We start from the raw sequence: 115,343 nt of genomic DNA, 5'->3' as shown, positions 1-115,343 counted from the left end.
TGAAAAGTTAGGAGCTTTATTTGGACTATTATTTTTAGTAATTGTTTTATCTTTTATTTCACCATATTTTTTAACAGTAAATAATATAACTAATGTACTGCAGCAGGCTTCCATTAATGCTTTAGTAGCATCAGGTATGCTCTTAGCAATTCTGACTGCTGGTATTGATCTTTCAGTTGGATCTGTGTTGGCGTTATCTATTTCAATTGGTGGTCTTTCAATTGTTAATTATGGAATCAATCCTGTTATTGGAATTTTAATTGTACTTGCAGTTGGTGCAGCAGCTGGTTTAACAAACGGACTTTTACTAACAAGATTAAACCTACCTCACCCATTTATTTCTACTTTAGGTATGATGAATGTGGCTAGAGGTCTGGCTTTGATTATAACTAATTCTTCTCCTGTTTCTGGCTTACCTGGTTGGGTTCAGTTTATTGGTTCAGGTTATATAGGGCAGATACCTTTTAGTTTTATTCTTGTAATCGCTGTTGTAGTATTTTTTCACTTCTTTTTAAATAAAACTACTCTTGGTAGACATATCTATGCTGTTGGTGGAAATCCGGAAGCAGCAAGATTATCAGGTATTGATACTAAAAAGGTTTTAACCTGGGTGTATACCATTTCTGGATTAATGGCAGCTATGGGTGGTATTGTTTTAATGGGTCGAGTAAATGCAGCCTATCCTAATGCCGGTTTAAGTTACGAATTAGATGCAATTGCAGCGGTTATCATTGGTGGAGCAAGTTTCCTTGGTGGAGTTGGTACTATCTGGGGTACTCTAATTGGTGCCATGATAATTGCAGTTATCAGAAATGGTCTTAATCTTTTAGGAGTTGCAGCTAGTCTGCAGACAGTTGTTTTGGGTACAGTTATTATAGTTGCTGTTTACATTGATGTTTTAAGAAGGAAAAAAGCATAAATTGATTTAGGAGGTATTTGAGTGAATAACATAAATTTTGATCAGAATAAAAAATATGATTTAATTGCACTCGGAAGAGCTGCAGTAGATTTAAATGCGAATGAACTCTACACAACTTTGGAAGAGACAGAAACTTTCACAAAATATGTAGGTGGCTCACCCGCCAATGTAGCAATAGGAATGGCTCGTTTAAATAAAGAGACAGGTTTTATTGGCCGTGTTGCAGATGATCAATTTGGGAATTATGTGCTGCAGTATTTTGAAAATGAAGGTATTGATATTTCAAATATGCCTGTTGACAGCTCTGGTGCCAAAACAGGACTGACTTTTACAGAAATTAAAAGCAAGACAGAAAGCAGTATTTTAATGTACCGCAATGAAGCAGTTGACTTAAAACTCTGCACAGATGACATAAACGAAGATTATATTAAGAATTCTAAAGCTTTATTAATTTCGGGTACTGCTTTATCAGCTGAGCCTTCCCGTCAGGCGGCTTTACTGGCAGTAGAATATGCTGTTAAAAATAATGTTAAAGTTATTTTTGATATTGATTACCGCCCTTATTCCTGGAAGAGTGAAGCAGAAACAGGTATTTATTATACCAAGGTGGCAGAAAAAAGTGATATAATTATCGGCTCACGCTCTGAGTTTAACTATATGGAAAAGATAATTAAGGAAGAAGATAGAACTGATAAAGAGGTTGCAGAACACTGGTTTAGCTTTAACAGTAAACTAGTTGTAATTAAACACGGTAAAGAAGGATCAACCGCCTATACTCTTGAAGGGGAAAGTTATGATGTTAAGATCTTCCCTGTAGAAATGATTAAGTCTTTTGGTGGTGGAGATGCTTATGCTTCTGCCTTCATCTATGGTTTATTAGAAGACTGGGATATTCTTGATGCCTTAGAATTTGGCAGTGCTTCTGCCTCAATGCTGGTCTCAGCTCACAGCTGTTCAGATGCGATGCCTACAGCAGATGAAATCAAAGAATTTATAGAAGAAAAGAAAAAAGAATACGGGGAAAGAGTAGTTAGAGACTAGATTATTTAGGAGGGGTTTTAAAATGTTAATAGAAAGAGAAAATGAATTTGAATTAGGTTATAATAAAATTACAGAATTAGACGGCAAATATAGCACAATGCTGATGGATGTTGGAGTTTTAAGTCTTGAAGCTGATCAAAATTTCAAACTAAAAAGTGATGAAAAAGAAATGGCCTTACTATTGATAAATGGAGAAATTATTTATAAATGGGAGGGTAAAGAAGAAAAAGCAGAAAGAGAATCCTGTTTTGATGAAGAGCCCTGGGTACTACATGTAAGTAAAGGGGTAGAGGTAGAAGTTGAAGCTCTTTCACAGTCAGAAGTACTGATTCAGAAGACCAGAAATGATAAAGATTTTGATTCTGTATTCTACAAACCAGAAGACTGCAGGGTTGATATGTTTGGTGATGGTTTAATGAATAATACAGCTACCAGAAAGGTAAGAACAGTTTTTGATTATGAAACTGCTCCTTATTCTAACATGGTTATGGGTGAATCAATTACTTATCCCGGAAAATGGTCAAGTTTCCCACCCCACAGCCATGCTCAGCCGGAAGTTTATTACTACAGATTTAATAAACCACAGGGCTTTGGTGCTGCCTTTTTAGATGATGATGTAGTTAGAGTTACTCATAATGATACTGTAACTATTCCCGGCGGCCTATCACATCCGCAGACATCTGCTCCAGGATATGCAATGTATATCTGCTGGATGATTAGACATTTAGAATCTAATCCCTGGACTGATAGAATAGATATTCCTGAGCATACCTGGCTCTATGATAAAGATGCTAAAATTTGGCCTGAAAAATAAACTTATAGACTTTGAATAATTAAATAAGCATAAGTCAATTCTTAATTGATATTTAATATAGGAGGAGTTAAATTGAGTACAATAAAATTAACAGTTGCTCAAGCACTGGTAAAATTTCTTGATAATCAGTATCTGGAAGTAGATGGTCAGGAAAAGAAATTTGTAGAGGGAGTATTTACAATCTTTGGACACGGTAATGTTGTGGGGCTCGGTCAGGCTCTAGAAGAAGATTCAGGAGATTTAATAGTTCGCCAGGGGCGAAATGAACAGGGAATGGCCCATGCAGCAACAGCCTTTGCCAAACAAAATAATAGACAAAAAATTTATGCCTGTACTTCTTCTATTGGACCTGGAGCGGCAAATATGGTAACAGCAGCAGGAACTGCAACAGCCAACAGAATTCCTTTATTATTACTGCCTGGAGATACCTTTGCCAGCAGACAGCCCGATCCAGTTTTGCAGCAGGTTGAGCATCCAGAAAATTATAATATCACAACAAATGATGCCTTTAAATCTGTAAGCAAATACTGGGATAGAATTAATAGACCGGAACAGCTGATGACAGCTGCGATTAATGCAATGAGAGTGCTGACAGATCCTGCCAAAACAGGTGCGGTCACCTTATCTTTACCACAGGATGTGCAGGCAGAAGCCTATGAATATCCAGAAGAGTTCTTTAAAAAGAGAGTACATCATCTGGAAAGAAGACCTGCCAACCAGAGAGTATTGGCTGAGGCTGCTCAGCTGATTAAAGAAAAGAAAAAGCCACTTTTAATCTGTGGTGGAGGAGTTAGATATTCAGAGGCAGCAGCAGAATTTAAAGAATTTGCCGAAGAATTTAAAATCCCATTTGGTGAAACTCAGGCTGGTAAAGGATCAATTGTCTGGGATCATGAACTTAATCTCGGTGGAATTGGTGTAACAGGAAATTCTGCAGCCAATAAAATTGCCAGAGATGCAGATCTTGTAATCGGGGTTGGAACCCGCTTTATGGACTTTACAACTGCTTCCAAACAGTTATTCCAGAACCCGGAGGTAGAATTTATAGGGATTAATGTCTGCGAATTTGATGCTTACAAAATGGATGCTCTGCCGGTAACTGCAGATGCTAAACTTGCCTTAGAATCTTTAACTGAGACCCTAAAAGAAGCTGATTACAGCAGCTCATATCAGAATGAAATTGAAGAAGTAAAAGCTGAGTGGCTGCAGGAATCAGAAAGATTATTTAATTTAGAATATAACGCTGATAATTTTACTCCAGAAGTAGCAGGACATATTGATGAAGTACTGACAGAATTTAATGCTGATACAGAAAGTGTATTAACTCAGACAGCAGTTTTAGGAGAATTAGATAAATTACTTGCTGATGATTCGATAGTTGTGGGATCATCGGGCAGTTTACCTGGAGATTTACAGCGGCTCTGGAGACCCAAAAAACCCGGGACTTATCATATGGAGTATGGATATTCCTGTATGGGCTATGAGATTTCAGGGTCATATGGAGTAAAACTTGCAGCTGGCGATAAAGAAGTATATTCAATGGTTGGAGATGGCAGTTATTTAATGCTTCATTCTGAATTAATAAGCAGTATTCAGGAAGGTCAAAAAATTAATGTTATTTTATTTGACAATATGGCTTTTGGCTGTATCAATAACCTGCAGATGTCTCAGGGAATGGGAAGTTTTGGTACAGAATTCAGATACAGAAACCAGGAAAGTGGAGAGCTGGACGGCTGTTTAATTCCGATTGATTTTGCTGCCAGCGCGGCTGCTTATGGTGTAAATACTTTTACTGTCAAAAATATTGAAGAATTAAGAGAGGCTGTTAAAGAAGCCCAAAAAAGTGAGGTCTCAACTTTAATAGATGTGAAAGTTTTACCAAAAACAATGACTCACGGTTATGACTCCTGGTGGAGAGTTGGAGTGCCTGAGGTAGCAAAGAAAGACAGTGTAAAAAAGGCACACCAGGAATTAGAAAACGAAATCAAAAAAGCCAGACAATATTAGAGGAGGAAAAGAAAATTATGGATAAAAACAAAGTGAAATTAGGGATAGCACCAATTGCATGGACTAATGATGATCTGCCTGAACTGGGAGCGGAAAATACTTTTGAGCAGTGTGTAAGCGAGATGGCTCTGGCAGGATTTACAGGCAGTGAAGTTGGAAATAAGTATCCAACTGATCCGGAAGAATTAAAATCTAAATTAGAGAGTAGAGGAATTCAGATCTGTAATGCCTGGTTCAGCACTTTTTTTGCAGAGGGCAAAAAAGAAAAAACCATTGAAAAGTTTATAGAACATAGAGATTTCTTAGCTGAAATGGGTGCTGAAGTAATTGGCTGTTCTGAGCAAAGCTACAGTATTCAGGGTTTAGATAAAGCTATTTTTGAAGAAAAACCTGAATTCAGTCAGGAAGAATGGGAAAAAATAGCGGAAGGCTATAATCAGCTGGCCGAATTAGCTGCAGAAAAGGGAATGAAGGTCTCACTTCACCACCACATGGGAACTGGAGTTCAGACTCCTGCAGAAGTTGATAAATTTATGGAAATGACAAATGATGATGTTTATTTATTATTTGATTCCGGCCACATTTATTATTCTGAAGGTACTCAGGCAGCTGTAGAAAATCTGCTGAAAAAATATGTTGATCAGATTGCACATGTACACCTAAAAGATGTGAGAGATGAGGTAGTAAAAGAAGTCAAAGAAAAAGGTTTAAGTTTCTTAGATGGAGTTAAGATGGGTGCTTTCACTATTCCAGGTGATGGAGCAATTAAATTTGAGCCTCTATTTGAAACCCTGGAAGAAGCTGGTTATGAGGGCTGGATGGTTGTAGAAGCTGAACAGGATCCAGCAAAGGCTAATCCGTTTGAATATGCTGTTCAGGCCAGAGAATTTATTAAAGAAAAAACTGGACTATAAAAAATAATTAGTAAATATAAATAATCAGGAGGGCTTTAAATGATAAAATTAGGAATTATAGGTTTTGGTCGGATTGGAAGAGTTCATGCAGAAAGCATAATGAATTATGTTAAAGATGCTGAGGTAAAGGCAGTAGCTGACCCATATATAAATGAAGAAGGAGAAAAGGCTGCTTTAGAACTTGGAATTAAAAATGTATATCAGGATCATAAAAAAATAATTGATGATCCAGAAATTGATGCAGTATTGGTCTGTTCATCTACTGATACTCACTCCCAGATGTCAATTGAAGCAGCTGAAGCAGGAAAAGATGTTTTCTGTGAAAAACCAATTGATAAAAATTTAGCTAAAATTGAAGAAGTTCTTGACGTTGTAGAAAAAGCTGGTGTCAAATTCCAAGTTGGTTTTAATAGAAGATTTGATCATAACTTCCAGGCTGTAAAAGAAAATGTAGAAAGCGGAAAAATCGGTGATGTACATCTGATCAATATTACATCACGTGATCCAGAAGCCCCTCCAATTGAATATGTTAAGGGCTCTGGCGGTATGTTTTTAGATATGACTATTCATGATTTTGATATGGTAAGATTCCTGTCTGGAAGTGAAGTTGAAGAAGTCTATGCAGCTGGTGAAGTCTTAGTTAATCCTGAGATAGGTGAAGCGGGAGACATTGATACAGCAGTAATAACTTTAAAACTGGCCAATGGCGCTATTGCAGTAATCAACAACAGCAGAGAGGCAGTATATGGTTATGATCAGCGAGCAGAAGTTTTTGGTTCAAAAGGAGCAGTAGAGGTAAGTAATGATAAGCCTTCCACAGCTGTACTGAGCACCAAAGATGGAGTTGAAGCAGAAAAACCTTTATATTTCTTCCTAGAGAGATATATGGAGTCTTTTGCTGAAGAAATGAAGCAGTTTGTTAATGCTGTAGTCAATGATACTGAGGTACCTGTTGACGGCCGTGATGGCATAAAACCAATTTTAATTGCAAAAGCTGCACAAAAATCATTAGAAGAAAACAGACCTGTTAAACTTTCCGAAATAAAGTAATAGCCTAAAAAAGCTTTGGGGGGTGATTTTGTGACAGAAATTAAAAATAGAGACCAACTTAAAGAAAGAGTTGAAAAAAAATTAATTGATATACTTTCTCAGGGATATAAAGCACATTATATCTTAAAAAAAGTGCTGAAAGATGATACACTGTTTGTGGACAACAAAGATATACTTGATGTAATCTTTATTGTCAGAGAGGAAATATCTGATAATGAGAATAGACCTGAACCATTCAGTCCTGCTAAATTATTAATTGCTACTGATTACGGTATCTTAATTCTGCAGGAAGGTTTTGAAGAAATAACCGATAATTATTTAGGTTATAGTATGCAGAAGATCTATTATAAAAATATGGACAGTATTAAACTTGATATTTGTATGCTTAATGGTAAGTTCAAGGTTTATTCTGGTGGCAATGAGTTGGTTGTGATAGAATTTGAAACGACAAAGTATTTTAAGGACTTCGAAGAATTTATTAAAATAATACACGATAATAAAATACTGGAATGTACTAATTAGAGAATAGGAGTGGGGAAATTTGGCTGTTACTATAAAAACAATCGCAGAAGAATTAGGAGTTTCTTATGCTACTGTATCAAGGGCATTAAATGATCATCCTGATGTGAATGATGACACAAAAAAAAGAGTTATTGAAAAAGCAAATGAAATGGGATATCAACCAAATGCAATTGCAAGGGGCTTAGTAAACAAGGAGACCAAGACAATAGGACTTGTAATACCTGATATAACTAATCCATTTTTCCCCCAGGTTGCCAGAGGAGTAGAAGAAGCTGCAGCAACTGCAGGTTATAATATTTTCCTCTGCAACTCGAACTGGAACAAAGATCGAGAAGAGCACTATGTTAACGCACTTCTGCAGAAACAGGTAGATGGTCTAATTATCACCCCAAGTTCTGAAGATCTGGGTCATTTAAAAAAATTATTAAAATCTAAAATTAAGGCAGTTTTTATCAGTTCCTTTATTCCGATGGAAAATTATACATCTGTTATTGTAGATAATGTTCTGGGAACAGAAAAGGCTGTAGACCATTTAATTGAAAAAGGCTATAAGAAAATAGCATTTATAGGTGCTGGAGAAGAACGATTTGCTAATAAGGAAAGACTTAAGGGATATAAAAAGGCATTAGCAAAGCATAATATAAAAGTAAGAGACGAATTTATAACCAGTGTTAAGAGATCATATGATCAGGAAAGTGGATATGAGTTAATGAAAAAGATTCTAACTAGGTTTGATAAATCTAAGCTTCCAGATGCAGTAATCTGTTATAATGATCTACTTGCTTTAGGAACAATTCAGGCTATAAAGGAAGCTGAGTTAAGAGTTCCCGAAGATATAGCTGTTATCGGATTTGATGATATTTCTTTTTCTTCACTTTCGGAAATCAAACTAACTACTGTAGCTCAGCCGAAATATGAAATGGGAAAGCTTGCTTTAGAAACACTTGTTGAAAAAATAAAAAGTAATTCTGATAAAGAATTTAAAAGTCAAATTATATTAACACCTGAATTAAAAATTAGAAAAACGACATAGCTTGAAGTACTGAAATCATTAATTCATTCTGTCTGAATTTAAAAAGGAGTTATTAATGAAAAAAATGAATTTTTCACATTTAGTAAAATCGGATAACTTAAATCATCATGGGACCCTTTATGCAGGAAGAATGGCTGAGTGGTTTGTCGAAGCCTGCTTTATTAATGGCGCTCAAACTACTCAACACCCAGAAAATATTGTCTGTGTAAAAATACATGAGCTCAGCTTTTATATTCCAACTGATAAGGGTGATATTTTAAATATTGAAACACAAATGATTAGATCTGGCAGGACCAGTTTTGTAGTTTATGGAAAAGCACATAAAAATAATAATACAGAAGATATAGTTGCAGATTGTTTTATTACCTTCGTTTTTGTTGATGAAAATGGAGACCCAATGGAACATGGATTAAATGTTGATGAAAGTGAAATCGATAATGAAATTATTAGACGTTTTGACAGTTTATAAAACAATAATAAGATTAATTATTATAAAAGGAGTGTTTATTAATGAGTGAAGAAGCAAAAAAGTTAGTTTCTGGAATGATAGATAGAGCAAGAAAAGCAATGGATCAGATTGCAGATTACAGCCAAGAAGAAATTGATGAACTATGTAATAAAGTAGCAGCTGCTGCAGCAAATGAAGAAGATGCTCAAGAAATTGCAGAGTTAGCTGTAGAAGAAACCAAAATGGGTGTTGTAGAACATAAGCGGGTTAAAATTACTAAAAAAGTAAAAGGAACCTGGAATGATATTAAAGATTTAAAATCTATGGGTAAAATTGAAGAAGATAAAGAAGAGGGAATTATTAAATTTGCTAAACCAGTAGGAGTAATTAGTGGTATAGTACCTGTAACCAACTGTGAAGCAACTCCTCCTGTAAAAGGCTTATTTGCTTTAAAAGGGAAAAATGCTATTGTTTTCTCACCTCATCCACGCAGCAAGAAAACATCTACTAAGATTGTTAACTTAATGAGAGATGTTCTAGAAGAGGCAGGTGCACCAAAAGATTTATTCCAGATTATTGAAGAACCTTCAATTGAAGCAACAAATGAGCTGATGTCACAGAGTGATCTGGTAGTAGCTACCGGTGGAGGCTCCATGGTTAAGGCAGCTTATTCCTCGGGAACTCCTGCTTATGGAGTTGGCCCTGGAAATGCACCAATTATTGTTGATGAAACAGCTGATTTAGAAGATGCAGCAGAAAAAATTATGAATGGTAAGACCTTTGATAATGGTACCAGCTGTTCTACAGAAAACTCACTGATAGTAGAGGAATCTGTTTATGATGAATTAATGGAAGAACTGCAGAAACAGGGTGGTTATTTTACAACAAAAGAAGAAAAGCAGCAGCTGCAGGATGCATTCTTTGTTGACGGCTACCATTTAAATATTGATTTAATCTGCCGCTCTGCCAAAATAATTGCAGATGCAGCAGGGCTTGATATTTCAGATGATATTAAATTCTTTATTGTCGAAGAAGATGGGGTAGGTAAAGAGTATCCCTATTCCGGCGAAAAACTGTCACTGATTTTAACAGTTTATAAATATAGTGGCTTTGATAATGCCCTAAAACGAGTTGAAGAGATCTTAAGATTCCAGGGCTTAGGCCATTCCTGTGGAATTCACTCTACAAATGATGAGCATATTGAAAAGCTGGGTGCTTTTGCTCCAGTAAGCAGAATTATGGTTAGACAGTCTCAAAGTTATGGTAATAGTGGTAACTGGAATAATGGTATGCCCTTTACCCTAAGTTTAGGCTGTGGAACCTGGGGTGGTAATATTACAACAGAGAATATTACTCTTAAACATTTCTTAAATGTAACTTGGCTTTCAAAACCAATTGAAGCTGAGATTCCAAGTGATGAAGAATTATTTGGTGAAGAAGCTTAATTGATTTTCTGTTAATACTAAAAAATAAATCTATAAAATAGAAGTCCCTTTTTGCAGATTCAATTGAAAAGTGGGCTTCTATTTCTTTAATGTCTAAATTTGAATATGTATAAGATAATTAATGAATTTTTTAACAAAGTTTATATTTATTAATTTGTGAAAGGTGGTTTTTAAATGTCAGTAGAAGATAAGGAAAAGTCTTTAGAAAATAAAAAAGAAACGATTCGTCTTGGTGGCGGCCAGGCCAGAATCGAAAAACAGCATAAAAAGAATAAAAAAACCGCTAGAGAAAGAATAGAATATCTATTAGATGATGGTACTTTTAATGAACTGAATATGTTTGTAGAAAACCGCAGCACATCTTTAGGAATGGACGAAAAGGAAGTTCCAGGAGAGGGAGTTGTAGTCGGTTATGGTACAATTGAAGGCCGTTTGGTCTATGTTTACGCTCAGGACTTTACAGTTATGGGAGGTTCAGTTGGTGAAGCACATGCCAATAAGATCTCTGAGGTAATGGATTTAGCTGTTAAAAACGGTGCCCCGGTAATCGGTCTTAATGATTCCGGTGGAGCGCGCATTAATGAGGGTATAGATTCTTTAAACGGCTATGGTGAGATTTTCTACCGCAATACCAAAGCTTCAGGAGTAGTACCTCAGATTACAGCGATCTTAGGTCCCTGTGCCGGTGGAGCAGTCTATTCACCAGCGATCACAGATTTTATCTTTATGGTCGACCAGACCTCAAAGATGTTTATCACCGGACCCAGTGTAATTAAATCAGTAACCGGTGAAGAAGTATCAGCAGAAGAACTCGGTGGAGCAGCCACCCACAACCAGGTCAGCGGTGTTGCCCACTTTATGGAAGACAGTGAAGAAGCTGCCTTAGATAATATCAGGCGCCTCTTATCCTACATACCGGATAATTTTAAAGAAGAGCCGGCAAAGCTTGAGGTTCAGGATGATCCGGGCCGCAGCACTGAAGAACTGAAAGAAATTGTTCAGGAAAACCCTCAGAAAGCTTATGATGTCAGAGATGTTATCGATATTCTGGCAGATAAAGATAGCTTTATGGAGGTTCAGCCCTACTTTGCTCAGAACGCAGTAGTCGGCTTTGCCCGCCTCAACGGACGCAGTGTTGGTATAGTAGCCAACCAGCCCCAGCATCTGGCAGGTTGTTTAAATATTGATGCTTCAACTAAAATAGCTCGCTTTATCCGCTTTTTAGACAGCTTCAATATCCCGATTATCTCTTTAGTTGATGTGCCGGGATATATGCCGGGTACAGAACAGGAATATGGGGGAGTAATCCGCCATGGTGCTAAGGTGCTTTATGCTTACTCAGAAGCAACAGTACCCAAGATAACTTTAATTATGCGCAAAGCTTATGGTGGAGCCTATATAGCAATGGGCAGCCGCTCAGTGAGAGCTGATCTGGTCTATGCCTGGCCGATAGCAGAAATAGCAGTTATGGGTCCAGAGGGTGCAGCCAATGTAATTTACAGAAAAGAAATTGCTAAAGCAGATGATCCAGAGCAGCTGCGCCAGGATAAAATAGATGATTACAAAGATAATTTCGCTAATCCATATATTGCAGCAAAAAGAGGGATGGTCAATGATGTCATCAAGATGGAAGAGACCAGAGCCAAGCTGATCAATGGTTTAGAGATGATGAGCAATAAAAAAGAAGATGGTCAGGATAAAAAGCACGGCAACATTCCACTCTAAAAGAGTTCCGCTTAAAAATACTTTGATATATCAGAGTTATTAAACTGATCTAAAAGAAAAAAATGCAATTCTTTAACTATAAAGTTATTTAACTAAGCGAATTTCATAAAAATAAGCCTTGATATAACAAAGATTTTAATGATATAAAAAGGGCTTCACCCCATCTTGTCGAATTAAATAGTAGCACCCATAAAATACGAAAGAAGGTGAAGCCCTATTAATAATATTCGACAAGAGTGTCTCTTTCCCTTTGAAGAATTGCTAAATTTATCGGAAACAGACAAATTAATTTGTATTTTAGATCCTATTGATCTTAAACCTATTGTTGAAAAGATAAAACCTAAGTCTAATAAAGGACCAACTGGATATAATCCAGAAGCTATTTTAAGAGCTTTTCTGGTCCAGCAGATTGAAAAGATTCCTACCAGAGCAGACTTAGTAAGCAAAATTGATAGAAGTCCATATCTCAGATATGTCTGTGGTTTTTCTACCACTGGCAGGGTGCCCAGTGAAGCAACTTTCAGCCGATATTACAGCAAATTATCTGAGACTGATGGTCTAGAATTACTAATGAATAATCTTTTAGATCAGAGTATAGAACTTAATCTATTAGAGACTGAGACAATGGCTATTGATGCTTCAAAGCTTGAAGCTTATGAAAGAGCTAAGTCAAGGTCAAAGATAGATAAAGAAAATTCCTTTACCCCTGATTGGGGTACTAAATTCGACTCTCATAAAAATCAGATAACATGGTTTGGCTGGAAGATACATGCTGCAGTTGAAACTAAATCAGAATTACCGATTGCTTTAACTTTAACTCCAGCCAATCATTCAGATAAAACCCAGGCAATACCTTTAGTTGAAAAGGTTAATGACTTTTTAGCTGAAAGAGATTTGATTAAACCAAAATATTGGACTATGGATTCAGGTTATGATACTACTGATATCTATGAGCATATTCTCTTTGAGCAGGATTCTCAGGCCATTATCCCAATCAACAAGCGTAATGCTAAACAGCCACCAGCTGGATTCTATGATTTTAAAGGAACACCAGTCTGCAGTGGTGGACACAAAATGTATTACTGGGGTCATTACAAGGGAGTCAACAAATTCAGATGCCCACATGTATGTGGTAAAGTTGATTGTATTCACGGAACTAAGTGGTGTTCTGACAGCAATTACGGTCAGGTAACTAAAACAAGACCAAAAGAAAATCCAAGATATATATCAACTCCACATAGAGATTCTAGAACCTGGAGAAAGATCTACAACAAAAGAACCAGTGTTGAAAGAACTTTTCCCAGACTAAAAGAGCATCTAAATTTAGAGAACTTAACTGTAATGGGGGCCAAAAAAGTTAAAACTCATTTGCTATTAAGTTCTATCAGTTTGATAGCTGCAAGAATTGCAGCCAAGAAAATCAAACTCCAAAATCAGGTTTTAGCTGCTTAAATAGCTTCTAAATTCATGATTTTAAGTTACCCAAGCTAAGTGCGTCTGAATTTAGCAGTAAATCTATGGTAAATCATTAAAATCTACAATTTCAAGTTAAAAGGCTTATTTTTATGATTCGCAGACAATATTTTTTTGAATTAAACTAAATTAAGTGTATTATGAAATTCGCTTAACTATAAAATAGTAATAAGTAGGTGAAAGTATGAATAATTATGTTCTTGGTCTGGAGTTATTGATAATAGGAATGGGAACAGTTTTCCTTTCCCTTTATCTGCTCTCAGTTTTCCTCCATTTCAGCGGAAAACTATTTGGACCGGAAAGTGGATCGAAAAAGAAAAGCAAAAATAAGGTTGAAAAGAAAAGAGAAATTTCAAAAGCTGAAAATAAGTCAGCAGCTGAAGCTGAAACTGCGGCTGCTGAAGAGGGATTTTCTCCGCAAAAGATAGCAGCAGTAACAGCAGCAATTTATGAAAGTTTAAATGATCAAAAAAATTATCGGATAATATCCATTCAAAAAAGTAATCAAAACTGGAAGAGATAGGAGCTGAATAGAGAATGAAAAAATTTAGAGTTGAGGTAGATGGTGAAGAATTTATTGTAAATGTTGAAGAAATAGGAAGTGAAACTGGTAGTTCTGCAGTAAAAAGCACAACCAGTGCAGGCAGCAGAAGTTCAGCTGCTCCTAAAACTAAAGCTAAAAAGGCAGCACCAAAGCCAAAAAAAGAACCACAAAAAGAGATGGCAGCATCTGCTGAAGCTGGTGAAGGTGATGTTGTGGCACCAATGCCCGGCAGCATCTTAGAGATCAATGTTAAAAAAGGTGAAACTGTCAGCAAAGGTGATACCTTAATAGTCTTAGAAGCAATGAAGATGGAAAACGAAATTACTGCAGTTGAGGCAGGAACAGTCAAAGATATCAAAGTAAGAGTCGGAGACAGTGTTGATGCAGAAGACATACTGCTGGTAATCGAATAGGGGGCTAAATCATGTTAGATAAGATCTCACTATTTATCCAGTCAACAGGTTATTTAAACCTGGGGCTTGGACAATTTATAATGATCATCATTGCCTCCATACTTTTGTATCTGGCAGTGGTCAAAGAATATGAGCCCCTGCTTTTAGTGCCGATCAGTTTTGGGATGCTCTTAGTTAATCTGCCCTTAGGAGGACTGATGGCAGCCGGGAAAGATGGTCAGGTAGGAGGTTTATTATACTACCTCTACCAGGGAGTTAAGCTCGGTATTTATCCTCCAATTATCTTTATGGGAGTTGGAGCCTGGACTGACTTCGGGCCGATGATCGCCCAGCCTAAAACTGCCCTTTTAGGTGCAGCAGCCCAGTTTGGTATCTTTGCTACTATTTTTGGAGCAATAGCCTTAGGTTTTTCACCTGCAGAAGCAGGTGCGATTGGAATTATTGGTGGAGCTGATGGACCGACAGCTATCTTTTCAGCCAGTCAACTGGCACCACATCTATTAGGTCCGATTGCAGTAGCAGCCTATTCCTATATGGCTTTAGTACCGATTATTCAGCCACCGATTATGAAGGCTCTAACAACCAAAGAAGAGCGTCAGGTCAAAATGGAGCAGTTAAGACATGTAACAAAAAAGGAAAAGATCATTTTTCCGATAGCTGTAACTTTACTTGGTGGTTTATTAGTACCCTCAGCCCTACCGCTTTTAGGTAGTCTGATGTTTGGTAACTTAATGCGGGAAGTGGGAGTAGTTGACCGCTTACTTAAAACAACCCAGAATGCCTTAATGAACATAGTGACTTTATTTTTAGGTCTTACAGTTGGGGCAACAGCCAGTGCAGAGGCATTTTTGAATGCCGAAACTATTGGTATCTTAGTTTTAGGTTTAATCGCCTTCAGCTTTGGTACAGCAGTAGGAGTTTTATTTGGTAAGGTGATGTATAAATTCAGTGGAGGTAAGGTCAACCCACTGATTGGTGCAGCAGGAGTATCTGCAGTACCGATGGCAGCCCGAGTTGTACAGAAGGTAGGTCAGGAAGAAAATCCATCCAATCACCTTCTAATGCATGCGATGGGTCCCAACTTTGCCGGAGTTATTGGTTCTGCAATTGCAGCCGGTACTCTGCTTTCAATTTTGGGTTAAGAACAGTTAAGATAAAATTAGTTAAAGCTGAACTATTAAATCAAGGTTTGAGAGGAGTAGAAAAATGAATTTAAACCCGATGAAAGAACTTCTGCAGGAAGCACACTTAAATAATTATGCTGTGGGGGCCTTCAATATTAATAATCTGGAATTTTTACAGGCTTTTGTTACCGGTGCTGAAGAAATGAAGGCACCTTTAATACTGCAGGTTAGTGAAAGGATTATTCCTTATATAGGTCTGGAAACTGTCAGCAGAATGACAGAAGCAATTATTAAAGATCGATCAATTCCAGTGGCACTGCATTTAGATCATGGAAGCAGATTTGAAAGTATTATAGCTGCAATTAGAGCTGGATTTTCTTCTGTAATGATTGATGCTTCAACAAAAGAGTTTGAGGAAAATATAGAAATGACTAAGAAGGTTGTAGAGGTAGCACACAGTGTTGGAGTAAGTGTTGAGGCAGAACTGGGTACAATTGCTGGAACTGAAGATGGTCATACAGTTGAAGAAAAAAATGCGATGTATACTGATCCTGATAAGGCTAAGGAATTTGTAGAAAAAACCGGAGTTGATGCCCTGGCAGTTGCAGTTGGTACAGCTCATGGTGTTTATCAGGGCAAGCCAGAATTAGATTTTGAAAGGCTTCATAAAATAAAAAGATTACTGGATATGCCTCTAGTTTTACATGGTGCTTCTGGTGTTTCTGATCAGGATTTAAAGACTGCTGTTAAATATGGGGTGAACAAGGTTAATTTTAATACTGATTTCCAGCAGGCATTTACTAAAAGAGTCAAAGAAATTTTTGCAGAGGACCCTGAAGTTTATGATGTTCATACTTATTGTGGACCTGGCAGAGATGCAGTAATTGAAAAGACAAAAGAAAAAATTAAAATACTTGGCAGCAGCAATAAAGCCTGGTAAATTTAATTTTATTTAGGGGATAAGGATCTGTGAGAAAAGCAGGTCTTTATTCTCTAAAATTAATATTGAAGAAGATAAATTATTATTAAATAAGTTATTGAAAAGTCTTATCACTCTGGAGTGAAATTGGAGGGGCTTCACTTGCAGCAGAAATATTTGTACCTCTGTTGACTAAATACGCTTTAATAAAATCCGGAGAAGGAAGTATTTGAATATTTTTAAATAAGTTGTGTTTAGTTTATTTTCAATAATAAATTTTATTATAAATAGGGAGGTGTGTTATGAAGAAATCAATCTGTATTGAGACAGTATTTACGGAATATCCATTTGAAGAGAGATTTAGTTTAGCATCTGAAGCAGGCTTTGATTATATTGAATTTTGGTCATGGGAAGATAAGAATTTAAAAAAAATAAAAAGATTGTGTAAAGAAAATGATCTAGAAATATCAAGTTTTTCCGGAGATAAAGATTATTCTTTAGTAAATCCTCAAGAAAATGAAGATTATATTAATTATATTAAGCTTTCAATTGAAAAGGCAAAATTTCTAAATTGTGATAATCTCGTTATTCATTCAAATGCACTAGGAGAAGGTGGTGTAGTACTGGATAGCTATGATGAAATAAGTGAGCACAAGAAATTTATTAATATGTATAAAGTTTTATCAGAGTTAGCACCTCTTGCAGAGGAAGCTGAAGTTAAGTTAGTTTTAGAGGCTTTAAATACTTATAAAGATCATGACGGTAATTGTCTTGCTCATACAAAAGATTCTGCAGAATTAGCAAGAATGGTAGATTCTTCCTATATCAAAGTCTTATTTGATGCATATCATATGCAGATAATGGAAGGGAATATTATTGAAAATTTAAGAGAATATATTGATGTGATTGATTATATCCATGTTGCTGACTCTCCCGATAGAAGTGAACCGGGTACAGGTGAGATAAATTATAAAAATATTTTTAAAGAATTAGAAACTCTTGATTACAGTCACTTCCTTGGTTTTGAATTGTTTCCTAAAAAAGAATCTAAGCAAGTAGCAGTTGAGTTAATAAACTTATAGGTTTATACTACAAACTTTTATTAATATTATCTAATCTCTTAAAATATTAAGTATATTAGGGAGGATATTTAAATGGATGTACTGAAAAATTTTAAAGAAAGAGCAGCTTCTAAGCTGCAGAAAATTGTTTTTGCTGAGGGTGATGATGAAAGAATAGTTAAAGCAGCTGCAGAAATTGAAGCTGAAAAAATTGCTGAAATAGTAATTTTGGGGAATTTGGAGTCAATTAAAGAGGCTGCAGCTGAATATGGAGTTGAGCTTGATGGAGTTGAAATTATTGATCCGGAAGATTCTGAGTACATAGCAGAATTTAGAGACGAATTTTATCAACTTAGAAAACATAAAGGAATTACTAAAGCCGAGGCTGAAAAGGCAGTAAAAGATCCACTTTATTTTGGAACAATGATGATTTATACTGATAAAGCAGATGGGATGGTTGCTGGGGCTGCAAATGCAACTGGTAATGTTTTAAGACCTGCTTTTCAGATTGTTAAAACCGCAGAAGGTATTTCAACAGTTTCCAGTGCCTTAATTATGGTTCTCAAAGATAAAAGCTTTGGGGAAGAGGGAGTAATGGTCTTTTCGGACTGTGCAGTAAATCCAGCACCTAATTCAGAGCAGCTGGCAGAGATTGCAATTTCAACAGCTGATACAGCAAAGAGCTTGCTAGATTTTGATCCAAAAGTTGCTATGCTTTCTTTCTCAACTATGGGAAGTGCCTGCCATGAAAACGTAGATAATGTGCGTGAGGCAGTAAAAATTGCCCACGAAAATGCTCCACATCTAAAAATTGATGGAGAGATGCAGGCAGATGCAGCTTTAGTAGAAAGTGTTGGTCAAAGAAAGGCTCCGGAAAGTGAAATTGCAGGTAGAGCAAATGTTTTAGTATTCCCTGATCTGCAGTCAGGTAATATTGGTTATAAGCTTGTACAAAGGCTGGCAGGTGCAGATGCGGTTGGTCCTATCTTACAGGGGCTGGCAGCACCAATTAATGATTTATCTCGCGGCTGCTCAGTTGAAGATGTAGTTAATTTAACAGCGATTACAGCAGTACAGGCTCAAAATAAATAAAATTTATAATTGCAAAAAAAGTGCAGTCTCCCTATTGGCGGGGAGGAGCTGCACTTTTTCTTATTTTTAATTCAGTTGGAGCAATAATCTGTAAGGGCATATGAATATCACCATTGATGCGGTCAATTAAAGTTTTAACCAGCTGCCTTCCTATTTCTTCTTTAGGAACATGCACTGTAGTTAAAGGTGGATTGGTAAATGGAGCCATTTTAATGTTGTCATAGGAAACTATTGAAATATCTGCTGGAATTTCTAAACCAGCTTCATGAATTGCCCTCATAGCACCAATACTCATATAATCACTGGCCACAAAAACTGCTGTCGGCAGTTCATCTAATTCCAGAATTTCCTTCATTTTTTCATAGGCTAATCCCATTTCCCAGTCTGCTTTTTTAACATATTTTTCTCTGATTGGCAGTCCGTGCCTCTTCATCACATCTGCAAAACCAAGATAGCGGTCCTCATGGACAACTGTATCATGATTTGAACCAATCAGAGCTGCACCAATAAAAGCAATTTCCTGATGGCCGAGTTCAACCAAATATTCTACAATTTCAGCTGCTGCTTCCCGTCTTTGAACATTAATTGCATCATAATCATGAATATCTGGGTTGCGGTTATCAAAGATAACGATATTTTCAAAGCTGTCTTTAAGCTCATTAAAAAACTTTTCTTCAATATATTCGGCAATTATAATTACCCCATCAGCCTCTTCCTGACTGACTAACTTATGCTCAATCGCAGGAACTTCCAGATCAGCCTGAGTGTAAGAAAAAGCTATAGAATAACCCTGTTTGCGGGCTTCATCTTCTAAACCCTCCAGCATAACTGAAAAGAAGGGGTGGTTGTATATTTTTGGCGTATCATTTAAGATAAAACCAATACTTTTAGTGGTAGTTGAATTCTGCTGATTATTCTTTTTATGCTTATTATAACCGAGTTGATCTACATAATTCCAGACAATCTCACTTGTATGCTCACTTACCGGTCTTGACTGATCATTATTAATAACTCGTGAGACAGTAGAAATCGAGACACCAGCTTTTTCGGCTATATCTTTTAATGTTACTCCCATAATAAATCACCTGACTTTAAGTTTTAAGGGTAAATATTTACCCTCATTTATTATAATAACTTATATTACTTGTAAATGCCAGCTTTTTGAACTGAAATCTTCCTGTTTTAGCTCTCCAATAGGCAGACCGGAGTAGAGGAGCTGACTGCCGCTCACTGTTTTATCAATTTCTTTAATATAATAATCAAAATCAGGGTTTAAGCCTTTAAGTTTGAAGGAGCCAGTAAAGACATTTGCTTCAGCCAGGATTTTGTAATAGCTGACAAAAGCTTCTCTCTGATCTTTAGAAACTGTCATCCAGGCTGTTTCATTACCCTCAAATGGACTGAGCAGTCGGTAGAAATCTCCATACTGAATTAATTTTCTCAGAGATTTAAATTTCTTTATCTGTTTTTTAATAATTTCTCTTTCTTTAAAACTCATTACTGTTGGATCAAGTTCATAGCCAAAAGCACCATAATAGGCTGTATCTGCTCTCATAGCTAAAGAGGTAATTCTACCGAGCTGATGATTGGGCACAGCAGAAATATGGGCTCCAATAGAAGAGACTGGATAAACTAAAGATGTACCATACTGAATCTTTAATCTTTCTACTGCATCTGTATCATCACTGGTCCAGGTCTGCGGCATATAATAGAGCATTCCCGGGTCAAAGCGGCCGCCTCCACTGGCACAGCTTTCAAATAAGATGTCAGAGAACTCAGCAGTTAATTCTTCTAAGACTCTGTAGAGACCAAGCATATAGCGGTGAGCTGTTTCTGACTGCCTTTCAGCTGCAAGCTGGTTTGAGCCAATCTCAGTCATATTGCGGTTCATATCCCACTTTACATAAGAGATATCTGCACTGGCAAATAGCTCACTTAAAATATTTATAATATAGTCCTGAACATCCCTGCGGGAAAAATCTAAGATCAGCTGGTTTCTGCCCTCTGAATTTTCTCGGTCAGGAACTTCTATTACCCAGTCTGGATGTTTACGGTAGAGATCACTGTCAGGAGAAACCATCTCCGGTTCAACCCAGATTCCAAAATCAAGACCTAGCTCATTTATTTTTTCTGCCAGACCGCTGACCCCATTTGGCAGCTTATTTTTATTTACATACCAGTCACCAAGAGAGGAAGTGTCATCATTGCGCCGTCCAAACCAGCCGTCATCGAGCACAAATAATTCTACCCCGAGTTCAGCTGCACTGGCAGCAATCTCGACAATTTTATCTTCATCAAAGTCAAAATATGTTCCTTCCCAGTTATTTAAAAGAACCGGTCTTTCTTCAGCTTTGAATTTGCTTTTAACGAGCCGCTCTCGGTAAAATTTATGGTAGAGCTGTGACATCTGATTTAAACCCTGATCTGAATAGGCAAGTACTGCCTCAGGTGCCTGAAATTCTTCTCCGGCTTCTAAAAGCCAGCTGAAATCAAAATCATTAATGCCTAAGGATAATCTTGTCCGATCATAGTGGTTAACTTCAACAGCAGCCTTAAAATTACCGCTGTAAACTAAATTGGCTGCATAGACCTCTCCCTGATATTCATCTGTATTGGGGCGAGTTAGAGCAATAAATGGATTCTGATAGTGGCTGCTGGCACCTCTTTTACTTTCAATCTGCTGTAGACCCTGGATAAGGGGGCGGGTTTTGAGGTATCTTTCTCTACCCCAGGCTCCAGAAAGCTGCAGCATCTCAAAATTACTGTCTTCAAAATCGAGACTCATCGACAGTGCAGACTGCAGTTTTAAATTTTCTTGCCCCTGATTAATAATTTTAGCCGAGCGGGTGATAATATCATAGTCTGCAAATACTGTGTAGGTTAAAGTTATTTTAAAATCTGCTGTCTGATCAATTAGATCAATTTCCAGGCTCTCTACATTATCATCTGCCTCTGCATAAGAAGCAGGAAGACCTGTAAGCTCAGATTTTCCTTCATAGATTCTGTGTTCAGAATAGATAGCCTTAGTTGTTCTGGATCCATTTTCCTGCAGGACCTTATAAGCCGGCACTCCATAATCTGTATTTCCATAGGCCGGGTATTCCTGTGGCAGCAGTTCTAAAGAAAGATTATCTTCCTTGATAATTGTCATTACAGGTCGGTCACCATATAATATTTTATCTTCAAAATCTAAACTGCCGCCTAATTTTTTACCCCAGTAGAGATGAGCAGGATATTTATCATTAATAATTTTTATTATATAACTTGTATTTTTAGTTTTTAAGTGAAATAATTCTTTCTTCTGGTTAAAATCAATTGCCATAATTTTTCTCCCTTCTGTTTTTAAATTTATATATAGATTAGATTCAGTTATTTAACCTTTAACTGCACCACTTGTTAAGCCTTCTACAATCCATTTCTGCAGCATTGAGAATAATAAAATTGTTGGAATTATAGAAATAACTGTGGCTGCATTGATTGAACCCCAGGCTACCTGAGTTGAACCAAAAAAGTTATTTAAACCAATTGGCAGAGTTTTAGTTGCCATCGACTGAGAGATAACAGAAACAAAGAGAAAATCTCCCCAGGAAACCATAAAAGAATAGAATGAAGCTACTACTATACCAGGTGCTGCAACCGGCAGTATAACTTTAATTAAAGTCTGAAATGGTCCCAGACCATCGATCATTGCTGCCTCATCAAGTTCTTTGGGTACTCCATCAAAATAGCCTTTAATCAGCCAGATTGAAAAGGGAAGACCTAAGATGATGTGGGTAAAGATTATTCCAGCATAACTGTCGATTAAATTCATAGAAAAAAGCAGTCCAAAAATAGGAATTACCAAAAGTACCCAGGGAAACATGTTGGATAAAAGCATGGTAATTATAAAGGCATTTTTAAATTTCAGCTGAAAACGGGAAAGAGAATAGGCTCCGAAAACAGAGATCGTTACTACTACAATTGTTGTAATTGAGGCAATTAGAATTGAATTTTTAAAATACCCGATAAAATTACCTGTGCCGCCACCGGACTGAAAAACATTAAAGTAGTGTTTGATCATTAAGCCATTGGGATTTTCAAAAAATTTGCCAGAAAACATAGCTGACTCAGTTCTAAAGGATGAATAAAAAAGCCAGATAAAGGGTACTAAAATAAACATTGTTAGACTGATTAGAGCTATATATTTTAAAATAAGAGTTGATTTTTTTTGGTGCATTTAGTCATCACTCCTTACAAGACGGATATAAAAGATGGAAAAGACCATCATCACCAGCATCATTAAAATACCCATTGCTGAGGCGTGTCCGTATTCATAGTAGTTCCAGGCTGTCTGATAGATCTGGGTTGCCAAAACTTCAGTTGAGCCAACAGGGCCACCACCAGTAGAAAGATAAATAAAATCAAAGTTGTTAAAGGTCCAGAGCACATGCAGTACAATAACGATCATTGATGGATATTTTAAGTTTGGCAGGGTAATATAAAAGAATTTATGCCAGGCTGATGCTCCATCAATATCAGCTGCTTCGTAATAATATTTTGGAATTGACTTTAAGCCTGCATACAGAGTAATAGCATAAAAAGGCATATTCCGCCAGACATGCATAATCACAATTAGAGGAAAGGCAAAGTTTTTATCACCAAACCAGTATCTTGTTAAATGTCCTAGTCCTATATTTTTTAAGATCATATTTATAAGTCCATAGTCAGGTAAAACCAGCCAGTCAAACATAACAACAGTTGAAGCTACAGGAATAACCCAGGGGATCATAATTGTATATTTTACCCAGCCTAAACCTTTGAGATCTTCATTTAATAAAAGTGCCATTGCCATTCCTAGAATATATTGTAAGGAAACTGCCAAAATAACAAGAACAAAAGTGTGCATAAAAGCTGTCCAAAATTCCGGGTTATTTAAGACTTTGATATAGTTTTCTAGACCAATAAAACTTGCTTCATTGTAAATACTTGCGTTTGTAAAACTTTGTATAAATGCTCTAACAGTGGGATAAAAAATAATTAAGCCAAAGGCCAAAAGAGTTGGTAATAGAATTAAATAGCCCTTTAAATTATTTTTTTTATTATTAATCATAAAGCTGCCTCCTTGAGAAAATTAAGTTTTAAAAGTCAGATAAAATTTTTTAAGGGAGGACAGGCCATTTTGACCTGTCCGGAGGGTTATTCTCTTTTAGCTTATAAATTAGCTGCAATATCTGATAATTCTTGATGGAGTTTTTCTGCAATTTCTGCAGGGCTTCCTTCATCATAAATTACTTCCTGAATTGCACCTATGATTGCATTTTGTGGTCTTTCCCAGCTGATTGGGTCCAGGGCAACACCAGTATCTGCAAATTTACTGAAACCCTGCAGCCACCAGTTATCTGCCATTTTTGGTTCTGCCATTACATCTTTACGAGGAGATAGCACACCAGCATTAGAGTCAACTAATAATTGGAAGTCCTTATTTGTTACTTCTTTAACTAAATTCCATGCTTTTTCTGGATTATCAGTGTATTTATTTATCATAATTGGCTTAACTTCCATATAAGTTCCAGGAGTTCCATTTTTATTAACTGGAATAGCTGCAATACCTGTATCATCAATTACTTCAGCCCTTGCTTCATCTTCATAACGGTGGGACCAGATCCAGGGGCCAACAGTTACCATTGCCTGGTTACCAGAAGTATATCCGTAATCTAATGCTTTCCAGTCAGCACCACGATTGTCCATTGAAATTGCACCAGAGCTAAACATTTTGTCATATAAGTTTAATACCTCTTCTAACTGATCAACTGTTGCAGTAACTTTTACATTTTCACCAGATACATCAAACATAGATTTGTTTAGCTGTAAGTAGAAGGACATAAATTCCTGGAAGGCTCTAACTTCTCTTTCCTTAGTTGTAAACATAAATCCATCCATTCCTTCTACATTTTCAGAAATATAGGAAGCTGTTTCTACAAGTTCATCCCAGTTAGTAGGAACCTCTAAACCATATTCTTCAAAAATTGATTTTCTATATAAAAGTAATCTTACATTGGTATTATAGGGAATAGCGTAAATTTCTCCGTCAATTGTAACTGCATCCATGACATTATCTAAATACTGATCTTTATCTTCATAACCTTTCCAGAAATCATTTAAGGGCATAATTAAACCTGCTTTTGCATAAGTAAACATCTGCTCTAGTACCCCTTCAACAACATCCGGGTTTCCAGTTTTCGCCTGGACGATAAACTGCTGTGAAATATCACGATAGAGAGGAGGTCCATAATCAGTTGAAACATCTAAATTAGTATTATTTTCGAAGAAATTTACAGTTTCATCTAAACCTGACCATTCACTGGTAAATGAGGTATGCCATAAAACAAGTTCTTCCGCAGCTGATGAAAAAGTTAAGGTGAGAACAAAAAAGAGAGCTAAAGATAAGATTAAAGATTTTTTGATAGACATATAATATTCCTCCTAAGTTTTTTTATGATTTTGACCAGAATAACAAAAATATAAGATTTTAAATGACCACCTCCGTTAAAAAATTTATATTTTTAATATTCTCTAATATACGTATTCTTGACTTAATCCAAAAATCCTGCTTTTTTGGTGAAAAAAATTAAAAAATTTGGAACCAAATTTGGATAAAGTCTGAAAATTACCGTTATTTCGGTGATTTCAATTATGAAAAAAATTAAAAAATTTTAGCAAAAAAAAGACAATTACCTCATTTGAAAAGATAATTGTCAGTAAATATTAGTTATTAAGTTTAAAATTTAGAAAATTAAATCGATTATAAACCAGTTTGTTTTTAAAATCATTTTTATTTGAAACTAAATAAATATCAAACTAAAAAATCTCCACTCAAGACAATAACTGCATAGACTGTAGGTCCAACATGGCAGCCCAGAGTGGCACTGATTCTGCTGTCGTAAATTTTTAAATTTATATTTTTTTCATCTTTAAGTTCTTTTATCAGTTTAATTTTAGTTTTTTCCAGATCGTCTTTGCGGTTTCCATGGGCAAAACCAAGCCAGGCATTTTTTTCATTTTTTAAATCTTTTTTGATAAGTTCAATAATTCTGTCTTGAGCCCTGTGTTGACCTCTTACTTTAGCAATAGGTTTAACTTTTCCAGTTTTAGTACTGATAGAAATTACTGGATTTATACTAAATATTGAACCTAAAAAAGAGCTGGCCTTACCGATACGACCACCTTTTTCCATATATGTCAGATCCTTAACTGTAAAATAGAGATACAGCTTTTTTTTGGCCTGATTTACTATTTTTATTATTTCATCTATTTGCTTATCTTTATCGATTAATTTAGCTATCAGCACAGTAAGCATTCCTAATCCCAGGGAAATAGTAGCAGAGTCGATAACCTTAATCTTTTCAGCATTTACTTCTTGGGCTGCAAGTTTTGCTGATTCATAGGTTCCACTTAAGGCAGCAGAAACATGAATTGAAAGCAGCTGATCATATTTTTGAAGCATTTTTTTATATTTTTTAACAAATAAAGCTGGTGCTGGCCGAGAAGTATGAGGAAGTTCTTTATTCTGATCCAGCTTTTCAAAAAAGCTATCCGGCTTTATATCAATTCCATCCTGAAATTCTTCTTCACCAAAATGAACTGAAAGAGGTATGACTTCAATGCCGTATTTTTCTAGTATCTCCTGATTTAAATCGCAGGTGCTGTCAGTTAAAATGCCAATTTTCATCTTTTATTACTCCTTTCTTAGATAAGAGTACAATTGTGATTAATATATATATATATTTAACTTAATTTTAAAAATATTCCTCTAATTAATTTTAGCATTTATCTATTAGTTTGTCCATTTTTATAATGACTTGGAGATATCCCCATAGTTTTTTTAAAAATCTTAGAAAAATTGAAGGGGTCCTCATAACCGACACTTAAAGCTGCTGATTTGACCTTGAGCTTGTAGTTTTCTAAAAGGAGGGCAGCCTTTTCCATTCTGAATTCAATCAGATACTGCTGGGGAGACATATTCAACAGCTCATTAAATAGCTGCCAGAGGTAGGAGCGGTTTAAACTTAAATAAGAAGCAATATCTGTAATTTTTAGATCGGGTCGGGAATAATTGCGGTCAATATAATTAACTGCTTTTTTTAAGTACTCCTGTTTTAAATCTTTATTTTTTAACTGCTGCTCTGTATTTTCAATAAGTTCTGCCAAAAAGAGGTAGAGCAGTCCCATTAATTTAATCTCTTTTGATTTTTTTAAATTACCGGTCTCAGTCATCTGATTAAAAATAGCAGATATCTGTTCAGGCTTTTGGGTTTTAAAAAAGGGTTTTGCTTTTGTGATTCCTGCTTCCTTAAGATAATCTTCAGCCTTTAAACCGGTAAAGCCAATCCAGGAGTATTGCCAGGGATTTTTCTGATCCGCCTGGTAATAAGAGAGAAGATGGGGCCAGATTACAAATCCCTCACCTCTTTTTAACTCGAATTCTTTTTTATCTACTTTAAAACTTCCTTTTCCTCTATGGATATAATGGATTAGAAAATAATCTCTAACTGCCGGACCATAACTGTGGCCCTGACTGCACTGTTGAGAACCACAGATGTGAATCTCCATATCAGTTAAATGCAGCCTCTCAATATTTAAATCCTGTACTTCAGCCATGATTTCCCTCCTGAAATTTGAATAAAACAACATAATAACATATGATATTGACATTAAACCATTTATATAAACATAGTACTATGGATATAATAAAAATACAAATTAAATATATTTTCAAAAAAATAAAGGCTTAGACTCAAAAATTATACTAAAAAGAGGAGAGATTTTAATGGCTAAAATAACTTTTATGGGTGCAGGCAGTACTGTATTTGCTAAAAATGTTCTGGGAGACTGTATTTTAACTCCGGCTTTAAGGGAGTCAGAATTCGCTCTTTATGATATTGATGAGCAGCGTTTAAAGGATTCGGAGATGATGCTTAAAAATATCAACAGCAACCACGGCAGTTACGCTGGGATTAAGGCCTATACAGACCGCAGAGCCGCACTTAAAGATGCAGATTATGTGATCAATGCAATTCAGGTGGGGGGATATGAGCCTTCAACGGTAATTGACTTTGAAATACCTAAAAAATATGGACTGCGGCAGACAATTGGTGATACACTGGGTATTGGCGGGATATTTAGAGCTTTAAGAACTATTCCGGTGATGCTTGATTTTGCCAAGGATATAGAAGAAGTGGCTCCTGATGCCTGGTTTTTAAATTACACCAATCCAATGTCCATTCTGACTGGAGCGATGCTCAGAGCAACAGATGTCAAAACTGTCGGTCTCTGTCACAGTGTCCAGATCTGTCACGAGCAGCTGCTGGAGCCGCTTGGGATGAGCACCGAAAATCTGCAGTATAAAATTGCAGGGATTAATCATATGGCCTGGCTTTTAGAGATCAGCCGCAACGGCAAAGACTTATATCCCGAAATAAAAAAGAAGGCCTTTGCGAGAGAAACACCACACGATGATCTGGTCCGCTATGAGCTGATGAAGCGTTTTGGCTATTATATAACTGAATCAAGTGAGCATAATGCAGAATATCATCCCTATTTTATTAAATCTGAATATCCGGAGTTAATTGAAAAATATAATATTCCGCTGGACGAATACCCGCGCCGCTGTGAAAAACAGATTGCTGAGTGGGAAGAGATGCGGGATGAGCTGGTTAAAAATGAGGAATTAGAACATGAGCGGACACACGAATATGCCTCTTATATCATGGAAGCTATGGAAACTGGCAGGCCATATAAGATTGGGGGCAATGTTTTAAATACGGGGCTGATTGATAATTTACCCCAAAAAGCAGTGGTTGAAGTACCCTGTCTGGTTGACCGCAGTGGAATTTCTCCCTGTCATGTGGGAGAATTGCCAGAGCAGCTGGCTGCACTCAACCGGACAAATATTAATGTCCATTTAATGACTATCAAAGCCGCCTTAGAGAAAAAGAAAAAATATATTTACCAGGCGGCAATGCTTGATCCCCATACTGCTTCTGAATTAACTATTGACGAAATAGTTAATTTATGTGATGATTTAATTGAGGCCCATGGAGACTGGCTGTCTGAATATAAATAAAAATAAGGTGGGATTTACATAATGCCAAAAAATAAAAAGAGGATAATTATACTTGCATTTACTATCATGTTTATGAACGGAGTTGTGAATAATATAAGGGGGCAGGTCGGTCCATATATTATGGATGATTTTGGCCTCAACTACAGCCGACTTGGTTTTCTGCTTTCCTTTATTTCAATTGGCTCAATGCTTATCTTTTTCAGCAGCGGAAAATTAATCGAAAAATTCGGCCTGATAAAACTTCTCTTTTATGGAGTTGTCTATAATACCCTGGCTCTGGCGGGAGTTTATGCTTCCTTTAATTATTATACACTGCTGACTGCCTTCTTTTTTCTGGGTACAGGTATAACTCTCTTAAATATTGTAGCTGTAAATCTCACTTCAATCTCTTACAGTGAAAAACGGGGTAAGATGATTAACCTGCTTCATCTTTTTTATGGGGCCGGAGGGATTATTGCCCCTTATTTTGTGACTTCAATTTTAAAACTTGGTTTCAGCTGGAATTATTCATTTTTGTTTTCAATTATTTTACTGGTGATTATCTTTTTTGAATTCAACTCAGCTTCACTGCCTGAGATTGAATCAAGTGGAAAAAAGGTAATGAAAAGCACCTCAGAACTGCTCAAGGATAAAAAAGTAATTTTGTTTTCACTAATTATATTTTTTCAGGTCGGGGTGGAGTTTTCAATTGTGACCTGGCTGGCACCTTTTTTGAGAGATGCTCAGTCCAGATCTGATCTGACAGTTAGCTTTTATTTATCTCTCTTTTTTATCTGCTTTACAGCGGGAAGATTCCTGGCCAGTATTATAGTTGAAAAGATTGGCTATTATAATTTTTTAATTATTACAGGTGGGGCGGCAGCCTCCCTGATTTCGCTTGCTTTAATTGGCGGCTATAACTTTACAATCTTGATTCCGATTTCTGGTCTCTTTTTAGCAGGGCAGGTTCCGACCCTCCAGGCTGCAATTTTAGATAGTTTTGACAGCAGTGGAATTAAAGTGGTTGGTTTTGCTCAGACTGCCGGTATGATCGGCTTAACAGTTCTTTCTAACTGGGTGGTTGGATTTATTAATGACTTTATAGCAATTGAGGCAGGTTTTGTCTTTTTAGTTATTATTCTGGCTGCAGCTTTAATCTTAAGCTATTATTTAAAAAAGTTAAATCAAAATAAGATACTTTAAACTTCATTATACTAAGGAATAAGGATGGTTTTAATGACAGAGAAATGGTGGCATGATTCAGTAATTTATCAGATTTATCCTAAAAGTTTCAATGACAGCAACAACGATGGTATTGGGGACCTGGCTGGTATAATAGAAAAACTTGATTACTTAAATCAGCTGGGAATAGATCTAATCTGGCTCAGTCCAGTTTTTTCTTCTCCGATGAAAGATAACGGCTATGATATAGACGATTATTATGCAATTGCCGAGCAGTTTGGCTCAATGGAAGAGATGGAAGAGCTGATTGCTGAAGCTGACAGAAGAGGAATTGGAATTATGATGGATTTAGTAATCAATCACAGTTCCGACCAGCATCAGTGGTTTAAGGAATCTCGCAAATCTAAAGCTAATCCAAAAAGAGATTATTATATCTGGAGGGATCCGAAGGCAGATGGGAGCCCACCGACAAACTGGCGCTCAATTTTCGGCGGCTCGGCCTGGACCTATGATGAGCAGACTGAGCAGTATTACTTACATACCTTTGCTGAAGAACAGCCTGATTTAAACTGGGAAAATAAAAAATTGCGGCAAAAATTGTATCAGCTGGTGAACTGGTGGCTGGATAAAGGACTGGCCGGTTTTAGAGTAGATGCAATAAGCTATATTAAAAAGAATGAGTTTAAGGACCAAAAGGTAAATGGACCTGACGGCCTGAGCAGTATTTTTGAAGCTTCTGCCAACCAGCCTGGAATTTTGGACTTATTAAATGAATTAAAGGCAGAGACTTTTTTCAACTACCAGATTTTGACTGTAGCAGAATTATATGCAGAAGATAATAAAAGGATGCAGGAATTTACTGGAGATGATGGCCCCTTTGATCTGGTCTTTGATTTCCGCCATGTTGATTTAGACTTAAGTGAAGGAAGTGAGTGGTTTAAGCAAAGAGATTGGGATTTAGTTGAGTTAAAAGAGAGGTTAAACGAGATTCAAAAAACTTATTCGGCTAATAGAAGACCAGCAATTTTTTGGGAAAATCACGATCAGCCCCGTTCTTTAAACAAATATCTGTCTGAATCTGAAATTAATAATTATTCAATCAAGATGCTGGCAGCTGTTTTTATGCTGCAGCGGGGAATCCCCTTTATTTATCAGGGCCAGGAAATAGGGATGACTAATGTTAAATTTGAAAATATAGATGATTATCAGGATCTGGCAACTCACGGCTTATATCAGGAAGCATTAAAAGCAGGTTACAGTAAAGAAGAAGTGATGGAGGTTGTCTGGAGAAGGAGTAGAGATAACAGTCGGACACCAATGCAGTGGTCTGCTGCCCAAAATGCTGGTTTTTCTAAAGCAGAGCCCTGGTTAAAAGTTAATCCCAATTATCAGAAAATCAATGTGGAAGAAAATCTAAAAGATGATAATTCTATTTTTTATTTTTACAAAAAACTGATCAAGCTCAGAAAAAATAGCCCCTATCAGGAGATAATTGTTGATGGGAAATACAGGCCTATTCTGGAATCAGATCCAAATCTAATAGCCTACCTCAGAGAAAAAGCAGGAGAGAAACTGGTTTTAATTGCTAATTTTAAAAACAAAAAAGTCGATCTCAATTTAGATTATCTGGTTGAAGAAGTTATTTTAAGTAATTATCCGGACCATGATTACAGGGATTTAAAAAACAAGAAATTAGATTATCAGTTAAGACCCTTTGAAACAATTTTATTGAAAGTTGCATAGACAATAAAAAGACTGCTAAAATTTTATTTTTTAGCAGTCTTTAAAATTCATATTGATTTTAGCTTAAGCAGCAAAACCCTGATTAGCTGATATTTTGCGAGTAGAATTATGATAAGAATTTTCTCTTTTATTGATTAAATATTTATTTTTAAATTTATTTTTCTTATTTTTATTGATTTCACTGGAATTACTAGTTTTTTTATCTTTGCTATTGGTTTCTTTTTTGTTTAATTCTGCCTGTGCTTCCATTTTCATTTGAGTAGCTCTGGCTGCAATTTGCAGATCTGCTCCAGAAGGCTGGGCAGGAGCTGTAGCTGCTCTTTTAATCTGATCAGCTTTTTTTACTGTTTCCTCAGGAGTTTTTGCAGGGGAAGTTTCAATATCAACTGAACCACCAACAGCATAGCGTTTATTATCAGGTCCTGTAGTATACGAATAAGAGGCTGAGCCTGCATACTGTCCACCAGCAGATTGATGAGCCATCTCATGAGCCCGAACTTCTCGATCTCTGCGTTTTAACTTTTCAATTTCCCGCTCTTCAGCATCGCTAAATTCATTTTCAGGACTATTTTCATTTTTGTTTTCATAATTTTGATTCTGTCCTTCGGCAGAGCTGGAAGAATTATCTACAGCATTCTCAAGACTATTATTCTGAATACCTTCATCTTCAGAAGTATTAATACCTAAATCAATACTCTTTGACTGAGAGTTGCTGTTATTAATATTTGATTTAATAGCCCATCCAGGAACCGGCTGACTGCTTAATGATGACATTGCTAACATTTGACTCACCTCATTTATCTCTTTTCCTTATTATACTATAGTAATAATTTTCAAGCAAATAAATCAGCCAATTTAACTAAAATAATAAAATCACCTCAAAAATTACTTTACAGACTTAAAAAATAATGCTATAATCAACTTAGTTAATTTAATAAATTAACAAAGAAACGGATGTGAGAATAAATGGAAAAAGGCAGTTTTAAAAATATGAAAAAACAGAATCAGAAAAATATACTTACTTTAATCAAAAATGAAGACGGTATTTCTAGAGCTCAAATAGCAGAAAAACTTGATGTTTCAAGGGCCACTGTAACTAATATAGTCAGAGAACTGGTTAAACTTGATCTGGTAGAAGAATCAAAAATGGGAAAATCAAGAGGTGGCAGAAGACCGATGCTGCTTAAATTAAATCCAGAAGGGGCTTATGTAATTGGAATTGAATGGGGAATTGAAGCAGTCAAAGCTGTTTTAATTAATATTGAAGCAGAAATAATTGCTGAAGATCAGATTTTACCACCGAAATATACTTTAGAAGAATATAAAAAACAGACTTTTTCTCTAATCAAAAAATATCAAAAAAAATTCCAGCATAACAGCAAAATTATTGGGATTGGACTCGGGATCCATGGACTGGTTGATCCTGAAGCTGGTAGATCAATTTTCACTCCGCATTTTGAGTGGGGAGAGGTTGATATTAAAAGTATTTTAGCTAAAAAATATGATTATCCGATATTTATTGATAATGATGTCAGGATGATGGCGGCAGGCGAAATTTGGCAGGGGAGAGATGACTTCATCTTTATTAATACTGGTTCTGGTATTGGGGCAGCGCTTGTATTTAAAGGTGAGCTGTATTATGGAAATAATTATGCAGCCGGAGAATTTGGTCATATGAAACTGACTGATAAGGGACCTGTTTGTCACTGTGGTAAAAGTGGCTGTCTGGAGGCGCTTTCCTCAAAAGAAAGTATTATTTCCCGCTATCAAAAACTAAAAGAACTGAGCAAAAAAGTTAATTTTAATACAGTAATGCAAAATTATCAAAGAGAAGAGAGTGAGGCCCTACTGGTTGTAAATGATGCCTTAAAATATTTTGGCAGGGCAATCTCAGATCTGGTTAACATTTTAAATCCGGAGGCAGTTATAATTGGAGGTCTTTTTGCTGAGTACAAAGACTTATTAATTGAGCCTCTCTATCATATTGTGGCAGAAGAGTCTTTAAATCAGGCTGTTAAAGATTTAAAGATTACTACAGCCCATTATCAGAATTTTGCCGGTGCTGCGGGCGCAGCAGAAAAGGTTTTAAATAATTTTTTTGAATTAAACATCTAAGTTTATACTCAAATTTAAGGAGGACAAAAAATGAACATTTTAGTAACTGGTGGAGCAGGTTATATTGGCAGTCATGTATTAAAAGCACTTTTAAAAGAAGGTCATCAGGTAGTTACTTTTGATAATTTACAGAAAGGCCATCGGGAGGCAGTAATAGGAGGAAAATTTGTAGAAGGTGATCTCTCAGATCAAAAACACATAGAAAATGTGATGGCGGAGAATAAAATAGAAGGAGTCATTCACCTGGCAGCAGACAGCCTGGTTGGAGAGTCAATGGAAAATCCAGCTAAATATTATCGAAATAATTTTGCTAACGGTATTAATTTATTAGAAGCGATGGTCAAAAATGATGTAAAAAACATTGTATTTTCTTCGACAGCTGCTGTTTATGGTGAACCTGATCAGATTCCAATTAAAGAAAAAAATCAGACAGTGCCAACCAATACCTATGGAGAAAGTAAATTATTTTTTGAAAAGGCATTGAAACGCTATGATGATATTCATGGCATTAATTTTGTTTCTCTCCGCTATTTTAATGCAGCAGGGGCAGATCCAGAGGGAGAAATTGGTGAGGCTCATGATCCTGAAACACATTTAATTCCAATTGTGTTGCAGACTGCCCTAGGAATTAGAGATAAGATATATATTTTTGGTGATGATTATCCAACTCGGGATGGCAGCTGTATTAGAGATTATATTCATGTAAATGATCTAGCAGCAGCTCATGTGCTTGCTGTAGAAGCGCTGGGTGCAGGAAAGGAAAGTTCAATCTATAACCTGGGTAATGGAGAAGGTTATTCAGTTAAGGAAGTTATTGATACAGTTAAGGAAGTGACCGACCGTGATTTTGAAGTCGAAGTTGCCAAAAGGAGAGCTGGAGATCCGGCAGTTCTAATTGCAAGTTCTGATAAAATTCAGCAGGAATTAAACTGGCAGCCAGAATATCCAGAGTTAGAAAAGATAATTTCGACAGCCTGGCAGTGGCATAAATCAGGTGGTTTTTAAGAATAATTAGTAAGCTAAAAAGACCAGCGGATTCCTAATCTGTAGGTCTAGAGTAAATAGTTGAGATATATTTTAACTTTAATTAAAATTTAAAAGAGGTGGAAAAATGAATAAACAAGAGTTGTGGGATAAGTTTGGAAAGACTTTTAGAGATTTTGATTTAGAAAGTGGCGCCTATAAAGCACCGGGACGGGTTAATTTGATTGGAGAGCATACAGATTATAATGATGGCTTTGTAATGCCTATGGCAATCGAAAAAGAAATTACTATGCTGGCCCAGTTGCGTCCTGATAAAAAAGTTAAATTTTATTCTCTGGACTATGATCAGCTTGTCGAGTATGATCTGGATAATTTAGAATACGATCAGAAAAATGTCTGGGCCAACTATCTGTTGGGAGTTATAGATGAGATTCAGAAATTGGGAGAGACACTGCAGGGGTTTAATTTAATGTTTACTGGGAATGTTCCTCAGGGTTCAGGCTTAAGTTCTTCTGCAGCGCTTGAGGTAGTTACAGCACTGGCCGTAACTGATCTGCACAAAATTAAGATTGATGGAGTTGAGATGGCTTTACTTGCCCAGCGGGCAGAAAATAATTTTGTTGGTGTTCAGTGTGGCATCATGGATCAGTATATTTCTCGGCTGGGCAAAAAAGATCATGCGCTTTTAATTGACTGCCGCAGCAATGATTATAAACTGGTACCCTTTAAAAATGAAAATTATCAGATAGTAATCTGTAATTCTAAAGTGGAAAGAGGACTTGTTGATTCTGAATACAACCAGCGACGCAATGAATGTAACCAGGCGGTAGAATTTTTGTCAGAGAAAGAGGATAAAACTATAAAAGCTTTGAGAGATGTTGATTTAGAGACTGTAATCAAATATAAAGATCAGCTGGCTGAAAATGTTTATAAGAGAGCTCATCATGTGGTAAGCGAAAATGCTCGGGTGCTGGCCAGTAAAAAAGCTCTAGAAGCTGATGATATGCAGAAATTTGGTGATTTAATGTATGCCTCTCATGAGAGCTTAAGTAAAGACTATGAAGTAAGCTGTAAGGAATTAGATATTCTAGTAAAGCTGGCAGCCGAAGAGGAAGTAGAGGGAGCCAGAATGACAGGTGCTGGTTTTGGAGGCTGTACAGTTAATCTGGTCAAAAAATCAAAAGTAGTTGACTTTGTAGAAAATATTAAAGAAAAATATAAATTAGAAACAGGGATTGATGCTGAAGTTTATGTTAGTAATCCCGGTGATGGGGCTCGTAAATTATAAATGTTATATTAAAAATGAGATTGAGAAATTTAGACTACCTTTTCTCAATCTCATTAAAAGTTTAAGGAAAAACAAATATCAGAAAAATTTAACTTAAAATAAAATTAAAAACACTTGATTAATTAAATAAATTATGTTACTATTTTTATAAATCAAACTTAAATCGATTTAAAAGAGGTAATCATATGATTAGATTAAAAGATGTTGCAAAAAAAGCAAATGTTTCTCCCGCTACCGCTTCTTTAGCTTTAAATGATAATGAGCTGGTAAATGACAAGACAAAAGCTAGAGTAAAAAAAGTGGCAAAAGAAATGAACTATATTCCTGATGCAAGAGCAAAGGCTTTAAAGACTAAAGAAACGAAAATTATTGGACTTGTTATTCCAGAAATAGATAACCCTTTTTTCTCAGAAATTGCAAAAGAAATAAAAACTGTCGCTAAAAAGAATGGTTATAATATTATCTACTGTGGAGTGGAAAGTAAAGAAGATGAACTGGATTATATTACCCTTTTTCGAGGTATGCAGGTAGATGGTGCTATTTTTGCCTCTTCTGTCAGTACTTCCGATTTAAATATAGATTTGATCAAAGAATTGGCTGATAATTTTATTCCAGTTGTTTTTATTGACCGACTTTTAGATGCTGGAGATAGAATTGATTCTGTTAATTCTGATCTGGAAAGAGCAGCTTTTATTGCAGCAGAACATCTTTATAATCTGGGGCATAGAAAAATTGCTTTTGCTGGTAAGGAGAATGAATTTAGAATGACCGGTTATTTAAAAGTTTTAAAGAAATATAACTTAAATTATGATAATCAATATTTATTTAAAAATATACTTTCATTTGAAGATGGTTATAAATTAGGCAAAAAAATTGCCGACCAGTTAGAAACGAAGAGGCCAACAGCAATTTTATCTCATAATGACGAAGTTGCTATTGGTTTAGTCCAGTCTCTTGTTAGTTCCGGAATTAGTGTGCCGGAGAAAATATCCATTTGTGGAATTGATAATATTCGTCTCTCACACTTTTATAATCCTGCTTTAACAACTGTTGATATACCTAATAAAAAGATGGCTAGAAAAGCTATAAAATTATTGCTGAGTAAAATTAAAAATAAAAATGAGTCTGCAGCCAGGCATATTAAATTTGATGTTTCTTTAATTGAAAGAGAAACTACTCAAAAAGTTGGGCTTAATATTTAATATAGAACTTGATTTTAGGGAATTTTAAATAAATTTTCTTTAAACAGAATTTAAATCGATTTAAATAAAGCTAATATTCTTACTTTAAATCGATTTAAAGATAAAATAGTTTAGTTTAAGTAAATACATACTTAAGGGGGGATGATTTAGCAAAAGTTTAAATCGATTTAAAACACTTGCTGGTTAGGTCTGTAACTTAACTAAAATTTTTAGGAGGATGAAAATGAAGAAAAAATTAACTGTATTATTTTTAATGTTGATGATGCTGGCTGGGTTTTCAACTTTGAGCTTTGCTCAGGAAAATGCTACAATTACAGTCTGGTGCTGGGATCCTAATTTTAATATTTATGCTATGGAAAAAGCAGCAGATATTTATAAAGATATTAATCCAAATGTGACAGTAGATGTACAGGAAGTTGCCTGGGAAGATATCCAGACAAGATTGAGTACCTCTCTGAGTGCAAATCAAACAAAAGATCTACCTGATATTGTTTTAATGCAGGACAATGCCCTAATTAAAAATGTTAGTAGTTTTCCGGATGCCTTTTATGACCTATCAGATAGTGGTATAAATTTTGATAAATTTGCAGACTTCAAAGTAGAACTGACTACTGTAGATGGTAGAAATTATGGTGTTCCTTTTGATAACGGAGCAGCAATTAATGCAATGAGAGTTGATGTTTTAGAAGAAGCAGGTTATACAATTGATGATTTTACAGATATTACCTGGAAAGAGTTTATTGAAAAAGGTTCAAAAGTTAGAGAAAAAACTGGGAAACCATTACTTTCTGCTATTGCTGGGGAATCTGATCTGTTAATGGTTATGCTGCAGAGTACAGGTAACTGGTTATTTGATAGCAATGGAGAACCATATATAACTGAAAATGAAGCACTAAAAGAAGTGATTAGAGTTTATCAGGAATTATTAAAAAAGAAGATTTTAGTTGAAGTAAATGACTGGGATCAGTATATTAGTTCATTTCAGAGTGGAACTGTAGCTGGGACCATGAATGGGGCCTGGATTATCGGATCAATTGTGCCGGTAGAGGAGCAGGCTGGAGATTGGAGAATAACTAATATTCCTCGATTTGGTAGTATTGAGGGAGCAACAAATTACAGCAGTCAGGGTGGATCAAGTTGGATGGTAATGGCAAGTTCTAAAAATCCAGAGTTGGCAGCTGATTTCTTAAATCAAACATTTGCCGGTAGTAAAGAATTATACGAAACAATACTTCCTTCATCAGGAGCACTGGCAACTTACTTACCAGCAGGTGATAGTGAAGTTTATAATGAACCTCATCCTTATTTTGGTGGTCAGAAAATTTATTCAGATATAACTGATTTTGCTTCTAGAGTTCCAAGAGTAAAATACGGTATCTATAATTATGAAGCAAGGGATGCTGTTAGTACAGCAATTACACAGATAATGCAGGGTCAGAATATAATGGATGCTTTAAATGAGGCACAATCAACTGTAGAATTCCAGATGTGGTAAAATAAAAGTCAGTTTGGGGGGACTATCCCCCTCAACTTTTTTAAAGGAGGTTAGAATGATACATACAACTATCGAAAAAATTAAAAGTTATAAAAACGGTTTTTCAATTAATACAAAACACAAACTGATTGGCTGGTTTTTTGTTATTCCTGGAGCTCTTCTGATTTTTTCATTTTATTTTTATCCTATAATTAGAGCTTTTATTCTTTCACTTCAGGGAGGAGTCGGCAATAATCTGAGATTTGCCGGACTGTTTAATTATAAGCGGCTGCTCCAGGATGGTCTTTTTAAACAATCAATGTTTAATGTTTTTATTTATTTAATTTTACAGGTTCCAATTATGCTTAGTCTGGCACTGATTTTAGCTGGAATACTAAATGATAGGACTTTAAAATTTAGAAGTTTTTTTAGAACAGCTATCTTTGTACCCTGTGCAACTTCTCTTGTTTCTTATGCAATTATTTTTCGCTCAATGTTTGCTCTAGATGGTTTTATAAATACAATTTTAATGAATTTAAATATCCTTGCTGAACCAATTAACTGGCTTGGTGGTCCCTGGACAGCAAGACTGCTAATTGTAATTGGACTGACCTGGCGCTGGACAGGATATAATATGATTTTTTATCTGGCAGGGTTGCAGAATATTGATCCGGCAATTTATGAGGCAGCAAAAATTGATGGTGCAAGTGCTTTTGATCGTCTGACTAAAATAACTATTCCAATTTTAAAACCAATTATTCTGCTGACAACCATTATGTCTACAAATGGAACTCTGCAGATTTTCGATGAAACTCAGAACCTTACCAGTGGGGGACCGGCTAATGCTACTCTATCTGTGTCACAGTATATTTATCGATTATCTTTTGAATATGTACCACGGTTTGGTTATGCAGCAGCAATTGCTTTTGTTGTTTTTATAATAGTAGCTGTTTTATCATTTATGCAGCTTAAGGTTGGTGATGAAAGATGAGAAAAGAAAAAATATTTAGAGCATCCAAGTATTTATTTTTAATTTCAATTTCATTTTTGTCTTTATTTCCTCTATTGTGGATGTTTATTGCTGCAACCAATAAAAGTGTTGATGTACTTGCAGGAACATTATTTCCAGGGACTAATTTAGTTGAAAATTTTAAAACACTAACAGCTAATACTAATCTTTACAGAGCGATGTGGAATTCTTTTAAATATGCAGCTGTAACTACTCTAGCAAGTTTATTAGTTTCTTCACTTGCTGGTTATGGTTTTGAAATTTATCATGATCGAGGTAAAGATTTTTTAATGAATATCTTATTACTTTCAATGATGGTTCCTTTTGCAGTAATTATGGTACCATTATATATGCTATTTGGTAATTTAGGTTTATTAAATACAACTGCCGGATTTGCTCTGCCAACAGTTTCAACGGCTTTTTTGATCTTTTTATTCAGACAGAGCAGTCGTAATTTTCCTCATGAAGTAATTGAAGCTTCGAGATTGGATGGTTTAACTGAAGTTGGAATTTTCTTTAGAATGTTTATTCCCATAATGCGTTCTACATATGCAGCGGCAGCAGTTATTACTTTTATGAATGCCTGGAATAATTATCTCTGGCCTTTAATTATTATGCAAAAAGAAAGCGCCAGAACTATGCCGCTCTTAATTTCAAATTTAACAGCAGGTTATACAATAGATTATGGGGTTTTAATGCTTGCTGTAGGAATTAGTATTCTGCCAACTTTAATTATTTTTCTAGCCTTACAAAAGAATTTCGCCGAGGGAGTTACCGGATCAGCTAAATAATTAGTTATTTAAAATAATAATTTTGGAATAAATATAGAAAAAGAAAGGGAGTTAAATATGCAAAAATATGATTTATTTAACGGACAAATAGATTCAATGCTTCATGGTGCAGATTATAATCCTGATCAGTGGTTACATCGACCTGATATTTTAAAAAAAGATATTGAATTAATGAAAAAAGCAAACTGTAATGTGATGAGTCTGGGGATTTTTGCCTGGGCTACTCTGGAGCCAGAGGAGGGAAAATACCAATTTGAATGGCTGGATCAGGTAATTGATAATTTATATGAAAATGATATTAATGTAATTCTCGCAACACCCAGTGGAGCAAGACCCGACTGGCTGGCAGCAAAATATCCTGAGGTTTTAAGAGTGAATTCTGATCGCAGTAAAAATTTATTTGGAGAAAGACATAATCACTGCTATACGGCTCCTGTTTACAGAGAAAAAATAGCTAAATTAAATAGAAAACTGGCTCAAAGATACGGAGATCATCCGGCAGTTATAATGTGGCATGTCTCTAATGAATATGGGGGAGAATGTCACTGTGATCTCTGTCAGGCAGAGTTTCAAAGCTGGCTTAAAGATAAATATGGTGATTTAGAAACTTTAAATCGGGCCTGGTGGTCCACATTCTGGAGTCATAATTATACAGACTGGGAAAATATAGAATCACCAGCCCCTCAGGGTATGCAGTCTAGTCACGGACTTGTTTTAGATTGGAAAAGATTTGTAACTCAGCAGACCCTGGATTTTTACAAAAATGAAATTAAACCTTTAAGGGAGCTGAGTCCAGATATTCCGGTAACAACAAACTTTATGTATAGATATAATGGACTTGATTATTCAAAATTTGCAGATGAGGTTGATGTTATTTCCTGGGATAGTTACCCAAGCTGGCACAGTGATCATGAAAGCGATAGTTATAGAGCTGCAGATGTAGCTTTTATGCACGATTATTTTAGATCACTAAAAGATGGAAAACCATTTTTACTTATGGAAAGTACCCCCAGTAAAACTAACTGGCAGCCGGTTGCAAAACTTAAAAGGCCCGGCATGCATAAGCTTTCTTCCCTCCAGGCAGTGGCTCATGGTTCAGATTCAGTACAGTATTTCCAGTGGCGTAAGGGCAGAGGAGGTTTTGAAAAATTTCATGGAGCAGTAGTTGATCACGTTGGGCATGAAAATACCAGGGTTTTTAAAGATGTTAAAAATTTAGGGGCAGATCTGAAAAAACTGAATAAAATTGTAGGTACCACAGTTGAGCCAGAAGTTGCAGTTATTTTTGATACTGAAAATCGCTGGGCAATTAATGAAGCTTCAGGACCAAGACAGAAAAAAAGAAATTATGTAGAAAGCTGTGTCAAACATTATCAGGCTTTCTGGAAAAAAGGGATTTCCGTAGATGTAATAGATCAGACAAAAGATTTTTCAAAGTATAAAATAGTTGTGGCTCCTATGTTATATATGCTTAAAAATGGAACTGCAGCTCGTTTAAAAGAGTTTGTTAAAAATGGAGGAACTGTTGTCAGTACTTACTGGTCAGGGATTGTTAATGAAACTGATCTGTGCTTTGAAGGCGGATTTCCTGGAAAATTGAAAGATTTATTTGGAATTTGGTCCGAAGAGCTGGATGTACTCTATGATAATGATAGTAATACAATTATTTTTAATCAGGAAAATGAATTAAATCTGACTGGAGAATATACAGCAAAAATTTTCTGTGATCTCATTCATCTTAAAGAAGCAAAATCTCTGGCTGAATATAAAAATGATTTTTATGCCGGTCGGCCTGCTTTAACAGTAAATGAATATGGAAACGGAAAGGCATATTACATTGCTTCCAGAAATGAAGAAAAGTTTGTAGATGATTTTTATCAAAGCCTAATTGAAAAACTGGATTTAAATCAGCCTTTAAATGTAAAATTACCAGAAGGTGTAACCGCACAAACAAGAAGTGATGGAGAAAATGAATATGTTTTTATTATGAACTTCAGCAATCAGAAAAAGGAGATATTTTTAAATAAAAAACAATTTAGTTTATTAAAAGAAAGTAATTTAAACAAAAAAATAGAATTAGGCAGTTATGAGATTGAGATTATAAAAAAAGTGTAAAATTAAAAAAACAATCTTTATCTGATGATATAGAATCCCCTTATGGTAGACGGATTGAATAATATCCGCTCTATCCAGAAGGGGTTTTTCTTTTTAAACCACTTTTAGTCCGGCAGATTCAAATTCATCGATGATTTTAATATCAGCATTACTGTCAGTTATTAAAGTATCAATGTCTTCAAAATTAACAAATTTAGCAAGCCCGGTCTGGTTTAATTTACAGTGATCAGCCAGAATGATAATTTCATTAGTCTGTTTAATCATATTTTCTTTAACCTCAATTTCCAGTTCATTTGAATCTGTAGCACCATGCTGAACAGTTATTCCCTTACAGGAGGCAAAAATCTTATCAGCAAAATATTTTTTAACTGTTTCATTAGCCAGTGGCCCTACAAAAGAAAAAGAATTGGAGCGTAGAGTTCCTCCGGTCGAAATTACAGTAATATTATCATAATCAATTAATTCCATCATTATCTTAATTGAATTTGTAATAACAGTTAAATTATTAAGATTTGCCAGTTCTCTTGCTAAATACATGGCAGTTGTACTTGCATCCAGAAAAATTGTTTCACCTTCTTCAATCAAGTTAACTGCTTTTTTTGCTATTTCAGTTTTAGAATTTTTCATTTTATTTTCCCGAACATTAAAACTGAGTTCAGCTTTACTATTTGTTTCTATCGCAACTGCCCCTCCATGGATGCGAGATAATAATTCTCTTTCATCCAAAACATCAAGATCTCTTCTAATTGTTTCTTCAGTTACATCCAATTCTTCACTTAAATCTGATACATGGACTGTTCCATCAATATTTATTTTTTCTAAAATTCTCTGTCGTCTTTCTTCAGCTAGCATAAAATCACTTCCTTATTATATATATTATAAACTCATTACAATCTGTTGGTCAACATTTGCTATTAAACTACTGCCTATATATTTTCCCTGTTTTATAATAATTTCTTTAGCAGCAGCTGAAGCTAACTTTAAAACATCAATTTTACCGGCTAAAATTAATGTTAATCTCCCTGAACCCATTTTTTTACAGTCAATAATTTCTAGAGGGAAATCATCTGTCAATTGATCAGCAGCTGTGATTAGAGCAATTAAACCTCTGGAATCTAGAAAAAGAAGAGAGTCATAATTTTGTTCTTTTAATTTATTTGTTTTAAACTTACCTATTCTAGTATCTTTACTAAAGAAAAAATCAATAATATTTTTATCAGGGCTATTTATTACCTTAGTTGAAATTAGTCTGGAAACTCCAGCTTTGATTATATTTTGAGAAGGTATTTGCTGGCAGATATTTTTAACAGTTTCTACAGCAATTTCTCTGCCATTAAGACAAGAACTGTGTTTTCCATTAAATACTGCAGTATTATATGCTGAACCATATCTTTTATATGTAATAAAATTGAGGTTAGTACTTTTTAAGACTTCATCAACAGCAGCAATAAGTGGGCTAAAACTTCTGCATTCGATTAACAAATAATTATTTTCCATTTATATCCCCTCTTTACTAAGCTGTTTAATTGTTAAAGCTGGATTGCTCAGAATAGAAGAGGCTGGTGATTTATAATACTTAGCAGCAGTTCTACGGGCAACTTTTTCTGCAGCAGCTAGAGCGTCATTGCTACCTTGAAATTTAAGACAGACAATTAAACCCGGAGTTCCAGCCCCACCTTTTGACTTTTCCATTGCCAGTAATTCTACATCGGTAGTTTTTAAGACCTGATCTGCAGTTTTTAAAGCTGCTGAAAAAGTAAATACTTCAATTAAGGCTATTGCATTTTTTATTTCAGCATAATTGGTTTTATTACTTTTATTATTTGAACTATCTTTTTTTAAAATATATTTTTCGAGCTCATTACTTAGATTGTTTATAGATACTGCTCCTAAAACATCATTAATTTTTGCTGCTTCTCTTTTTCCGATTTCTAAAGCATTATTTATTTCTGCTGTATTACCACTTATGATAACAGAAGAAAGGCCTGCACCTAGACTGTTTTTTGCACCTATAAAATCAACATTTGAGAATTTAAGCATTTTATTAAGAGCAAAATAGGTAGCGGAGCGTCCCTTACATTCTAAAACTCCATAATTTCTTCCCATAATTTTCACCTCAAATTAAGCTAACATTATTATATATTAATAATTTTGATTTAATTTTAACACAATTTTCTTATATAATCAATTTTTTAAGTAAATAAAAACACAAAAAACAAAAATAAATAAATAAAAAACCAAAAAAAGATTGAAATAAAATAAAATATACTGTATAATATATTTGTAATTAAGCAAATAAAACAAAAAAAGAGGTGATAAAATGAAGAACGAATTTCAATTAAAAAAAGATATATGCGAAATTGGCAGAAGAATCTATCAGAATGGTTTTGTAGCTGCTAATGACGGAAATATATCGATCAGAATTGGAGAAAACGAACTGCTTGCAACGCCAACTGGTGTAAGTAAGGGATTTATGACACCCGATATGATTGTGAAAACGGATATGGAAGGTAATGTAATTTCAGGTAAGTTAAAACCATCTTCTGAACTCAAAATGCACATTGATGTTTATAAACAGCGTGATGATGTTAAATCTGTGGTTCATGCTCATCCGCCAACAGCAACTGGCTTTGCAGTAGCAGGCATTCCACTTAATGACATGATAATGCCGGAGGTTATTATAAGTCTGGGTACTGTGCCAATTGCAGAATATGGTACACCTTCAACAATGGAGATACCAGAAAACGTACGTAAATATCTTGACTGTTATGATGGAGTACTTCTGGAAAATCACGGTGCTTTAACAGTAGGTACAGATTTGACAAATGCTTATTTTAAAATGGAAACTATTGAACTGGCAGCAAAAATTAATCTAACAGCCAGACAGTTAGGTGGAATTAAAGAAATTTCTAATGATAATGTAGATAGATTATATCAAATTAGAGAAAAGTTAGGTGTTCAGGGTAAACATCCTGCTACCTGTAAAGTTAATCCTAATCAAAAAAATAGTAATTTAAATTCCAGTACTAATGATATATCTGAAGATAATCTGGAAACTCTGGTAAGCGAAATTACCAAGAAAGTTATTTCTGAACTAGAATAATAAAAAAAGGGGGTCTCAAAATGGCCAATCAGTCAGTTGGATTGATCGAGGTTAGAGGTTTAGTTTCAGCTGTTCATGTTGTTGATGCAATGGTCAAGGCCGCCGGTGTCAAGCATCTTTCTACCAAAAAAGATCTTGGCGGTGGTCTGGTTACTATTGTTGTAGAAGGTGATGTTGGTTCTGTAAAGGCAGCTGTAGATGCAGGTAAGAACTCTGTCAGTGGTAGGGCAGAAGTTTTTTGTGCTGAAATTATTCCAAGACCACATCCTGGTTTAACAAAATATTTAAAATAAGAGGTGAAAAAAATGGCAAGAGAAGCAGTTGGATTTATAGAAGTTTATGGTTTTAGTCCAGCAATTTTAGCAGCAGATATTGCGTTAAAAACTGCAGATGTTGATTTAGCAGCGATTGAATCAACAAAAGGCAAACCTGGTTCACCCGGTTTAGTTGTTTTCATTAAGTTAAGAGGTAGCGTAGATGCGGTTAAGGCAGCAGTAGAGGCGGGTGTAGAAAAGGCTGCAAATTATACTGAAGTAATTGCCTCAAATGTAATTGCCAGACCGGATTCTTCTTTAAATAGTGTGGTGGATTACAGCAATGTCTGAAAATAATAGTAAAGAAAAAGTAAAGAATGATAAAGTTAATGAAGATGCTGTCAAAAAAGAAGATAGATATTTAGTAAAAGCTAAAAAAACTGAAAATAATGAAAGTGTTAAAAAATCTGATAAAAAAGAAGTTGAAATCAATTCTGATCTAAAAGTTAGTGAAGAAAAAAGTTCGGAACCAAAACAGGAGGTAAAAAAAATGAGTAAACAGGCACTTGGATTAGTAGAATGTAGAGGTTTAACTGCGGCTACAGAGGCAGCAGATGCAATGATCAAAGCGGCAAATATAGAATTAGTTGCAACAGAAAAAATAGGATCCGGTCTGGTATGTGTAATGGTTAGAGGAGATGTAGGAGCAGTAAAAGCAGCTACTGATGTTGGTGGCGAAGCTGTTTCTAGATTAGGTGAATTAGTAGCTGTTCATGTAATCCCAAGACCACATGATGAATTAGAAAAAATTCTACCAAAAGCAAAATAAGTATAAATAACTTTGGGAAAGGAGCTAGATAAATATGGGTAATTCTCTGGGACTTATTGAAACAATTGGTCTTTCAGGAGCTGTAGCAGCAGTTGATCAGATGTTAAAATCTGCTAATGTAGAATTAGTTGGAGAATATATATATTCAGGTTCTGGTTTAATAACCGTTATGGTACAGGGTGAAATTGGAGCAGTTCGAGCTGCAATAGAAGCAGGAGAACAGGCTGCAGGGAAACTGACAACAATAAAATCTGTCCATGTTATTCCAAGACCACACAGCGATACAGAAAGAGTTTTTCTGGCAAAAAAAGAAGAAAGTAATTAAAGGAGGTACATAAATGGCCGGTTTATCACTTGGTATGATTGAAACAAAAGGATTTGTTGGAGCAGTTGAAGCAGGAGATACAATGGTTAAAGCTGCTAATGTAGAGTTAGTTGGATATGAACAGATTGGCTCTGGTTATGTTTCAGTAATTATTCGTGGAGACATTGGAGCAGTAAAAGCTGCTGTTGATGCTGCAGTAGAAGCGGTAGGAAGAGTCGGTGAAATGGTTGATTATGATGTAATTGCCAGACCTGATAAAGGAATTAATGATATATTACCAAAGTAAAAATATATTCTTAAATAAATATTTATATTTTACTGAGAAGGAGGTATGCAGGTGGATAAAAGTGATTTAATTCAAATGGTGACAGATCAAGTTTTAGAATCACTTAATGAGAAGAGTCTTAAATCTGATCAGTCGAAATATAAGATTCCAATTGGAATTTCTGTAAGACATATTCATATTACTCAGAGTGATTTAGAAAAATTATATGGTTCGGGATATAAACTCACCAAAAAAAGTGACCTGGCTCAGCCGGGAGAATTTGCCTCAAATGAGGTTGTAACTCTTGTTGGACCAAGACTTAAAAGTATAGAAAATGTTAGAATCCTAGGTCCAGTTCGTGACCACACTCAGGTGGAAGTTTCCCAGACAGACGCTTTTACCTTAGGTATTAAACCACCAGTAAGACGTTCGGGAAATATTTCTGGCTCTGAATCATTAACTCTGGTTGGCCCAGAGGGATCAATAACTCTAAAAGAAGGGGTTATCAGAGCTAACAGGCATATACATATGCCACCTGAAGCAGCAGCCGAAATGAATGTTAAAGATGATGAGATCGTCAGTGTTGAAATCCCAGGTAAAAAAGGGGTTATTTTAAGAAATGTTCAGGTTAGAGTCAAAAAAGGCTGGGTTTTACAGATGCATTTAGATACTGATGATGCAAATGCTGCTGATGTTCAGTGTGGTTTAAAAGCCAGGATCATTAAGGAGTGAAACTAAATGCAAATAATGGAGGTAGTTGGTAATTTAATTGCTACCAGAAAAGATGAAAAACTGGTAGGATCCAAATTTTTAGTGCTAAAAGATTATCAGGCTAAAGATGATTCTCAACTAACTGTAGCTGTTGATCTCCTGGGAGCTGGAGTGGGAGAAAAAGTCTTGATAGTTGAGGGAAGTAGTGCCCGCAAAGCACTGAATAGAGATGATGTAGCAGTTGATGCTGTTGTAGTTGGAATTGTTGATAATATAGATATTAGGGAGTGATAGTTAATGGCAGTAGATGAAAATAAAATCGCTTCGATTGTTAAAACTGTATTAGAGAATATAGAAAAAAAAGGTACTGCTCAGACTCAGATTGCTGAAGGTAAAAGAGGAATTTTTTCAGATCTTGATTCAGCAGTAGGAGCAGCTGTAAAAGCTCAAAAAAAGTATAAGCAAATGAAGAAAGAACAGAGAGCAGATTTAATTGAAGCTGTAAGAAATATTAGTGTTGAAAATTCAGAAAGACTTGCTAAAATGGCTGTTGATATAACCGGCTTAGGACGCTGGCAGGATAAAAAACAAAAAATTATTAATTCAGCTACTTTAACACCTGGTTTAGAGGATATAAAAACTGAAGTTTTAGATGGTGATGAAGGATTGTCTCTGATAGAAAAAGTTCCGGTTGGTTTTGTAGTTTTAATTGCACCAACAACTCATCCTATAGCTCAGATTGTTAATCATGCTATCTGTATGCTGGCTGCAGGAAATTCAACTTTTATCTGTCCTCACCCAAGAGCACAGGAAGTGACCAGAGAAATCATTAGATTAATTAATGATGCAATTGAAAAAGCTGGCGGCCCAAAAAATCTTGTGGTTGCCTTAGATAAAGTGAGTTTAGAAATTGTACAGACCGTTGTTAAACATCCAGAAACAGATATGATAATGGCTGCAGGGGGACCTTCTGTAGTTGAAATGGCACTGACAAGTGGCAAAAAAGCTATAGCTGCTGGCCCTGGTAATCCACCAGTTCTGGTAGATGATAGTGCTGATATTGCTCAGGCAGCAAAAGATATCATTAATGGAGCTGTTTTCGACAATAATATTTTATGTATAGCTGAAAAAGAAATTTTTGCTGTTAATTCAATCGCAGATCAGCTGTTAAAAGAATTAGCAAATAATGATTTTTATATATTAAGAGGCGAAGAAATAAATAAAGTTACAGATCTTGTTGTAAAAGATCCTGAACATGTAAATCCAGATTATGTAGGTAAAGATGCTGCAGTAATCTTAAATGATGCTGGAATAAATGTACCTGACAATATTAGAGGAGCAGTAATGGACGTAGATTTTGATCATCCTCTGGTAATGATCGAACAGATGCTGCCGGTTTTACCTCTGGTAAGAGTTAATGATTTTGCTGAAGGTTTAGAAAAATCATTAACAGCAGAACAGCATTTTGGCCACACAGCAATGCTGCATTCTAATCAGCTGGACAGAATTGCGGAATTCTCAAGAAAAATGGAAGTTACAATTTCAGTTATTAATGGACCTTCTTATGCAGGACTCGATGTTGAGGGTGACAGCAACTATACTCATTCAATTGCTGAACCTACCTTTGAAGGGATCTGTACTCCTAAAAATTATACGAGAGAAATAAGAACTTCAATCTGTGGAGGAATTCAGTTCTCATATTAAATATAGTCCAGTTAAATTATTATATTAAAAAGTTTCATTGGAGGTGAGCAAATGGCAGCAAATAAGGTTATTGATTTGATAAGGAATGCAGGAGTTGTTGGAGCTGGCGGTGCTGGTTTTCCAACCCATGTAAAACTGGATGCAGAAGTAGATACTTTAATAGCCAATGGGGCTGAGTGTGAGCCACTATTAGAAGTTGATCAGCAGTTAATGAAATATAAAGCCAGGGAATTTGTCAGTGCTTTAGCGGATGCAAGAGAATTGCTGGGGGCAAAAAAAGCTGTTATAGCTTTAAAGTCTAAATATAAAGAAGAAATAGCCAGTATAAATAAAGTTTTAAAAGATTATCAGCAGATTGAGATTTTTGAGATGGAGAACTTTTATCCTGCTGGAGATGAACAGCAGATTGTTTACGAAGTAACAGGGCGTATTATTCCTGAAGGTGGAATTCCTTTAATGGTCAATACTGTTGTCATTAATATTGAAACACTGGTAAATGTTAATAAAGCTTTGAAAGGAAAGAATTTAACCGAAAAATATTTAACTATCAATGGTGAAGTTAAGAATCCGCAAACTTTAAAAGTACCGCTTGGAACTTCACTTAAAAAAATAATTGATCTGGCAGGTGGTGCCACAGTTAAAGATTATAAATTGATTGATGGTGGACCGATGATGGGTAAACTGGTAAATATAGAGGATGTTGTAACTAAAACCACCAAAGGTATTCTGGTTTTACCTGCAGATCATAAAATTATAATCGACCGCAGTGTACCGATTGAAAATGATATTAGACGCTCGGTATCTGTCTGCTGTCAGTGCAGAGCCTGTACTGACGTCTGCCCACGTAATTTGCTGGGACATTCTCTTGAACCACATATGATTATGCGTGGAGTTGCTTATGGAATAGATACAGATAAGGATTTATTTACTCAGGCAGATCTCTGCTGTGAGTGTGGAGCTTGTGATACCTGGGGCTGTCCAATGGGGCTTCATCCCCGAAGTATTATTGTAGAGGTAAAAAAACAGCTGGCAGAAAATGGTTACAGACGCGAGGATAATCCAGAAGTTGATTCAGTTCATCCAATGCGCGAATATCGTCAGATTCCAGTATCCCGACTGGTTTCCAGATTGGGAATAAAAGAATATGATAGTCATTTTCCTTTTTCTGATAAAAATGTAGAGATTAAGCGAGTTGAGCTTCCTTTAACTCAGCATATTGGAGCACCGGCAAGTCCTGTAGTTAAAGTTGGAGATCTTGTAAAAAAAGGAGATTTAATTGCTGAAATACCAGCTGATTCTTTAGGAGCAAATATACATGCAGCAATTGATGGAAAAATTAAATCACTTGGAAAAAGTATAGTTATTGAGAGGTGAAAATATGAATAGAGCTGTAGGACTACTTGAATTTAATAGTATTGCTGCCGGAATTGAAATAGCAGATTTAATAGTCAAATCTGCTCATATAGAGCTGCTGCAGGCTCAACCTGTTTGTCCGGGTAAGTATGTGGCTATGTTCCATGGAGAAGTCGGTTCTGTAAAAAGTGCTGTGGAAACTGGCCAAAAAGAAAGTAAGGAATTTTTTGTGGATAGTTTTATTCTGGCAAATGTTCATCAGGATGTAATTCCTGCCTTAACAGGTGCTGTTCAGATAGGAGAGGTTAAAGCTCTGGGAGTAATTGAAACTTTTTCTGTTGCCTCAGCTATTGTTGCAGCTGATCTGGCGGCTAAAACAGCTCAGATTAGACTGCTTGAAGTCAGAACAGCAATGGGAATGGGAGGAAAGGCAGTATTAACATTTACTGGAGATATTGGTTCTGTAGAAATAGCTCTGGAAACAGCGGCAAAAAATGTTGCTGATAAGGGATTGCTTGTCAAAAAATCATTTATTCCCTCAGTACATAAAGATCTAATGGATAAGTTATTATAGGAGTGGTTTTAGTATGAAAATTTTTGTTTTAAATAGTGGAGGTTCATCAGTTAAATTCAAAATTTTAAAAATGCCAGCTGAAGAAGAAATTGCTTCTGGTAAAGTAGAAAAGCTGGGCAGTAAAGATGCAATTTTTCATTTAAACTATGATAATGATAGTCTTAAAGAGATTTTAGAGATTAAAAATCACGGTGAAGCAATCAATCATATTTTAGAAACACTGATTAAACCAGAAATTAAAGTTTTAAATAAGTACCAGGAAATTGATGTAGTTGGACATCGAGTGGTTCATGCAGGTGAGAATTTTACTGGTTCTGTAATGATTGATCAAAAAGTTATGGATACTATAAGAGATAGTTTTGATCTGGCACCACTGCATAATCCACCTAATTTAAAAGGGATAGAAATTTTTAAAGAAATTTTACCTGAGACACCGATGGTTGCAGTTTTTGATAATGCTTTTCATGCAGAAATACCGGATTATGTCCGCACTTATGCTATACCTTATAAATATTACAAAAAATACTCTGTTCGCCGTTATGGCTTCCACGGCATAACATTTGATTATATGACTGATAGAGCAGCAGAAATTTTACAAAAAGATAAAAATGATTTAAAACTATTTTCTTTAATGCTCGGAAGCGGCTGTACTGCTAACGCTTTTAAAGACGGTAAATCTTATGAAGTAAGTACAGGTTTTACTCCTTTAGAAGGACTTGTTCAGTCAACTCGTTCTGGTGATGTTGATCCGGCAGCTATTCTTTATTTAATGCGAAAGGAAGATCTTTCTGTTGATGAAATGGACAGAATTTTAAATAAAGAAAGCGGCTGGAAAGGAATTTCCGAGATAAGCAGTGATTTCAGAAAAATAGTTGAGGCATATGAAGATGGTAATAAAATGGCAGAACTGGCTATTAAGACCGCAGTTCACCGGGCTCAAAAATATCTTGGTGCTTATACAGCTGTGATGGGAGGCCTGGATGCAGTTGTTTTTGCCGGTGGAGTTGGCGAAAATTCAGTGCTCTTAAGAGAAAAAATCTGCAGTAATTTGGAACATCTAAATATAAAAATAGATAAAAAGGCTAATCAGGATCTTAAAGGGGAAGGAATAATTTCAGCTGAAGATTCTGAAGTGAAAATTGTAGTTGTTAACACAGATGAAGAAGTAGTAATTGCCAGAGAAAGCTACAACAAGGTGGTGTAAATAAATGACGCAAAGCAAAAAAATATTAGCCTGTGACCTGGGTGCATCAAGTGGTAGAACAATACTGGGAAGTTTTGATGGCCAGAAAATAGATTTAGAAGTTTTACATAAATTTTCTAATGGTGGTACCTATTTAAATAATGATTTTCACTGGGATACCCTAAAACAGTATAACGAAATAAAAGCAGGTATCAAAAAGGCTATTAAAAAAACCTCTAATCAACTTGACTCGGTTGGGATTGATACCTGGGGTGTGGATTATGGTCTTTTAGATGAAAACGGGACCTTAATGTCAGTTCCTTATCATTATCGAGATCAGCGAACAGAGGGGTTAATGGAGGAAGTATTTAAAAAAATTTCTAAAGCAGAAATTTACCGGGAAACTGGAATTCAATTTATGGAGTTAAATACAATTTTTCAACTTTTTGCAGATTTAAAAAATCGTCCCTGGATTATAGATAATGCAGAGGACTTATTATTTACTCCTGATCTCTTAAATTATTTTTTAACCGGCAAAAAATTTAATGAATACACAATAGCTTCAACGTCTCAGCTTTATAATCCTTTAAAAGATAAGTGGTCAGAAAAAATTTATAATAAGCTTAATCTACCTGAGAGTATGATGCAGCAGATAATTAGACCGGGTGAAAAAGTTGGTGATATACTGCAAAAAGTAAAAGCCGAATGTGGAATTAGGGGAGAACTTCCTGTGATAGCAGTTGGCAGCCATGATACAGCTTCTGCTGTAGCAGCTGCCCCACTTAAAGATGAAAATAGTGCCTATCTCTCCAGTGGCACCTGGTCCTTACTGGGAATGGAATTAGATCAGCCAATAATTACTGAAGAAAGTCTGGCTGCTAATTTTACCAATGAACTGGGAGTAGGAAATAAAGTGAGATTTTTAAAGAATATTACTGGCCTCTGGTTAATTCAGGAATGCAAAAGAATCTGGGATAGAAGGGGTATGAACTTATCATATTCTGATATTACCGAAGCTGCTGAAGCAGCAGAACCATTTAAATATTCACTTGATCCGGATCACCATGATTTTGTAAATCCTGATAATATGCCGGAAGCAATTAAAAATTACTGTAGAGAGACCGGACAGCCAGTACCTGAGGAGCCGGGGGAGATGGCCCGGGGAATTTACGAAAGTTTAGCTCAAAATTATAAAGAGGTAATAGAAAAACTGGAAAAGCTAACAGATAAAAAAATTGAAACTCTAAATATGGTTGGTGGTGGTATTCAGGCTGAAATTCTATGTCAGTATACTGCCAACATTAGTAAAAGAAGAGTTGTGACCGGACCGATAGAGGCAACAGCAATTGGCAATATTTTAACCCAGCTGATGGCACTTGGAGAGATTGCTAGTCTTGAGGAAGGAAGAGAAATAGTTCGTAATTCTGTAGAATTAAAAGAATATTTACCAGAATAAACTTATAGATTTAGCAATAAATGAAAATAAAATGAAAAGTTAATTTAAATTTATTTTCTAAAATTTATTATTTAGATTTTTATTAAAAAATTATTATCAAAACTAATTTGAGGTGATGTTTAATGTTTAATGAGAAATATATTGAGGATTCATATAAACTGGCAAAAGATATTTATGCTGAGTGGGGAGTAGATGTAGAAAATGCCATGGATAGACTGGCTAAAATTTCCATTTCTATGCACTGCTGGCAGGGAGATGATGTAAAAGGATTTGAAAATCCAGAGGGAGAACTGACCGGTGGAATTCAGACAACAGGTAATTATCCAGGTCGGGCCAGAACAGCAGAAGAATTAAGAAATGATCTGGATCAGGCATTCTCCTTAATTCCAGGTAAGCATAAATTAAATTTACATGCAATTTATTTAGAAAACGAAGGGGAATTTGTTGATCGTGACGAAATAGAACCCAAACATTTTAAAAATTGGGTAGAATGGGCAAAAGAAAAAGGTATTGGGCTTGATTTTAATCCTACTCTATTTTCTCACGAAAAAGCAGATGATGGTTTTACTCTAACTCATCCTGATAAAGAAATTAGAGATTTCTGGATAGAACACTGCAAAAGATCTAGAAAAATCGGAGAATATTTTGGTAAGGAATTAGGTCAGACAGCTGTTACAAATATCTGGATTCCAGATGGATTTAAAGACAATCCAGTAGATAGATTTGGACCACGTAAGCGTTTAAAAGAAGCTTTAGATGAAATAACAGCCGAAAAAATTGATCCTAAATATAATCTTGATGCAGTAGAGAGCAAATTATTTGGAATTGGTTCAGAAAGTTATGTTGCCGGTTCCCACGAGTTTTATCTTGGTTATGCAATGCAGAATGATCCAATTTTATGTATGGATGCAGGTCACTATCATCCAACAGAAGTGGTTTCTAATAAAATTTCGGCGGTAATGCCATTTTTAGATGAAATATTATTACATGTCAGCCGTCCGGTAAGGTGGGATAGTGACCATGTAATCATTTTAGATGATGAGCTGCAGGCTATTGCAGAAGAAATTGTCAGACCAGGTTTTGAAGACAGAGTTCATATTGGTCTTGATTTCTTTGATGCCAGTATTAACAGAGTTGCTGCCTGGGTAATTGGAACCAGAAATATGCTCAAAGCTCTGCTAAAAGCAATGCTGGAGCCAACTGAAAAACTTAAAGAAATGGAACTCGAAGGTGATTATACCAGCAGACTTGCTTTAACAGAAGAATTTAAAACATATCCCTGGCAGGCAGTCTGGAATTATTACTGCTATCAAAATGATATTCCAGTAAGTAATGATTATCTTGATCAGATCTGGAAATATGAAGAAAAAACTTTAAATAATAGAGTTTAATCCCAATGCTATAGGAGCAGATATAGTTTTTAATTAAACTTGCTCTGCTCCTCCTTCAAAACTTAGATAATCCCATCTGCAGAAGTTAATTATTATAAACTAATTTAAATTTTTGGAATAATATCAATTTTAAAATGAGGTGCTAAAATGAAGAGGTTTGGTTTTAAATTATTTTTAAAAGATAAAAATACAATTGCTGAATATAAAAAACGGCACGATGAAATTTGGCCTGAAATGTTAGAAGTTCTTGATAAAGCAGGGATTAAAAATTATTCTATCTGGAATTCAGGAAAAGTTTTATTTGGCTATTATGAATGTGAAGATAAAAATTATGCAGATAAAGTTCAGGCTGAAAGCGAAGTTGTGGCTAAGTGGAACCATCATATGGAAGATTTACTCGAAAGTGAAGAAAATGAAGAAGGAAAACTTGTACCGGTTATTGAGCCAATGGATTTAATGTTTTATAAAAAGTAGTTGCTTTTAAATGATTTATTGGACAAATATTTTTAAAAGGAGAGGTAATAATGTCCAAATATATTCTTGAGTTAAAAAATATAACTAAAACTTTTCCGGGAGTTAAAGCTTTAGATAATGTTAATTTTCAGTTAAAAGCTGGAGAAATACATGCTCTGATGGGAGAAAATGGTGCAGGGAAATCCACTTTTATTAAAGTAATTACCGGAGTTCATCAGCCAAACGGGGGAGAAATTTATTTAAATGGAGAAAAAATAAATATTAAAAACCCAAATGATTCTAAAGATTTGGGGATAGCAGCTATTTATCAGCATGCGACCAGTTATCCTCATTTAAGTGTTACTGAAAACATTTTTATGGGGCATGAAAAGATTGATTCCAGTACTAAAAGAATTTTATGGGAAGATATGCATAAAGCAGCTGAAAAACATCTGCAGGAATTGGGAGCAGAGTTTGATCCCAGACGAAGAATGAGTACTTTAAGTGTTGCTCAGCAGCAGATTGTAGAGATTGCCAAAGCTATTTCAACTAATGCAGAAATAATTATTATGGATGAGCCTACTGCTTCTTTGACCAAGACAGAGAGTGAAGATTTATATAGAATTACCGAAAAACTTCAGAAAATAGGTACTTCAATAATTTTTATTTCTCACCGCTTTGAAGATATGTATCGTCTGGCTGATCGGGTTACAGTACTCAGAGATTCACAGTATATAGGGACCTGGGGAGTAAATGAAGTCTCAAATAAAGATTTAATTAAAGCTATGGTGGGCAGAGAAATTAATCAGTTATTTCCTAAAACAGAAAAAGAAATAGGTCAGGAAATTATGAGGGTTGAAAATCTCAACCGCAAAGGGTTTTTTAAAGATATATCATTTTCACTAAAAGAAGGAGAGATTCTGGCTATTACGGGTCTTGTAGGAGCAGGTAGAACAGAGTTATGCGAATCACTCTTTGGTCTGGCTGAATATGATAGTGGCAAAATATATTTTGAAAATCAAGAAGTTAAAATTAATGAAGTCCGGGACGCAATGAAATTAGGTATTGGTTATCTGCCGGAAGACCGTCAGGAACAGGGACTGATACTGGACTGGGAACTGGATAAAAATATCACTTTAACTGCTTTAGATAAAATTTCTAAGAACGGCTGGATTAATAGAAAAAAAGAAAAGAGTATTGCCAAGAAGTTGGCAGAAAAAGTCAATGTTAAAGCAAGATCAATTTTTGATCTGGCAAAACAGCTATCTGGTGGAAATCAGCAGAAGGTAGTTGTAGCTAAACTTCTAACTTCTGATTTGAAGGTAATTATTTTAGATGAACCTACCAAGGGAGTAGATGTTGGAGCTAAGTCACAAATCTTTGAGATAATGAGTGATCTGGCAGCTCAGGGATATGCTATAATTATGGTTTCGTCAGAAATGCCTGAAGTTTTGGGGATGGGAGATAGAATTTTGGTGATGAGAAATGGCGAAATAACTGCAAAAATGAATGTGGAAGAAGCAGATCAGGAGAAAATACTGGAAGCAGCTATGAAAGAAAAGAAATAAGAAATTTAATATTAGAGGTGAATACATATGTCTGAAAAAAGTTCTGAAAATAAAATGAGTCTGGAACGAATTCAACAGATTAGAGAATTCAGCCTGATTGGTTTTATAGTTATACTTTCGATATTTGTTCAATTTCGCAACAGCAATTTTTTGACAATGTCAAATATAGATGATCTATTAACAAATACTGCTATTCTATCAATTTTAGCTGTGGGAATGATGATGGTTATAATAACCAGAGGAATTGACCTTTCTATTGGAGCTAACCTGGCTTTATCGGGGATGTTGACTTCAATGTTGGTGGCAAGATATCCTGGTCTCCATCCTATAGCAGCATTATTGCTTGGTACCTTAATTGGTTTAATCAGTGGTTCAATTATTGGACTATTAGTAGCCAAATTTAAAATTTTACCAATTATTGCTACCCTGGGTATGATGAATGTTTTTAGAGGGGTAACATTTTTAATAAGTGGGGGAAAATGGGTCAGTGCCTATCAGATGTCTGATAGTTTTAAAGCAATTTCAACCGGCAGTATATTTGGTATAAATAACTTGATTTTAATAGCAGTTATTATTTATATTGTTTTTTACTATTTTATTAATTATACCCGTACCGGACGTAAAATATATGCTGTAGGAAGCAGTCCAGATTCTGCAAAGGTAAGTGGTATAGATGTTACTAAGATTACCTGGATGGTTTATTCAATTATGGGTTCACTTGCCGGGCTTTCAGGAGTTCTCTGGGTTTCAAAATTTGCTTCTGCTCAGAGTAATACAGCTGCAGGTTATGAATTAAATGTTATTGCAGCCTGTGTAATTGGGGGGATAAGTATTGCCGGTGGAGAAGGAAAAGTTACCGGTCTGATTTCCGGGGTATTACTCTACGGTATTTTAGAAAACGCTCTGCCAATGATTAATGTTTCACCATTCTGGCAGAATGCAATTCAGGGTGCAGTAATCTTAATTGCAGTAATTGTTAGTGCTTTAATTAAAAGAAGAATAGGAAGTTCCAATAAAATAAGGAGGGAAGATTAGACAATGGGAAATAATTTTGATAATGAAGTTGCTTTAAATAGAGAAATTAGAGCGGAAAAAGAGTTTAATTTAAAAGATTTCTTTTTCCAGTGGGAATGGCTGTTGCTTTTAATTTTTATTGCTATCCACATTATGAATGCTCAATTATCTCCTTATTATTTAAATACCTATACACTGCTTGATGCAACAATGACTTTTTTGGATAAGGCATTTATTGCTCTATCTATGACATTTGTCATTATCTTTGGTGATATTGATATTTCTGTTGGCTCAACTGTAGCTTTATCTTCGGTAATTATGGCGGTTTTATATAATGCGGGCTTATCAATGCCGCTGGCAATAGGTGTCTGTCTTTTAGTTGGAATTACCGCCGGTTTTATTAATGGAATTTTGATTGTTAAATTTAAAGAACTTTCTGCAGTAATAATAACTCTATCAACTATGATTTTATATCGAGGAATTGCCTATATTATTCTAGAAGACCAGGCTTCAGGTGGTTTTCCAATGTGGTTTAATTTTTTAGGCTGGGGATATATTAAGACTCTGATCCCCTTTATCTTAATTGTTTTTGTTGTAGCAGCAGTAATATTTTATCTTTTACTACATAAAACAACATTTGGCAGGAAAGTTTATGCAATTGGCAATAATGATGTAGCCAGTTTATTTTCTGGAGTTAAAGTAGATAAAATGAAAATTATTGTTTTCACCTTGAATGGTTTTATGGCAGCTCTGGCAGCACTGTTTTTAACTTCAAAAATGGGAAGCACCAGACCTAATATTGCCTCAGGCTATGAGCTAGATGTAATTGCGATGGTTGTTTTAGGAGGTGTAAGTACTTCGGGTGGAAAAGGTAAGATGATAGGGGTTTTATTGTCTATCTTTATTATTGGATTTTTACGCTATGGACTTGGACTTGTAAATGTACCATCTCAGGTCATTCTGATTATCATTGGTGCTTTACTAATCTTCTCAGTTATGGTATCCAATTTACTCTATGGAAATAAATCTGATTAAATAATAGACTTTATTAAGTAATTAATTTTATACCGGGAAAACCACTTACTACCCGGTATATTTTAATCAACATAAAATTAAAAGGAGGAGTTTGTGTATGAAGAAAGTTATTATTGGAATGTTGGCCTTGTTAATGGTTTTTTCTCTGGTGGGTGCTGCTGCAGCTCAAAGCGGTAAATATGCTTTAGTTGTAAAGAGTGCAGGTAATCCATTTATGGAAAAAGTTAGAGATGGTTTTTCTGATGCCATTAATGAAGTGGGTGGAGAAGTTATTTACAAAGCACCTGCTGAACCAACAGTAGAAGCACAAATTATCATGATTGAACAGCTAATTACACAGAGAGTAGATGCAATTGCGATTTCTGCGAATGATCCTGATGCTCTACAGCCAGCTCTACAGAAAGCTATGAATAGAGGTATTAAAGTGCTGTCATTAGATTCAGCTGTTAATCCTCAGAGCAGAATGGTTCATGTAAATCAGGCTGATCCAGAACAGATTGGTCGAGTTCAAATTCAGGGTATTGCAGAAATGATTGGTTATGAAGGTCAGATAGCTGTTTTAAGTGCAACCTCTCAAGCTACCAATCAAAATCTCTGGATTGACTGGATGAAAAAAGAATTAGAAAAACCTGAGTACGATAATATGGAGCTTGTTAAAGTTGCTTATGGTGATGACTTAAGAGATAAGAGTGTATCTGAAACAGAAGCACTTTTAAAATCATATCCTAATCTAAAGGGTATCATTGCTCCAACTACTGTTGGTATAGCAGCAGCAGGTAAAGTTTTAACTGATAGAGATCTTGCTGGTGAAGTTTACTTAACTGGTTTAGGTCTTCCAAGTGAGATGGCAGAATATATTAAAAATGGTGTCTGCCCCTGGATGTATCTCTGGAATCCAATTGACTTAGGTTATCTTGCCGGCCAGACAGCTGAAGCATTAGTTAAAGAAGATATTACTGGAGCAGTTGGAGAATCATTTACAGCTGGTGACTTAGGTCAAAAAGAAGTTATTAAAGCTGGAGACGGAACAGAAATTATGTTAGGTGCACCATTTAAATTTGATGCTGACAATATTGATGAATGGAAAGATGTATATTAAAAACTAATATTTAATCAGTATTAACTGAGAAAATTATATGCTATCAGTTCTAATTGTAGGGCTGATAGCATATTTAATAAATCAAATTTTATTTTTTTAAACTATAATAATCCAAAATTGGACATAAGGAGAATTTAGTATGCAAAATCAAAGTGAATTAAATCAGATTAAAGAAATGGTTTATGATCAGGTAATGGAAGAAGCTGGTTTGGGATATTTTTATAAGTTTATAATGCCAGAAGAAGTTTTAGTTGGTCCGGGTTGTGTCAGAAAGATTGGTAAAGAAGCAGTAGAATTAGGAAATAAGGCTCTTTTAGTTACTGACAAAGGTATAACTAACCTTAATTTACACAGCTCTACAGTTAGATCCTTAGAAAAAAATGGTGTTCAAATTCATATTTATGATCAGGTTCAGTCTGATCCTGATGATAAAGTAATTATGGAGGGGGTAAGGACAGCCCGTGATAAAAATGTAGATTTTATTGTTGCAATTGGCGGAGGAAGTTCTTTGGATGCAGCAAAGGCAATTTCTTTTATGCTTAATAATCCAGAGCCAATCTCTCAATATGAGGGGGCAGATAAAATTGAAAATCCGGGTTTGCCTTTGATTGCAATTGCAACTACTGCAGGAACTGGAAGTGAAGTCTCAGTTTCTACAGTTGTTACTGACAGCAAGAGAAACAAAAAAATGGTTATCAGCAGTAAATATCTGGTTCCAAAAATTGCGGTAGTTGATGCTGAATTAACTTCCGGTCTGCCAGCTTCAATTACTGCTGCAACTGGAATTGATGTTCTGGTTCATGCAGTAGAGGCTTATTTATCGAAAAATTCAATCACTATTTCTAGAGCTCTGGCAGATCACTCTGTTAAATATGTTGTAGAAAATTTACCGCTGGCGGTTGGTAATGGTGAAAATATTGAAGCCAGACACAGGATGTGCATTGCATCATTAATGGCCGGAATGGCATTTTCCAATGTTGGTCTGGGAGTCTGTCATGCAACAGCTCATCAGCTGGGAACAACCTATAACATTCCCCATGGAGTAGCAAATGCTATAATGCTGCCTGCTGTATTAAAATTTAATAAACTTGTTAGTAAAAAACAGCTGTCAGAACTGGCCCACTCTCTGGGAGCAAAAATAGAGGGGTTGACAGAAAGAGAAGCAGCAGAAGCGGCAATTAAAGAGATTAAATATCTAATTTCTGATTTAGGCTTACCGTCATCTATCAGTGAAATTGGTGGCAGTAAAGATGATTTTAAATCTATGGCTAGAGATGCATTAGATGACCCTACATTAGCCACCAATCCTCGTAAAGCAGATTTAAGTGATATTTTAAAAATTTATGAGAATGCATTTTAATAATAAGGGTGAAAATAATGAAAATCAAAGATCTAAAAGTATATTATTTAAAAGTTCCTTTAAAAAAAGAATTTAAAACATCACTCCGAACAGTAAAAATTGCAGAAGAAATTATAGTTGAAATTGAAACTGACACAGGTGATATTGGATATGGAGAGGCTGCACCAACAGCTGTAATTACAGGAGATATAAATTCCAGTATTAGCGGAATAATACAAAAATATATTAGACCTAAATTGATTGGAGAAAGTATAGGGAATATTGAAAAAATACATTTTTTAATTGAAGAGTCTGCAGTAAATAATAACAGTGCAAAAGCGGCTGTGGAAATGGCAGTTTATGATCTTTTTGCTCAAAAATTAGATGTTCCACTATATAAAATACTGGGTGGCTATAGAAATTCATTGAATTCTGATTTATCCATTAGTGTTAACTCTCCAGCTCAAATGAAAGTTGAGGCACTCCAGGCAGTTAGTGATGGATATCAGGTATTAAAATTAAAAGTGGGTAAAGACTATCAAAAAGATTTAGACCGATTTAGAGCAGTTAGAAATGCAGTTGGTAAAAATATTAAAATTAGACTTGATGCGAATCAGGGCTGGCAGCCAAAAGAAGCAGTTTCAATAATTAGAGCAATGGAAGCAGAAAACTTAAAGCCTGAGTTAATAGAACAGCCTGTTAAGGCAGATGATTATCAGGGTTTAAAATTTGTCAGAGACAGCGTTCTTACTCCAATTATGGCAGATGAAAGTCTCTTTAGTGCCAGAGACTGTCTGCATTTATTAAAAATGCAGGCCTGTGATTTAATAAACATTAAATTAATGAAAGCGGGAGGGATTTATAATGCATTAAAAATTAATGCAATAGCAGAAGCTTATGGGATTGAAGTAATGCTGGGAAGCATGTTGGAGGCAAAAGTTTCAGTTACTGCAGCAGCTCATCTGGCAGCAGCTAAGAAGAATATAACCAGACTTGATTTAGATGCACCATTATATTTGGCAGAAGATCCAGTTGAAGGTGGTATAATTTTAAATGGCAGGCAGATTAGTTTTCCAGACGAGAAAGGGCTGGGAATTAGAAAGTTAAATAATTTAATTGAAATCAAATAAAGCTTAAAAAAACAAATTAATAGTTGCAAAATTTAAAATCTTATGCTACACTAATATACAGAATACAGTACACTGTATTTTATTTTATATCATTGTACAGAAAATTGTATATTAATAAGGAGGTATATTATGTTTTCTGAAATAAAAAGTAAGATGATGTCAAAAATTGGCTTTATAACTTCAATGCTGGCCAGAGATTTCTTTTTAAAAAACGTAGGTGAAAGAATTGATACAATTAGTGGGTATGCTGAACGGTATGGCACCGGTCGCGGCACAGTACAGTCAGCTATTTCATTTTTAACTGAACATCAGGCAGTAGAACTGGAGTCAAAAGGGCACCTTGGAAGCTATATTCTTAGTTTAGATTATCAGTTACTCTGGGAAATTGCAGATTTAGGGATGATTATGGGATTATTACCACTTCCTTATTCACTTCGCTATGAAGGTCTGGCAACTGGCCTAAATAAACAGTTTAAAGCGGCTAATTTTAATTACAGTATTGCCTATACCAGGGGTGCTGAAAAAAGATTAAATGTCTTAAAAGACGACAAATATGATTTCATTGTCTTATCTAAATTTGCAGCTAAAAATTATAATGATAATGATCAATTTGAGATTTTATATGAGTTTGGTTCGGGAACCTACCTTTCCAAACATGTAATAGTATTCTCGGGTCCAGAAAACAAAAAAATTGAAAGTGGAATGAAAATTGGTCTTGACTCGACTTCAATTGACCATAAGGTTTTGACAGAACTTGAATGTCAAAATAAAGAAGTTGAATTTGTAGAATTAACTTACATGAAAATTATGGAGCATATTAAAAATAAAACAATAGATGCAGCAATCTGGAATTATGATGAAATTAAAAATCTGGATAATATAAACTTTACTGATCTGCAGCATCAAAGCTCTATTAAGAAAAATAAAGAAATTAGTAATGCAGTTATTTTGGTCAATAAAAACAGCAGAATGATTAAAAGAATTTTAAGCAAAACTATTAATCCTGAGTCAGTTATTGAAGTTCAAAAAGAAGTTTATGATCACAAATTAATTCCGGAGTATTAGGAGGAAAAAAATGGAGCAGAAATTAAATGAGCGTCTGGAAATTCTGGTACAGGGTAAACAGCTGGAGCCGGAATTGAAAGTGAAAATTGTTAATTTATTAAAAAAATTTGAATCTGATTTTGCAGTTGAGATGACAAGTGAAAATGCTGCTATGCTGGTAACTCACCTGCCAATGGCCTTGATGAGAATAAAAAGAGGAGAAGAGGTTGAAGATTTAGATGAAGCGATCTTAGCAGAATTAAAAAAAGAGGTTTACTATTCTAAATGTATTGAATTTATCCAAAAAATAGAATCTGAAACCGAAATTGAAATTCCCTCTGGAGAAAAAAACTATCTGGCATTACATTTTTGTAATTTAATCAAACAGGAAAGGAGGGAATAAAAAATGAAAATTGTTGTTGGAGGTCAGGTTGACCGTCAGGAAATAGCAAATAAGATAAAGGAAATAGCTGGTGAAAAAGTCGAAGTTGAGATTATGGATGATATTCAGGCAGCTACAGCCATTAAAACTGGAAATGCTGACTATTATTTTGGTGCCTGTCATACAGGAGGTGGAGGAGCGCTGGGAATGGCAATGGCTATTTTAACTAATGCAAAATGTGCCACTGTCTCTATGCCCGGGCGTGGTCCTAAAGCTGAAAAAATAAAGGAAGAAGTAAAAAATGGTAAGGTAGCCTTTGGATTTACTGCTGATCATATCGATAAAACTGTAACACTTTTATTGAAAAATATTTTGAATTAAATAAACATATCAATTTAAACGAGGAGTGTATAAGATGCAGACAATTTTGATGGCATTAATGGGAGGACTGGCAGCAATACTCACCAATAAGGGAATTGCAGTATTCAATGATGGGCTTCGCCCAATTATTCCTGAACACGTTGAAGGAAGAATGAGTAAACGAGATCTGGCGGCGACTTCGTTTGCGATGAGTTTTGGTCTGGTAATTGGATTTGGAATTCCTTTTAGTTTATCAGCTAATATACTTTTAATACATAGTATTTTACTCGGTACAGATGTTATTGGAACCTGGGCACCGGACGGCAAAAAGGGAATGGTCACTGCTGGTATTGTTGGTGCTCTTTACGGGCTGGGATTAATGTATGGTCTGGAATTTGTAGTTAATATTTTCGAAAAAATGCCTGTTAACTTTTTGAGTGATTTAGGGAAAGTTGGGGATCCGATAGTTGTAGCTTTTGCTGCTTTTCCTGCTTTAGCTACTGCCTATCAGTTTGGGATAAAAAAAGGTGTTTTTAATCTACTGGCAGCCGGGCTTGTTAGACAGCTGGCTGTGACTTTTAGTCCGCTGATGCTGGCTGGAATGGAGGTAAGTATTAATCCAGAAGGTATGGCTCTGATTACTGGAATGCTTATCTTACTCATTTTTGCTACCAGAGAAAAAAGCAGTAATACCAATGTTGGCGATCTGGTTTCAGTCTTTAGTGAAAGAGTTGCTAGAATCAAGAAAAATTTACCTATGCTGGCTGTAATGGGAGCTTTAGTGGCGGCAGCAACTGCCTATCAGATCTTGGCTGGAGATCCAATTTCACTTAATCTCATGAAAGAAGGGGCTTTAAACGAAGCTGCCCTGGCAGCACTGGCTCGTGGAGTTGGATTTATACCTTTAATTGCAACTACAGCTATTGCAACAGGTGTTTACAGTCCGGTTGGAATGACATTTATCTTTGCTGCAGCTTTATTTATTAAAAATCCACTACTGGCAGCAATTGCTGGTGCAGTAATTATTTCTTTAGAAATACTGTTCTTAGATAAACTGGCAGGTCTGCTGGATAGGTTTCCTGGAATCAAAAAAGCTGGTGATAACATTAGAACAGCAATGTCTAAATTGCTGGAAGTAGCTCTTTTAGTTGGTGGTATGAACGCAGCTAATGCAATTATACCTGGCTTTGGTTTTCTTTTTGTAGCTGGTTTATATATTTTAAATGAAATCGGGGATCAGCCAATTGTAAGAATGGCAGTGGGTCCAACAGCAGCTATTTTAGTTGGAATTATAGCTAATATCTTTGTTCTACTTTCGATTAGCTTTTAATTTATTTTGTTTAAGTAATTAGAAATTAATATTCAGGGGGCTCAATGCCCCCTGCTTTAAAAATAAGGAGTAAAAATGAAAAAAATGTCTGATTTAGAGAAAAAATATATTAATGCCCTGCACAGCAGTTCTAAAGCTGTGGTTTATCATAATCATAAAATTAAGGATAAATTTAAAAAGTTGAGTAAATCAAAAAATGACAATTATCTGTTGGGAGTAAAAAACACCTCACAAATATCAAAAGAATTAGTGGATAAATTAACTGAGGATCAGACTTTCCTATTACATACAATTGATAAGATGGCTCGTGGTGGAAGGGCTGTTGATCCTGAGCTAATAAATCCCCTGACAATGCGGATAATGACTGGTTCCAGCAGTGGAGGCTGTCTTAATATTCTTGAAGGAATTAATGATCTGGCTCTGGGTACAGATGGTGGGGGATCAGTTCTGGCTCCAGCGGCAGCTACCTCTCTTTATTCCTTAATGGCTAAAGGAATGGGAATTCAGGGCAATTGCAGCCGAATTTCTACTGATAATTTAGAGTTTAGACCGGGAATTGGTTTTATATCCCATGATTTTAAAATCTGTACTCTGGCATTAAAAAAATTACTTTCAGAAAAAGAACTTGCTTTAGCAGAAAAATCAAATTTAGATGAGCTGACTGTTGCTTTACCGGAAACGGAAACTGTTATATTACCGCATGGAGAAGATATGGCAGCTTTAACTGCTGAGATAGAAGTTGAGTTAAGTGATTATCAAGTGAATCGGATTAAGCTTGCAGGTAGTGAAAAGCGTAAAAAGGCAATAGAAATTATAAAAAAGACTTTTAATGAGGGAAATGAGATTATCATAACTGCAGAAGGTCCAATTGATTATTATGGCTATGGTGATTCGGTTGCCGGTAGTTTTAAAATTGCTGACTTCAGCCAGAAAAAAAGCGGTAAATATTTAATGAGAGCTGCTAATCTGGTTAATGCTACAGCGATCAGCATTCCTACTGATAGATTGGGAGTTGCTTTAATTTTGCTTGCCAGGCCTGGTATTAAAAGTGGTTTTAAAGTCATTAAACTGGCAGAGAAGCTGGCTAAAAATTATAAAAGACCGGAGCTTTTTACCCGATATTTTCTTGAAAACTATAGGAAATCAGAAAATAATTTTTTAGGAGCTGATAATTTTGATCAATATTTTAAATAAAGAGATAACTCCAGCCGAAATGGGCATTACCATGTACCATGAACACTTAACTATAGATCTTTCGGATCAAAAAAAGGACTTGGATGCCAGGCTTGGTGGAGAAGAACTAGTTGAAGATTTAAAAATAGTTAAAAAGGCTGGTGTCAAAACAATTGTCGAATTAACAAATATCGGAATGGGCAGGGATATAGACAGACTGGAGTTTTTAGCGTCAGTTTTTGATTTTAACATTATTGCCAGTACCGGTTTTTATAAAGAACCATATCTGCCTGGCTTTTTCTATCAAAAAAATAGAGAGCAGTTAGCCGAACTAATGATCAGCGAAATTAAGGATGGAATTGATGGTACTAATATTAAGGCTGGAGTAATAGGTGAGGTGGGTACCAGTCAGAAGGTGACTGATGCTGAAAAAAAATTACTGCAGGCAGCTGCACTTGCTCAAATAGAAACTGGAGTTCCAATTATTACTCATCTAACCCTGGGATGCTGTGGTTTTGAACAGCTTAAAATATTAAAAGAGGCAGGGGCGGAATTATCTAAGCTTGCACTCAGTCATTTAGATTTAGCAGCTGATATTAATTATGTTTTGCAGCTGGCAGAAAAAGGTGTATTTATCGGAATTGATACTATTGGTAAGCTTCAATATCAGAGTGATGAGTTTAGAATTAAGTTGATTAAAGAACTGATTAAAGCTGGCTATGAGGAACAGATTTTACTTTCAACTGATATTACTCGTCTTTCTCATTTAAGTGTAAATGGAGGTCACAGTTATCAGTATCTTTTCGAAGAATTTATTCCAAAACTTAAGCAAGCAAATGTAAGCAGAGATTTGATAGATAGAATTATTAGGGATAATCCAGCAAAATTATTTTCTTAAAGGGAGGTTTTAATATGCAGATATATCCTCTTAAATCACTAAGTATCGCTGAAGCAATCAAATTACAATATAAACTGGTAGATTCAATTCAGCGTGAATTTAAGGGCAGAGAACTTTTAAATGGGGGAGATTATGGGCTTGATCCAGAATTTAAAAAACCACGTTTTACAGCTAAGGTTGAAAATGTACTGGCAGATTTTTTTGCTGCCGAAAGAGCACTCTTAGTTAGAGGGGCTGGAACTGGTGCGATTCGTTCTTTTTTTAATGCCAATCTGGAGGTTGGGGCTGAAGTTTTAATTCATCAGGCTCCGATTTATCCAACAACAGAAGTTACATTTAAAAGTATGGATTTAAAGATAACCAAATTTGATTTTAACAGTTTAAATAAAATAGCTGATCAAAAACTGCTGCCGGACAAAGATTTTGCCGCTGTATTAGTTCAGCATAGTAGGCAGAAAATAGATGACAGTTATGATTTTGCTAAAGTTATAGAAATTATAAAGACTAAATACCCGGATACTCCTGTTATTACAGATGATAATTATGCTGCAATGAAGGTCGATCAGATCGGAGTAGAAGCTGGTGCTGATTTAAGCACATTTTCATTATTTAAACTGCAGGGCCCTCCAGGGATTGGACTGCTTGTCGGTAGCAAAAAATATCTTGATAAAGTTGAATCCATTAATTATTCAGGTGGCAGTCAGGTCCAGGGAACTGAAGCTTTAGCAGCACTGCGTTCACTGGTCAATACACCTGTTAGTCTTGCTGTACAGGCTCAGACTGTAGAAGAACTTAATCAGCGACTGCAGCAGGGAGAAGTGGCTGCTGTTAAAAACGCTTTTATTGCAAATGCTCAGTCAAAAGTTGTAATTCTAGAATTTGACAAACCAATAGCCAAAAAATTTCTAGAAGCAGTTAATGAGCAGGGTGGAGTTCCCTATCCAGTTGGTTCAGAATCTCGCTATGAGATTGGAGCTATGTTTTATAGAATTTCAGGAACTTTTCGAAAACAGAATCCAGAAGCCGAAAAATTTATGGTACGGATTAATCCGATGCGAGCAGGTGCTGATACCATAATTAGAATTATTAATCAAACCATATCCTCTTTAAAAAGGTAGGTATAATTATGTTTTTAGAAAAAATGCAGAAAAGAAATCCAGAATTAATAGAAAAAGCATTGTATTTACATCAAAATAATATTTTAGAACCAGATACATATATATTAGATTTAGATCAGATCCAGGCTAATTCAGCCTTAATGGCAGAGACAGCAGCAGAGAATAATTTGAAGCTTTATTTTATGAGTAAGCAGCTGGGAAGAAACCCTCTGGCAGCTCAGGCAGTAGTAGAAGCAGGTATCAAAAAAGCAGTAGCAGTTGATCCCTGGGAGGCCAGAACTCTAGCGCAAGCAGGAATTCAGCTTGGCAATGTAGGACATTTAGTTCAGGTTCCAACTTCTATGCTGGAAGAAATGATAGCTTATGAGCCAGAGATTATGACTGTTTACAGTCTGCAGAAAGCAGAACAGATTTCCAAAATTGCCCTGAGGCAGAATAGAGTACAACCAATAATGATCAGAATTTATAGTGAGAATTCTTTTAACTATAAAGGTCAAGTGGGGGGGTTTGATCTTAAAAATTTAGAGAAGTATATTCCTCGTTTAATAGAATTGGAAGGTGTTGAAATTAAAGGAGTGACAGCCTTTCCCTGTCTTTTATTTAATTATAAGAAGCAAAAAATTGAAACGACTCCTAACTTAGAGTTGGTAATTAAGACAGCAAAAATTTTAAATGATAAATATGGGCTGACAATTGAGCAGTTAAATACGCCAAGTGTCAGCTGTCAGAGTACAATTCCAATACTGGCTGATGCTGGAGCAACTCATGGAGAACCAGGTCATGCGTTGACTGGAACTACTCCCTATCATGCCTATCATGATGATGGCGAAAAACCAGCAATGATATATATATCAGAAGTATCTCATATTAAAAAAAGTCAGGCTTATACTTTTGGTGGTGGTTTTTACAGTCGTTCTCATCTCAAAAATGCTCTGGTTGCTTCCACTAGTGATCAAAACAGCCGGCGGATTTATCCCGCTTCTCAACCGGAAGCAGATATGATTGACTATTATGCCTCATTGGAAAATATAGACCAAAAATTAAAAGTGGGAGATACTGTTCTTTATGCTTTTAGAACTCAGATTTTTGTAACCAGATCCCGGGTTGCTGTTATTAGTGGAATCCAGCATGGTAAGTTAAAACTGCAGGGAATATATAGCAGTCAGGGCCGGTTAATAGACAAAAAAGGAGGTCTCAGATTTTGAAGCGAGTAATATTATTAATTCTAGATGGACTTGGGATTGGAGCAATGGATGATCTAGAAGCTCAGCAGCGTTTGCAGGATCAGACTGCTGATACCCTGGGAACTGTATTAAAAAATAATCAGGATTTAAACTTAAATAATCTTAACCAGTTTGGACTGCAGGCTGCCCATAATTTGAGTCATTTAACTTCAAAAAGTTCAAAAATACAGAAAAACAATTTAGAAAGTACTTATAATAGAGGTAATACAGAATTTGAAATCGAAAATCTTAAGGCGGCTTATACTTATGCTGCTTTAAGTTATGATGGTGCCGATACTTTTATGGGACATCAAGAAATAATGGGTTCCAGTCCAACTCATCCTAAAATACAACCATTTAGAGAAGTACATAAAAAAGTAAAGTATGCACTCGAAAAAAAGGGGTACCAGGTTAAAATACCTGAGCCAGACCATCCTTACCTGCTGGTTAATCAGAAAGTAGTTGTTGCCGATAATATTGAAGCAGATTACGGGCAAATCTATAATGTTAGTGCTTCTCTAGAAGAAATTGATTTTAAGGAGATACTTAAAATAGGGAAAATAGTTAGAGAAACTGTTAAGGTCAGTCGAGTAATTGCTCTAGGAGGAAAGAATACTGATCTAAGGCAGATATTAGAAAGTATTGAAAATGCTAATTCTGAAATTACAGGTGTAAATTCTACGGCCTCGGGAGTTTATGGTGAGGGTTATCGAGTTCTTCATCTGGGATATGGGATTGATTATAATAAACAAATAACTACAATTCTGGCAGAAGAAGGTATAGATGTACGGCTGATTGGTAAGGTTCAGGATGTAATTTATTGTCCGAAAGCAAAGAAAATGTTGCCAGCAGTAGCAACTGAAAAAGTACTGGAACTAATGCAAGAGGAAATGGATGAGTCTGATTCTGGCCTGATAGCCGTTAATGTCCAGGAAACTGACCTTGCAGGTCATCAGCAGTCAGATAAGAAATTTGCTAAAGTTCTGGAAATGGTTGATCAAAAACTGCCTCAGATAATAGCAAGTTTAAGAGAAGATGATCTTTTTATTATTACAGCTGATCATGGTAATGATCCTAATGTTGGTCACAGTCATCATACCAGGGAAAATGTCCCCTTACTGGTGTATCAAAAAAATATATCAGTTGAAGAGTTGAAACCTAGAAAAAGTTTGGCTGATATTGCTGCTACTATTGCAGATTATCTGGGGGTAAAGGCACCAGAAAGTGGTAAAAGCTTTATCTGAAATATTCAGTTTTATTCTACAAATAAATTATTAGTAACTGACTAACAAGCCTTTTAATTTATCAATAATAAATAATCGTCTAAAACCTTCTATTTTTAATTAATAGGGGGTTTTAGCATTTAATAAGAGCTTAAAATAAATATTTTTGAAATATATTTTCATAAAATATAAAATTACTTGAAATATATTTTCAAAAGTGTTAAACTCTTATTAAGAAAAGAAAGAAAATTTTGAATGGAGGTTTAAAGATGAATAATAATTTAGGAGAACTGGTTACAGAATCAGTTAATGAGAACTCCCAAAATATTGATCGAGTCAGTACAGAAAAGATGATAGAAATCATCAATAATGAAGACAAAAAAGTGGCAGCAGCAGTAGAAAAAGAAAAAAATAATATAGCTGCTGCAGTTGATTTGATTGCCCGGGCATTAAAAAATGGTGGTAGACTAATTTATATGGGTGCAGGTACAAGTGGAAGATTGGGGATTTTGGATGCATCAGAATGTCCTCCAACCTATGGAGTAAGCAGTAAATTAGTTCAGGGTTTAATTGCTGGAGGAGAGAAAGCAATTAGAAATTCAATCGAAAATGCTGAAGACAGCAAGGAAGAAGCTGTAGATCATCTTCAGGAGATTGACTTTGGTAAAAAAGATTTTTTAGTAGGAATTGCTGCAAGTGGCAGTACTCCTTATGTAATTGGTGGTCTGGAATATGCTCGTTCTCTGGGAGCTAAAACTGCTGCTTTAAGCTGTAATCCTGGTTCAAAAATAGCAGAAATTGCAGAAATTTCTATAGCACCAGTTGTAGGAGCTGAAGTTGTAACTGGTTCGACTCGTATGAAAGCAGGTACTGCTCAGAAGATGGTTTTAAATATGTTAAGCACAGCTACAATGATAAAATTAGGTAAAGTTTATAAAAATTATATGGTTGATCTTCAGGTGAAAAATAATAAACTGGCTGAAAGAGCTAAAAATATGATTATGGCAGTAAGTGAGGTGAGTTATAAAAAAGCAGAAAATTATTTGGAAAAAACAGATTATAATGTCAAGTTGGCGATTATGATGCTTAATACAGGACTTGAAAAAGAAGAGGCAAAAAAAGAATTAGAAAAGTATGAGGGACATTTAGCTGATGCAATTCAACATAATAAACATTGAGTTAAACTATAAGAATTAGTGTTTTTAATATTATTACACAAGGAGGAGTACAATGAATAATCAAGAGTTGGTTAAAAAAATTGTACAAAAATTGGGTGGAAAAGAGAACATAGCTGCAGCTACAAACTGTATGACAAGATTGCGAGTTGATCTCAAAGATGACTCTGTCGTTGATGTTAAGGAATTAAAATCTGTGGAAGGGGTTATGGGTGTTGTTGAAGATGAAACTCTGCAAATAGTTGTGGGGCCTGGAAAAGCCAAAAAATGTCTGGATATTTTAAAGAGAGATTATAAAATTTCATCTAATTTAGAGGTTGGAGAAGATTGGGAAAAAAATAAAGCTGCTATAAAAGGAGGGCAAAAACAGAGTAAGTTTAAAAGAGCTTTAAAAACTATAGGTAAAATTTTCATCCCTCTGATTCCTGCTATTATAGCAGCCGGTATTTTTAATGGATTTGCTGGTTTGATTACAAATTTACAGAATACAGGAAGTTTAGCTACTACTGATTTTTGGAACTTTATTCAGCTGCTTTTATCTTTACTTGGTGGATCGTTCCTCGGTTATTTAGCGATTTTTACGGGTATTAATGCTGCCAAACAGTTTGGAGCAACTGAGGGTCTTGGCGGTATGGTAGGAGCTCTAACAGTAATGGGGCAGATTACTAATATTTCTCAAATTTTTGGAATGTATGACACAGAAGTACCGCTTAATTCAATTTTAACAACCGGAAAAGGGGGAATAATTGGAGTTATCATTGGAGTATATATTCTTTCATTAATAGAAAAAAAGGTCAGAAAAATGATTCCGGATGTTTTAGACTTAATTGTAACTCCAGTTGTATCGATGCTCATTATAGCTCTGGCAATGATTTTTATTATTATGCCTTTATCGGGAGTTATTTCTGACTGGTTGGTGGGAGGATTAACTCTTCTTGTAGCTTCTCAAAATCCATTTGTCAGTGTGATTTCTGGTTATGTACTTGCTGCAGTATTTTTACCAATGGTTTTACTTGGTCTTCATCACGGATTAATACCTCTGTATGCTATTCAGCTTGAAAATATGGGTGGTGTTTCATTATTTCCAGTACTGGCAATGGCTGGTGCCGGTCAGGTTGGAGCAGCGATTGCTATTTATCTTAAAGCAAAAAAGACAGATAATAAAAAACTAAAGCAGATTATTTCTGGTGCTTTACCGGCAGGGATACTGGGGATTGGTGAACCATTAATTTATGGTGTAACTTTACCTCTTGGTAAGCCGTTTATTACAGCTGGTCTGGGAGCTGGTTTTGGTGGAGCGTTTGTTATGTTACAGAATGTAATGGCAGGTGCCTGGGGGCCTTCAGGTATTACAGCAATCCCTCTAATGAAACCTGGTTCAATGTTCAGTTATTTCATGGGGCTTGTAATTGCCTATATTGGTGGCTTTGTAGTTACTCATTTCTTTATTAATGACGAAGAGGTTGCTCAGTTAAAGTAATAATTTAGCTTATGGCTCCCCTTATTAGCGGGGAGCTTTTCATTATTTTATTTTTTATCTTTAATAAAAGGAGCATAAAAATATGTTAGGTATTTCAGTTTATGCAGGTTTAGATTTAAGTTTAGAGGAAAATATTAATTACCTAGAAGAGGCTAAAAAATTAGGAATTAAAAATATTTTTCTTTCTTTACACATTCCCGAGGTAAATAATAATTTTTTAAAGGAAGCTAAAGAATTAATTTCAGCTATCAATCGCCTTGACTTTAATTTAACTGCAGATATTTCAAAAAAATATTATAATAATCTGGATTTAAGTGAATTTAAATTTGATGCATTGAGATTAGATTTTGGTTTTAACAATCAGGAAATTGCTGAACTAAGTCAAAATAGTGATTACCGAATTAATCTTAATGCCAGTACTCTGACAGACTCTGATTTAAAAACAATAATATCTCAGGGAGGTAATCCTGAAAACTTTGAGGCCTGTCATAATTTTTATCCCAGGAAAGAAACGGGTTTATCTGAAGAATTAATATTAAAAAAGAATAATCTTTTAAAAAAATATGACATTAAAGTTGGAGCTTTTGTAGCTTCTAATCATAAAAAGAGGCCTCCGATAAAAGCCGGACTTCCTACTCTGGAAAAGCATCGTTTTTTAACTCCACTTATAGCAGGACAGGATTTATTAAAGTTGGGAATTGACAAAATATATATAGGTGATAGCAGAGCGTCTAAAGAAGAATTAAAGAATTTTAGTTCGATTAACAGCGAAGTGACAATTATCCCTCTAGATATCATTGGCAGTCTCAGTAAAGAGGAAATGAGGTTGCTAAATTTAGAACATAAAAACCGACAGGATCCTGGAGAATATATTATTAGATCTGAAACAGCCAGAAAAAATAAAAAGGAGAAAATTAAAGCTCATAATAATATTAAAAGATTTAAATATGCAGTTACAATTGATAACTATTTATATCAAAGGTATGAAGGTGATTTACAGATTCTAAAAAAAGAATATCCTGCTGATAAAAAAATTAATGTTGTTGCAGATGCAGGAAAAGCTGCCCTGATTATTGAAAAAATAAAAGAAGGAGATAAATTTAAATTTAAACTTAAAGGTGAGGAATAATGAAGGTAATATTAAAGATTAAAGAGATGTTTAATGATTTTACCACTACTGAGGAAAAAATTGCAAATTATATTTTAAAAAACAAAGAAAAAGTAACCCAATTATCAGTTAATCAACTTGCCCAGGCGGCAGATAGCAGTCCGGCTTCAGTAGTTAGGTTCTGTAAAAAAATTAATTACAAGGGCTATCAAGACTTTAAAATAGCATTAATTAAAGATTTACAGGAGACTGAAAATAATGATAAAGTAAAAGTTTATGATGATATAGCTGTAGATGACCAGGTTGAAGAAATAATGGAAAAAATAGCTCATGATAATTATAAAGTAATTAAAAATACCATTAACTTACTTTCAGTAAAGGAAATTGAAAAAGCAGTAAAAGCAATAGAAAATGCAAATAATATTTATATTTTTGGAATTGGTGCTTCCGGTCTGGTCGCAAAAGATTTACAGTATAAATTAATGCGGGTCAAAAAAACAGTTATTTATTATGCAGATACTCATGCTCAATTGTCTTCGGCTGCTAATATTGAAAGTAGCGATTTAGCTATAGCTATCTCATATAGTGGTCAATCTATCGAAGTATATGAGGCATTAAAAACTGCCAAGAAGCGGGGAGCAAAAACTATATCTATTAGTAAATATGGAGAAAATCCATTAAATGAAATAGCAGACATCAAACTTCAGGTTGCGGGAAGTGAAAAAAATCTTAGGTTGGGAGCAATCACCTCGAGAATAGCTCAGTTGACCGCTGTAGACATCCTATTTGTTGCTTTTGCCAAAAATGATTTTAGTAAAATAAGCGATTACTTAAGAAATACCAGGGAAAGTGTTGAGCAGTTTAAAATAAAGTAAGGGAAGAAAGGAACTACAAATGAGAAATAAAATTATTTTATCAACAATTTTATTATTTATAATATTATTTTCATCTCTTACTACTTCAGCAGTAAGTCAGGAACAGGAATTCGATATTTTTAATTTCTTAAAATTAGGAGGAGATTTTTTAATGAATTCTAAAATTGCAGAGATGTCTCTGGAAGAAAAGGTGGGACAGCTTTTTCAGATAGGATTTTCAGGACCGCAGGTTGATTCAAAAATAAAAGATATGATTGAAAATTATCATATTGGTGGAGTGATTTATTTCAGCAGAAATATAGAGAACCCAGCTCAGACTGCAGAACTTTCAAATCAGCTGCAGGAACTGGCAGTAAACTCCGGGGCAAAGCTGCCGCTTTTTATTTCGGCAGATCAGGAAGGTGGTACAGTTACTAGATTAAAAGGAGCCACGCATTTCCCCGGGAATATGGCTCTTGGTGCTGCTAATAATAAAGAATTTGCTTATTTAGCTGGCGAAGCTGTAGGTGATGAGCTAAAAAATTTAGGGATTAATGTTAACCTGGCTCCTGATCTTGATGTGAACAATAATCCTGATAATCCAGTGATCGGAGTTCGTTCGTTTGGAGAAGATCCTAAATTAGTTGCTGAACTGGGAACTTCCTATATTAAAGGGCTGCAGTCAAAAGGAGTTATTGCAACAGCTAAACATTTTCCAGGCCATGGAGATACAGCAGTTGATTCTCATCTGGATTTACCTGTAATCAGACATTCCCGCAGTCGTCTGGAAGAGGTAGAGCTTTATCCTTTTAAAAAGGCAATTGAGGCCGGGGTAGACAGTATAATGACAGCCCATATATATTTTCCGACAATCGAAAAGGAGAAAGGAATACCGGCAACTCTTTCTAAGGCTGTTTTAACTGATTTATTGAGGGAAGAACTTAATTTTAAAGGTTTAATTATTACTGATTGTATGGAAATGAATGCAATAGTCAATACTTTTGGTACTGTAGAAGGAGCTGTCAAAACAATAGAAGCTGGGAGTGATACTGTTTTAGTATCTCACAGTTACCAAAAACAAAAAAAGGCAATTAATGCTGTGATTAAAGCAGTAAAAAACGGAAGAATTAGCGAAGAGAGAATAAATCAGTCTTTAAAGAGAATTTTAAGCCTAAAGGGTAAGAGAATCAGTCTGGCAGAGCTTAAAGAAGCAGATGAAAATAAAATTAATTTTGCAGCTCATCAAAAAATTGCCAGAGAAATTGCAGAAAATGCAGTAACAGTGGTTAAAAATGAAGGAGTTCTGCCTCTAAAAAATATTGAATCAAAAAAGATCAGTGTAATTGACTTTGAAATGGGGCGAGTTTCTTTAGCTGAAGATGACGATAAAAAAAGAAATTTGTTTTTTAAATATTTACAGGAAGAATTAAATAAGGTAGAAAATATAACTTTACAAGAGGGACAAACGATTACTGTTAATAATAATAAAATAATTGACAGTGATTTAGTTATTGTCTGCACCTATAATGCTGCAGTAAACAGAGACCAGGCCAGAATCGCAGAAAAATTAGCTGCAAAATATGATGTTTTAGTTCTTGCTCTTCGTAACCCCTATGATTATAAATATCTGAATCAAACTCAGGCATTTATTACAACCTATGATTACAGTCCGGCCAGCCAGAAAGCTGCTGTTGATTTGATAAAAGGAGAAATCAGTGCCCGCGGGAAATTACCGATTAGTATTAAATAAAACAAAAGAAAGAATATTTCTTGACAGAATTACTTATCTATGTTAAAGTTATAAAAAACAATAAAACTTATCGCGAGAGGTGGAGGGACTGGCCCTTTGAAACCCGGCAACCAGCAGTTAGCTACTGCCCGGTGCTAATTCCAGCAGGAAGATTCCTGAGAGATAAGGAGTAAGTAAATTACCCACTCCTACTTTTAGGTAGTGGGATTTTTATTTTTTACAGACTTATTTACAGGCTGCAAGTAGAGTGATCACTCAATTTTATTGTTAATTAGAGAAGAGAAAATTAGAGGAGGAAATTAAATGAAATTCAAATTTGATACTTTAGCATTACATGCAGGTTATGAGGCAGATCAGAACAAAAAGTCAGCAGCAGTTCCAATTTATCAGACAACATCCTATACTTTTGATGACACAGACCATGCAGCAGATTTATTTGCTTTAAAAGAGGCCGGTGATATTTACACTCGAATTCAAAATCCGACTAATTCTGTACTGGAAAAAAGAATTGCTGCTCTAGAAGGTGGAGTAGGAGCTCTGGCAGTTTCCTCAGGACAGGCAGCAGAGGTTATTGCCCTTTTAACTATTTGTAATAATGGAGATCATATTGTCAGCGGCAGTTCTATTTATGGAGGAACCCATAATCTCTTTAAACATACCTTTAAGAATATGGGCATAGATGTTTCTTTTGTTGATTCTGAGGACCCCGAAACTTTCAAAAATGAGATTAATGAACAGACAAAGGCTCTTTATGTTGAAACAATTGGTAACCCATCTCTAACAGTACCTGATTTTGAGAGACTTGCTGAAATTGCCCACGAAGCAGGAGTACCGTTGATAGTTGATAATACTTTTGCTTCCCCCTATCTCTGCCGTCCCTTTGAATATGGAGCAGATATAGTGATCCATTCGACCACTAAATACATAGCCGGTCATGGGAATTCTATTGGTGGTGTTATTGTTGATAGTGGTAATTTTGACTGGGATACAGGGAGATTTCCTGGGTTGGTGGAACCGGATCCAAGTTATCATGGAGTTAAGTTTCAGGAGGAATTTGGAGAAGCGGCTTTTATCATTAAAGCCAGAGTACAGCTTTTAAGAGATTTAGGCAGTGCTCCCAGTCCTTTCAATTCTTTTTTGACAATTACTGGTCTGGAAACATTAGGCTTAAGAATGGAGCGTCATTCCCAAAATGCACAGGCAGTGGCAGAATTTTTAGCAGCTGACAATAGAGTTGACTGGGTTAGTTATCCCGGGCTTGAAAGTCATGACACACATCATAATGCTAAAAAATACTTAGAAAATGGTAGTGGTGGTATGGTAGCATTTGGCATCAAAGGTGGCAAAGAAGCAGCAGAGAAGTTTATCAATCAGCTTGAACTATTTTTACATCTTGCCAATGTTGGAGATGCAAAATCTCTGGCAATTCATCCAGCTAGTACTACACATCAGCAGTTAAGTGATGAAGATTTAAAGAAAACAGGAATTTCGCCGGAATTAATCAGATTATCAATTGGAATTGAAGATATTGCAGATATTAAAAATGATCTCGATCAGGCTCTAGCAGCATCGGAAAAGTAATGTTAAGTATAAATTAAATATTTGTCTTTAAGTGCCGGGAGAAAGTTTCTCAGTGATTGAATAGGGGAACTTTTTTCCGAACTTGTAAATTAAAAATTTCTAAAAAGATTTTGAGAAGCTAGGAGTGAGAAGAAATGCCAATTAAAATACAGGATGAATTACCAGCAGTAGAGACACTTGAGAATGAAAATATATTTGTGATGAAAGAATCTCGGGCAACTCATCAGGATATTAGATCACTAAAAATATTAATTTTAAATTTAATGCCGACTAAAATAAAAACAGAAACTCAAATTTTGCGGCTGATAGGTAATTCACCTCTGCAGATTGATATTGATCTGATGCATCCGGCCAGTCACAATTCTAAAAATACATCTGAAGAACATCTAATTAAATTTTATAACACCTTTGAAGAAATAAAAAACAATAAATATGATGGAATGATTATTACTGGGGCTCCAGTAGAAACTCTGGAATTTGAAGAGGTAGATTACTGGGATGAGCTTCAAAAAATAATGGATTGGAGTCTGCATCATGTTTTTTCTACTTTTCATATTTGTTGGGGAAGTCAGGCTGGACTTTATTATCACTATGGAGTACCCAAATATCCTTTAGAGGAAAAAATGTTTGGAGTTTTTCCACATTATAAGACTAAAAAACATGTTAAACTGATGCGTGGTTTTGATGATTTATTTTATGTTCCTCATTCCCGGCATACAGAAATTAAAAAGAAGGATATTGAAAAAATATCTGAGCTTGAAATTCTGGCGGAATCTGAGGAATCAGGTATTTATCTTGTTGCCAGTAAAAATGGCAGGCAGGTATTTGCTACAGGACATTCGGAATATGATCGCGAAAGCCTGCAGGATGAATATCTAAGAGATATTAATAAAGGAATGAAAATTGCACCACCCAAAAATTATTACAGAGATAATGATCCGGAAAAGGAAATAGTGATGCGCTGGCGCAGTCATGCCAATCTTTTATTTGTTAACTGGTTGAATTATTATGTCTATCAGGAAACTCCATTTGATTTGAGTAAACTGGCATAAATCCTGGAAAAAGAAAAGCAACTGCAGAATATAAAGTGAGTTAAATTTTGTAGGAAAAATAATTTTTTAGTTTATTGTAAGAGGAGGAAAAATTAATTAATTTTTCCTCCTGCTGGATTTATTACTCATGGATTAGCAATAAATATCTTTTATTTTAAAGAATCATTTAAGTATTTATCTATGCCAACTGCAGCATCATGACCGGTTTTGATAGCATTTATTACATCTGGCCCCCGGGCAATATCACCACCAGCAAAAAGCCAGTTAACTGAAGTCTGGCTGTAGTCATTAATTTTAATTCTGGGGCCCGCATATTCAATTTCAAACTGGTCATCAATGTAAGAGTTATCACCACCCTGACCGATAGCCTCGATTACCATATCACATTCATAATTTTCAATATCACTGTTATCATAAGTGGGGTTGAAATTCATATCTTCATCAAAAACAGAAACACAGCAGTTTGTACATAAGTGGGCCAGTGAACCATCTTCATTAATTTCAATTTCTTTTGGTCCCCGACCGGGTTTAAAGACTATTCCTTCTTCCCGAGCTTCATCGATTTCTTCCTGGTCAGCAGGCATAATATCCTCAGTTTCCAGAGAAGTAACAGTAATATCTACTTCTCCGTACTTATCTTTTTGGATTCTGGCCATAGAGCGGGCAATATCCATTGCAACATTACCGCCACCTATAACTACCAGTCTTTTAGTTACAGGAACTTCTTTACCGCGGGCAATATCTGCCAGCAGGTTTACCGCCTGATAGACATTATTGTTTTCAGTACCGGGAACTCTGGTACTGCGGCCGTTATGGAGACCGGTAGCTGCAAATACTGCATCATAGTTTTCGTGTAATTCTTTAAGTTCAATATCTTCACCGACTCTGGTATTAAAGACAAAGTTTACTCCCAGACTTTCAATATAGTCAATATCCTTATCCAGGGCATCATAAGGGAGACGATATTCTGGAATACCGTAGCGCATCATACCTCCGGCTTTTTCCTTGCTTTCATAAACAGTGATCTGATAACCCATTACACTTAAGTAGTGAGCAGCAGAAAGGCCGGCCGGTCCGGCACCAACAACCGCAACTTTTTTATTATTCTGTTCAATTTTTTCTGTTCCTAAAACCTGCTTGTACTCTGCAGAATCAACATTGTCAACTGCATAGCGTTTCAGCCAGCGGATAGAGATTGCCTCACCACGGTGGCTGAGAGCACAGACTCCCTCACATTTATGGGTGCAGACCCGACCACATACTTCAGGCAGCGGATTATCCTCATAAATCTGCTGCAGGGATTCTTCCAGATCATCATCAAAAATACCCCTGATATACTGCGGAATGTTCATATTAGCCGGACAGGTTTCTGTACAGATTTCACATTCCACACAGCGGGAAGCTTCTTTTTCTGCCTGCTCTTTCGAAAAACCTTCAACTATTTCTATAAAGGAATCAATTCTTTCTTCAGGCTCCAGCATTTCCATTTCAATTCTTTTTAAATCAAGTAGATCTGAACTTTGATCTCTTAAATAACCCAGAGGATGCTCAACCTGGTTAATATCGTTTTCAGCTGGTGTTACTATAAATGTATCAGGATCAAGATCAATATAGCTGTAATCACGGCTCATTTCTAAAGAACCTGTTGTACAGACATCAACACAGAGTCCACACCAGCAGCAGCGGCCGTAATCAATCTGCGGCCTCTCATTGCGCTGGCCTTCCTCAGCTGGTACATCAAGCATTTCTACCATTGAGATAGCATCATTGACACATACTTCCTGGCAGGTAGAACAGCCTATACATTCTTCTAAATCGTTAATATGAAAACCCCTGTATCTTTTAGCTGCATCATTAGATTCTGCCGGATAGCGGACAGTTTCCGGTTTTTTAACTAAGTTTTTAAAAGCTGTTACAGGAGAGAAGATGCTTTTTTTATCATTAGCCAATTTTTTCACCTCATTAGTCTTCGATTATATTAATTAAAGTTAATTTTCATAAAATAAATTTCAATTTGAGCTGATACAGATTCACTAAAAAGTAATTATAATTTTTAAGTTCAGCTTTAACGATCAAATTCTGGCGGACAGATTCCGAGACTTTTGGCCCAGACTGGAACATCAGCTATTCTAGTACCCGGTAAAAATTCTCTAACTCCATATAAGCCGAGTGGAGTAGAAGCTCCTCTAACGTGAACTCGATATGGTTTTAAGCTGCCGTCAGAGACCATATAATATCCGTATTCACCGCGCTTGGATTCGATTTTAACATAGGCATCACCTTTAGGAATCTTATACTTTAAGCCATTTCCAAGATCAGCCTGTACAGGTCCATCAGGGATCTTATTGATTAACTGTCTGATAATTTTTATACTCTGAAGCATGTCATCTCTGGCAATTTTTATTCTATCCCAGGCATCACCATTTTCACCTGTTGGAACTTCAAATTCAACATCATCATAGGCTGCATAGGGCATCATTTTGCGGAGGTCGTGGGGAACACCATTGGCTCTTAAGACAGGCCCGGTTGCTCCCATTTCTATAGCCTCTTCTTTAGTGATCACAGCCTTGCCCTGCCACCTTTTTTGAGCATTAGGATTTTCAAAAAGTGCCTTCTGCAGATCAGGGAAGCGTTCATTTTCAAGTTCATCCATTAAATCGAGAATTTTATCTAAGGTTTCATCTTCAATATCCTGCCTAACACCACCCGGTCGAATATAGATGTGGTAGACTCTGGCTCCAGTAATTTCTTCAAAAATGTCTAGAAGGTAATCTCGGGTAAGGGTTCCCCAGTGCATGACTGTGTACTGACCGATTCCAGCTGCATTACCTCCAATAGAGAAGATGTGACCCTGAATTCTTGCCAGTTCCAGAATTATTGAACGGATATAGTCAGCCCGGCGGGGAACTTCAATTTCTCCAATTGCTTCAAAGCCCATGGCATAAACCATTTCGTTGATATCCGGTTCTTCAACACAAATCCGGGGAACTAAGGCTGTATTTTTAATCCATATTCTTTCTTCCATCAGTTTTTCAAAACCGCGGTGCAGGTGACCTGCATTGGCCCGGGCAGAAGTTACTGTATCTCCTTCAAATTCATAGTTGATTCCGTAATTTCCAGGTACTCCGGGGTGATTGGGTCCAAAAAATATTTCAGTCTGTGTGTTTTTGTCCATTGTAATCCCTCCATTCATATTTATCATTAACAAATTTTCTGGTATCAAAGTCCTTGCGCATGGGAGGGATCTCCTGCCAGTTCTCCAAAATTAATTCTTCTAAATTATCATTACCCTTAAATTTGACACCAAAAAAATCGTGGATATCTCTTTCGTAAAATTCAGCCACCGGCCAGATTTCCTTTGCGGTCTGAAAAATGCCGGGATCACGCTTAATTCTAGTTTTTAGGCTGATATTGATCAGGTCATCATAGGAAAAGAGATGATAGACTAATTCGAATTCTCCCTCTTCAGGCCAGTCAACACAGCTGATTGTAGATAGATGTCTGTAGGAATGAGATTTTAAAAAGGAAAGGGCCTGAATAAGTTCCTCTTTTTTAAATTCTACAGAGACATTTTGCTTGCGTTTGATTTCCAGTTTTAGTGGTTCAAAATGAGCATTCATTAACTGTAAGAGATCTTTTTCATTTCTCACTGTGTTCTCTGCACCTCCCCTAAAACGGCTTCCTGATTCTGATGGTAGTATTCTAAATTATCCTGATAGCGCTGGTAGCCATCTGCCTCACCGTCTGCTATCATTTTCTTCAATTTAAGCAGACCATCTAAAATAGCCTCCGGTCTCGGCATACAGCCTGCAATATACATTTCAACAGGCAGATATTTATCCAGCTGTTTGATTGTATTATATGAATCCCAGTACATACCACCATTGATGGTGCAGGAGCCAAAGCCGACCACAAATTTTGGCGCCTGCATCTGCTCATAGGTATAGATTAAGCGTCTTAGAGTTTTGGTGCTTAAGTAGCCAGTTACTAATAGTAAGTCTGCCTGGCGCGGAGTAGCTGCTGGACCGATACCAAAACGACTCATATCATAGCGAGAAGTCATGGTAGGCGGCAGTTCAATAGCACCACAGCCGGTACAGTAATGAAGCATATTTATCGATTTATTCTGGGCCCAGTCAAGAATTTCCTGCCAGCTCCCTTTAACAAAGTTGTTATTCATTTTAAAACCTCCTGCTTAAGTAATTATATATATTGCCTGTAAAATTGCTATTCCTAAAGGCCACTTCCAGAAAAACTTAATTCCATCTTCAATTCTAAATCTGGGGAAAAGGCTGCCGAACATTGTTGCTAAAACCCAGACTATAAGCATTTTAAAAGTGAAGATTAGAATGTTTTCCGCCCCTCCTAAAAAGAGGTTGACATAAAGGGCCAGTTCAATAATAATTGTGATTGACTTCTGTAAGAGCAGCATACCGAGATACTTACCACCGGATTCTACAACCGGGCCAGACCCAATCTCCGATGGAGCAATCATAGAATCAAAGGGTTTTTTGCCCATCATTCCAATTAGCACCACAAAGGCAACTGCAGCCATCAGCGGATAGGCAAAGAGATTCCAGTTTAAAAAACTTCCAGCCTGGGCCTGCATCAGCCCCCAGACAGAAGATGTCTGGTATCTATAGATCAGCGCAAATAAAATGACCAGATAGGGCAGTTCATAACCTAACATCTGCATTAAGGCTCTGGAAATTCCAACTGAAGCCTGAGGATTACCAGAACCAACAGTTCCCATTGCCATTCCGAGAGAAGCAATTGCTAAAAGATAGATTACCAGGATTACAGTTCCCTCCATTGAATAGAGCTGCCAGCTGCCAAGGGGAATAAAGAATAAGGTTGCAATCACTCCCCCGAGAGCCATAATCGCACCGAAGTCAAAGATAAATCCGTGCGTTATAGCATCTTTTCCAAATAACTTTAAAACATCAAGATAGGGCTGATAAACAGGAGGACCATATCTTTTTTGAATCCTGGCCACAATTTTACGGGCAATGCCCATAAAGAGCAGTCCAAGAGCCATTGAAAAAACTGTGATTAGAACAAAATGTCCGATTCTATAAATTATATCTATCATATTATCCACCCCACTGCAGCTAGAATAACAAATAATAAGACTGAATAAAGAGCATAGTTCTGCAGCTTACCGGCTGCAAGAGCTCTTCTTAAGCCCTCACCACTTCTAACCAGGTTTTTAGTTAAAGTTTCATAAAAGTCAGTTAAACTTTTAGCTGCTAGATTATCAAATAATCTATCAAAGGGTCTATAATATTGATAAGCATAATGATAACTTTCAGCATCTGTAATATATTCACCAGAACTGTAGGTGTCCAGCAGACCAACCAGTTTAGATTTTTTAGCAAAACTAAAGAGCAAGAGTGCTATGATAAATCCAGCTGAGAAGATATTAAAGATTAAAAGAGAATTCCAGGCTCCATTTGCTCCCTGAATACTGTAGAGAGTATAGTTAACAGTTTCTATACCTAAATAGCCAGAAATTTGATTGATAATATTCATCTGAATTCCTGGAAAAACTCCAAATAAAACGATTACTAAAATCAGGATCAGCATCGGTATTTTCATCAACAGAGGAACCTCTTTAATATTCTGATGCTGAGGTTTTAACTGACCTAAAAATACAGTGCTTAAGGGCTTAAAGACATACATAAAGGAGGCTATACTGCCGAAAAAGGCAGCAATTGCCAGAAATAGATATCCCTTTTCAATTAAAGCCTGATAGATAACCCACTTGGAGATAAAGCCGTTTGTAGGTGGAATACCTGCAAGAGCAATAATTGCTGTCAAATAAGCAGCAAAGGTCAGCGGCATTCTAAAGATCAGGCCACCCATCTCATACATTTTAGTTGTTCCAGTTCTGTAAATTACCGCAGCCAGAGCCAGAAAGATAGTTGATTTAAAGATTAAGTGATTCATTAGATGCAGCATTGAGCCGCTAAATCCTAAAGGAGTTGCGATTGCAATTCCAATAATTATATAGCCCATTTGAGAAATAGAGGAATAAGCTACTAATTTTTTCATATCTTCCTGTCTGATGGCGAGTATTGTTCCTGTAATTATTGTAACTGCTCCCAAAAGAGCAAATAAATAACTTAAAAGCGGCAGTCCACGGTAAGCGATAGTATTTTCTATTATTTTAAAGAAGGAAAGCTGATAGAAAACAACGATCATTCCATAGATTCCTATTTTAAGCATCATTCCAGAAAGAAAAGGAGAAAACTCCTTGGGCGCATTACCATGAGCATCCTTAACCCAGATGTGAAGAGGGAAGATACCGGCTTTGACTATAAAGGGTAAGCTGATAACTAAAAGCAGCATAATTGACTGAGCTGGAGAATTAGCCACTAAAAATTCAGCTGCAGAGTCAAAGGCAAAGCTTCCTGTCTGCTGAAAGATAAAAATCGCGGCCATTAAAAATGCATAAGCTGCTCCGGCACTTAAAATAATGTACCTATAGGCTGCTCTTCCTGCCATTTTCTTTTTCCCGGCTGAGATCAGATAAAAGGAAGTCCAGGTCATTAACTCCCAGAAAATAAAAAGAGTTAAGAAATCACGGGCAAAAACAATTCCAATCATACTACCGATTATGATTAGAAAGTTTAAGTTGAAAACAGAAGAGAACTTAAAATTCTCCTGTGAGTTAATAGAAAATAAGGCAATTAAAATCGAAATTGCTGCTGTCATGACTGCGAAGAGCCAGGAAAGCGGATTAACTGCCAGTAAAAAGTCAATTTTATATCCCATTAAACTAAGATTAAAGCTTTGAGTTATATCCCATCTGCCATATAATGCAGTCAGACTTAAAAGTAAATAAGCTGAAACTAAAGCTGTAATAACTGCTCCAGCTTTTCGATTCCTCTTATTTAAAATATAGGCTATAAAAGCTGCTGCAATCGGGATGAATATATAATTTGTCAGCACTTACATCCCTCCTAAAACTGTCATAATATAACTACCATTGTTGATAAGTTCTGCTGCCGCTTTTTCCAGGGGGTCAGCAATTAGCTGGGGATAAATTCCCAGGCCGAAAATCATTAGAGTCAGTAAAACAACCGGTATAGTAATTACAGCTGTTTTTTTAACTTCAATTTTTAAATCTTCAAAATATAATTTCTGTACTACTTTTAAATAATAGGCAATTTCTATCACGGCAGCCAGCAGTATTAATACTGTCAGCAGAAATTGATCTGCATTTAAACTGCTGCTGATAATCATAAACTTACTGATAAAGCCATTCAAAAATGGCACACCAAGTATCCCCATGGCAGCAATGGTAAAGCCAAAGGCTGCAGTTTTCTTTTTGCTGCCCAGACCGGCTAAGTCGTCTATGTTTTTACTGCCTGCTGCTGAGATTAGAACTCCAGCACTGATAAAGAGCAGAATTTTTAAAATTGAATGATTGACCAGCTGAAAAAGTCCAGCTCTAACGGCTCCCTCAGTTCCCAGACTGATTACTGCTACAATCAATCCCATCTGGGCTAAACTTGAGTAGGCCAGCATTCTTTTAATATTTTTTTGCTGATAGGCTATCAGTTCACCTAAGATTAAGGTGATGGCCCCTAAATAGAGCAGATAATTTAAAAATGATTGAGCAGGAAAAAGGGTGAAAAATATTCTAGCCAAAGCATAGATTCCTGCTGCTGAGACTGCTCCACTCATAATTCCGCTAACTGCTGTTGGAGCTTCAGTATAAAGATCAGGCACCCAGAAGTTAAGCGGGAATAATTCTGCCTCAATTCCGACTCCGATTAAAAATAAGAGTGCTGTAATCTGCAGTAAAAGCGGGTTGATCAGGCCTGCTGAAGCTGCTATTTCAGCCAGGTTAAGACTGCCGACTGCTGAATAGGTAAATCCTATTCCAAGCAGCATAAAAACTGAGCCGATTCCCCCGATGACTAAATATTTAAAGCTGGCTTCGTAGCTGTCTCTGCCGGCAAAAGCAGTTAAGCTGTAGGCAGCAATACTTGTAATTTCAATAAAAACAAAAAGGTTGAATAAATCACCGGTCATCACCATTCCACTGGCACCGGCAGTTATCATTAAAAATAAAAGGTAGAATTTATCATCAAATTTATAATCCTGAGTTAAATTATATATTGATAGTATAAAGGCACTACCGTTGATTAAAAACGCTGCCAATAAGGCCAGAGGTCCTACATAGAGATTAATTGCCAGAGGAGCCTGCCAGCCGCCAAGTTCTATTATTATGGCTGAATCCATAATTTGAGAAAAATTTGCTGTCAGAACTAAAAGATTAAAGGCTGTTGTTAAAAGAGCTATAACCTTTGGCAGTTTTTGATTAAGCATTTTAAAAATTGGCATTGTAAAAGACATAAGTAGTGGTATTGCTATAATTAAAGTAAGGTTCACCATTTTAACCCCCTTATTTTTGAGATATCAAGGGTAGAAAATTTATCATATATTTTAATTACAAGTGCAAGTCCAAGACCGAGCACAGCTGTTCCAATTACAATTGAAGTTAAGACCAGAGCCTGTGGAATTGGATCAACAAAAGCAGCTGTATTTGTCTGAACAACAGAATTTAAGATCGGTGCATTTGCTGCTTTAACATAACCGAGAGCCACCAGCATCAGGTTAACTCCGGTATCCATTAAAGCAAGTGAAATCAGAATTTTTATCATGTTCTTTCTGGTTATTACTCCATATAGTCCTATTAAAATGAGAAGTATTGATCCTCCAAAAAAAGACCACTCCTCCAGGAAGTTGAGCAAAGTAATCACATCCTTTATAAAATTTAAACTTTATTTTTTAAAATTTGGCCGCAGTTAATTAAGCTTCAATTAGACTTTTAACTATATTAGTTAATTCTGCTCCTACTTTAAAGGCAATGGCTGTATAAATAACTGCAATTGTTCCTCCGCTGAAGAGCTCTCCAACAGTGCCAGTTGCCAGAAAGTTTTCTAAAAAAGAGCCTCTTGTTATCAATCCATACAGTCCGAGGCCTACAAATACTATCCCGGCTGCACTTTCAACAAGAGTGATGCTTTTTTCTTTAATTTCAAATTTATAATCGGCAAGCATTTTAAGTAAAAAAGCAGTTGCTATTACTGCTCCTCCCTGAAATCCTCCACCAGGGCTTAAGTGGCCGTGAATAAAAATATAGGCGCCTGCTAATAAGAGCAGAGGAAAGATAATTTTAATTCCAGTATTTAAAATCAAAGAAGCTTCTTTGGCTGCAAATCTACTTTTCTCACTCTTTTCTAAGTTAAGCACAATTGCAATTCCTGCTGCTGCCAGAAATAAAACTGTGATCTCACCTAAGGTATCAAATGATCTGTAGTTTGCTACTACTGAGGTAACAATATTAGCTGAGCCACTTTCTAAATTAGAACTTTCCTTATAAATAACTTTCTTGCTGTCAGAATTAACATTCTTATTTATATAACGGCTGGCTGTTCTATTACTTAGATCTGCCTGTCCAAATTTATTTATCGTAATTTCTCCAGCTGCCGGAACAATGGTAAAAGCCTGAAAGATAATGAAAGCAAAGACGGCTACAATTATTAAGGCCAAAAAGTTTCTAAACTTCACTCACTTTTCCCCCTTTCAGTTTTATATAAGGCGAGTACAAAAATTGCTGTTGTTAACCCGGCCCCAATTGCTGCCTCTGTCATTGCGACATCAGGTGCTTTTAAAAAATAAAATAGAACTGAAGCGATTAAGCTGACCAGACCGGCAGCTATAATAGAATTTAATAAGTTATCAAAAAATAAGGCTGCTAATGCAGCAATAAGCATAATTAAAATTAAAAAGCTAGAAATTAGAGGCATTCTGATCACTGCCTTTCTTATTTAAATAATTTTCTTGATATTTATCCTGAGCTGTTATTTTATCAACTGCAATTCTGCTCAGTCTGGCAGCACGAGCTATAGCATGACTGCCAATTGGATTTGTCATTAAGATAAAAATAGCAATAATTAATGTTTTTAAAAACCAGTCAGTCTCAACCATACCTACTCCTATAATAGTAGATAAAGCTCCTAGAGTTGTTGCTTTTGTTCCTGCCTGAAGTCGGTTGTAAACATCCGGCATTCTCAATAAGCCTAAAGCCCCTAAAAAGAGAAACAAAGTTCCTAAGAAAATTAAAATATAGCCTAAAGTATTGATAATAATCAAAATTAACCTCTCCCTTCAAGATAGCGGGCGATAACAATTACTCCTGTAAAAGAAAGTGCCGCAAAAACAAAGGAAATATCCAGATAAATATGATTTTTAAAAAATAGTGCCAGAACTACCAGCAGAGAGCTTATTATAGTTGTTACTGTATCTAAAGAAACTATTCTATCAGCTGGAGTTGGGCCTTTGAGCATTCTAATAACTGCAATCAAAACTGCAGCAGAAATAATTATGAAGATATAATTTAACATTAAAAGACCCCCTCCAATAAATTCTCGAATTTTTCAGAAATTAGTTTTTTCTGTTCTGCTGGATCAGTAGTACTGAGATCAATCCAGTGAATATAAAGACTGTCATCGATTATATCTACTGTCAGAGTTCCAGGAGTTAAAGTAATAGAGTTTGCCAAAAATAATTTGGCCCTGTCTGATTTGAGATTGGTTTTAATCTCTACAATTCCTGGATTAATTGGTAGAGAAGGATCAATAACTCTTTTTGCTACATCAAGATTTGCTTTCAGCATTTCCCATAAAAAAACAGGTATATACTTTATAAAAGCAAATATCCTGCTGATAATATTATTCTGAGTTTTTTCTCTGCTAAAACTCTGATATGTAAAAAGTGATAGCAGCAGAGAAACAACTAATCCAGTTAATAACTCTGACTGCTCAAGTGATGAAGTATAGGCAAGCCAGAAGAGGAAAAAGAATGTTGTGCTGAATAAATATCTTTTTAAATTCTGCAAAAGAAAACCTCCTTTAATAAAGTTGATGAAAATACTATGAGATTTTTTTCATAAATTTAGTGAAAAAAATAATATTTTATAATATACCTCCCCCTTTGCAAATGTTTTGACAACTTATATCTATATATTATGATATTACGATATAAAAGTCAACATAAAATTATTATTTTTCTGAAAATACTCAAATACTGCTGTCAGAAAATTAAAGTTTCTAACAGCAGTATTATAAAAAGCCTAAATTTATTTAATTTTTTTAACGGATTCTCTCTCTATTAATTCTGTAGGAATAACTGATTTAGTTGATTTTTTTTCTGGATTTTGAATCCGGTCAAATAATTTTCGAGCAGCTTCCTGGCCCATTCCTTCTTTGTCCACCGAAATAGTGGATATTTTTGGGGTTGTAAAAGCAGTAAGTTCAATATTATCAAAGCCAATTATAGAAATATCTCCTGGTACTTCCAAACCATATTTATTAAAAGCCTGAATAAGACCAATAGCAGTTGCATCATTGGCAGCAAAAATAGCTGTTGGCAGTTCTTTTTCTCTTAAAAAAGATTTGGCAAGTTCTTTACCCATATTTTGACCAAAATCTTCTTTTATTTTAATAAAATTATTATTAATATCTAAATTATTTTCAATCATTTCTAATTTATAGGCTTTATATCTTTCATTAAAACTGGGATGAGAATTGGGTCCACCAGCATAACCAATTTCTTGATGGCCCATTTTAATTAAATATTTAACAGCCTGCATAGCTCCATTATAATTATCTGAAACTATTGAGTCCATAATAGGGGAACTCAAATAGTTATCAACTAATACAGTTGGAAATTTCAATTCTTCTATTGCTTTAATCATGTCAGTATTAATATCGGCACCGGCCAGGATAAGTCCATCAACTTTGTTCTGACTGATTATTGCAGGAATTTCTTTGCTTTTTAGATCTTCAAGCTTAATTGTTGAAAAGAGAAGATTATAATCATAATTTTCTATTTCAACTTCCACTCCTGCTATAACTCTTGTGTAAAAAGGGTTATTAAAGATAGGGATATGACGGCGGCTCATTATAAAAGCAATATTATGCGTTTTTAAGTTCACCTGAGAATGGAAAGAAAAATACCCCATTTCTTTGGCAATGTTTAAAATCTTCTGTCTGGTAACAGGAGAGACCCCTCCTTTATCATTTAGTGATTTAGAAACAGTTGAAATAGAAACTTCAGCTTTTTCCGCAATATCTTTAATTGTAATACTCATACTGATACTTCCTTTCAAAAAAATTTACAGGTTTAATGTTTTAGCAGTAATAATCTTTCAAAACAAGCGAAAAACTTTTCTTATAGTATAACATATGTTCAAAAATAAATAAAATTGAATCTTTTTTTAAAATTATTTGAAAAAACGAAAAAACAATGCTATAATATAAGAAAGTTATTTCGTAAATAACGAAAAAATATTGTTTTTTAATCAAATAATTTTTTTGTACATTGAAAATTAAATAAAAAAAATAAAAATTAGCTTGAATTGTCTGCAAATTTACGCTATAATTAAATCAAGAAATCGTTTTAGTAAGTTTTAGCGTAAATTTCTCCTTTTCTTCAAATATTAAATTTTAAAATTTGTTAATTTAATGAAGATTGGTGAAATTGCTAAAATTTTGTTCACTCTTACTTTTATAAGTTAATAATCCCTTAAGACAAAAGAGAGTGACATTTTGCATTACAAAATAATTTAAAGGGGTGTTTATTAATGATGAATGTTGGTAAGAAGGTTTTAATTCTAACTCTGGCTTTTCTATTTCTAGTTGGAGGTATGTCTCTGGCTCAGGATCTTCCTAGAGAAGAGACCTTAGTTGTTTCTGGAGCAATGTGGGGACCTCCATCAACCTGGAATGTTCTAATTCCTAACCCTACTCCAGGTACAGGTGGCTTAGTTTATGAGACAATGTTTTCTTATAACCCACTTGAAAACGAATATCAGCCCTGGTTGGCTGAAAGTGGAGAATGGGTTTCCGACAATGAATATGTTCTTAATTTAAGAGAAGGTATTAATTGGACAGATGGTGAAGAATTTAATGCAGAAGATGTTGTCTTTACTTATGAACTTGCAAAAGATAACTCTATAATGTATTCACCTGTCTGGGACTGGATGGAATCTGTAGAGGCAGAAGATAATTATACAGTTAGATTTACCTTCAGTGAACCACATTATGCAGAATGGGATTCTGAATTATATCAGCGTTACATTATTCCAGAACATATCTGGAGTGAAATTCCATCTGACGAATTAATTACCAGAACAATGAAAGATCCTGTTGGTACTGGTCCATATATGGCCAGAGAAGCAGGTCAGGACAGAATGGTCTGGGAAAGAAATGATGACTGGTGGGGTAATGATGTATTCGGTCAGCCTAAACCTAAATATCTTGTTGATTTAGTTAATCAGAGCAACAATGTTGTTATGGGAATGTTAATGAAAGGCGAACTTGACTTAAGTAATAACTTTATCCCTGGTGTTCAGAAAGTTAAAGATCAGTTTGGTTTAAAAACCTGGTATGATGGAGAGCCATATATGCTTTCCTGGAACACAGCTAATATGTATATGAACACAACCAGAAAACCAATGGATGATGTTCAGTTTAGAAGAGCAATGGCCTATATGGTAGATCAGCAGGCAATTGTTGACCGTGTATATGGTGGCCTGGTAAAGCCTGCCAATCCAACAGGTTTATTTGGAGAAGGTTGGTTAAAATATCTGGATGAAAATGTAGTAGATGAATATGGTTTTGAGTATAATACTACCAAAGCCAAAGCCTTATTAAATGATGCAGGTTATGTTGATGCAGATGGTGATGGCTGGAGAGATATGCCTAATGGTGACCCACTCGAATTAAGCATTATAGTTCCCAGTGGCTGGACAGACTGGATGTCAGCTGTCAGAGTTATTTCTCAGAATGCTGAAGAAATTGGGGTAAATATTACACCTAACTTCCCTGATTCCTCACTATTTGATAACAAGCGCTTTAATAAAGATTTCGACATGTTAATTGCTAACTTCAATACAACTCTTTCTTCAAATCCATTTGATTACTGGGATGGTGTAGCAAACGAGAGTATTCATGGCGAAACAATCAGTAATGGTAACTGGGGTGCTTATGATAACCCTAAACTCTTTGATTTAATTGATAAATTTAACATGACAAAGAATGAAACTGAAAAACAGGAAATTGCTTCTGAGATTCAGAGAATTCTTTTAGAAGAAATGCCAACAGTACCTCTCTGGCATAATGGTCTCTGGGCTCAGCAGACAACAAACAACTGGACAAACTGGCCAAATGAGGATGATCCTTATGGTGTTCCAGTAAGTTGGGGTAATGCTTATCAGTTAGGTATGATTCATACCTTAATCGGGCTGGAACCAGCAGAGTAAAAGTCAAAACAATTGAATTGAGTTATTAATACAGGTCCGATAATTTTTTATCGGGCCTGTTATTTAGAAAGGAGCAGCAAAAGATGGGTAAATATTTGCGGAAAAAATTAATTATCTATATTATTACATTTATTCTGGCAGTAACAATTAATTTTATAATTCCCAGAATGATGCCTGGGGATCCAATCCAATCACTTTTGTCACGTTTTTCCGGTATGGAGGGCGGACGTGAAATTTTGCAGGATCAACTTACCCTGCTTTTTAATTTAGATCAGCCTCTCTGGGAACAATATCTTAATTTTTGGAAATCAGTTTTTACGCTTGATTTCGGAATTTCAATTATTCAGTTTCCAACACCAGTAATAGATATTATAAAAAGAGCTATTGTCTATGATCTGGCAGTTCTGTTTCCTGCAATTATATTAAGCTGGATTGTTGGTAATAAACTGGGTGCTTATTCCGGGACAGATAAAAAAGTCGATAATGCTTCAATGCCATTCTTTTATTTTTTAGCTTCCTCACCATATTTTTGGATGGCCGGGATTGTAGTATTTTTCTTTGGGGTGGTTATTGGCTGGTTCCCAATTAGTGGAGCCTACAGTTCGACGGCCTCACCTGCTTTTACCTGGAATTTTATAGCTGATTTTTTACATCACTGGTTTTTGCCGTTTTTTACTATGTTTCTGGTTCAGCTCGGTGGCTGGGCAATTGGAATGCGCAATATGATCATGTACGAAAAAAGTTCAAATTATTCTAAGTATATGGAGACTCTGGGTGCCTCTAAAAAATTGATCAGGCGTTATGGCTTTCGTAATGGTGTTTTACCACAGGTTACAGGTCTGGCTTTAAGAATTGGTCGAATTGTTGGTGGCGCAATAACAGTTCAGGTGGTATTTAATTATCCCGGTCTCGGTAGAATGATGCTTGATGCAGTACAAAACCAGGATTATTTTTTAATGCAGGGAGTATTTTTAACAATTGTAACCATGGTTTTAGCAGCGAATTTTATAGTAGATATAGTATATATGTTCATTGATCCAAGAGTTAGACTTTCATTTACTGAGGAGGTTTAGGTTATGGCAAAAGATTTCTGGGCAAAACATGAAAATTTATATTATGCTTTAACAAATAAAAAAGTTATTTTTGGTTTAACTATTGTAGCCTTTGTTTTTTTGCTGGCAGCATTTGGCCCAATGATTGCTCAATATGAATATGATGAATATGCCGGACAGGGTTATTTACCCCCTTCCTCAGAGCATTTCTTTGGTACGACTATTGATGGTAAGGATGTATTTACTCGGACGGTTAATGGTCTGCGCTCAACTCTTTTAGTGGGGGCTATAGCTGGTAGTATTGCAACTTTAATCGGCTGTATAATTGGTTTTGTTGCTGGTTATTATGGTGGAACAATTTTTGATGAGCTTTTAATGATGTTAACCAATATTTTTGTAGTGATGCCACAGCTTGCACTTTTAATTGTAATTGCAGCATTTCTGGAAGTACGGGGGACATTTGTTATGGCAGTGATTGTTGCTTCAACAGCCTGGCCCTGGACAGCAAGAGCGGTTAGATCTCAGACCCTTTCTTTAAAAAATCAAGAATATGTGTCTCTATCCAGGATTTCTTCAATTAGTGTTGGCAGGATTTTAAGAGAAGATATTGCTTCCAATATGTTTTCCTATGTATTCATGGTATTTATTCAGCAGTTTAATGGTACCATGTTGGCAACAGTTCAGCTGGAGTTTCTGGGATTAGGACCAACAAAGGGTATTTCTTTAGGTCTTGTGATGCAGAATGCGGTTAACTGGAATGGTATACAACTTGGTATGTGGTGGTGGGCAATAATTCCTGGTTTGATTTTAACAATTCTAATTACAGCTTTATACTTTATCAATACAGGATTAGATGCAGCCTTTAACCCACGTTTGAGGGAGATGTAAGCTATGAGCGAGAATATATTAGAAGTTAAAAATTTAAAAGCATATTATGATATTTTAAAAGGTCAGGTTAAAGCAGTAGATAATGTAACTTTTAATCTAAAAAAAGGAGAAATACTTGGCTTGGCTGGTGAGTCAGGCTGTGGAAAAAGTACTCTCGCCAGTACTTTTATTTCGAGAAAAAAGCCTCTTAAATATATTTCTGGCGAAGTTGATCTGGTGGGTAATAAAATTATGCAGATGAGTGAAGAGGAATTTAAGGAGCTTCGTCTTAGAACAATTTCTTTAATTCCACAGTATGCTCTGGATGCTTTTTCTCCTACCAAAAAAATTAAGACCTATATAGCAGATTTGGCCAGGCAGCATGGCATAAAAACAGATAAAGAATTCTTTGATAAAGTAAAAGAAAGACTGGATCTGGTAAATCTTGATGAATCAGTATTAAATAGATATTCAATTGAGTTATCAGGTGGGATGAAGCAGAGAGTCATCATGGTTATCTCTACAATTTTAGATCCAGAATTTTTAATTGCTGATGAAATCACCTCAGCACTGGATGTAAGTTCTCAGCGTTTTGTGGCAACAATGCTTGCCAACCTGCGGGATTTAGGAATTATTAAATCTTCAATTTTTATTACTCATGATTTATCTATTCTCTATCAGATTGCTGATCGGATTATGATTATGTATGCAGGTAATTTTGCTGAGATTGGTCCGACAGATGAAATTGTCGATAATCCTCGTCATCCTTATACCAGAGCTTTAATTGATTCATTACCTAAAGTAGGTATCCAATATAAAGACAAGAGGTTATCTGGAATTGAAGGGACACCTCCTCATTTATTAAATATTGAAGAGGGCTGTCGTTTTAGACATCGCTGTCCTTATGCAATTGATAAATGTGAAGAAACACCTGAAAGAGAAAAGGTTGCAGAGGATCATTTTGTATCCTGCTGGAGATGGAAAGAGTTAGGAAGTGATCTCAATGGCTAAAAATAAAGATGTTGTAATGTCAGTACAGGGTTTAACCAAAGTCTTTAAAAGTGGAATTTTAAATCCAGAATATACTGTGGCTGCCAAAGATATATCATTCGACATTGAAAAAGGAAAAATTATTTCTTTAATTGGAGAAAGCGGTAGTGGAAAGACAACCGTTGGAAAATTAATTTTGAAGCTAATAAATCCCAGTGAGGGAAAGATAATATATAATGGTAAAGATATTTCTGAGATCAAAGAAAAAGAAGAAACTAAACAGTATTATCGTCGGGTTCAGGGGATTTTTCAGGATCCATTTGCAACTTTTAATCCCTTATACAGAGTGGATAGAGTTTTTGATTTGATTTTTGATTCTTTTGATTTAGATTATGAAGACAAAGATCAGGCGATTAGAGAGGCACTTTTTGATGTTAACTTAAATCCTGATCGGACTCTGGGAAAATTTCCGCATCAGTTAAGTGGAGGTCAGCTGCAGAGATTACTGATTGCTAGAGCTTTACTGATGGATGTAGATGTACTAATAGCAGATGAGTTAATTAGTATGCTTGATGCATCAACCAGAATTGGTGTTTTAAATTTACTGGTAGAATCCTGCAAGAAACATGGTATGGCAGTTATTTTTATCACCCATGATTTAAACCTTGGTTATTATATTTCCGATCACTCATTAATTATGTATAAAGGAAGACTGGTAGAAAGAGGAGATACCAAAAAAGTTTATGAAAATGCAACTCATCCCTATACTCAGATGTTATTTGAAGCAGTTCCCGAAATAGGTGAGCGCTGGGATCCGGATGAAGAATTTCTACCAGAACAGGTTGTACAGGATGTTAAGGAATTCTATCAAGAAAATCAGGGTAAAGGATTTGTTGAAATAGAAGAAGAACACAGTGTTTTATTCAGTGATAAATAGTATTACTTTTGTAATAAGATTTTGATGATTAGATTTGGATAGAGGAGGCTTTTGGATGGCAGAAATAGTCTTTCCCGAAAATTTTGAGTGGGGTGCTGCAACAGCATCCTATCAGATTGAAGGAGCTTATAATGAAGATGGTAAAGGTGAATCTATCTGGGATAGATTTACCCATCAAAAAGGAAATATAGCAAATAACGATACAGGTGATCTGGCCTGTGACCACTATCATCGTTATCAGGAAGATATTAAACTTATGCAAAAAATTGGTCTGGATACTTACAGGTTCTCTATTTCCTGGCCCAGAATTTTGCCTGCTGGTAATGGTAAAATTAATCAAAAAGGAATTGATTTTTACAAAAATCTTGTTGAAGAATTATTAGAAGCCGGAATCAAACCGGCCGCGACCCTTTATCACTGGGACTTACCTCAGAAATTACAGGATAATGGTGGTTGGGAAAACAGAGATACTGCTAAATATTTTGATCAGTATGCTCAGATTATGTATAGGGAGCTGGGAGATCTAATTCCGCGCTGGATCACTCATAATGAGCCGATGGTAGTTTCGATGGTGGCCAATCTGTGGGGAGAACATGCTCCAGGTAATCAGGAACTTCAAAAAGCACTTCAGGTAGCACATAATGTTCTACTTTCCCACGGTCTGGCTGCTCAAAGTTTTAGAGAAAGTGGTATTGATGGTGAGCTTGGAATCACTCTCAATTTAAATCATGTATATCCAAATAGTGATAGTAAAAAAGATCAGATTGCAGCTGATTACTGTGATGCTTTTAATAATCGCTGGTTTTTAGATCCTGTATTTAAGGGGAAGTATCCAGAAAAATTAATGGATCTTTATCAGAATAAATTTGATCAACCTTTTGAAGTAAAAGCAGGAGATCTGGATATAATCAGCAGAGAGATCGATTTTCTGGGAATAAATTATTATTCTCGAGCTGTTGTAAAATATGATGAAGATGAATTTTATAACTTTAAAACTATTAAACCAGAAGCTGAATATACTGAGATGAACTGGGAAGTATATCCTAAAGGTTTAACTGATCTTTTAAAAAGGCTTGATCGGGAATATACTAAGGGACCTATCTTTATAACTGAAAATGGAGCTGCTTATGATGATCAGATTGCAGAAGATGGCAGTGTTCATGACCCAAAACGAGTAAATTATTTAAAGGAGCATTTTAAAGCTGCTCATCAGGCACTTGAAGCTGGAGTTAATTTGGCTGGTTATTATGTCTGGTCTCTGATGGATAACTTTGAGTGGGCCTACGGTTATAATAAGCGATTTGGAATAATTTATATTGATTATGATAATCATCAGAAACGAATTCTAAAAGATAGCGCCAGATTATTAAAAGATGTAATTGAAAATAATGGACTGAAAAATAAATAGAGATTAATTTACAAATGATGATTAAATATTTTATTTAATTAATTTTCAATTAAAGCTTAAAGCTGCTTAAGTAAATAAGCTGGTTCCCCTATACCAGTTTTATAAATCTTCTGGCTGCTTTAAGCTTTATTGATTTAAAAATTGAAAGCAGGAGGAAAAAAAGATGTCTGCTCAAAAGCAAAATAAAAATTTATCTTTTTTTAATTCATTGAAATGGAAGATTTCCGCTATTATTATCTTAATTTTACTGCTGGTACTGGGAGCAATAAGTTATTTGACTTTTAATTCTGCTTCCGAAATCGTACGAAATCAAATTGATGAAAATATTAATCTGGTCGCTTCGTCCTATCAAACCAATGTAAAAGCGATGTTGAAAACACTTGACAGGCAGATTGATACTATTAAGTCTAACAGTAGTTTTAACGGTTACTTTGCCTTAATGGAGGGACTTTATCCCGGCGGTGAGGCAGATGCTGGAGCCAGAGAGGAATTTGCTGCTAATATAGATTCTTTTATGGGAATGCAGTACTCAACCGCAGGTGCCTTAAGATCAGTTAGAAATAATTTTGAAAATATTGAGTACGCCTATCTAGTAATGGCAGATGGGACAGTAATTTCGGATTCTAGAGCCTATTCAGCGCAGGCTTTAGAGGATCATGATCATTACCTAAAAGAAAAATTGAATCAAAATTTATATAAAAATATAAGTTTTGGAACCATTCATAAAGAAAATAAGCAAAATTATTTACTTTATAATTCTCCCATTTATGCTGATGATGGTGAAACAGTTACTGCCTATATAGTTCTTGCTTTAAATCCTGAAATAGTTTATTCTGAACTGCAAAGCCTAAATGTTGAAAATGCTGAAAACTATAAATTGATTAATTCAGACGGACAGATCATTAGAGCTCAAGAAAGAGAACTTTTTGCTTCTCAGGTAGATAATGACTGGTTTATAGATAATGTAACAGAGCAAAATTCTGTTAATTCGAAAGAAGTTGGAGGTTATTATTTACTCAAAAATCAGATAACAAAAAATTTAGCTCTGGCAGTAGAAATTCCTACTGAGCAGATGCTTGCCCCTGTAGATAGACTGGGCAGAACAATCTGGACAGTTTCTGGTGTCTTTTTAGTTCTTGCTCTGATAATCACGGTCTTTTTTATCAGCTGGCAGTTAAAACCACTTTCTTCTTTTATGGAATCATTTAGAAAGATGAAAAATGGTGATCTGCGAGACCAGGTCAAAATGAATAAAAATGCTCTCAAGCGAAAAGATGAAATTGGAATTATGGCCGGTATATTTAATGAAATGCTGGAAGAATTAAGTAAATTGGTAGTTGATATTAATCAGCAGGCAGAAAGTTTAAATAGTTCTGCCGAAAAAATGGATCAGAACAGTAGAGAAGTTAATCAGGGGGCAGAAGATGTAGGGTTGGCTGTAGAGAATCTTTCAGCTGGATCGGAAGAACAGCTGGCTCAGATTGAAGAAAGTAATAATAATGTGCAGCGTTTAAATAAAGAAATTAAAGAGGTTAACAAAAATGCAGAGGAAATTGAAGCCGGAGCAGATGAGGTTTTATCCAGTATTGAAGAGGGTAACCAGAGTGTATCAAGTTCAATTAATAATATTAATGACTTAAGTCAGGAGACGAAAGAGGTAGCAGAATTAATTCAAAATTTGGGTAGGATGTCCGAAGAAATCGGTGATATTGTGGTCTTAATTAATGATATTTCTAATCAAACCAATCTATTAGCTTTAAATGCTGCTATTGAGGCTGCAAGGGCTGGAGAAGCTGGCCGAGGATTTTCTGTGGTTGCGGATGAAATTAGATCACTGGCGGAAGAATCTGCAGGTGCCACAGAAAAAATATCAAAATTAATCGAAAAGATTCAACTTGGAGTTAATAAGGCAGTTAATTCTATGGATCAGAACGAAGAACTGGTGGAGGCAAGTGTAGACAGTATTGAAGAGACAAGCAGCATTTTTAAGGAAATTAGAAAAGTGTCTAATAATCTCGGCGGGTCAATCAACAATGTTGTAAAAAGAATCAGTTCTATGCGAGAAGAAAGCGAAAATGTAGAAAATGCAATTAATGATATTGCCAAGGTAACTCGAGATTTTGCTTCTAGTTCAGAGCAGATTTCTGCTTCAACTGAAGAACAGGCAGCATCTACAGATGAAATATTAAGCACTGCAGTAGAATTAAAATCAATGTCTGAGAATTTGTTAAAAAATATTAATGATTTTAATATTGAATAATTGTTTAGTGTCTTTTAAACTATAAAGAGGTGAGAAGATGAAAAAGTTATCTTTAAATGGAAAATGGTATTTAAAAAATAGTACTGAACAGAATGAGATTGAGGCAGAAGTTCCAGGTTGTGTGCATACTGATTTAATCAATGCAGATAAGATTGATGATCCATTTTATAGAAATAATGAAGAAAAATTAATGTGGATTGGTGAGAGCAACTGGGATTACAGCAGAAAATTTAAGCTGGATCAGGAATTTCTGGAGTCGGAGAAAATTATGCTTAATGCTCAAGGTCTTGATACTCTGGCTGAAATTTATATTAATCAGCAAAAGATTGCCGAAACAAATAATATGTATAGAAACTGGGAATTTGAAATTAAACAGTATCTAAAAGAGGGAGAAAATACAATTAGAGTTCACTTTAATTCACCTCTGCCTTACTTAAAAGAAAAAGATAAGGAGTTTCATATTCCAGCCTGGAGTGTTGGTGATCATCGTCTACATGGAGGGGGCTGGCTGCGCAAACAGCCAAGCAACTTTGGCTGGGACTGGGGACCGATGCTGGTTACAATGGGGATCTGGAAAGATATTGAGCTGATTGCCCTTGAAAAAGCCAGAATTGAGGAACTAAAAGTTGAACAGCAGCATCTGGAAAGCGGTAGTGTAGAACTGGCGCTTGATCTGCAGACAGAAAAAGTTGCAGCTGAAGATTTAAATATTGAAGTAAAGTTTTCACTGGCAGATAAAAATGTTTATAAAAACAAATTTGAAATTAAAGGTGAAAAAGCAAAAATTGAATTTGAGGTTGAGGAGCCTGAGCTCTGGTGGCCCAACGGAATGGGAGAACAGCCGCTTTATGAACTGGAAATTTCAATATTTGACAGTGGCGGTCAGAGACTGGATTCAATTCGGAAAAAAATTGGGCTGAGAGAATTAGAATTAATTACTGAGGATGATCAGTGGGGTCAGTCATTTAAATTTAGAGCCAATGGTAGAGACTTTTTTGCCAAAGGTGCTAACTGGATACCTGCAGATGCCTTTGTTTCCCGAGTTAAAAGAAAGGATTACAGAGAGCTTTTAGAATCTGCAGCTGCAGCAAATATGAATATGCTTCGAGTTTGGGGAGGGGGCCTTTATGAGAGTGATGACTTTTATGAAATTTGTGATGAACTTGGTCTAACTGTCTGGCAGGACTTTATCTTTGCCTGCGGAACCTACCCCAGTTTTGATGATGATTTTATGGAAAATGTTAAAATTGAAGCAGAAGAAAATGTAAAAAGAATCCGCCACCATGCTTCTCTGGCGCTCTGGTGTGGCAACAACGAAATTGAGCAGGGGATAGCAGCTGATGAGTGGGACAGTGAAAAAATTACCATGCCCTGGGATGATTATAAAAAGTTATTTGATGACCTGCTGCCGGAAGTTGTGGCCGACCATGATCCCCAGACTGATTACTGGCCTGGAAGTCCTCACAGTCCAGAAGGAGACCGCAACGATTTTAATAATCCCGACTGGGGAGATGCCCACCTCTGGGATGTCTGGCACGGTAAAAAACCATTTGAATGGTACAGAAGCTGTGAGCACCGCTTTAACAGTGAATTTGGTTTTCAGTCATTTCCTGAACCAAAAACAGTCTATGGCTACACTGAAGAAGAGGATCGTAATATAACTTCCTATGTTATGGAACACCACCAGCGCAGCGGCATTGGCAACTCAACAATAATGCATTATATGCTGGACTGGTTCCGCCTGCCGGTGGGCTTTGATAATGTTCTCTGGACCAGTCAGATACTGCAGGGGCTGGGAATTAAATATGCAGTAGAAAATTGGCGCCGCAATATGCCCCGTGGCATGGGAACTCTCTACTGGCAGCTAAATGACAACTGGCCGGTAGCAAGCTGGTCCTCACTCGACTATCACGGCCGCTGGAAAGCTCTGCATTATATGGCCAAAAGGTTTTATGCGCCCCTGCTGATATCTGGTATTGAAAATTTAGATGATTCGACAGTTGAGATTCACGTTACAAGTGATAAATTTGAAGACCTTCAGGGTCAGGTTAATTGGCAGTTAAGAGATGTCAGTGGTCAGCTGATTTTAGAAAATTCATTTGCAGCAGAAATTAAGGCTGCAGGTAATCAGCATCTGAGAACTCTTGAACTTCAGGACTATGTTGAAGAGTATGGTGCCAGAAATTTAATGTTCTGGTTGGAGCTAGAAATTGACGGAGAGATAGCTGCTGATAATTTTGTTTCTTTTGCCAGACCAAAACACATGCAGCTGCAGGAGCCGAATATTAAGACTGAAGTTAAGCGTCTGGAAGCGGGCAAATACTGGCTCAAATTGAAAGCAGATAAGACTGCCCTCTGGACCTGGCTGGAGTTAGAGGAAAGTGACTTAAAGCTTTCTGATAATTTCTTCCACCTCTATCCTGGCAGAGAGGTAGAGATAATTGCAGAAATAGATCAGGATCTGAGAGCTGAAGAGTTCCAAACTAAACTGACTGTCAGATCATTAATTGATACTTATTAATAAATACGAATAAATCAGCAAATTTAGTATTAGAGGGTTGAATTATTAAGGCTTATTGAGCTTAGTAATTCAACCTTTTAAATATTCAATAAAATGGAGGAATAAGCATGCAGTACACAGAATTTGGTAATACAGGGGTTGATAAAAATGAAGAAGAATTTATTAGAGGAATTTGCTGATTCAGTTATTGAAGAAAAAGATAATTTACTTCAATTCTGGCTGGAAAATTCTATAGATAAGGAAAATGGTGGTTTTTATGGAGAAGCAGACTCTGAGCTGGTAAATAAAAAGGCAGATAAGTCTTTAATTTTAAACAGCAGAATCCTCTGGAGTTTTGCCAATGCCTATCGGGAGGACAAAGATCCTGAATATTTGGAAATGGCAGAAAGAGCCTATGATTATTTGATAAAAAACTTTGAAGATCAAAAGTTTGGCGGCTTTTACTGGCTTCTAAATTATAAAGGAGAAGTTAAGCAAGCTAAAAAGCAAATTTACGGTCAGGCTTTCTGTATCTATGCTTTTAGCGAATATTACCGGGCTGCTGAAAAAGAAGAAGCTTTAAAAAAAGCGGTTGATATTTTTGCCCAGATTGAAAATAAGAGTTATGACCCAGAATATGGTGGTTACTTTGAGGCTTTTAGTAGAGACTGGTCACCAACAGCAGATATGAGCTTAAGTAAAAAAGATCTAAATACAGCTAAATCCATGAATACTCACCTGCATATTCTGGAGGCTTATACAAATCTCTACCGGGTCTGGCCTGATCCTGAACTGAAGCAGAAACTGGAAGAATTAATTAAAGTAACTATAAATAAGATTGTTGATCAAAAAGAATATCACTTTAAACTATTTTTTGATCAGGACTGGAGCTCAAAATCAGATATAATCTCCTATGGTCATGATATAGAAGGAAGCTGGCTGATTTATGAAGCTGCAGAGGTACTGGGAGAACAGGTGCTTCTAGAAATCACTGAAGATATTGCTTTAAAAATGGCAGCAGCAGTTCTTAAAAATGGCACTGCTGCAGATGGAAGTATTTATTATGAATTTGAGGCTGGAAAACTTGACAGCGACCGCCACTGGTGGCCGCAGGCAGAAGCTGTTGTTGGTTTCATTAATGCCTATCAGCTGAGTGGAGAAGAAAAATTTATTAAAGCAGCAGTTAAAAACTGGAATTATATTATTGAAAGGCTAGTTGACAAAGAAAATGGAGGCTGGTTCTGGCTGGTTGATGAGCAGGGAAAGCCTTCTACCAAACCAAAAATCAACGCCTGGAAGTCACCCTATCACAGCAGCAGGGCCTGTTTCGAAAGTATCAATCGGATCAAACAAATTCTTTCTTAAAAATTAATGAGGTGATAACAAATGGATTTAATGAAAAAACTGACAGAGGATGAATTTCAGACTAGACTGCGCTTGTTGAAAAGAGAAAGAAGTAATTTAGTCGAGAGAGAAAATGAACGAATTGAGCCGGGTAATGGGATTTTTTACCGCTACAAATATCCAGTTCTAACTGCTGAGCATACCCCCATCTACTGGCGTTATGATCTTAATTACAAAAGCAATCCCTTTTTAATGGAGAGACAGGGAATTAATGCAACCTTTAATCCGGGAGCAATAAAATTAAACGATAAGTATTATTTAATGGTCAGAACTGAGGGTAAAGATCGCAAATCTTTCTTTGCAATTGTCGAAAGTGATAATGGCATTGATAATTTTGAGTTCTGGGATTATCCTGTTGAAATACCCGAAACTGAAAGACCGGATATTAATGTTTATGATATGCGTCTGGTTAAACACGAAGATGGCTGGGTTTATGGTATTTTCTGTACTGAAAGAAAAGATCCTGAGGCTGAGCCAGGAGATACAACAGCTGCGGAAGCCCAGGCCGGTATAGTAAGAACAAAGGATTTAAAGGAGTGGGAAAGACTTCCGGATTTAAAAACTCCTTCACCACAGCAGCGGAATGTAGTTTTACATCCAGAATTTGTTGATGGAAAATATGCATTTTATACCCGTCCTCAGGATGGATTTATCAGTACAGGCTCTGGTGGTGGAATAGGCTGGGGACTGGTAGAAGATATTGAAAATCCTGAGATTACAAAAGAAGAAATTATCGACAAAAAATTCTATCATACAATTAAGGAAGCCAAAAATGGTCAGGGAGATGCTCCAATTAAGACTGATGAGGGATGGCTGCATATTGCGCATGGAGTCCGCAATACAGCAGCTGGACTGCGTTATGTTATCTATGCCTTTATGACAGATTTAGATAAGCCGACAAAGGTGATTTATAACCCTGGAGGCTATTTAATTGCTCCTCATGGGGAAGAAAGGGTTGGGGATGTCTCAAATGTAGTTTTTGTTAATGGAGTTATCAGAGAAGATAATGGAAGGGTATTAATTTACTATGCTTCTTCTGATACCAGAATTCATGTTGCAGAGTCATCAGTAAATCGTCTGCTTGATTATGTAAAAAACACTCCAGAAGACAAACTTCGTTCTGCAGCTTCAGTTCAGACTAGAAAAAAATTAATTGAGAAAAATCTTAAAATAATTAACAGTTAAAAATCCAGGGATAACAGGCTTGATCAGGGTCCTGTTATCCCATCTTATATTTTAGACAAATTAATTTCAAAATATACTTGCAACTTTAAATTTAAAGTGATAACTTAAGAGATAGAAATTAATTCATTAATTAAATAAAGTTATAAAAATTTTACAAAAATATTTAGTAGTTATTAAATTAATTTAACAATTATTAAAAAGGAGAGATAAATATGCTTTTTGAAATGTCTTTGGATGAAATGAAAAAATACAGTGGTTCCAGTCCAAAAGCTGATGACTTTGATCAGTACTGGGAAGAGGCTCTGGCTGAAATGAAGAACCTTGACCCGGAGCTAAAAATTAAGCATTCAGATTTCCAGACTGATTTTGCTGAGTGTTATGACTTATATTTTACTGGAGTTAAAGATGCCAGAATTCACGTTAAATACATAAAACCTAAAAAAATTAAAGAAAAACATCCAGCAGTAATAGAATTCCATGGTTATGGCTGTAAAATTGAAGACTGGGCTGATAAGTTACAGTTTGCTGCCAGAGGATATTCTTATTTTGGTATGGACTGCCGCGGCCAGAATGCAGGTTATTCAGAAGATCGCGGGGGAGTAAGCGGCAACACTCGTAATGGTCATATTATCAGAGGTCTGGCTGATAAAGCAGAAAAGTTATATTACCGCAATGTATTTTTAGATGCTGCTCAGCTGGCAGGAATTGTAATGGAAATGGATAGTGTTGATCAAAATAGAGTTGGAGTTTTTGGTTATTCTCAGGGAGGAGCTTTAACAGTTGCCTGTGCTGCTTTAGAACCTCGAATTAAAAAAGCTGCTCCAGTTTATCCCTTTTTGAGTGACTATAAAAGGGTAAATCAATTAGATATTGATAACAGTGCTTATGCGGAGATAAAAGATTTCTTTAGAAAATATGACCCTTTACATAATAAAGAAAAAGATATTTTTAATAAACTATCTTATATCGATGTTCAGAATTTAGCAGCAAGAATCAAAGCAGAAGTTTTAATGACAACAGCAATTGCTGATCCAGTTTGCCCTCCTTCGACTCAATTTGCCATTTATAATAAATTAAAATGTAAAAAAGATATAATTATTTATCCAGATTTTGGTCATGAGGATCTGCCAGGTATTAGAGACAGACACTATCAATTTTTTAATGACTTATAATTGTAATAAAACATAATTTGTCTTTAGGAGAGATATAAAAATGAGAGAATTAAAGAAATTATGGATCTATGTTAAAAAATATAAATTATTCTTTTTTGGGGGATTATTTTTTATTATATTAAATGTAATTTTTTCGATGATTCCTGGTTACTTAAATAGAAGAATAATTGATGATGTAATTAATGGTCAGCAGATGGAACTTTTATTTACTTTTCTGGTGACTTATATAGCTGCGAATTTTTTAAGAGCAGCCGCAATTATGATCCAGAGATTTTTTACAGAGAGTCTATCCCAAAATTTACTGCGGGACTTGAAACAGGATCTTTATGATCATTTACAGAGACTTTCTTTTAATTTTTTCAATAATAACCGTACAGGAGAATTGATGTCTCGAATGACAGGAGATATGGAAGCGGTAAGAATGCTTTTTGCTGATGGGATGATTCAGTTTACTAGAGCTATATTTTATATAGTTTTTGTAATGGCAGTTTTAATTCCAGAAAGTTTAAAGCTTTCTCTGGTTTCACTTGCTTTAAGTCCGCTAATCGGTTTTTTCGCTTACAGACTGGGGGTACGAATCAAACCAATTTTCAGGCAGGTAAGACGTCAGTATTCTGATCTTAACTCTACAGTTCAGGAGAATATTTCAGGGATAAGAATTGTAAAAGCATTTCATCAGCAGTGTTATGAGATGGAAAAATTTGATGAAGAAAATAACAATTATTTTACTAAAAATTATAATGCAGCTAAAATATGGTCAAAATATTTTCCGATTATGGAGTTTTTAGGTGGAATGAGTACAGTTTTGCTCCTGTTTTATGGCGGACGTTTAGTAATCGAAGGTGAGATTACACTTGGAATTTGGATGCAGTTTAATTCTTATCTCTGGATGTTAATTATGCCGATGCGGATGATAGGTCATATTGTAAATATGTTTTCCCGGACCAGTGCTTCTGCCGAGAGAATATTTAATATTTTAGAGACAGAGCCAGAAATTAAAAACAAGAAAAAAGCAGTCCATATTGATAGAGTTAAAGGAGAGATAGAGTTTAAAAATGTTTCTTTAAGTTATGGAGATGAGGACATTTTAAAAAATGTATCCTTTCATGCTGAACCAGGAGAAACTATTGCGGTTATGGGTGCAACCGGTAGTGGTAAATCTTCTTTAATAAATTTAATCCCCCGCTATTATGAACCTACAGATGGTCAGGTTCTAATTGACGGCATAGATAACAGGGATTATGATCTGCGGGATTTAAGATCACAGGTTAGCATTGTTATGCAAGATGTTTTTCTTTTTTCTGAAACAATCGCCAGTAATATTGCTTATGGTCAGCCAGGGCTTGATTTAGAGAAAATAAAAAGAGCAGCAGATATCAGCAGTGCCCGTAATTTTATTGAAGAAATGGAATCTGGTTTTGAGGAGGTCATTGGGGAAAGAGGTATGGGACTTTCTGGCGGTCAAAAACAGAGAGTTTCAATTGCCAGAGCAATAGTAGAAGAAAGTCCAATTTTAATTTTAGATGATGCAACTTCTGCTGTTGATATGGAAACCGAACATCAGATTCAGCAGGCTCTGGAGGCTATGGATCAGCGCAGTACTCTTTTTTTAATAGCTCACCGAATTTCTTCAGTTCGCAATGCAGATCAAATATTGATTCTGGATCATGGAGAAATTATTGAAAGAGGAACTCATGAGGAATTAATAAAAAACAAAGGACAATATTATACAATGTTTAAGGAGCAGTATAAAGAGGTTATTGACGAAAAAGAGATTGAAGAGAGGTGGGTAAAGTAAATGGCCTATAACAGGTATTTTGAAGATGAAAAGATGGAAAATCTTGATCCTAATAATATAAAAAGAGTTCTTGCTTATTTAAAACCATATAAGTATCGAGTTGCTCTATCACTATTTTTAATGGCCATGGCTGCCTTTGCTGATCTTTTAGGTCCTTATTTAACCAAGATTGCAATTGATAATTATATTTTAGCAGGTGATTATAGAGGACTAACAATTATCAGTTTGATTTTTATGGGCTTACTTGCAGTTAATGGTTTTGCTGTTCGCTTTAGAGTTTTAATTATGAGTAAGGTAGGACATCAGGTAGTTAGGAATATTAGGCAGGATCTTTTTCAACATATCCAGAATCTGTCCTTTAGTTATTTTGATTCTATTCCCGCTGGAAAAATTATTGTAAGGGTAATGAATAATGTTAATTCACTCCAGAATCTTTTAGAAAATGGTCTGATTAATATTATTACAGACACATTTCGTTTTCTAGCAATCTTGCTAATCATGCTAAATCTTAACCTGCGGCTAACTCTAATTTCAATAACAGTAATGCCAATTCTTATTTTCCTTATTTTTCTGCTGAAGAAAAAAATTCGGATTGGTTGGCGTCGTGTACAAAAAAAGCGATCAAATATGAATGCCTATATACATGAGAGTTTAACTGGAATGAAGATTACTCAAGCCTTTGTCCGGGAAGAAAAAAACAGCAATATTTTTAAAGACCTACAGAATGACTACGTAAGTAACTGGATGAAGACAGTTATGATGTCACACGGTATTTTTCCAATAGTACTTTTGATTAATACTGCCAGTGTTATTATAATGTATTTAGTTGGAATCAGAGATTTAAATGCCGGTCTGGTTACCATTGGTACTTTAGTAGCATTACTTCAGTATATCTGGCGTTTATGGCAGCCAATTATTAATATTAGTAACTTTTATAATCAGGTTCTGGTTGCTAACTCAGCTGCGGAAAGAATTTTTGATGTGCTGGATACAGACCCTGATATTGTTGATCTTCCAGAAGCTAAAGTAATGCCTGAAATTGATGGTAAAGTTGAATTTAAAAATGTTAGTTTTAGTTATGAAGAAGATGGAGAGATTATTTTAAAAGACATGAATTTTGAGGTTCAGCCTGGAGAAACTATTGCCTTTGTTGGCGCCACCGGTGCCGGGAAAAGCACAATAATTAATTTAATGACCCGTTTTTATGATATTGATAAGGGGGATATTTTAATTGATGATATTGATATTCAGGGTGTTAAAATTGCTTCTTTAAGAAAACAGATTGGAGTTATGATGCAGGATACTTTTATTTTCTCAGGCTCAATAGCAGATAATATTCGCTATGGAAATCTCGAGGCAACCAGAGAAGATATAGAAGAAGCTGCAAAAATGGTTTATGCAGATTCTTTTATTCGAGAAATGGAAAATGGCTATGATACTGAAGTCAATGAGCGTGGTTCCCGATTATCAGTTGGCCAGCGGCAGTTAATATCATTTGCTCGAACAATTTTGTCAGATCCAAAGATACTGATTTTAGACGAGGCAACCTCAAGTATTGATACACAGACTGAGATATTAATTCAAAAAGCAACCCAGGCAGTATTAAAAGGAAGAACTTCTTTTGTAATTGCCCACCGTTTGTCGACTATTCGTAATGCTGATCGGATTATGGTTTTAGAAGCTGGGGAAATAATCGAAACCGGCAGTCACGAAGAATTAATGGCCAGACAGGGCCATTATCATGATCTTTATATGGCTCAGTATAATAGAGTGATATAATAGAACGATTTAAATAAGAGAGAATTTATTATCTTTAAAGTTAAAATAAAATATGTAATCCAAACTACAATTTATTTTTATTAGTAATTATTCTTGACAGTGAGTATTATTGATGTATAATATAATTATAATAATAATAAGAAATCACTTATTAAGAACACAAGACTATAAGAAAGGGTGATTAATAATGCTAAAAAGAGTAATTAAATTTTTTAATGAAGTCAGTACTGAGGGGAGAAGGATTGAAAATAACCTCAGGCAAGTAAAGAATCAGTATGACAATCAGGACACCAGTACTTTTATGCAGTATTAGTTTATAAGATTATAATGAAAATAGAAGTTAAATATAATAATTATTATCAGACTTAAAGGACACTTTCTTTTTTATAAAGGGAGTGTTCTTTTTTTATTTAGTATATTTTCATCTTTAAATATATTAAGATAAATGCTATAATAAATTTAGATAATTTAAAACTTAAAAAAACTTATTTTTTGTTTTTATTTTAAAGAGGGAGGTAGTATTAATGAAATATAGGAAATTAGGCAAAACAGGTTTTGAAGTTTCGGAAGTTTCTTTTGGTGGCTGGGCAATTGGTGGTTCCTGGGGTGATGTAGAAGACGAACAGTCCATGGCTGCTTTAAGAGAAGCTGTAAATCAGGGTATCAATTTTTTTGATACAGCAGATGTTTATGGAGATGGACGAAGTGAACGCCTGATGGCTAAATTAAGAAAAGAAACTGATAAGAAGATACATATAGCCACCAAAGCAGGAAGAAGACTGGATCCCCATGTTGCTGAGGGCTATAATAAGGAAAATTTAAATAAATTTGTGGATCGCAGCCTTAAGAATTTAGATGTGGAAACAATTGATTTGCTGCAGCTCCATTGCCCGCCAACAGAAGTTTATTCTCAGGAAGAGGTATTTGAGGCTTTAGAAGAAATGGTTGCGGCTGGTAAAATTAAAAACTATGGTGTGAGTGTTGAAAAGGTAGAAGAAGCAATGAAAGCTTTAGAATATGAAAATCTGGCTACTGTTCAGATCATCTATAATATGTTTAGACATAAGCCGGGTGATGAATTTTTGGATAAAGCTAAAGAAAAAGATGTAGGAGTTATTTGTAGAGTTCCACTGGCGAGTGGACTGCTGACCGGTAAATTTTCCAAAGACTCAACTTTTGCTGAAGATGATCACCGCAACTATAATCGTCATGGCGAAGCTTTTGATAAAGGAGAAACTTTTTCCGGAGTGGATTTCGAACTTGGTTTAAAGGCAGTAGAAGAGTTAGAAAAAATTAAGCCAGAGGGACTAACGATGGCCCAGTTTGCTCTTAAGTGGATCCTGATGAACGATGCGGTTAGCTGTGTAATTCCGGGTGGAAAAAAACCATGGCAGGTACAAGATAATGCTGCTGCCTCTGAAGCTGAAGATCTTTCGGATGAGGTAATGGAAAGAGTAGACGAAATTTATGATGAGTATATCAGAGATAGTGTACATCATCTTTGGTAAGATTGAGAAAAAGTCTGTAAATTTAGACTTTGATAAAATACTTGACAGGAGATTTAAAAGTTGTATAATGTAATTAAGATAAAAAATATATAAGTAAATCACTTATAATTAATTTACAATAATAAGACTATAAGAAAGGGTGATTTGATAATGTTGAATTCTTTATTCACATTCATTAAAGCAAGTAATAGTGAGGGTAGAAGAATCGAGAGCAATATTCGCACAGTTAAAGAAAAGCAGCTCAGACATGATTCTTGTGCTCAATTGAATCAGTACTAAAATTGTTTCATTAATAGCAAATAATTTTTTTAATAAAAGTTAAGTCAATCAGATTATAACTAATATAACTTTATAAGAAAGGATGATTGCATATGTTTAATAACATGTTCAAATTTATGAAAGAGGCTCAACTTGAGTCGAATGAGAATCAAGCAAAGCTGAATGCATTTAAAAACTTAGGTAACTATTAAAAATTTATAAGAGCCGATTAGGCTAGAACATTAACTTAAAGTAAAAACAATAACTAAAACTAAAACTAATAAGCAAATAATTATATAACCCTTAAATATATAATGATAATTAAAACCACCCTTCCCCGGGGTGGTTTTTCGAATTTTAGTGTAGTTTTTGTCATTTTAAGCTAAATATATTATAATAATAGGTAGAATTGAAAATTAGGTGTTTGCAAAATAGGCAAAGAAAATAGTGAAAAACTGTAAGTGATGGGTTTAGTTCAATTTTTAGATTTAAAAAAATTGAATAAGAAAATGTTCTAATAAAATTAAACATGACAAAATAAACCTATGAATACAGGTTTTAAAAAAGATATTAAAAGATTTAAATTCTAAGCAATTAGTGATCTTAAAGATTTAATATTTTCTGGTTTACCCATTTTATCAGCTAAGATCAATGTTAAAAGCTGAGTGATTCCAGCTAGAAAAACATCTGCTTTAATACTCTTTAGGTTCTGAGTTTTTAGATTGCCAGTAACCATGGCATCTTTAAAATAGTTAATTGTCTGTTCAACAACTCCCCGTTTTTTGTAGAGGTCTATCCAGTCATTTGTATCTCTGATGA

At 35.5% G+C, this 115,343-nt stretch carries 106 protein-coding genes, 1 pseudogene and 1 riboswitch (1 of these 108 running past the window's edge); of the genes and pseudogenes, 81 read left to right on the top strand and 26 right to left on the bottom strand.

The features are described 5' to 3' along the window. From BW929_RS02415 to pta, 18 genes are all read left to right on the top strand, one after another. Window positions 1–919, top strand: partial view of an ABC transporter permease gene (locus BW929_RS02415; protein WP_076543782.1) — the 3' portion only. It extends 47 nt beyond the left edge of the window; only the last 919 of its 966 coding nucleotides appear in the window; the start codon falls outside the window, past its left edge; its stop codon occupies window positions 917–919. A gap of 21 nt (window positions 920–940) precedes the next feature. Beyond that, complete coding sequence (gene iolC / locus BW929_RS02410) at window positions 941–1,960, top strand: 5-dehydro-2-deoxygluconokinase (RefSeq protein ID WP_076543781.1); 1,020 nt, start codon at window positions 941–943, stop codon at window positions 1,958–1,960. A gap of 22 nt (window positions 1,961–1,982) precedes the next feature. Continuing rightward, entirely contained in the window at window positions 1,983–2,774 is a 792-nt protein-coding gene (locus BW929_RS02405; RefSeq protein WP_076543780.1) for a 5-deoxy-glucuronate isomerase, read from the top strand. Between the two features lie 72 nt (window positions 2,775–2,846). After that, window positions 2,847–4,781 (top strand): 3D-(3,5/4)-trihydroxycyclohexane-1,2-dione acylhydrolase (decyclizing), encoded by a 1,935-nt coding sequence (iolD, locus tag BW929_RS02400; protein WP_076543779.1) that lies wholly within the window; start codon window positions 2,847–2,849, stop codon window positions 4,779–4,781. 17 nt (window positions 4,782–4,798) lie between these two features. Beyond that, a complete protein-coding gene (gene iolE, locus BW929_RS02395) occupies window positions 4,799–5,695 on the top strand; it encodes a myo-inosose-2 dehydratase (protein WP_076543778.1) in 897 nt (298 codons plus the stop codon). A gap of 39 nt (window positions 5,696–5,734) precedes the next feature. Continuing rightward, entirely contained in the window at window positions 5,735–6,745 is a 1,011-nt protein-coding gene (gene iolG / locus BW929_RS02390) for an inositol 2-dehydrogenase (protein WP_076543777.1), read from the top strand. Between the two features lie 30 nt (window positions 6,746–6,775). Continuing rightward, the gene (locus tag BW929_RS02385; protein ID WP_076543776.1) at window positions 6,776–7,267 is read left to right on the top strand and encodes a hypothetical protein; all 492 of its coding nucleotides are present in this window, start codon (window positions 6,776–6,778) and stop codon (window positions 7,265–7,267) included. A gap of 19 nt (window positions 7,268–7,286) precedes the next feature. Continuing rightward, window positions 7,287–8,300 (top strand): LacI family DNA-binding transcriptional regulator, encoded by a 1,014-nt coding sequence (locus BW929_RS02380; protein WP_076543775.1) that lies wholly within the window; start codon window positions 7,287–7,289, stop codon window positions 8,298–8,300. Between the two features lie 55 nt (window positions 8,301–8,355). Then, window positions 8,356–8,769, top strand: a complete 414-nt coding sequence (locus BW929_RS02375) for an acyl-CoA thioesterase (RefSeq protein WP_076543774.1) — start codon at window positions 8,356–8,358, stop codon at window positions 8,767–8,769. A gap of 41 nt (window positions 8,770–8,810) precedes the next feature. Beyond that, window positions 8,811–10,193: an aldehyde dehydrogenase family protein gene (locus BW929_RS02370; protein WP_076543773.1), complete on the top strand. Its 1,383-nt coding sequence runs from the start codon at window positions 8,811–8,813 to the stop codon at window positions 10,191–10,193. Window positions 10,194–10,367: 174 nt separating this feature from the next. Continuing rightward, complete coding sequence (locus BW929_RS02365) at window positions 10,368–11,918, top strand: acyl-CoA carboxylase subunit beta (protein ID WP_076543772.1); 1,551 nt, start codon at window positions 10,368–10,370, stop codon at window positions 11,916–11,918. Window positions 11,919–12,176: 258 nt separating this feature from the next. Beyond that, the gene (locus BW929_RS02360; RefSeq protein ID WP_084566057.1) at window positions 12,177–13,370 is read left to right on the top strand and encodes a transposase; all 1,194 of its coding nucleotides are present in this window, start codon (window positions 12,177–12,179) and stop codon (window positions 13,368–13,370) included. A gap of 205 nt (window positions 13,371–13,575) precedes the next feature. Further along, a complete protein-coding gene (locus tag BW929_RS02355; protein WP_076543770.1) occupies window positions 13,576–13,914 on the top strand; it encodes an OadG family protein in 339 nt (112 codons plus the stop codon). Between the two features lie 14 nt (window positions 13,915–13,928). Further along, window positions 13,929–14,348, top strand: coding sequence for a biotin/lipoyl-containing protein (locus BW929_RS02350; protein ID WP_076543769.1), 420 nt, complete (start codon window positions 13,929–13,931; stop codon window positions 14,346–14,348). A gap of 11 nt (window positions 14,349–14,359) precedes the next feature. Continuing rightward, entirely contained in the window at window positions 14,360–15,490 is a 1,131-nt protein-coding gene (locus BW929_RS02345; RefSeq protein WP_076543768.1) for a sodium ion-translocating decarboxylase subunit beta, read from the top strand. Between the two features lie 64 nt (window positions 15,491–15,554). Then, window positions 15,555–16,412, top strand: coding sequence for a class II fructose-1,6-bisphosphate aldolase (gene fba / locus BW929_RS02340; RefSeq protein WP_076543767.1), 858 nt, complete (start codon window positions 15,555–15,557; stop codon window positions 16,410–16,412). A gap of 281 nt (window positions 16,413–16,693) precedes the next feature. Beyond that, window positions 16,694–17,473 carry a TIM barrel protein gene (locus BW929_RS02335; RefSeq protein WP_076543766.1) on the top strand — a complete coding sequence of 260 codons (780 nt, stop codon included), beginning with the start codon at window positions 16,694–16,696 and terminating at the stop codon, window positions 17,471–17,473. Between the two features lie 72 nt (window positions 17,474–17,545). Continuing rightward, window positions 17,546–18,544 carry a phosphate acetyltransferase gene (pta, locus tag BW929_RS02330; protein ID WP_076543765.1) on the top strand — a complete coding sequence of 333 codons (999 nt, stop codon included), beginning with the start codon at window positions 17,546–17,548 and terminating at the stop codon, window positions 18,542–18,544. A 31-nt stretch (window positions 18,545–18,575) separates the two neighbouring features. Here pta and BW929_RS02325 read toward each other — a convergent pair whose 3' ends face one another. The 7 genes from BW929_RS02325 to BW929_RS02295 all read right to left on the bottom strand — a co-directional run bounded on the left by BW929_RS02325 (window position 18,576) and on the right by BW929_RS02295 (window position 27,181). Next, window positions 18,576–19,619 (bottom strand): LacI family DNA-binding transcriptional regulator, encoded by a 1,044-nt coding sequence (locus BW929_RS02325; protein ID WP_076543764.1) that lies wholly within the window; start codon window positions 19,617–19,619, stop codon window positions 18,576–18,578. A gap of 60 nt (window positions 19,620–19,679) precedes the next feature. Further along, complete coding sequence (locus tag BW929_RS02320) at window positions 19,680–21,866, bottom strand: alpha-galactosidase (RefSeq protein WP_076543763.1); 2,187 nt, start codon at window positions 21,864–21,866, stop codon at window positions 19,680–19,682. Window positions 21,867–21,917: 51 nt separating this feature from the next. After that, window positions 21,918–22,760: a carbohydrate ABC transporter permease gene (locus BW929_RS02315; protein WP_076543762.1), complete on the bottom strand. Its 843-nt coding sequence runs from the start codon at window positions 22,758–22,760 to the stop codon at window positions 21,918–21,920. Continuing rightward, window positions 22,761–23,633 (bottom strand): carbohydrate ABC transporter permease, encoded by an 873-nt coding sequence (locus BW929_RS02310; RefSeq protein WP_076543761.1) that lies wholly within the window; start codon window positions 23,631–23,633, stop codon window positions 22,761–22,763. A 101-nt stretch (window positions 23,634–23,734) separates the two neighbouring features. Continuing rightward, window positions 23,735–24,994: an ABC transporter substrate-binding protein gene (locus BW929_RS02305; protein ID WP_076543760.1), complete on the bottom strand. Its 1,260-nt coding sequence runs from the start codon at window positions 24,992–24,994 to the stop codon at window positions 23,735–23,737. Window positions 24,995–25,376: 382 nt separating this feature from the next. Beyond that, window positions 25,377–26,252 (bottom strand): DegV family protein, encoded by an 876-nt coding sequence (locus BW929_RS02300; protein WP_076543759.1) that lies wholly within the window; start codon window positions 26,250–26,252, stop codon window positions 25,377–25,379. Between the two features lie 98 nt (window positions 26,253–26,350). Continuing rightward, complete coding sequence (locus BW929_RS02295; RefSeq protein ID WP_076543758.1) at window positions 26,351–27,181, bottom strand: AraC family transcriptional regulator; 831 nt, start codon at window positions 27,179–27,181, stop codon at window positions 26,351–26,353. Window positions 27,182–27,350: 169 nt separating this feature from the next. On the opposite strand from BW929_RS02295, the gene melA reads away from it, so the two are divergent. From melA to BW929_RS02280, 3 genes are read left to right on the top strand one after another with little or no spacing between them, the layout of a single operon-like run. Beyond that, the gene (gene melA / locus BW929_RS02290; RefSeq protein ID WP_076543757.1) at window positions 27,351–28,646 is read left to right on the top strand and encodes an alpha-glucosidase/alpha-galactosidase; all 1,296 of its coding nucleotides are present in this window, start codon (window positions 27,351–27,353) and stop codon (window positions 28,644–28,646) included. Between the two features lie 21 nt (window positions 28,647–28,667). Beyond that, the gene (locus BW929_RS02285) at window positions 28,668–29,828 is read left to right on the top strand and encodes an MFS transporter (protein ID WP_076543756.1); all 1,161 of its coding nucleotides are present in this window, start codon (window positions 28,668–28,670) and stop codon (window positions 29,826–29,828) included. Window positions 29,829–29,861: 33 nt separating this feature from the next. Continuing rightward, window positions 29,862–31,550: a glycoside hydrolase family 13 protein gene (locus BW929_RS02280; protein ID WP_076543755.1), complete on the top strand. Its 1,689-nt coding sequence runs from the start codon at window positions 29,862–29,864 to the stop codon at window positions 31,548–31,550. 63 nt (window positions 31,551–31,613) lie between these two features. On the opposite strand, the gene BW929_RS02275 is transcribed toward BW929_RS02280, so the two are convergent. Next, window positions 31,614–32,333, bottom strand: coding sequence for a putative metalloprotease CJM1_0395 family protein (locus BW929_RS02275; protein WP_084566055.1), 720 nt, complete (start codon window positions 32,331–32,333; stop codon window positions 31,614–31,616). A gap of 183 nt (window positions 32,334–32,516) precedes the next feature. On the opposite strand from BW929_RS02275, the gene BW929_RS02270 reads away from it, so the two are divergent. The 8 genes from BW929_RS02270 to BW929_RS02235 all read left to right on the top strand — a co-directional run bounded on the left by BW929_RS02270 (window position 32,517) and on the right by BW929_RS02235 (window position 42,528). Next, window positions 32,517–33,665, top strand: a complete 1,149-nt coding sequence (locus BW929_RS02270; protein ID WP_076543754.1) for an ROK family transcriptional regulator — start codon at window positions 32,517–32,519, stop codon at window positions 33,663–33,665. Window positions 33,666–33,695: 30 nt separating this feature from the next. Further along, the gene (galE, locus tag BW929_RS02265; RefSeq protein ID WP_076543753.1) at window positions 33,696–34,670 is read left to right on the top strand and encodes a UDP-glucose 4-epimerase GalE; all 975 of its coding nucleotides are present in this window, start codon (window positions 33,696–33,698) and stop codon (window positions 34,668–34,670) included. Between the two features lie 106 nt (window positions 34,671–34,776). Next, a complete protein-coding gene (locus BW929_RS02260) occupies window positions 34,777–35,937 on the top strand; it encodes a galactokinase (protein ID WP_076543752.1) in 1,161 nt (386 codons plus the stop codon). Window positions 35,938–36,122: 185 nt separating this feature from the next. Next, window positions 36,123–37,139 carry a LacI family DNA-binding transcriptional regulator gene (locus tag BW929_RS02255; protein WP_076543751.1) on the top strand — a complete coding sequence of 339 codons (1,017 nt, stop codon included), beginning with the start codon at window positions 36,123–36,125 and terminating at the stop codon, window positions 37,137–37,139. Between the two features lie 223 nt (window positions 37,140–37,362). After that, complete coding sequence (locus BW929_RS02250; protein ID WP_076543750.1) at window positions 37,363–38,634, top strand: ABC transporter substrate-binding protein; 1,272 nt, start codon at window positions 37,363–37,365, stop codon at window positions 38,632–38,634. 55 nt (window positions 38,635–38,689) lie between these two features. Then, entirely contained in the window at window positions 38,690–39,604 is a 915-nt protein-coding gene (locus BW929_RS02245; protein ID WP_076543749.1) for a carbohydrate ABC transporter permease, read from the top strand. Next, complete coding sequence (locus BW929_RS02240; RefSeq protein WP_076543748.1) at window positions 39,601–40,413, top strand: carbohydrate ABC transporter permease; 813 nt, start codon at window positions 39,601–39,603, stop codon at window positions 40,411–40,413. Before BW929_RS02245 ends, BW929_RS02240 begins: the two co-directional genes overlap by 4 nt. A 57-nt stretch (window positions 40,414–40,470) precedes the next feature. After that, window positions 40,471–42,528 carry a beta-galactosidase gene (locus tag BW929_RS02235; protein ID WP_076543747.1) on the top strand — a complete coding sequence of 686 codons (2,058 nt, stop codon included), beginning with the start codon at window positions 40,471–40,473 and terminating at the stop codon, window positions 42,526–42,528. Between the two features lie 93 nt (window positions 42,529–42,621). On the opposite strand, the gene BW929_RS02230 is transcribed toward BW929_RS02235, so the two are convergent. The 3 genes from BW929_RS02230 to BW929_RS02220 are packed head-to-tail and all read right to left on the bottom strand — an operon-like array spanning window position 42,622 to window position 44,634. Beyond that, the gene (locus BW929_RS02230) at window positions 42,622–43,380 is read right to left on the bottom strand and encodes a DeoR/GlpR family DNA-binding transcription regulator (RefSeq protein WP_076543746.1); all 759 of its coding nucleotides are present in this window, start codon (window positions 43,378–43,380) and stop codon (window positions 42,622–42,624) included. Between the two features lie 24 nt (window positions 43,381–43,404). Next, the gene (locus BW929_RS02225) at window positions 43,405–44,025 is read right to left on the bottom strand and encodes a BMC domain-containing protein (protein WP_076543745.1); all 621 of its coding nucleotides are present in this window, start codon (window positions 44,023–44,025) and stop codon (window positions 43,405–43,407) included. Then, a complete protein-coding gene (locus BW929_RS02220) occupies window positions 44,026–44,634 on the bottom strand; it encodes a BMC domain-containing protein (RefSeq protein WP_076543744.1) in 609 nt (202 codons plus the stop codon). It lies immediately after the preceding gene. A gap of 214 nt (window positions 44,635–44,848) precedes the next feature. On the opposite strand from BW929_RS02220, the gene BW929_RS02215 reads away from it, so the two are divergent. From BW929_RS02215 to metA, 37 genes are all read left to right on the top strand, one after another. Then, window positions 44,849–45,631: a class II aldolase/adducin family protein gene (locus BW929_RS02215; protein WP_076543743.1), complete on the top strand. Its 783-nt coding sequence runs from the start codon at window positions 44,849–44,851 to the stop codon at window positions 45,629–45,631. A 20-nt stretch (window positions 45,632–45,651) separates the two neighbouring features. After that, window positions 45,652–45,924 (top strand): BMC domain-containing protein, encoded by a 273-nt coding sequence (locus BW929_RS02210; RefSeq protein WP_076543742.1) that lies wholly within the window; start codon window positions 45,652–45,654, stop codon window positions 45,922–45,924. A 12-nt stretch (window positions 45,925–45,936) separates the two neighbouring features. Then, window positions 45,937–46,236, top strand: a complete 300-nt coding sequence (locus BW929_RS02205) for a BMC domain-containing protein (RefSeq protein WP_076543741.1) — start codon at window positions 45,937–45,939, stop codon at window positions 46,234–46,236. Then, window positions 46,229–46,714: a BMC domain-containing protein gene (locus BW929_RS15595; RefSeq protein ID WP_076543740.1), complete on the top strand. Its 486-nt coding sequence runs from the start codon at window positions 46,229–46,231 to the stop codon at window positions 46,712–46,714. The genes BW929_RS02205 and BW929_RS15595 overlap by 8 nt, the downstream gene beginning before the upstream one ends. A gap of 34 nt (window positions 46,715–46,748) precedes the next feature. Continuing rightward, window positions 46,749–47,039, top strand: a complete 291-nt coding sequence (locus tag BW929_RS02195) for a BMC domain-containing protein (protein ID WP_076543739.1) — start codon at window positions 46,749–46,751, stop codon at window positions 47,037–47,039. Window positions 47,040–47,052: 13 nt separating this feature from the next. Further along, a complete protein-coding gene (locus BW929_RS02190; protein WP_076543738.1) occupies window positions 47,053–47,325 on the top strand; it encodes a BMC domain-containing protein in 273 nt (90 codons plus the stop codon). Between the two features lie 51 nt (window positions 47,326–47,376). Continuing rightward, the gene (pduL, locus tag BW929_RS02185; protein WP_076543737.1) at window positions 47,377–48,036 is read left to right on the top strand and encodes a phosphate propanoyltransferase; all 660 of its coding nucleotides are present in this window, start codon (window positions 47,377–47,379) and stop codon (window positions 48,034–48,036) included. Window positions 48,037–48,042: 6 nt separating this feature from the next. Then, a complete protein-coding gene (locus BW929_RS02180) occupies window positions 48,043–48,306 on the top strand; it encodes a EutN/CcmL family microcompartment protein (RefSeq protein ID WP_076543736.1) in 264 nt (87 codons plus the stop codon). A gap of 6 nt (window positions 48,307–48,312) precedes the next feature. Next, the gene (locus BW929_RS02175) at window positions 48,313–49,719 is read left to right on the top strand and encodes an aldehyde dehydrogenase (RefSeq protein WP_076543735.1); all 1,407 of its coding nucleotides are present in this window, start codon (window positions 48,313–48,315) and stop codon (window positions 49,717–49,719) included. A 51-nt stretch (window positions 49,720–49,770) separates the two neighbouring features. Then, window positions 49,771–51,093 (top strand): 4Fe-4S dicluster domain-containing protein, encoded by a 1,323-nt coding sequence (locus BW929_RS02170; RefSeq protein WP_076543734.1) that lies wholly within the window; start codon window positions 49,771–49,773, stop codon window positions 51,091–51,093. A gap of 4 nt (window positions 51,094–51,097) precedes the next feature. Beyond that, entirely contained in the window at window positions 51,098–51,646 is a 549-nt protein-coding gene (locus BW929_RS02165; RefSeq protein ID WP_076543733.1) for a BMC domain-containing protein, read from the top strand. Between the two features lie 13 nt (window positions 51,647–51,659). Beyond that, window positions 51,660–52,850, top strand: a complete 1,191-nt coding sequence (locus tag BW929_RS02160; protein ID WP_076543732.1) for an acetate/propionate family kinase — start codon at window positions 51,660–51,662, stop codon at window positions 52,848–52,850. A gap of 4 nt (window positions 52,851–52,854) precedes the next feature. Next, a complete protein-coding gene (locus tag BW929_RS02155) occupies window positions 52,855–54,285 on the top strand; it encodes a rhamnulokinase (protein WP_076543731.1) in 1,431 nt (476 codons plus the stop codon). A 122-nt stretch (window positions 54,286–54,407) separates the two neighbouring features. Then, window positions 54,408–55,676, top strand: coding sequence for an L-rhamnose isomerase (locus tag BW929_RS02150; RefSeq protein WP_076543730.1), 1,269 nt, complete (start codon window positions 54,408–54,410; stop codon window positions 55,674–55,676). A gap of 147 nt (window positions 55,677–55,823) precedes the next feature. Then, window positions 55,824–56,150, top strand: coding sequence for an L-rhamnose mutarotase (locus tag BW929_RS02145; protein ID WP_076543729.1), 327 nt, complete (start codon window positions 55,824–55,826; stop codon window positions 56,148–56,150). 50 nt (window positions 56,151–56,200) lie between these two features. Further along, entirely contained in the window at window positions 56,201–57,697 is a 1,497-nt protein-coding gene (locus BW929_RS02140; RefSeq protein ID WP_076543728.1) for a sugar ABC transporter ATP-binding protein, read from the top strand. Between the two features lie 27 nt (window positions 57,698–57,724). Beyond that, complete coding sequence (locus tag BW929_RS02135) at window positions 57,725–58,732, top strand: ABC transporter permease (RefSeq protein WP_076543727.1); 1,008 nt, start codon at window positions 57,725–57,727, stop codon at window positions 58,730–58,732. A gap of 3 nt (window positions 58,733–58,735) precedes the next feature. Then, entirely contained in the window at window positions 58,736–59,746 is a 1,011-nt protein-coding gene (locus BW929_RS02130) for an ABC transporter permease (RefSeq protein ID WP_076543726.1), read from the top strand. A gap of 97 nt (window positions 59,747–59,843) precedes the next feature. After that, on the top strand, window positions 59,844–60,845 hold the full coding sequence (gene rhaS, locus BW929_RS02125; protein ID WP_076543725.1) for a rhamnose ABC transporter substrate-binding protein: 1,002 nt from the start codon (window positions 59,844–59,846) through the stop codon (window positions 60,843–60,845). A 139-nt stretch (window positions 60,846–60,984) separates the two neighbouring features. Beyond that, window positions 60,985–62,205, top strand: a complete 1,221-nt coding sequence (locus BW929_RS02120; RefSeq protein WP_084566054.1) for an iron-containing alcohol dehydrogenase family protein — start codon at window positions 60,985–60,987, stop codon at window positions 62,203–62,205. Window positions 62,206–62,222: 17 nt separating this feature from the next. Further along, window positions 62,223–63,314, top strand: coding sequence for a mandelate racemase/muconate lactonizing enzyme family protein (locus tag BW929_RS02115; protein ID WP_076543724.1), 1,092 nt, complete (start codon window positions 62,223–62,225; stop codon window positions 63,312–63,314). Window positions 63,315–63,443: 129 nt separating this feature from the next. Continuing rightward, window positions 63,444–64,379: a GntR family transcriptional regulator YhfZ gene (yhfZ, locus tag BW929_RS02110; RefSeq protein ID WP_084566053.1), complete on the top strand. Its 936-nt coding sequence runs from the start codon at window positions 63,444–63,446 to the stop codon at window positions 64,377–64,379. A gap of 10 nt (window positions 64,380–64,389) precedes the next feature. Beyond that, on the top strand, window positions 64,390–64,761 hold the full coding sequence (locus BW929_RS02105) for a PRD domain-containing protein (RefSeq protein ID WP_076543723.1): 372 nt from the start codon (window positions 64,390–64,392) through the stop codon (window positions 64,759–64,761). Window positions 64,762–64,764: 3 nt separating this feature from the next. Then, a complete protein-coding gene (locus BW929_RS02100; protein ID WP_076543722.1) occupies window positions 64,765–65,121 on the top strand; it encodes a DUF2620 domain-containing protein in 357 nt (118 codons plus the stop codon). Between the two features lie 34 nt (window positions 65,122–65,155). After that, a complete protein-coding gene (locus BW929_RS02095) occupies window positions 65,156–66,430 on the top strand; it encodes a YhfT family protein (RefSeq protein ID WP_076543721.1) in 1,275 nt (424 codons plus the stop codon). Window positions 66,431–66,505: 75 nt separating this feature from the next. Beyond that, the gene (locus BW929_RS02090) at window positions 66,506–67,624 is read left to right on the top strand and encodes an amidase family protein (RefSeq protein ID WP_076543720.1); all 1,119 of its coding nucleotides are present in this window, start codon (window positions 66,506–66,508) and stop codon (window positions 67,622–67,624) included. Next, window positions 67,605–68,501 carry a phosphotriesterase family protein gene (locus BW929_RS02085; RefSeq protein WP_200805212.1) on the top strand — a complete coding sequence of 299 codons (897 nt, stop codon included), beginning with the start codon at window positions 67,605–67,607 and terminating at the stop codon, window positions 68,499–68,501. The genes BW929_RS02090 and BW929_RS02085 overlap by 20 nt, the downstream gene beginning before the upstream one ends. A 14-nt stretch (window positions 68,502–68,515) precedes the next feature. Continuing rightward, entirely contained in the window at window positions 68,516–69,619 is a 1,104-nt protein-coding gene (locus BW929_RS02080; RefSeq protein ID WP_076543719.1) for an aminotransferase class V-fold PLP-dependent enzyme, read from the top strand. Window positions 69,620–69,627: 8 nt separating this feature from the next. After that, window positions 69,628–70,824 carry a YhfX family PLP-dependent enzyme gene (locus BW929_RS02075; protein ID WP_076543718.1) on the top strand — a complete coding sequence of 399 codons (1,197 nt, stop codon included), beginning with the start codon at window positions 69,628–69,630 and terminating at the stop codon, window positions 70,822–70,824. Beyond that, window positions 70,821–72,086, top strand: coding sequence for a phosphopentomutase (locus BW929_RS02070; protein WP_076543717.1), 1,266 nt, complete (start codon window positions 70,821–70,823; stop codon window positions 72,084–72,086). Before BW929_RS02075 ends, BW929_RS02070 begins: the two co-directional genes overlap by 4 nt. Window positions 72,087–72,334: 248 nt before the next feature. After that, complete coding sequence (gene murQ / locus BW929_RS02065; protein WP_076543716.1) at window positions 72,335–73,243, top strand: N-acetylmuramic acid 6-phosphate etherase; 909 nt, start codon at window positions 72,335–72,337, stop codon at window positions 73,241–73,243. A 52-nt stretch (window positions 73,244–73,295) separates the two neighbouring features. Further along, the gene (locus BW929_RS02060; protein ID WP_076543715.1) at window positions 73,296–74,720 is read left to right on the top strand and encodes a PTS transporter subunit EIIC; all 1,425 of its coding nucleotides are present in this window, start codon (window positions 73,296–73,298) and stop codon (window positions 74,718–74,720) included. 82 nt (window positions 74,721–74,802) lie between these two features. Continuing rightward, entirely contained in the window at window positions 74,803–75,849 is a 1,047-nt protein-coding gene (locus BW929_RS02055) for a MupG family TIM beta-alpha barrel fold protein (protein WP_076543714.1), read from the top strand. Then, window positions 75,849–76,703 carry a MurR/RpiR family transcriptional regulator gene (locus tag BW929_RS02050; protein WP_076543713.1) on the top strand — a complete coding sequence of 285 codons (855 nt, stop codon included), beginning with the start codon at window positions 75,849–75,851 and terminating at the stop codon, window positions 76,701–76,703. The genes BW929_RS02055 and BW929_RS02050 overlap by 1 nt, the downstream gene beginning before the upstream one ends. 151 nt (window positions 76,704–76,854) lie before the next feature. After that, entirely contained in the window at window positions 76,855–78,432 is a 1,578-nt protein-coding gene (nagZ, locus tag BW929_RS02045) for a beta-N-acetylhexosaminidase (RefSeq protein WP_076543855.1), read from the top strand. Between the two features lie 64 nt (window positions 78,433–78,496). Beyond that, window positions 78,497–78,601: riboswitch (SAM riboswitch) on the top strand. Between the two features lie 134 nt (window positions 78,602–78,735). Continuing rightward, on the top strand, window positions 78,736–80,013 hold the full coding sequence (locus BW929_RS02040) for an O-acetylhomoserine aminocarboxypropyltransferase/cysteine synthase family protein (protein WP_076543712.1): 1,278 nt from the start codon (window positions 78,736–78,738) through the stop codon (window positions 80,011–80,013). A gap of 134 nt (window positions 80,014–80,147) precedes the next feature. Next, complete coding sequence (gene metA, locus BW929_RS02035; protein WP_076543711.1) at window positions 80,148–81,065, top strand: homoserine O-acetyltransferase MetA; 918 nt, start codon at window positions 80,148–80,150, stop codon at window positions 81,063–81,065. A 149-nt stretch (window positions 81,066–81,214) separates the two neighbouring features. Here the strand turns inward: metA and BW929_RS02030 are convergent, their stop codons facing one another. The 14 genes from BW929_RS02030 to BW929_RS01965 all read right to left on the bottom strand — a co-directional run bounded on the left by BW929_RS02030 (window position 81,215) and on the right by BW929_RS01965 (window position 93,234). Next, window positions 81,215–83,023 carry an FAD-dependent oxidoreductase gene (locus BW929_RS02030; RefSeq protein ID WP_076543710.1) on the bottom strand — a complete coding sequence of 603 codons (1,809 nt, stop codon included), beginning with the start codon at window positions 83,021–83,023 and terminating at the stop codon, window positions 81,215–81,217. A 107-nt stretch (window positions 83,024–83,130) separates the two neighbouring features. Continuing rightward, window positions 83,131–84,240, bottom strand: a complete 1,110-nt coding sequence (locus BW929_RS02025) for an NADH-quinone oxidoreductase subunit D-related protein (protein ID WP_076543709.1) — start codon at window positions 84,238–84,240, stop codon at window positions 83,131–83,133. Then, a complete protein-coding gene (locus BW929_RS02020; RefSeq protein ID WP_084566052.1) occupies window positions 84,218–84,715 on the bottom strand; it encodes an NADH-quinone oxidoreductase subunit C in 498 nt (165 codons plus the stop codon). Before BW929_RS02020 ends, BW929_RS02025 begins: the two co-directional genes overlap by 23 nt. After that, the gene (locus tag BW929_RS02015) at window positions 84,712–85,245 is read right to left on the bottom strand and encodes a NuoB/complex I 20 kDa subunit family protein (RefSeq protein ID WP_076543708.1); all 534 of its coding nucleotides are present in this window, start codon (window positions 85,243–85,245) and stop codon (window positions 84,712–84,714) included. The genes BW929_RS02020 and BW929_RS02015 overlap by 4 nt, the downstream gene beginning before the upstream one ends. Before the next feature lie 15 nt (window positions 85,246–85,260). Further along, window positions 85,261–86,157, bottom strand: a complete 897-nt coding sequence (locus BW929_RS02010; protein ID WP_076543707.1) for a respiratory chain complex I subunit 1 family protein — start codon at window positions 86,155–86,157, stop codon at window positions 85,261–85,263. Next, window positions 86,154–88,019, bottom strand: a complete 1,866-nt coding sequence (locus BW929_RS02005; RefSeq protein ID WP_076543706.1) for a proton-conducting transporter transmembrane domain-containing protein — start codon at window positions 88,017–88,019, stop codon at window positions 86,154–86,156. Before BW929_RS02005 ends, BW929_RS02010 begins: the two co-directional genes overlap by 4 nt. Further along, complete coding sequence (locus tag BW929_RS02000) at window positions 88,020–89,468, bottom strand: proton-conducting transporter transmembrane domain-containing protein (protein WP_158537675.1); 1,449 nt, start codon at window positions 89,466–89,468, stop codon at window positions 88,020–88,022. Then, window positions 89,465–89,830 carry an NADH-quinone oxidoreductase subunit K gene (locus BW929_RS01995; protein WP_234978047.1) on the bottom strand — a complete coding sequence of 122 codons (366 nt, stop codon included), beginning with the start codon at window positions 89,828–89,830 and terminating at the stop codon, window positions 89,465–89,467. Before BW929_RS01995 ends, BW929_RS02000 begins: the two co-directional genes overlap by 4 nt. 58 nt (window positions 89,831–89,888) lie before the next feature. Then, window positions 89,889–90,650: a Na(+)/H(+) antiporter subunit B gene (locus BW929_RS01990; RefSeq protein WP_084566051.1), complete on the bottom strand. Its 762-nt coding sequence runs from the start codon at window positions 90,648–90,650 to the stop codon at window positions 89,889–89,891. After that, entirely contained in the window at window positions 90,647–90,889 is a 243-nt protein-coding gene (locus BW929_RS01985) for a hydrogenase subunit MbhD domain-containing protein (protein WP_076543704.1), read from the bottom strand. The genes BW929_RS01990 and BW929_RS01985 overlap by 4 nt, the downstream gene beginning before the upstream one ends. Beyond that, a complete protein-coding gene (gene mnhG / locus BW929_RS01980; protein ID WP_076543703.1) occupies window positions 90,873–91,235 on the bottom strand; it encodes a monovalent cation/H(+) antiporter subunit G in 363 nt (120 codons plus the stop codon). Before mnhG ends, BW929_RS01985 begins: the two co-directional genes overlap by 17 nt. A gap of 2 nt (window positions 91,236–91,237) precedes the next feature. Further along, window positions 91,238–91,486 carry a monovalent cation/H+ antiporter complex subunit F gene (locus BW929_RS01975; protein ID WP_076543702.1) on the bottom strand — a complete coding sequence of 83 codons (249 nt, stop codon included), beginning with the start codon at window positions 91,484–91,486 and terminating at the stop codon, window positions 91,238–91,240. Then, window positions 91,486–91,980 carry a Na+/H+ antiporter subunit E gene (locus BW929_RS01970; RefSeq protein ID WP_076543701.1) on the bottom strand — a complete coding sequence of 165 codons (495 nt, stop codon included), beginning with the start codon at window positions 91,978–91,980 and terminating at the stop codon, window positions 91,486–91,488. Before BW929_RS01970 ends, BW929_RS01975 begins: the two co-directional genes overlap by 1 nt. Before the next feature lie 240 nt (window positions 91,981–92,220). Beyond that, complete coding sequence (locus BW929_RS01965) at window positions 92,221–93,234, bottom strand: LacI family DNA-binding transcriptional regulator (protein WP_076543700.1); 1,014 nt, start codon at window positions 93,232–93,234, stop codon at window positions 92,221–92,223. Between the two features lie 492 nt (window positions 93,235–93,726). On the opposite strand from BW929_RS01965, the gene BW929_RS01960 reads away from it, so the two are divergent. From BW929_RS01960 to BW929_RS01895, 15 genes are all read left to right on the top strand, one after another. Next, on the top strand, window positions 93,727–95,406 hold the full coding sequence (locus BW929_RS01960; RefSeq protein WP_084566050.1) for an ABC transporter substrate-binding protein: 1,680 nt from the start codon (window positions 93,727–93,729) through the stop codon (window positions 95,404–95,406). Between the two features lie 83 nt (window positions 95,407–95,489). Then, window positions 95,490–96,479, top strand: a complete 990-nt coding sequence (locus tag BW929_RS01955) for an ABC transporter permease (RefSeq protein ID WP_076543699.1) — start codon at window positions 95,490–95,492, stop codon at window positions 96,477–96,479. 3 nt (window positions 96,480–96,482) lie between these two features. Beyond that, window positions 96,483–97,346: an ABC transporter permease gene (locus BW929_RS01950; RefSeq protein ID WP_076543698.1), complete on the top strand. Its 864-nt coding sequence runs from the start codon at window positions 96,483–96,485 to the stop codon at window positions 97,344–97,346. Between the two features lie 3 nt (window positions 97,347–97,349). Continuing rightward, the gene (locus tag BW929_RS01945; protein WP_084566049.1) at window positions 97,350–98,336 is read left to right on the top strand and encodes an ABC transporter ATP-binding protein; all 987 of its coding nucleotides are present in this window, start codon (window positions 97,350–97,352) and stop codon (window positions 98,334–98,336) included. Further along, the gene (locus BW929_RS01940; protein ID WP_076543697.1) at window positions 98,329–99,252 is read left to right on the top strand and encodes an ABC transporter ATP-binding protein; all 924 of its coding nucleotides are present in this window, start codon (window positions 98,329–98,331) and stop codon (window positions 99,250–99,252) included. The genes BW929_RS01945 and BW929_RS01940 overlap by 8 nt, the downstream gene beginning before the upstream one ends. 55 nt (window positions 99,253–99,307) lie before the next feature. After that, entirely contained in the window at window positions 99,308–100,660 is a 1,353-nt protein-coding gene (locus BW929_RS01935) for a GH1 family beta-glucosidase (protein WP_076543696.1), read from the top strand. A gap of 163 nt (window positions 100,661–100,823) precedes the next feature. After that, entirely contained in the window at window positions 100,824–102,920 is a 2,097-nt protein-coding gene (locus tag BW929_RS01930; RefSeq protein WP_076543695.1) for a methyl-accepting chemotaxis protein, read from the top strand. 37 nt (window positions 102,921–102,957) lie between these two features. Next, the gene (locus BW929_RS01925) at window positions 102,958–105,441 is read left to right on the top strand and encodes a beta-mannosidase (protein ID WP_076543694.1); all 2,484 of its coding nucleotides are present in this window, start codon (window positions 102,958–102,960) and stop codon (window positions 105,439–105,441) included. Window positions 105,442–105,588: 147 nt separating this feature from the next. Further along, window positions 105,589–106,785: an AGE family epimerase/isomerase gene (locus BW929_RS01920; RefSeq protein WP_076543693.1), complete on the top strand. Its 1,197-nt coding sequence runs from the start codon at window positions 105,589–105,591 to the stop codon at window positions 106,783–106,785. Between the two features lie 21 nt (window positions 106,786–106,806). Next, on the top strand, window positions 106,807–108,009 hold the full coding sequence (locus BW929_RS01915; protein WP_076543692.1) for a glycoside hydrolase family 130 protein: 1,203 nt from the start codon (window positions 106,807–106,809) through the stop codon (window positions 108,007–108,009). A gap of 212 nt (window positions 108,010–108,221) precedes the next feature. Beyond that, entirely contained in the window at window positions 108,222–109,181 is a 960-nt protein-coding gene (locus BW929_RS01910) for an acetylxylan esterase (RefSeq protein WP_076543691.1), read from the top strand. 40 nt (window positions 109,182–109,221) lie between these two features. Next, a complete protein-coding gene (locus tag BW929_RS01905; protein WP_076543690.1) occupies window positions 109,222–110,979 on the top strand; it encodes an ABC transporter ATP-binding protein in 1,758 nt (585 codons plus the stop codon). Further along, window positions 110,980–112,758: an ABC transporter ATP-binding protein gene (locus BW929_RS01900; RefSeq protein ID WP_076543689.1), complete on the top strand. Its 1,779-nt coding sequence runs from the start codon at window positions 110,980–110,982 to the stop codon at window positions 112,756–112,758. A 187-nt stretch (window positions 112,759–112,945) separates the two neighbouring features. After that, window positions 112,946–113,071 carry a hypothetical protein gene (locus tag BW929_RS15520; RefSeq protein WP_268762629.1) on the top strand — a complete coding sequence of 42 codons (126 nt, stop codon included), beginning with the start codon at window positions 112,946–112,948 and terminating at the stop codon, window positions 113,069–113,071. 211 nt (window positions 113,072–113,282) lie between these two features. Next, the gene (locus BW929_RS01895; protein WP_076543688.1) at window positions 113,283–114,266 is read left to right on the top strand and encodes an aldo/keto reductase; all 984 of its coding nucleotides are present in this window, start codon (window positions 113,283–113,285) and stop codon (window positions 114,264–114,266) included. A gap of 844 nt (window positions 114,267–115,110) precedes the next feature. On the opposite strand, the pseudogene BW929_RS01890 reads toward BW929_RS01895, so the two are convergent. After that, window positions 115,111–115,343, bottom strand: a pseudogene (locus BW929_RS01890) (ISNCY family transposase); the annotation flags it as partial.

The organism is Halanaerobium kushneri, assembly GCF_900156285.1.
GTDB classification, from domain to species: domain Bacteria; phylum Bacillota; class Halanaerobiia; order Halanaerobiales; family Halanaerobiaceae; genus Halanaerobium; species Halanaerobium kushneri.
This window is presented reverse-complemented; position numbering and strand designations above follow the sequence as displayed.

Excerpts from the sequence above, each read along its gene's own strand:
- BW929_RS02405 (WP_076543780.1), top strand. The coding sequence starts at position 1,983 with ATGTTAATAGAAAGAGAAAATGAATTTGAATTAGGTTATAATAAAATT.
- iolE (WP_076543778.1), top strand. The coding sequence starts at position 4,799 with ATGGATAAAAACAAAGTGAAATTAGGGATAGCACCAATTGCATGGACT.
- iolG (WP_076543777.1), top strand. The coding sequence starts at position 5,735 with ATGATAAAATTAGGAATTATAGGTTTTGGTCGGATTGGAAGAGTTCAT.
- BW929_RS02375 (WP_076543774.1), top strand. The coding sequence starts at position 8,356 with ATGAAAAAAATGAATTTTTCACATTTAGTAAAATCGGATAACTTAAAT.
- BW929_RS02370 (WP_076543773.1), top strand. The coding sequence starts at position 8,811 with ATGAGTGAAGAAGCAAAAAAGTTAGTTTCTGGAATGATAGATAGAGCA.
- BW929_RS02365 (WP_076543772.1), top strand. The coding sequence starts at position 10,368 with ATGTCAGTAGAAGATAAGGAAAAGTCTTTAGAAAATAAAAAAGAAACG.
- BW929_RS02355 (WP_076543770.1), top strand. The coding sequence starts at position 13,576 with ATGAATAATTATGTTCTTGGTCTGGAGTTATTGATAATAGGAATGGGA.
- BW929_RS02350 (WP_076543769.1), top strand. The coding sequence starts at position 13,929 with ATGAAAAAATTTAGAGTTGAGGTAGATGGTGAAGAATTTATTGTAAAT.
- BW929_RS02345 (WP_076543768.1), top strand. The coding sequence starts at position 14,360 with ATGTTAGATAAGATCTCACTATTTATCCAGTCAACAGGTTATTTAAAC.
- fba (WP_076543767.1), top strand. The coding sequence starts at position 15,555 with ATGAATTTAAACCCGATGAAAGAACTTCTGCAGGAAGCACACTTAAAT.
- BW929_RS02335 (WP_076543766.1), top strand. The coding sequence starts at position 16,694 with ATGAAGAAATCAATCTGTATTGAGACAGTATTTACGGAATATCCATTT.
- pta (WP_076543765.1), top strand. The coding sequence starts at position 17,546 with ATGGATGTACTGAAAAATTTTAAAGAAAGAGCAGCTTCTAAGCTGCAG.
- BW929_RS02325 (WP_076543764.1), bottom strand. The coding sequence starts at position 19,619 with ATGGGAGTAACATTAAAAGATATAGCCGAAAAAGCTGGTGTCTCGATT.
- BW929_RS02320 (WP_076543763.1), bottom strand. The coding sequence starts at position 21,866 with ATGGCAATTGATTTTAACCAGAAGAAAGAATTATTTCACTTAAAAACT.
- BW929_RS02315 (WP_076543762.1), bottom strand. The coding sequence starts at position 22,760 with ATGCACCAAAAAAAATCAACTCTTATTTTAAAATATATAGCTCTAATC.
- BW929_RS02310 (WP_076543761.1), bottom strand. The coding sequence starts at position 23,633 with ATGATTAATAATAAAAAAAATAATTTAAAGGGCTATTTAATTCTATTA.
- BW929_RS02305 (WP_076543760.1), bottom strand. The coding sequence starts at position 24,994 with ATGTCTATCAAAAAATCTTTAATCTTATCTTTAGCTCTCTTTTTTGTT.
- BW929_RS02300 (WP_076543759.1), bottom strand. The coding sequence starts at position 26,252 with ATGAAAATTGGCATTTTAACTGACAGCACCTGCGATTTAAATCAGGAG.
- BW929_RS02295 (WP_076543758.1), bottom strand. The coding sequence starts at position 27,181 with ATGGCTGAAGTACAGGATTTAAATATTGAGAGGCTGCATTTAACTGAT.
- melA (WP_076543757.1), top strand. The coding sequence starts at position 27,351 with ATGGCTAAAATAACTTTTATGGGTGCAGGCAGTACTGTATTTGCTAAA.
- BW929_RS02285 (WP_076543756.1), top strand. The coding sequence starts at position 28,668 with ATGCCAAAAAATAAAAAGAGGATAATTATACTTGCATTTACTATCATG.
- BW929_RS02280 (WP_076543755.1), top strand. The coding sequence starts at position 29,862 with ATGACAGAGAAATGGTGGCATGATTCAGTAATTTATCAGATTTATCCT.
- BW929_RS02275 (WP_084566055.1), bottom strand. The coding sequence starts at position 32,333 with ATGTTAGCAATGTCATCATTAAGCAGTCAGCCGGTTCCTGGATGGGCT.
- BW929_RS02270 (WP_076543754.1), top strand. The coding sequence starts at position 32,517 with ATGGAAAAAGGCAGTTTTAAAAATATGAAAAAACAGAATCAGAAAAAT.
- galE (WP_076543753.1), top strand. The coding sequence starts at position 33,696 with ATGAACATTTTAGTAACTGGTGGAGCAGGTTATATTGGCAGTCATGTA.
- BW929_RS02260 (WP_076543752.1), top strand. The coding sequence starts at position 34,777 with ATGAATAAACAAGAGTTGTGGGATAAGTTTGGAAAGACTTTTAGAGAT.
- BW929_RS02255 (WP_076543751.1), top strand. The coding sequence starts at position 36,123 with ATGATTAGATTAAAAGATGTTGCAAAAAAAGCAAATGTTTCTCCCGCT.
- BW929_RS02250 (WP_076543750.1), top strand. The coding sequence starts at position 37,363 with ATGAAGAAAAAATTAACTGTATTATTTTTAATGTTGATGATGCTGGCT.
- BW929_RS02245 (WP_076543749.1), top strand. The coding sequence starts at position 38,690 with ATGATACATACAACTATCGAAAAAATTAAAAGTTATAAAAACGGTTTT.
- BW929_RS02240 (WP_076543748.1), top strand. The coding sequence starts at position 39,601 with ATGAGAAAAGAAAAAATATTTAGAGCATCCAAGTATTTATTTTTAATT.
- BW929_RS02235 (WP_076543747.1), top strand. The coding sequence starts at position 40,471 with ATGCAAAAATATGATTTATTTAACGGACAAATAGATTCAATGCTTCAT.
- BW929_RS02230 (WP_076543746.1), bottom strand. The coding sequence starts at position 43,380 with ATGCTAGCTGAAGAAAGACGACAGAGAATTTTAGAAAAAATAAATATT.
- BW929_RS02225 (WP_076543745.1), bottom strand. The coding sequence starts at position 44,025 with ATGGAAAATAATTATTTGTTAATCGAATGCAGAAGTTTTAGCCCACTT.
- BW929_RS02220 (WP_076543744.1), bottom strand. The coding sequence starts at position 44,634 with ATGGGAAGAAATTATGGAGTTTTAGAATGTAAGGGACGCTCCGCTACC.
- BW929_RS02215 (WP_076543743.1), top strand. The coding sequence starts at position 44,849 with ATGAAGAACGAATTTCAATTAAAAAAAGATATATGCGAAATTGGCAGA.
- BW929_RS02210 (WP_076543742.1), top strand. The coding sequence starts at position 45,652 with ATGGCCAATCAGTCAGTTGGATTGATCGAGGTTAGAGGTTTAGTTTCA.
- BW929_RS02205 (WP_076543741.1), top strand. The coding sequence starts at position 45,937 with ATGGCAAGAGAAGCAGTTGGATTTATAGAAGTTTATGGTTTTAGTCCA.
- BW929_RS15595 (WP_076543740.1), top strand. The coding sequence starts at position 46,229 with ATGTCTGAAAATAATAGTAAAGAAAAAGTAAAGAATGATAAAGTTAAT.
- BW929_RS02195 (WP_076543739.1), top strand. The coding sequence starts at position 46,749 with ATGGGTAATTCTCTGGGACTTATTGAAACAATTGGTCTTTCAGGAGCT.
- BW929_RS02190 (WP_076543738.1), top strand. The coding sequence starts at position 47,053 with ATGGCCGGTTTATCACTTGGTATGATTGAAACAAAAGGATTTGTTGGA.
- BW929_RS02180 (WP_076543736.1), top strand. The coding sequence starts at position 48,043 with ATGCAAATAATGGAGGTAGTTGGTAATTTAATTGCTACCAGAAAAGAT.
- BW929_RS02175 (WP_076543735.1), top strand. The coding sequence starts at position 48,313 with ATGGCAGTAGATGAAAATAAAATCGCTTCGATTGTTAAAACTGTATTA.
- BW929_RS02170 (WP_076543734.1), top strand. The coding sequence starts at position 49,771 with ATGGCAGCAAATAAGGTTATTGATTTGATAAGGAATGCAGGAGTTGTT.
- BW929_RS02165 (WP_076543733.1), top strand. The coding sequence starts at position 51,098 with ATGAATAGAGCTGTAGGACTACTTGAATTTAATAGTATTGCTGCCGGA.
- BW929_RS02160 (WP_076543732.1), top strand. The coding sequence starts at position 51,660 with ATGAAAATTTTTGTTTTAAATAGTGGAGGTTCATCAGTTAAATTCAAA.
- BW929_RS02155 (WP_076543731.1), top strand. The coding sequence starts at position 52,855 with ATGACGCAAAGCAAAAAAATATTAGCCTGTGACCTGGGTGCATCAAGT.
- BW929_RS02150 (WP_076543730.1), top strand. The coding sequence starts at position 54,408 with ATGTTTAATGAGAAATATATTGAGGATTCATATAAACTGGCAAAAGAT.
- BW929_RS02145 (WP_076543729.1), top strand. The coding sequence starts at position 55,824 with ATGAAGAGGTTTGGTTTTAAATTATTTTTAAAAGATAAAAATACAATT.
- BW929_RS02140 (WP_076543728.1), top strand. The coding sequence starts at position 56,201 with ATGTCCAAATATATTCTTGAGTTAAAAAATATAACTAAAACTTTTCCG.
- BW929_RS02135 (WP_076543727.1), top strand. The coding sequence starts at position 57,725 with ATGTCTGAAAAAAGTTCTGAAAATAAAATGAGTCTGGAACGAATTCAA.
- BW929_RS02130 (WP_076543726.1), top strand. The coding sequence starts at position 58,736 with ATGGGAAATAATTTTGATAATGAAGTTGCTTTAAATAGAGAAATTAGA.
- rhaS (WP_076543725.1), top strand. The coding sequence starts at position 59,844 with ATGAAGAAAGTTATTATTGGAATGTTGGCCTTGTTAATGGTTTTTTCT.
- BW929_RS02120 (WP_084566054.1), top strand. The coding sequence starts at position 60,985 with ATGCAAAATCAAAGTGAATTAAATCAGATTAAAGAAATGGTTTATGAT.
- BW929_RS02115 (WP_076543724.1), top strand. The coding sequence starts at position 62,223 with ATGAAAATCAAAGATCTAAAAGTATATTATTTAAAAGTTCCTTTAAAA.
- yhfZ (WP_084566053.1), top strand. The coding sequence starts at position 63,444 with ATGTTTTCTGAAATAAAAAGTAAGATGATGTCAAAAATTGGCTTTATA.
- BW929_RS02105 (WP_076543723.1), top strand. The coding sequence starts at position 64,390 with ATGGAGCAGAAATTAAATGAGCGTCTGGAAATTCTGGTACAGGGTAAA.
- BW929_RS02100 (WP_076543722.1), top strand. The coding sequence starts at position 64,765 with ATGAAAATTGTTGTTGGAGGTCAGGTTGACCGTCAGGAAATAGCAAAT.
- BW929_RS02095 (WP_076543721.1), top strand. The coding sequence starts at position 65,156 with ATGCAGACAATTTTGATGGCATTAATGGGAGGACTGGCAGCAATACTC.
- BW929_RS02090 (WP_076543720.1), top strand. The coding sequence starts at position 66,506 with ATGAAAAAAATGTCTGATTTAGAGAAAAAATATATTAATGCCCTGCAC.
- BW929_RS02080 (WP_076543719.1), top strand. The coding sequence starts at position 68,516 with ATGCAGATATATCCTCTTAAATCACTAAGTATCGCTGAAGCAATCAAA.
- BW929_RS02075 (WP_076543718.1), top strand. The coding sequence starts at position 69,628 with ATGTTTTTAGAAAAAATGCAGAAAAGAAATCCAGAATTAATAGAAAAA.
- murQ (WP_076543716.1), top strand. The coding sequence starts at position 72,335 with ATGAATAATAATTTAGGAGAACTGGTTACAGAATCAGTTAATGAGAAC.
- BW929_RS02060 (WP_076543715.1), top strand. The coding sequence starts at position 73,296 with ATGAATAATCAAGAGTTGGTTAAAAAAATTGTACAAAAATTGGGTGGA.
- BW929_RS02055 (WP_076543714.1), top strand. The coding sequence starts at position 74,803 with ATGTTAGGTATTTCAGTTTATGCAGGTTTAGATTTAAGTTTAGAGGAA.
- BW929_RS02050 (WP_076543713.1), top strand. The coding sequence starts at position 75,849 with ATGAAGGTAATATTAAAGATTAAAGAGATGTTTAATGATTTTACCACT.
- nagZ (WP_076543855.1), top strand. The coding sequence starts at position 76,855 with ATGAATTCTAAAATTGCAGAGATGTCTCTGGAAGAAAAGGTGGGACAG.
- BW929_RS02040 (WP_076543712.1), top strand. The coding sequence starts at position 78,736 with ATGAAATTCAAATTTGATACTTTAGCATTACATGCAGGTTATGAGGCA.
- metA (WP_076543711.1), top strand. The coding sequence starts at position 80,148 with ATGCCAATTAAAATACAGGATGAATTACCAGCAGTAGAGACACTTGAG.
- BW929_RS02025 (WP_076543709.1), bottom strand. The coding sequence starts at position 84,240 with ATGGACAAAAACACACAGACTGAAATATTTTTTGGACCCAATCACCCC.
- BW929_RS02015 (WP_076543708.1), bottom strand. The coding sequence starts at position 85,245 with ATGAATAACAACTTTGTTAAAGGGAGCTGGCAGGAAATTCTTGACTGG.
- BW929_RS02010 (WP_076543707.1), bottom strand. The coding sequence starts at position 86,157 with ATGATAGATATAATTTATAGAATCGGACATTTTGTTCTAATCACAGTT.
- BW929_RS01985 (WP_076543704.1), bottom strand. The coding sequence starts at position 90,889 with ATGCCTCTAATTTCTAGCTTTTTAATTTTAATTATGCTTATTGCTGCA.
- BW929_RS01975 (WP_076543702.1), bottom strand. The coding sequence starts at position 91,486 with ATGTTAAATTATATCTTCATAATTATTTCTGCTGCAGTTTTGATTGCA.
- BW929_RS01965 (WP_076543700.1), bottom strand. The coding sequence starts at position 93,234 with ATGAGTATTACAATTAAAGATATTGCGGAAAAAGCTGAAGTTTCTATT.
- BW929_RS01960 (WP_084566050.1), top strand. The coding sequence starts at position 93,727 with ATGATGAATGTTGGTAAGAAGGTTTTAATTCTAACTCTGGCTTTTCTA.
- BW929_RS01955 (WP_076543699.1), top strand. The coding sequence starts at position 95,490 with ATGGGTAAATATTTGCGGAAAAAATTAATTATCTATATTATTACATTT.
- BW929_RS01950 (WP_076543698.1), top strand. The coding sequence starts at position 96,483 with ATGGCAAAAGATTTCTGGGCAAAACATGAAAATTTATATTATGCTTTA.
- BW929_RS01945 (WP_084566049.1), top strand. The coding sequence starts at position 97,350 with ATGAGCGAGAATATATTAGAAGTTAAAAATTTAAAAGCATATTATGAT.
- BW929_RS01940 (WP_076543697.1), top strand. The coding sequence starts at position 98,329 with ATGGCTAAAAATAAAGATGTTGTAATGTCAGTACAGGGTTTAACCAAA.
- BW929_RS01935 (WP_076543696.1), top strand. The coding sequence starts at position 99,308 with ATGGCAGAAATAGTCTTTCCCGAAAATTTTGAGTGGGGTGCTGCAACA.
- BW929_RS01930 (WP_076543695.1), top strand. The coding sequence starts at position 100,824 with ATGTCTGCTCAAAAGCAAAATAAAAATTTATCTTTTTTTAATTCATTG.
- BW929_RS01925 (WP_076543694.1), top strand. The coding sequence starts at position 102,958 with ATGAAAAAGTTATCTTTAAATGGAAAATGGTATTTAAAAAATAGTACT.
- BW929_RS01920 (WP_076543693.1), top strand. The coding sequence starts at position 105,589 with ATGAAGAAGAATTTATTAGAGGAATTTGCTGATTCAGTTATTGAAGAA.
- BW929_RS01915 (WP_076543692.1), top strand. The coding sequence starts at position 106,807 with ATGGATTTAATGAAAAAACTGACAGAGGATGAATTTCAGACTAGACTG.
- BW929_RS01910 (WP_076543691.1), top strand. The coding sequence starts at position 108,222 with ATGCTTTTTGAAATGTCTTTGGATGAAATGAAAAAATACAGTGGTTCC.
- BW929_RS01905 (WP_076543690.1), top strand. The coding sequence starts at position 109,222 with ATGAGAGAATTAAAGAAATTATGGATCTATGTTAAAAAATATAAATTA.
- BW929_RS01900 (WP_076543689.1), top strand. The coding sequence starts at position 110,980 with ATGGCCTATAACAGGTATTTTGAAGATGAAAAGATGGAAAATCTTGAT.
- BW929_RS15520 (WP_268762629.1), top strand. The coding sequence starts at position 112,946 with ATGCTAAAAAGAGTAATTAAATTTTTTAATGAAGTCAGTACTGAGGGG.
- BW929_RS01895 (WP_076543688.1), top strand. The coding sequence starts at position 113,283 with ATGAAATATAGGAAATTAGGCAAAACAGGTTTTGAAGTTTCGGAAGTT.